General features: G+C 73.2%; 93 protein-coding genes and 2 pseudogenes. 53 read left to right on the forward strand and 42 right to left on the reverse strand.

Annotation, left to right across the window (positions count from 1 at the left end; genetic code table 11):
* Window positions 1-157: 157 nt before the first annotated feature.
* Genes ABZ321_RS17600 through ABZ321_RS17610 form a run of 3 tightly spaced genes read right to left on the reverse strand, consistent with a single transcriptional unit; the run spans window position 158 to window position 2,873 of the window.
* Window positions 158-1,369 carry a CoA transferase gene (locus tag ABZ321_RS17600; RefSeq protein WP_354892218.1) on the reverse strand — a complete coding sequence of 404 codons (1,212 nt, stop codon included), beginning with the start codon at window positions 1,367-1,369 and terminating at the stop codon, window positions 158-160.
* Window positions 1,366-2,373 (reverse strand): LLM class flavin-dependent oxidoreductase, encoded by a 1,008-nt coding sequence (locus ABZ321_RS17605; RefSeq protein WP_344498616.1) that lies wholly within the window; start codon window positions 2,371-2,373, stop codon window positions 1,366-1,368. The genes ABZ321_RS17600 and ABZ321_RS17605 overlap by 4 nt, the downstream gene beginning before the upstream one ends.
* Window positions 2,370-2,873 (reverse strand): MaoC family dehydratase, encoded by a 504-nt coding sequence (locus ABZ321_RS17610; RefSeq protein WP_344498614.1) that lies wholly within the window; start codon window positions 2,871-2,873, stop codon window positions 2,370-2,372. The genes ABZ321_RS17605 and ABZ321_RS17610 overlap by 4 nt, the downstream gene beginning before the upstream one ends.
* Window positions 2,874-2,950: 77 nt before the next feature.
* Between ABZ321_RS17610 and ABZ321_RS17615 the strand changes: the two genes are divergently transcribed.
* Window positions 2,951-3,640, forward strand: coding sequence for a hypothetical protein (locus ABZ321_RS17615; protein ID WP_354892223.1), 690 nt, complete (start codon window positions 2,951-2,953; stop codon window positions 3,638-3,640).
* A 23-nt stretch (window positions 3,641-3,663) separates the two neighbouring features.
* Here ABZ321_RS17615 and ABZ321_RS17620 read toward each other — a convergent pair whose 3' ends face one another.
* On the reverse strand, window positions 3,664-4,476 hold the full coding sequence (locus tag ABZ321_RS17620) for an IclR family transcriptional regulator (RefSeq protein WP_344498610.1): 813 nt from the start codon (window positions 4,474-4,476) through the stop codon (window positions 3,664-3,666).
* Window positions 4,477-4,612: 136 nt separating this feature from the next.
* Between ABZ321_RS17620 and ABZ321_RS17625 the strand changes: the two genes are divergently transcribed.
* The 7 genes from ABZ321_RS17625 to ABZ321_RS17655 all read left to right on the forward strand — a co-directional run bounded on the left by ABZ321_RS17625 (window position 4,613) and on the right by ABZ321_RS17655 (window position 13,763).
* Window positions 4,613-5,845: a flavin reductase gene (locus ABZ321_RS17625; RefSeq protein WP_354892226.1), complete on the forward strand. Its 1,233-nt coding sequence runs from the start codon at window positions 4,613-4,615 to the stop codon at window positions 5,843-5,845.
* 16 nt (window positions 5,846-5,861) lie between these two features.
* A complete protein-coding gene (locus ABZ321_RS17630) occupies window positions 5,862-7,160 on the forward strand; it encodes an acyl-CoA dehydrogenase family protein (RefSeq protein WP_344498606.1) in 1,299 nt (432 codons plus the stop codon).
* Window position 7,161: 1 nt separating this feature from the next.
* Window positions 7,162-8,580, forward strand: a complete 1,419-nt coding sequence (locus tag ABZ321_RS17635; protein ID WP_354892229.1) for an aldehyde dehydrogenase — start codon at window positions 7,162-7,164, stop codon at window positions 8,578-8,580.
* Entirely contained in the window at window positions 8,577-9,431 is an 855-nt protein-coding gene (locus ABZ321_RS17640) for an isocitrate lyase/PEP mutase family protein (RefSeq protein ID WP_344498602.1), read from the forward strand. The genes ABZ321_RS17635 and ABZ321_RS17640 overlap by 4 nt, the downstream gene beginning before the upstream one ends.
* Complete coding sequence (locus ABZ321_RS17645) at window positions 9,428-10,552, forward strand: NAD(P)/FAD-dependent oxidoreductase (RefSeq protein ID WP_344498600.1); 1,125 nt, start codon at window positions 9,428-9,430, stop codon at window positions 10,550-10,552. The genes ABZ321_RS17640 and ABZ321_RS17645 overlap by 4 nt, the downstream gene beginning before the upstream one ends.
* Window positions 10,549-11,988, forward strand: coding sequence for an aldehyde dehydrogenase family protein (locus ABZ321_RS17650; RefSeq protein WP_354892234.1), 1,440 nt, complete (start codon window positions 10,549-10,551; stop codon window positions 11,986-11,988). Before ABZ321_RS17645 ends, ABZ321_RS17650 begins: the two co-directional genes overlap by 4 nt.
* A gap of 68 nt (window positions 11,989-12,056) precedes the next feature.
* Window positions 12,057-13,763: a cellulose binding domain-containing protein gene (locus tag ABZ321_RS17655; protein WP_354892237.1), complete on the forward strand. Its 1,707-nt coding sequence runs from the start codon at window positions 12,057-12,059 to the stop codon at window positions 13,761-13,763.
* Window positions 13,764-13,867: 104 nt separating this feature from the next.
* Here ABZ321_RS17655 and ABZ321_RS17660 read toward each other — a convergent pair whose 3' ends face one another.
* A complete protein-coding gene (locus ABZ321_RS17660) occupies window positions 13,868-15,226 on the reverse strand; it encodes an MFS transporter (protein WP_354892240.1) in 1,359 nt (452 codons plus the stop codon).
* 70 nt (window positions 15,227-15,296) lie between these two features.
* Window positions 15,297-15,572: a Dabb family protein gene (locus tag ABZ321_RS17665; protein WP_344498591.1), complete on the reverse strand. Its 276-nt coding sequence runs from the start codon at window positions 15,570-15,572 to the stop codon at window positions 15,297-15,299.
* Between the two features lie 83 nt (window positions 15,573-15,655).
* Between ABZ321_RS17665 and ABZ321_RS17670 the strand changes: the two genes are divergently transcribed.
* From ABZ321_RS17670 to ABZ321_RS17715, 10 genes and pseudogenes are all read left to right on the forward strand, one after another.
* Window positions 15,656-17,251: a nitrilase-related carbon-nitrogen hydrolase gene (locus ABZ321_RS17670; RefSeq protein ID WP_354892243.1), complete on the forward strand. Its 1,596-nt coding sequence runs from the start codon at window positions 15,656-15,658 to the stop codon at window positions 17,249-17,251.
* A 60-nt stretch (window positions 17,252-17,311) separates the two neighbouring features.
* Entirely contained in the window at window positions 17,312-18,112 is an 801-nt protein-coding gene (locus ABZ321_RS17675) for an oxidoreductase (RefSeq protein ID WP_354892245.1), read from the forward strand.
* Window positions 18,109-19,074, forward strand: a complete 966-nt coding sequence (locus ABZ321_RS17680) for a dienelactone hydrolase family protein (RefSeq protein ID WP_354892248.1) — start codon at window positions 18,109-18,111, stop codon at window positions 19,072-19,074. Before ABZ321_RS17675 ends, ABZ321_RS17680 begins: the two co-directional genes overlap by 4 nt.
* A gap of 9 nt (window positions 19,075-19,083) precedes the next feature.
* Complete coding sequence (locus ABZ321_RS17685) at window positions 19,084-20,274, forward strand: aromatic ring-hydroxylating dioxygenase subunit alpha (protein ID WP_354892251.1); 1,191 nt, start codon at window positions 19,084-19,086, stop codon at window positions 20,272-20,274.
* Window positions 20,274-20,999, forward strand: coding sequence for a hypothetical protein (locus ABZ321_RS17690; protein ID WP_354892254.1), 726 nt, complete (start codon window positions 20,274-20,276; stop codon window positions 20,997-20,999). The genes ABZ321_RS17685 and ABZ321_RS17690 overlap by 1 nt, the downstream gene beginning before the upstream one ends.
* Window positions 20,996-21,928, forward strand: a complete 933-nt coding sequence (locus ABZ321_RS17695) for a hypothetical protein (protein ID WP_354892257.1) — start codon at window positions 20,996-20,998, stop codon at window positions 21,926-21,928. The genes ABZ321_RS17690 and ABZ321_RS17695 overlap by 4 nt, the downstream gene beginning before the upstream one ends.
* Window positions 21,925-22,680, forward strand: coding sequence for an SDR family oxidoreductase (locus tag ABZ321_RS17700; RefSeq protein ID WP_354892259.1), 756 nt, complete (start codon window positions 21,925-21,927; stop codon window positions 22,678-22,680). Before ABZ321_RS17695 ends, ABZ321_RS17700 begins: the two co-directional genes overlap by 4 nt.
* Window positions 22,677-23,294: a hypothetical protein gene (locus tag ABZ321_RS17705; protein ID WP_344498574.1), complete on the forward strand. Its 618-nt coding sequence runs from the start codon at window positions 22,677-22,679 to the stop codon at window positions 23,292-23,294. The genes ABZ321_RS17700 and ABZ321_RS17705 overlap by 4 nt, the downstream gene beginning before the upstream one ends.
* Window positions 23,291-24,034 (forward strand): arylmalonate decarboxylase, encoded by a 744-nt coding sequence (locus tag ABZ321_RS17710; protein WP_344498572.1) that lies wholly within the window; start codon window positions 23,291-23,293, stop codon window positions 24,032-24,034. Before ABZ321_RS17705 ends, ABZ321_RS17710 begins: the two co-directional genes overlap by 4 nt.
* Window positions 24,035-24,091: 57 nt before the next feature.
* Window positions 24,092-25,318: pseudogene (locus ABZ321_RS17715) on the forward strand (MFS transporter); the annotation flags it as partial.
* Window positions 25,319-25,478: 160 nt separating this feature from the next.
* Here the strand turns inward: ABZ321_RS17715 and ABZ321_RS17720 are convergent.
* Window positions 25,479-25,682: a ferredoxin gene (locus tag ABZ321_RS17720; RefSeq protein WP_344498570.1), complete on the reverse strand. Its 204-nt coding sequence runs from the start codon at window positions 25,680-25,682 to the stop codon at window positions 25,479-25,481.
* On the reverse strand, window positions 25,679-26,935 hold the full coding sequence (locus ABZ321_RS17725) for a cytochrome P450 (protein WP_344498568.1): 1,257 nt from the start codon (window positions 26,933-26,935) through the stop codon (window positions 25,679-25,681). Before ABZ321_RS17725 ends, ABZ321_RS17720 begins: the two co-directional genes overlap by 4 nt.
* 135 nt (window positions 26,936-27,070) lie before the next feature.
* On the opposite strand from ABZ321_RS17725, the gene ABZ321_RS17730 reads away from it, so the two are divergent.
* From ABZ321_RS17730 to ABZ321_RS17745, 4 genes are read left to right on the forward strand one after another with little or no spacing between them, the layout of a single operon-like run.
* A complete protein-coding gene (locus ABZ321_RS17730) occupies window positions 27,071-27,388 on the forward strand; it encodes a hypothetical protein (protein WP_354892264.1) in 318 nt (105 codons plus the stop codon).
* Window positions 27,388-28,314 (forward strand): WXG100 family type VII secretion target, encoded by a 927-nt coding sequence (locus tag ABZ321_RS17735; RefSeq protein ID WP_344498564.1) that lies wholly within the window; start codon window positions 27,388-27,390, stop codon window positions 28,312-28,314. Before ABZ321_RS17730 ends, ABZ321_RS17735 begins: the two co-directional genes overlap by 1 nt.
* Window positions 28,311-28,658: a YbaB/EbfC family nucleoid-associated protein gene (locus tag ABZ321_RS17740; RefSeq protein ID WP_354892267.1), complete on the forward strand. Its 348-nt coding sequence runs from the start codon at window positions 28,311-28,313 to the stop codon at window positions 28,656-28,658. Before ABZ321_RS17735 ends, ABZ321_RS17740 begins: the two co-directional genes overlap by 4 nt.
* A complete protein-coding gene (locus tag ABZ321_RS17745) occupies window positions 28,648-29,241 on the forward strand; it encodes a hypothetical protein (protein WP_354892269.1) in 594 nt (197 codons plus the stop codon). The genes ABZ321_RS17740 and ABZ321_RS17745 overlap by 11 nt, the downstream gene beginning before the upstream one ends.
* Window positions 29,242-29,430: 189 nt before the next feature.
* Here ABZ321_RS17745 and ABZ321_RS17750 read toward each other — a convergent pair whose 3' ends face one another.
* A complete protein-coding gene (locus ABZ321_RS17750) occupies window positions 29,431-30,609 on the reverse strand; it encodes a glycosyltransferase (protein WP_354892272.1) in 1,179 nt (392 codons plus the stop codon).
* 179 nt (window positions 30,610-30,788) lie between these two features.
* Here ABZ321_RS17750 and ABZ321_RS17755 point away from each other — a divergent pair, with 179 nt between their 5' ends.
* A complete protein-coding gene (locus tag ABZ321_RS17755; RefSeq protein ID WP_344498556.1) occupies window positions 30,789-31,817 on the forward strand; it encodes an AI-2E family transporter in 1,029 nt (342 codons plus the stop codon).
* 97 nt (window positions 31,818-31,914) lie between these two features.
* Window positions 31,915-32,433 (forward strand): hypothetical protein, encoded by a 519-nt coding sequence (locus ABZ321_RS17760; protein WP_344498554.1) that lies wholly within the window; start codon window positions 31,915-31,917, stop codon window positions 32,431-32,433.
* A 195-nt stretch (window positions 32,434-32,628) separates the two neighbouring features.
* On the opposite strand, the gene ABZ321_RS17765 is transcribed toward ABZ321_RS17760, so the two are convergent.
* The 11 genes from ABZ321_RS17765 to ABZ321_RS17815 form a co-directional block, all read right to left on the reverse strand.
* Window positions 32,629-33,939, reverse strand: coding sequence for a hypothetical protein (locus ABZ321_RS17765; RefSeq protein WP_354892276.1), 1,311 nt, complete (start codon window positions 33,937-33,939; stop codon window positions 32,629-32,631).
* A gap of 5 nt (window positions 33,940-33,944) precedes the next feature.
* The gene (locus ABZ321_RS17770) at window positions 33,945-34,562 is read right to left on the reverse strand and encodes a neocarzinostatin apoprotein domain-containing protein (RefSeq protein WP_344498550.1); all 618 of its coding nucleotides are present in this window, start codon (window positions 34,560-34,562) and stop codon (window positions 33,945-33,947) included.
* A gap of 11 nt (window positions 34,563-34,573) precedes the next feature.
* Entirely contained in the window at window positions 34,574-37,318 is a 2,745-nt protein-coding gene (locus tag ABZ321_RS17775; RefSeq protein WP_354892279.1) for an ATP-binding cassette domain-containing protein, read from the reverse strand.
* The gene (locus tag ABZ321_RS17780) at window positions 37,315-38,046 is read right to left on the reverse strand and encodes an ABC transporter ATP-binding protein (RefSeq protein WP_344498546.1); all 732 of its coding nucleotides are present in this window, start codon (window positions 38,044-38,046) and stop codon (window positions 37,315-37,317) included. The genes ABZ321_RS17775 and ABZ321_RS17780 overlap by 4 nt, the downstream gene beginning before the upstream one ends.
* Window positions 38,033-39,400 carry a hypothetical protein gene (locus tag ABZ321_RS17785; protein WP_354892282.1) on the reverse strand — a complete coding sequence of 456 codons (1,368 nt, stop codon included), beginning with the start codon at window positions 39,398-39,400 and terminating at the stop codon, window positions 38,033-38,035. The genes ABZ321_RS17780 and ABZ321_RS17785 overlap by 14 nt, the downstream gene beginning before the upstream one ends.
* On the reverse strand, window positions 39,387-40,709 hold the full coding sequence (locus ABZ321_RS17790) for a hypothetical protein (RefSeq protein WP_354892285.1): 1,323 nt from the start codon (window positions 40,707-40,709) through the stop codon (window positions 39,387-39,389). Before ABZ321_RS17790 ends, ABZ321_RS17785 begins: the two co-directional genes overlap by 14 nt.
* Window positions 40,706-41,671 carry a DUF916 domain-containing protein gene (locus ABZ321_RS17795; RefSeq protein ID WP_344500666.1) on the reverse strand — a complete coding sequence of 322 codons (966 nt, stop codon included), beginning with the start codon at window positions 41,669-41,671 and terminating at the stop codon, window positions 40,706-40,708. The genes ABZ321_RS17790 and ABZ321_RS17795 overlap by 4 nt, the downstream gene beginning before the upstream one ends.
* A gap of 71 nt (window positions 41,672-41,742) precedes the next feature.
* A complete protein-coding gene (locus ABZ321_RS17800; protein WP_354892288.1) occupies window positions 41,743-43,395 on the reverse strand; it encodes a hypothetical protein in 1,653 nt (550 codons plus the stop codon).
* 432 nt (window positions 43,396-43,827) lie between these two features.
* Window positions 43,828-44,355, reverse strand: coding sequence for an SMI1/KNR4 family protein (locus ABZ321_RS17805; RefSeq protein WP_354892290.1), 528 nt, complete (start codon window positions 44,353-44,355; stop codon window positions 43,828-43,830).
* A gap of 290 nt (window positions 44,356-44,645) precedes the next feature.
* Window positions 44,646-45,236, reverse strand: coding sequence for a hypothetical protein (locus ABZ321_RS17810; RefSeq protein WP_354892293.1), 591 nt, complete (start codon window positions 45,234-45,236; stop codon window positions 44,646-44,648).
* A 69-nt stretch (window positions 45,237-45,305) separates the two neighbouring features.
* Window positions 45,306-52,301: a polymorphic toxin-type HINT domain-containing protein gene (locus tag ABZ321_RS17815; RefSeq protein ID WP_354892296.1), complete on the reverse strand. Its 6,996-nt coding sequence runs from the start codon at window positions 52,299-52,301 to the stop codon at window positions 45,306-45,308.
* A 499-nt stretch (window positions 52,302-52,800) separates the two neighbouring features.
* Here ABZ321_RS17815 and ABZ321_RS17820 point away from each other — a divergent pair, with 499 nt between their 5' ends.
* Complete coding sequence (locus tag ABZ321_RS17820) at window positions 52,801-57,054, forward strand: ricin-type beta-trefoil lectin domain protein (RefSeq protein ID WP_354892299.1); 4,254 nt, start codon at window positions 52,801-52,803, stop codon at window positions 57,052-57,054.
* Between the two features lie 134 nt (window positions 57,055-57,188).
* Here ABZ321_RS17820 and ABZ321_RS17825 read toward each other — a convergent pair whose 3' ends face one another.
* The 3 genes from ABZ321_RS17825 to ABZ321_RS17835 form a co-directional block, all read right to left on the reverse strand.
* On the reverse strand, window positions 57,189-59,183 hold the full coding sequence (locus ABZ321_RS17825) for a DUF4132 domain-containing protein (RefSeq protein WP_354892302.1): 1,995 nt from the start codon (window positions 59,181-59,183) through the stop codon (window positions 57,189-57,191).
* A 226-nt stretch (window positions 59,184-59,409) separates the two neighbouring features.
* Window positions 59,410-62,172, reverse strand: a complete 2,763-nt coding sequence (locus ABZ321_RS17830; RefSeq protein WP_354892304.1) for an FtsX-like permease family protein — start codon at window positions 62,170-62,172, stop codon at window positions 59,410-59,412.
* 58 nt (window positions 62,173-62,230) lie between these two features.
* The gene (locus ABZ321_RS17835) at window positions 62,231-62,671 is read right to left on the reverse strand and encodes a helix-turn-helix domain-containing protein (protein ID WP_354892307.1); all 441 of its coding nucleotides are present in this window, start codon (window positions 62,669-62,671) and stop codon (window positions 62,231-62,233) included.
* Between the two features lie 73 nt (window positions 62,672-62,744).
* Between ABZ321_RS17835 and ABZ321_RS17840 the strand changes: the two genes are divergently transcribed.
* Window positions 62,745-63,566, forward strand: a complete 822-nt coding sequence (locus ABZ321_RS17840) for a class I SAM-dependent methyltransferase (protein WP_354892310.1) — start codon at window positions 62,745-62,747, stop codon at window positions 63,564-63,566.
* A gap of 10 nt (window positions 63,567-63,576) precedes the next feature.
* On the opposite strand, the gene ABZ321_RS17845 is transcribed toward ABZ321_RS17840, so the two are convergent.
* Both ABZ321_RS17845 and ABZ321_RS17850 read right to left on the reverse strand, forming a co-directional pair.
* A complete protein-coding gene (locus ABZ321_RS17845; RefSeq protein ID WP_354892313.1) occupies window positions 63,577-64,275 on the reverse strand; it encodes a pentapeptide repeat-containing protein in 699 nt (232 codons plus the stop codon).
* Complete coding sequence (locus ABZ321_RS17850) at window positions 64,272-65,525, reverse strand: PQQ-dependent sugar dehydrogenase (protein ID WP_344498519.1); 1,254 nt, start codon at window positions 65,523-65,525, stop codon at window positions 64,272-64,274. The genes ABZ321_RS17845 and ABZ321_RS17850 overlap by 4 nt, the downstream gene beginning before the upstream one ends.
* Before the next feature lie 167 nt (window positions 65,526-65,692).
* Between ABZ321_RS17850 and ABZ321_RS17855 the strand changes: the two genes are divergently transcribed.
* Window positions 65,693-66,055 (forward strand): hypothetical protein, encoded by a 363-nt coding sequence (locus tag ABZ321_RS17855; RefSeq protein ID WP_354892316.1) that lies wholly within the window; start codon window positions 65,693-65,695, stop codon window positions 66,053-66,055.
* A 73-nt stretch (window positions 66,056-66,128) separates the two neighbouring features.
* Here the strand turns inward: ABZ321_RS17855 and ABZ321_RS17860 are convergent, their stop codons facing one another.
* Together ABZ321_RS17860 and ABZ321_RS17865 are read right to left on the reverse strand one after the other, a co-directional pair.
* Window positions 66,129-66,914, reverse strand: coding sequence for a siderophore-interacting protein (locus tag ABZ321_RS17860; RefSeq protein WP_354892319.1), 786 nt, complete (start codon window positions 66,912-66,914; stop codon window positions 66,129-66,131).
* A complete protein-coding gene (locus ABZ321_RS17865) occupies window positions 66,911-67,903 on the reverse strand; it encodes an ABC transporter substrate-binding protein (RefSeq protein ID WP_354892322.1) in 993 nt (330 codons plus the stop codon). The genes ABZ321_RS17860 and ABZ321_RS17865 overlap by 4 nt, the downstream gene beginning before the upstream one ends.
* Window positions 67,904-68,051: 148 nt before the next feature.
* Here ABZ321_RS17865 and ABZ321_RS17870 point away from each other — a divergent pair, with 148 nt between their 5' ends.
* Genes ABZ321_RS17870 through ABZ321_RS17880 form a run of 3 tightly spaced genes read left to right on the forward strand, consistent with a single transcriptional unit; the run spans window position 68,052 to window position 70,820 of the window.
* Window positions 68,052-68,993 carry an iron chelate uptake ABC transporter family permease subunit gene (locus tag ABZ321_RS17870; protein WP_354892851.1) on the forward strand — a complete coding sequence of 314 codons (942 nt, stop codon included), beginning with the start codon at window positions 68,052-68,054 and terminating at the stop codon, window positions 68,991-68,993.
* Window positions 68,990-69,991: an iron chelate uptake ABC transporter family permease subunit gene (locus tag ABZ321_RS17875; RefSeq protein ID WP_354892324.1), complete on the forward strand. Its 1,002-nt coding sequence runs from the start codon at window positions 68,990-68,992 to the stop codon at window positions 69,989-69,991. The genes ABZ321_RS17870 and ABZ321_RS17875 overlap by 4 nt, the downstream gene beginning before the upstream one ends.
* The gene (locus ABZ321_RS17880) at window positions 69,984-70,820 is read left to right on the forward strand and encodes an ABC transporter ATP-binding protein (protein WP_354892327.1); all 837 of its coding nucleotides are present in this window, start codon (window positions 69,984-69,986) and stop codon (window positions 70,818-70,820) included. Before ABZ321_RS17875 ends, ABZ321_RS17880 begins: the two co-directional genes overlap by 8 nt.
* 196 nt (window positions 70,821-71,016) lie before the next feature.
* On the opposite strand, the gene ABZ321_RS17885 is transcribed toward ABZ321_RS17880, so the two are convergent.
* Window positions 71,017-71,487, reverse strand: a complete 471-nt coding sequence (locus tag ABZ321_RS17885) for an NUDIX domain-containing protein (protein ID WP_344498507.1) — start codon at window positions 71,485-71,487, stop codon at window positions 71,017-71,019.
* Between the two features lie 54 nt (window positions 71,488-71,541).
* Here ABZ321_RS17885 and ABZ321_RS17890 point away from each other — a divergent pair, with 54 nt between their 5' ends.
* Window positions 71,542-72,819 carry an alpha-hydroxy-acid oxidizing protein gene (locus ABZ321_RS17890; protein ID WP_354892331.1) on the forward strand — a complete coding sequence of 426 codons (1,278 nt, stop codon included), beginning with the start codon at window positions 71,542-71,544 and terminating at the stop codon, window positions 72,817-72,819.
* A gap of 14 nt (window positions 72,820-72,833) precedes the next feature.
* Here ABZ321_RS17890 and ABZ321_RS17895 read toward each other — a convergent pair whose 3' ends face one another.
* A complete protein-coding gene (locus ABZ321_RS17895; protein ID WP_344498503.1) occupies window positions 72,834-73,826 on the reverse strand; it encodes an ADP-ribosylglycohydrolase family protein in 993 nt (330 codons plus the stop codon).
* A 24-nt stretch (window positions 73,827-73,850) separates the two neighbouring features.
* Entirely contained in the window at window positions 73,851-74,435 is a 585-nt protein-coding gene (locus ABZ321_RS17900; protein WP_354892334.1) for a hypothetical protein, read from the reverse strand.
* A gap of 203 nt (window positions 74,436-74,638) precedes the next feature.
* Between ABZ321_RS17900 and ABZ321_RS17905 the strand changes: the two genes are divergently transcribed.
* Window positions 74,639-74,842, forward strand: coding sequence for a cold-shock protein (locus tag ABZ321_RS17905; protein ID WP_344498499.1), 204 nt, complete (start codon window positions 74,639-74,641; stop codon window positions 74,840-74,842).
* A gap of 69 nt (window positions 74,843-74,911) precedes the next feature.
* On the opposite strand, the gene ABZ321_RS17910 is transcribed toward ABZ321_RS17905, so the two are convergent.
* Entirely contained in the window at window positions 74,912-75,799 is an 888-nt protein-coding gene (locus ABZ321_RS17910; RefSeq protein ID WP_354892337.1) for a cobalamin-binding protein, read from the reverse strand.
* A 228-nt stretch (window positions 75,800-76,027) separates the two neighbouring features.
* Between ABZ321_RS17910 and ABZ321_RS17915 the strand changes: the two genes are divergently transcribed.
* Complete coding sequence (locus ABZ321_RS17915) at window positions 76,028-77,278, forward strand: acyltransferase (protein ID WP_344498495.1); 1,251 nt, start codon at window positions 76,028-76,030, stop codon at window positions 77,276-77,278.
* Here ABZ321_RS17915 and ABZ321_RS17920 read toward each other — a convergent pair.
* The 3 genes from ABZ321_RS17920 to ABZ321_RS17930 all read right to left on the reverse strand — a co-directional run bounded on the left by ABZ321_RS17920 (window position 77,250) and on the right by ABZ321_RS17930 (window position 79,835).
* Window positions 77,250-77,561, reverse strand: a complete 312-nt coding sequence (locus tag ABZ321_RS17920; protein WP_344498493.1) for an STAS domain-containing protein — start codon at window positions 77,559-77,561, stop codon at window positions 77,250-77,252. The two genes, ABZ321_RS17915 and ABZ321_RS17920, sit on opposite strands and share 29 nt — an antisense overlap.
* A gap of 230 nt (window positions 77,562-77,791) precedes the next feature.
* A complete protein-coding gene (locus tag ABZ321_RS17925; RefSeq protein WP_354892341.1) occupies window positions 77,792-78,730 on the reverse strand; it encodes a hypothetical protein in 939 nt (312 codons plus the stop codon).
* A 127-nt stretch (window positions 78,731-78,857) separates the two neighbouring features.
* Window positions 78,858-79,835: an alpha/beta hydrolase gene (locus ABZ321_RS17930; RefSeq protein WP_354892344.1), complete on the reverse strand. Its 978-nt coding sequence runs from the start codon at window positions 79,833-79,835 to the stop codon at window positions 78,858-78,860.
* A gap of 104 nt (window positions 79,836-79,939) precedes the next feature.
* Here ABZ321_RS17930 and ABZ321_RS17935 point away from each other — a divergent pair, with 104 nt between their 5' ends.
* Window positions 79,940-80,605 (forward strand): acetoacetate decarboxylase family protein, encoded by a 666-nt coding sequence (locus tag ABZ321_RS17935; RefSeq protein WP_354892346.1) that lies wholly within the window; start codon window positions 79,940-79,942, stop codon window positions 80,603-80,605.
* On the opposite strand, the gene ABZ321_RS17940 is transcribed toward ABZ321_RS17935, so the two are convergent.
* On the reverse strand, window positions 80,575-82,026 hold the full coding sequence (locus tag ABZ321_RS17940; protein ID WP_354892349.1) for an NAD(P)/FAD-dependent oxidoreductase: 1,452 nt from the start codon (window positions 82,024-82,026) through the stop codon (window positions 80,575-80,577). The two genes, ABZ321_RS17935 and ABZ321_RS17940, sit on opposite strands and share 31 nt — an antisense overlap.
* Complete coding sequence (locus ABZ321_RS17945; protein WP_344498483.1) at window positions 82,023-82,640, reverse strand: TetR/AcrR family transcriptional regulator; 618 nt, start codon at window positions 82,638-82,640, stop codon at window positions 82,023-82,025. Before ABZ321_RS17945 ends, ABZ321_RS17940 begins: the two co-directional genes overlap by 4 nt.
* 54 nt (window positions 82,641-82,694) lie before the next feature.
* Between ABZ321_RS17945 and ABZ321_RS17950 the strand changes: the two genes are divergently transcribed.
* Window positions 82,695-83,510 (forward strand): alpha/beta fold hydrolase, encoded by an 816-nt coding sequence (locus ABZ321_RS17950; protein WP_354892353.1) that lies wholly within the window; start codon window positions 82,695-82,697, stop codon window positions 83,508-83,510.
* A gap of 136 nt (window positions 83,511-83,646) precedes the next feature.
* Here ABZ321_RS17950 and ABZ321_RS17955 read toward each other — a convergent pair whose 3' ends face one another.
* Window positions 83,647-84,969, reverse strand: coding sequence for a zinc metallopeptidase (locus ABZ321_RS17955; protein WP_354892356.1), 1,323 nt, complete (start codon window positions 84,967-84,969; stop codon window positions 83,647-83,649).
* A 165-nt stretch (window positions 84,970-85,134) separates the two neighbouring features.
* On the opposite strand from ABZ321_RS17955, the gene ABZ321_RS17960 reads away from it, so the two are divergent.
* From ABZ321_RS17960 to ABZ321_RS17970, 3 genes are read left to right on the forward strand one after another with little or no spacing between them, the layout of a single operon-like run.
* Entirely contained in the window at window positions 85,135-85,968 is an 834-nt protein-coding gene (locus ABZ321_RS17960) for an alpha/beta hydrolase (RefSeq protein ID WP_354892359.1), read from the forward strand.
* A gap of 60 nt (window positions 85,969-86,028) precedes the next feature.
* Window positions 86,029-86,604: a hypothetical protein gene (locus ABZ321_RS17965; protein WP_354892363.1), complete on the forward strand. Its 576-nt coding sequence runs from the start codon at window positions 86,029-86,031 to the stop codon at window positions 86,602-86,604.
* A 3-nt stretch (window positions 86,605-86,607) separates the two neighbouring features.
* Window positions 86,608-87,081: a phosphoribosyltransferase family protein gene (locus ABZ321_RS17970; RefSeq protein ID WP_344498473.1), complete on the forward strand. Its 474-nt coding sequence runs from the start codon at window positions 86,608-86,610 to the stop codon at window positions 87,079-87,081.
* Between the two features lie 67 nt (window positions 87,082-87,148).
* Here ABZ321_RS17970 and ABZ321_RS17975 read toward each other — a convergent pair whose 3' ends face one another.
* Window positions 87,149-87,532: a hypothetical protein gene (locus ABZ321_RS17975; RefSeq protein ID WP_354892366.1), complete on the reverse strand. Its 384-nt coding sequence runs from the start codon at window positions 87,530-87,532 to the stop codon at window positions 87,149-87,151.
* 221 nt (window positions 87,533-87,753) lie between these two features.
* On the opposite strand from ABZ321_RS17975, the gene ABZ321_RS17980 reads away from it, so the two are divergent.
* The gene (locus ABZ321_RS17980) at window positions 87,754-89,100 is read left to right on the forward strand and encodes a hemolysin family protein (RefSeq protein ID WP_354892369.1); all 1,347 of its coding nucleotides are present in this window, start codon (window positions 87,754-87,756) and stop codon (window positions 89,098-89,100) included.
* Window positions 89,101-89,185: 85 nt separating this feature from the next.
* Entirely contained in the window at window positions 89,186-90,280 is a 1,095-nt protein-coding gene (locus tag ABZ321_RS17985) for a hemolysin family protein (protein ID WP_354892372.1), read from the forward strand.
* On the opposite strand, the gene ABZ321_RS17990 is transcribed toward ABZ321_RS17985, so the two are convergent.
* On the reverse strand, window positions 90,230-91,450 hold the full coding sequence (locus ABZ321_RS17990) for a PP2C family protein-serine/threonine phosphatase (protein WP_354892375.1): 1,221 nt from the start codon (window positions 91,448-91,450) through the stop codon (window positions 90,230-90,232). The two genes, ABZ321_RS17985 and ABZ321_RS17990, sit on opposite strands and share 51 nt — an antisense overlap.
* 159 nt (window positions 91,451-91,609) lie before the next feature.
* Here ABZ321_RS17990 and ABZ321_RS17995 point away from each other — a divergent pair, with 159 nt between their 5' ends.
* The 7 genes and pseudogenes from ABZ321_RS17995 to ABZ321_RS18025 all read left to right on the forward strand — a co-directional run bounded on the left by ABZ321_RS17995 (window position 91,610) and on the right by ABZ321_RS18025 (window position 98,236).
* Window positions 91,610-91,990 carry an STAS domain-containing protein gene (locus ABZ321_RS17995; protein WP_344498465.1) on the forward strand — a complete coding sequence of 127 codons (381 nt, stop codon included), beginning with the start codon at window positions 91,610-91,612 and terminating at the stop codon, window positions 91,988-91,990.
* Window positions 91,991-92,246: 256 nt separating this feature from the next.
* A pseudogene (locus ABZ321_RS18000) lies at window positions 92,247-93,233 on the forward strand (alpha/beta hydrolase domain-containing protein); the annotation flags it as partial.
* A gap of 56 nt (window positions 93,234-93,289) precedes the next feature.
* Window positions 93,290-94,672: a ferredoxin reductase family protein gene (locus ABZ321_RS18005; RefSeq protein WP_354892379.1), complete on the forward strand. Its 1,383-nt coding sequence runs from the start codon at window positions 93,290-93,292 to the stop codon at window positions 94,670-94,672.
* 16 nt (window positions 94,673-94,688) lie between these two features.
* Window positions 94,689-95,252 (forward strand): FMN-binding protein, encoded by a 564-nt coding sequence (locus ABZ321_RS18010; RefSeq protein ID WP_354892382.1) that lies wholly within the window; start codon window positions 94,689-94,691, stop codon window positions 95,250-95,252.
* Window positions 95,249-96,019, forward strand: a complete 771-nt coding sequence (locus ABZ321_RS18015) for an FAD:protein FMN transferase (RefSeq protein ID WP_354892385.1) — start codon at window positions 95,249-95,251, stop codon at window positions 96,017-96,019. The genes ABZ321_RS18010 and ABZ321_RS18015 overlap by 4 nt, the downstream gene beginning before the upstream one ends.
* A gap of 40 nt (window positions 96,020-96,059) precedes the next feature.
* Window positions 96,060-96,752, forward strand: coding sequence for a response regulator transcription factor (locus ABZ321_RS18020; protein ID WP_344498457.1), 693 nt, complete (start codon window positions 96,060-96,062; stop codon window positions 96,750-96,752).
* A 44-nt stretch (window positions 96,753-96,796) separates the two neighbouring features.
* Window positions 96,797-98,236: a HAMP domain-containing sensor histidine kinase gene (locus tag ABZ321_RS18025; protein WP_354892388.1), complete on the forward strand. Its 1,440-nt coding sequence runs from the start codon at window positions 96,797-96,799 to the stop codon at window positions 98,234-98,236.
* On the opposite strand, the gene ABZ321_RS18030 is transcribed toward ABZ321_RS18025, so the two are convergent.
* Window positions 98,211-99,119 carry an EamA family transporter gene (locus ABZ321_RS18030; protein WP_344498454.1) on the reverse strand — a complete coding sequence of 303 codons (909 nt, stop codon included), beginning with the start codon at window positions 99,117-99,119 and terminating at the stop codon, window positions 98,211-98,213. The two genes, ABZ321_RS18025 and ABZ321_RS18030, sit on opposite strands and share 26 nt — an antisense overlap.
* A gap of 130 nt (window positions 99,120-99,249) precedes the next feature.
* On the opposite strand from ABZ321_RS18030, the gene ABZ321_RS18035 reads away from it, so the two are divergent.
* Window positions 99,250-100,107, forward strand: coding sequence for a LysR family transcriptional regulator (locus ABZ321_RS18035; protein ID WP_354892391.1), 858 nt, complete (start codon window positions 99,250-99,252; stop codon window positions 100,105-100,107).
* 82 nt (window positions 100,108-100,189) lie between these two features.
* Window positions 100,190-100,897: an alpha/beta fold hydrolase gene (locus ABZ321_RS18040; protein ID WP_354892394.1), complete on the forward strand. Its 708-nt coding sequence runs from the start codon at window positions 100,190-100,192 to the stop codon at window positions 100,895-100,897.
* Between the two features lie 4 nt (window positions 100,898-100,901).
* On the opposite strand, the gene ABZ321_RS18045 is transcribed toward ABZ321_RS18040, so the two are convergent.
* Window positions 100,902-103,022, reverse strand: coding sequence for an MMPL family transporter (locus ABZ321_RS18045; RefSeq protein WP_354892396.1), 2,121 nt, complete (start codon window positions 103,020-103,022; stop codon window positions 100,902-100,904).
* A gap of 156 nt (window positions 103,023-103,178) precedes the next feature.
* Here ABZ321_RS18045 and ABZ321_RS18050 point away from each other — a divergent pair, with 156 nt between their 5' ends.
* Both ABZ321_RS18050 and ABZ321_RS18055 read left to right on the forward strand, forming a co-directional pair.
* Window positions 103,179-103,700, forward strand: a complete 522-nt coding sequence (locus tag ABZ321_RS18050; protein ID WP_354892399.1) for a SigE family RNA polymerase sigma factor — start codon at window positions 103,179-103,181, stop codon at window positions 103,698-103,700.
* A gap of 218 nt (window positions 103,701-103,918) precedes the next feature.
* A complete protein-coding gene (locus ABZ321_RS18055) occupies window positions 103,919-105,145 on the forward strand; it encodes a hypothetical protein (protein ID WP_354892402.1) in 1,227 nt (408 codons plus the stop codon).
* Window positions 105,146-105,234: 89 nt separating this feature from the next.
* Here the strand turns inward: ABZ321_RS18055 and ABZ321_RS18060 are convergent, their stop codons facing one another.
* Complete coding sequence (locus ABZ321_RS18060; RefSeq protein ID WP_354892405.1) at window positions 105,235-106,095, reverse strand: expansin EXLX1 family cellulose-binding protein; 861 nt, start codon at window positions 106,093-106,095, stop codon at window positions 105,235-105,237.
* 110 nt (window positions 106,096-106,205) lie between these two features.
* On the opposite strand from ABZ321_RS18060, the gene ABZ321_RS18065 reads away from it, so the two are divergent.
* Both ABZ321_RS18065 and ABZ321_RS18070 read left to right on the forward strand, forming a co-directional pair.
* Entirely contained in the window at window positions 106,206-107,585 is a 1,380-nt protein-coding gene (locus ABZ321_RS18065) for a phthalyl amidase (protein WP_354892408.1), read from the forward strand.
* A gap of 162 nt (window positions 107,586-107,747) precedes the next feature.
* On the forward strand, window positions 107,748-108,715 hold a 968-nt coding region (locus ABZ321_RS18070), incomplete at its 3' end, for a serine hydrolase domain-containing protein (protein WP_354892411.1).

The raw sequence follows: 108,715 nt of genomic DNA on the forward strand, positions 1-108,715 counted from the left end.
CCGCGGGCGACCGCGAGCGCCGGTCCGGCCGCGTCCGAGCGGAGCGCGGCGACGGCGGTGCCGCAGCCGTCGAGCAGATGGCGCAGCGCCGCGTCGACCACCCGCGGCGGCGGCGCGGTGACCGACATCGCCCACTCGGCGAGGGCCTCGGAGACCGTCATGCGGGCGGTCCGAAGGCGCCGGCGGCTTTGAGCGCGGCGACACGGGTGTCGTCGTAGCCGAGGACGTCGTGCAGGACGTAGCCGGCGTCCTCGTTGCGGCGGGGGGCGCGGCGGTGCGGGACGGGGTCGGTGCCGACCCGTACTGGCGACGCGGGCTGCCGGATCGTGCCGAAGTGCGGGTGGTCGGTCTCCACGACCAGGCCGCGGGCGACGGTGTGCGGGTCGGCGAGCGCGGCGGCGACGTCGTTGACGGGGCCGCACGGGATGCCGGCGGGCTGCAGGTCGGCGAGCCACGCCGCCACCGTCCGCGTCGCGAAGGCGTCCTCGAGCAGCGCGAGCAGGATCGTCGCGTGGCGGTGCCGGTCGCCGAACGTCGCGAACCGCGGGTCGGCGGCGAGCGCCGTGCCGGCGACCCCGTCGAGCAGTGTGGCGAGCCGCCGCCAGAACTTCTCCTTCGCGCAGCCGACGACCAGCCAGCCGTCCTGGGCCTCGAACACCTGGAACGGCACCAGCGACGGGTGCGCCGAGTGGTGCGTCCGGATGGGCTCGAAGCCGCCGTTGAGGTGCCACACGGCGGGGTACGTGAGCATGCCGACGGCCGTGTCGTACAGGCTGAGGTCGCAGTCCATGCCGACGCCGTCGCGGCGGGCCGCGTGCACCCCCGCGAGGAGCGCGATCGCGGCGACCAGGCCGCCGCTGTAGTCCACCAGGGACAGCCCGCTCTTCGTCGGCGGGCCGCCGGGCTCGCCGGTCAGCTCCATCCAGCCGGCGAGCCCCTGCAGGATGTAGTCGTAGCCGGGCTGGTTGGCGCGCGGGCCGGTCATGCCGAAGCCGGTCAGGGAGCAGCAGACGATCGCGGGGTTGATCCCGGCGAGGTCCTCGTAGCGGATGCCGAGCTTCGCCGGCACGTCGCCGCGCAGGTTTGAGTAGACGGCGTGGCTGGCCCGCACCAGGTCCTCGAACACGGCCCGCCCGGCCGGCGCGGTGACGTCGAGGGAGATGGAGCGCTTGTTGCGGTTGAACGTCTCGAAGAACAGCGAGTCCTCGCCGTCGGCGAACGGCGGCACGTAGCGACCGACGTCGCCGCCGGTCCGCGGGTCCTCGACCTTGATGATCTCGGCGCCGAGGTCGGCGAGGTGCACGGACCCGAACGGTCCCGCGCCGTACTGCTCCAGGGAGACGACGCGGACGTCTTCGAGCGGTCTCACCGGCTCAGCTCCTCGATCAGGCGCAGGATCCGGTCCTGCAGCGCGCGGATCCGCTCGGCGGGCAGCCCGTGGGTCGGCGGGCTCAGCTTCACGGCCGCGGCCAGGCCCGAGTACGCGGCGATGCGCGACGCGACCTCGTCGGGGGTGCCGCTGAGGGTGAGCCGGTCGACCATGGCGGGCGCGACGGCGCCGGCGAGCCCGTCGGCGGGCAGTCCGCCGCGGAACGCCTCGATGACGCCCCGCTGCTCCTCGGCGAGGTCGTGGAAGGCGAACAGGTCGGCGTAGGTGCGCACCGAGGCGTAGAACCCGACGACCCCCGCGGCGGCGGCGCGCGCGGCGGCCGGGTCGTCGTCGACGGCGCAGCAGGCGGACACGACGACCTCGAACCCGGGCCGGGGCCGCAGGCGGGGCAGGACGTGCGACGACAGGTAGGACGGTGAGCACAGCTCGTGGGAGATCCACCCGTCGCCGATCTCCCCGGCCAGGGCAACCATCGCGGGGCCGACGCCCGCCAGGTACACCGGGATCTCGGTGCGCAGCGGCGGGTACGGCCGGCGGTAGCCCCGGATCCGCAGCCTGACGAGGTCGCCGTCGAGGTCGACCGGCTCGCCGGTGTGCGCGCCTGCGACGACCAGCCTGATCGCGGCGACCGTCTCGCGGAGGCGCTGGACCGGGCGGGACCAGGCGACGCCGTGCCAGTCCTCGTTGAGCCGCTGCACGCCCGTGCCCAGCCCCAGGCGCAGCCGCCCGCCCGACAACTCGTCCAGGTCCAGCGCGGACAGCGCGGTGAGGAAGGGACTGCGTGCGAAGGCCAGGGCGATCCCGGTGCCCACGCCGACCGTGTGGGTACGGGCGGCGAGGGCAGCGGCGGTGACGGGCGCGCTGCGGTGCAGCTCCGGTGCCCACACCACGGCCGCCCCGGCCGCCTCCGCCCGGCGTGCCGCGTCGAGCTGCTCTCGCAGCGTCGCGCCCCAGGGCTGGAAATGCAGCGCCGGAATCGTCATACCGTCAGCGGCCCGGTCTTGGCCACCGGGAAGTGTGACTTGTCGTGGGGGGCGTCGCGGCGGTACACCATGACGCTGCGCCGCCAGGACATCACCTCGTCACCGTCCTGGTTGAGTCCGCGGGTGCGGCAGGTGACGATGCCGGCGTAGGGCCTCGACGCCGACGGGCGGGTCTCCAGGACGATCGACTCGGCGTAGAGGGTGTCGCCGACGAACACCGGCGCGGTGAGGCGGATCTCCTCCCAGCCGAGGTTCATGATCGCGTGCTGGCTCATGTCGGAGACGGACAGCCCGAGGACGACCGCGACGCTCAGCCCGGAGTTGACGATGAGCCGCCCGTACGGTGCGGAGGCGGCGAAGTGGGCGTTGAAGTGGTTCTGGTTGGTGTTCATGGTGAGCAACGTGAACCACGTGTTGTCGGCCTCGCTGATCGTGCGCCCCAGCGGGTGCTGATAGACCGCGCCGACGGTGAAGTCCTCGAGGTAGTTGCCCAGCGTCATGCTCGTGACGCTAGGCAGCGCGCCACGCCAGAGTCAAGCACTTGTTTCCCACAGCGGATCAGTGTTTCCATTGTGCGATGGGCTGGTGGATCCTGCTGCACATCGTGCTGTTCGTGTTCTGGCTGGGCGGAGACCTCGGCGTCTTCTACTCCAGCCGCTTCGTCCTGCGGCCCGACCTGCCGCCCGTCGCGCGCAACACCGCCCTGAAGATCATGGGCGGGCTGGACCTGGGGCCGAAGATCTGCCTGGTGCTCTTCCTGCCCAGCGGCGTCACCCTGATGGCCCTGGACTCGCACGGCGCGCGCCTGGGCGGCTTCGAGCTGTTCCAGTGGTGGACGGTGCTGCCGGTGTGGCTCTTCGCCTTCGGCTGGCTGTTCCTGACGGTCAAGGACCACCACGAGCCGGGGAAGCACCCCGTGGTGCGACGGGCGGACTGGGGCATCCGGATCGGTTTGATCGGGGTGTTGTACGCCCTGGCGGGGTACACGATCATCGCCACCGAGCCGTTCGGCGTGACGACGAACCCGAAGTGGCTCGGCGCGAAGGTCGCGCTCTACGCCACGGCGATCGCGTGCGGCCTCGGCATCCGGCTCACGCTGCGCGGCTTCGCCGCCCCCTACGGCGCGCTCATGACCACCGGCTCGACGCCGGAGGTGGAGCGCGGCCTGCGGCGGGCGGTGGACGGCTGCCTGCCCTACGTGTGGGGCATCTGGCTGTCCGTCCTCGCCGCCGCCGCCTTCGGTGTCCTGAAGCCCTGGATGCACTGAGGCGCCCGGAAGCCCTCGTCGAGCTACGGCGCGTGGTAGCCGAAGTGGCCGGAGACCCGGGCGGCCGCGACGAGAAGCCGGTCGGCGCACTCGGACATCCGCGGCTTGAAGCGCGACAGCGGCCCGGCCGCCGACAGCACCGCGATGACGTGCCCGTCGTGGTCGAAGACCGGCGCGGCCACCGACGCCGCGCCGACCTGCCGCTCCCCCAGCGAGGTCGCGTAGCCGCGGCGCTGGATGGCGGCCAGCTCGAGGCGCAGCGCGGCGTCGTCGACGATGGTCTTCTCCGTCAGCGCGCCGAGGGTGTGCTTGGCCAGGTACACCTCGATCTCGTCCTCGCCCAGGAACGCCAGGAACGCCTTCGACGAGGCGCCCGCGTGCAGCGGGTAGGGCGTGCCGAGCTGCACCTCCAGGCGCAGCTCCTGCTCCGGCACCACCTGGTCGGCGTAGAGGCGCATGTCGCCGCGCCGGATGGACAGGGTGGCGGTCTCGCCGGTCTCCTCCGACAGCCGGCGCAGCTCCGGCGCCGCGATCGCGCGCAAGTCGGTGCGGGCCAGGTAGGCGCGGCCGAGCGCGACCGCCGCGTGGCCGAGCGCATACCGGCGGGTCGTCGGGTCGACCGTGACCAGGTCGCGGTTGCGCAGCGCGGTGAGGATGCGGTGCACCGCCGCCTTGGTCAGGCCGAGCTCGGCGGCGATCTCGGTCACGCCCAGGTCGGGGCGCCCGACCCGGCCGAAGAGGAGCAGGACGTCCATGGCCCGCTCGACCGCCGCGATGGAGCGGCTCGCGGAGCCGTCGGTGTTGTCGGCGGAAGCCGCCGTGGTGGTGGTCGACACCCCAGAAGTCTAAGCACAGATTTCCCTAGGGGAAACGGCGTCGCACATCGTTGACATCGCTTGACCACCGTCGTTACCTTGACGGTGACAGCGTTTCGCCAAGTGGAACAGTTCGGCAGACAGAAGGTGAGCGCGGGTGACGATCGACCCCGACACGTTCCGCTCGGTGCTCGCACAGTGGCCGAGCGGAGTCAGCGTCGTGACCACGGTCGCGGGCGACGGCTGGCACGGCATGACCGCGAGCTCGTTCTCCAGCGTGAGCATGGACCCGCCGCTGATCCTCGTGTGCCTCAACCGGCGGATCACCACGCACGCGCTCATCGAGGCCAGCGGCGTCTTCGCCGTCAGCGTCCTGGCGAAGGACCAGACGATGGTCGGCCGCCGCTTCGCCGGCCAGGAAGGCGTCGCGGACCGGTTCGCCGGCGGCGCCTGGGAGACCCGGGTCACCGGCGCGCCGGTGCTCACCGACGCCGTCGGCTGGCTCGACTGCCGGGTCGTGCACGCGTACGCCGGCGGCGACCACACCATCTTCGTCGGTGCGGTCCTCGGCGCGTCGACCGAGCGGGTCGTCGCGCCGCTGCTGTTCCACTCCCGGGCCTGGGGACAGCTCGCCGACGTGCTGCCCGACCTGGTCAGCGTCGCCGACACCGGGCTGCTGTCCGCGCTGCGCACCCACGCCGTGCCCGCCACCGCCGCCGGCGCCCTCGCCACCGCGCTGCGCGCCGCCGGGGTCCGGGTGCGCGTGCGGGACCCGTACGGCTGCCTCGTCTCGACCGGCGACCGGCGCACCGCGACCGCGCTCGTCGCGACCGCCGACGAGGTCGCCGACGCGGCCCTGTCCGGCGCCGGGGTGATCGAGCTGCCCGCCGGGGACCCCGTCGTCACGAAACACATCCTCGACGAGGCCGGCCGCTACGACATGACGGCGGCCTGCTGGCTGCCGGACGCGTTCGCGCCCGCCCGCGCCGCCGACGTGCTCGACGCCGTCGACATGCTCGCCGCGCTCGGCTGCGCCGAGATCGGCCTCGACGAGGGCGCCGAGGCGGCCTCGCCCCGCCAGGTCCGGGAGCTGCTGCAGGACGCGACCGTCCGCGCCAGACCCGTGTCCCTACGGGTGCGCCTACGCGACCGGCACGGCCTCGGCCTCGTCAACGCGCTGACCGCGATGAAGAGCGGCGTCCGGCACTTCGACACCACCCTCGGCGGCATCGACGGGGTCCTGGCCTGCGAGGACGTGCAGTTCCTCGCCGACCGGCTCGGCGTCGCCTGCGACAGCCCCCGCGCTGCCCTGGTCGCCGCCGCCGCCGACCTCGAACGACACCTCGGCGGGGCGCTGCCCGGCCGCACGTACCGCGTTTCCACCTCCTGAAGGGACCCCGACCGTCATGGCACAGCTCACCGCCGACCGTCTGCTGGACGGCCTGTCCGACGCCGAGCGTGGCCGGGCCGCACGGGTCGAGGCCGTCCTGCCCGCGCTGCGGGACGCCGCGGCGGGCGCCGACGCCGAAGGCCGCTTCCCGGTCGAGCACGTCGCCCGGATGCGCGACGCGGGGCTGCTCGGGCTCGTCGTGCCGGAGGAGTACGGCGGGCTCGGCGGCACCCTGCGCGACCTCGCCGCCGCCACGTTCGCGATGGGCACCGCGTGCGGGTCGACGGCCCTCGCGTACTTCTTCCACAACACCAGCGCGTCGCGCGGCCTGCTGCCCCTGGAGGCGATCAGGGCCGGGCTGTTCGAGCCCGACGAGGTCCCGGTCGTGCGGGCGTTCGCCGAGAAGGTCCTGACCCGCATGGCCGGCGGCGTGTGGCTGGCCAACTTCGCGTCCGAGTCGGTGAAGAGCGCCGGCGCGAACATCTCCATCAGCACCACCGCGACGAAGGTCGACGGCGGCTGGCTGCTCAACGGCGAGAAGTCCTTCGGCTGCGCCACCGGCGTCGCCGACTACTACCTGACCACCGCCCGGCTGGACGGCACCGACACCGCCGCCGGGCTCGCCACGTTCTTCGTCCCGCGCGACGCCGCCGGCGTCGGCGAGCGCCCCACCTGGGACGCGCTCGGCATGCGCGCCACCGCCAACCAGGGCATCACCCTCAAGGACGTGTTCATCGCCGACGACGAGGCGCTGACCCTGCCCGGCGCGTTCGTGCGGATGCTCCAGGTCAGCCGCGGCTCGTTCGTCGGCAACCAGCTCGCCATCTCCGCCGTCTACCTCGGCGCGGCGCAGTCGGCGTACGACGCGGCCCTCGCCGCGACGACCGGCAAGGCGTTCGCCGACACCGGGCGGCCCGTCGCCAGCAGCCCCATGCACCAGGTCCTGTTCGGCGACATGACCGAGCGCCTGGAGACCGCGTACCTGTGGATCCGCCGCCAGCTGGAGCTGGAGACCTCCGAGCCGCCGCTACGCGGAAAGGACGACGTGTTCCGCCAGTGGCGGATGGCGAAGGGCTCCATCACCGAGGCGTGCTTCGACGTGGCCGTCGGCGCGCTCAAGTGCACCGGCACGTCCGGCACCGCCAACTCCGGCGTCATCGCCCGCGCCGTCCGCGACACCGCGATGTCCCTGGTGATGACGTTCCCCGCCGAACGCGGCCGCCTGGAGGCCGCGAACCTGGTCACCACCGGCGCGGAGAACGCCCTGTTCGCCAACGTCGCGTCGACCACGACGACGACAGGGAAGGATCGCTGACATGATGGCCCGCTCTCTCGTCGACGGTGGCTGGAAGCCCGCCACCCGGACGCTGCCCGGCACCCTGGAGGACCCGGCGACCGGCGCGGTGCTGGGCCCGCGGCTCGGCAGCTCCCGCGAGGACGTCGAGACCGCCCTCGCCGCCGCCGACCGGGCCGCCGGGCCGTGGGCGGCCGTCCCGCCGGCCGAGCGCGCCGACCTGCTCGACGCCTGCGCCGACGCCCTCGAGGCGGCCGTCGCCCGGATCGTCGCCGTGGAGAGCGCGAGCACTGGCGTGCCGATCCGGCAGGCGACCCCGCTCGGGTTCATCGTCACCGGCTCGTTCCGGCTCGCCGCCGCGCAGCTGCGCGAGGGCTGGCTGACCCGGACCGTCACCCGCGACGACGGCCGGCCCGTCACCGTCGAGCTGCTGCCGTGGGGTCCGGCGCTGTGCCTCGTGCCGTGGAACGCGCCCGCGCCGATGGCCGCGCACAAGGCCGCCAACGCCCTCGCCGCCGGCTGCCCCACGATCCTGAAGCCCAGCGAGTTCGCCCCCGCCGGCACCCAGCTGCTCGTCGAGACGGTCGCGGACGTCCTGCCGCCCGGCGTGCTGCAGCTGCTGCACGGCGGCGCCGAGGTCGGCGGGGCGCTCGTCGGCGACCCGCGGGTGCGGGCCGTGTCGTTCACCGGCGGCGTCCCCGGCGGCCGCGCCGTCGCCGGGCTGTGCGCGGCCGGGCTGAAACCGGCGCAGCTGGAGCTCGGCGGCAACAACCCGCTGCTCGTCATGCCCGACGCCGACGTCGACGCCGCCGCCCGCGCCGCCGTCGACCTGCTCACCACCCTCAACGGCCAGTGGTGCCGGGCGCTGGGCCGGCTCATCGCCCCGCACGACCTGCTCCCGTCGCTGCTCGCCGCGATCGGTGAGCGCCTGGCCGCGCTGCGCGCCGGCGACCCCGCCGACCCCGCCACCGAGTTCGGCCCGCTCATCCACAGCGGGCACCGGGCGCTCGTCGCGGCCCGGCTCCTGGACCTCGGCGGCAAGGCGCACACGTTCACCGACGTGCCCGCCGGCGGGAACTTCTTCGCGCCCGCGCTCGTCACCGGCGCCGCCGAGGAGCCCGCCCGGCACGAGATCTTCGGGCCCGTGGCCACCGTCCACGGGTACGGCACCGTCGACGAGGCCGTCGCGCTCGCCAACGACACCGCGTACGGCCTGGAAGGCTACGTGTTCGGCACCGACGAGGAGGCCGCGCTCGCCGCCGCCCGCCGCATCCGGGCCGGCGAGGTGAAGGTCAACGGCTCGTCGGTGATGAGCCTGCACCTGTTCACGCCGCGCCCCGCGTGGGGCGTCTCCGGCCTCGGCGAGGAAGGCACCGCGGAGACCCTGCGGTTCTTCACCAACCCGCGGGTCACCGGCGTCGAGAACGGCTTCGCGCTGTGAGGTCGCTGCTGCACGCCCCGGGCGTGACCCACCTGCCCGGCGTGTACGACCCGCTGACCGCCGCGCTCGCGGCCCGGGCCGGGTTCTCGGCCGTGCACCTGTCGGGGGCGGCGGTCGCGGCGCTCGCGCTCGGCCTGCCCGACCTGGGCTACGTGCACGGCACCCACATCGCCGACCGCGCCGCCGCGCTCACGCCCGCGCTCGGCGGCGTGCCGCTGCTCGCCGACGCCGACACCGGCTACGGCAACGCGCTGCACGCGGTGTGGACGGCCCGCCGGTACGCCGCCGCCGGCGTCGCCGGGCTGCACCTGGAGGACCAGGTCAGCCCGAAGCGCTGCGGGCACCTGGCCGGCAAGGAGCTCGTGGACGTGCGGGTGGCCGCCGCGAAGATCCGTGCGGTCGCCGAGGCCGCGACCGGTCTGGTGCTCGTCGCCCGCACCGACGCCTACACCGTCACCGGTCTCGACGACGCGATCGGCCGGTGCCTGGCCTACGTCGAGGCCGGCGCCGACGCGGTCTTCGTCGAGGGGGTCACCGGCGCGGCGGAGCTGGCCGCCGTGCACGCCGCGCTGCCCGGCGTCCCCCTCGTCGTCAACCGGTCCGAGGCGGCCGGTGCCGACGTCTTCCTGAAGGACGCGGACCTCGCGGCGCTCGGTGTCCGGCTCGTGCTGCACCCGGTCGCGCCGCTGCTCGCCGCGCTGCACGCGGCCCGGGCCGCATACGCCGCGATCGCCGCGCACGGCACCGCCGCCGGCGTCGCCCGGCTGCCGTGGGACGCGTTCACCGGCCTCGTCGGCCAGGGCTCGGCCCTCGCCCTCGACGCCCAGTACGCAGTGGAGGTGCCCGCATGAAGGTCATCGTCGCCGGCGCCGGGCCGGTCGGGCTCACCGCCGCGCTCACCCTGCACCGGCTCGGCGCCGACGTCACCGTCCTGGAGGCGGGCGAGGCCCTCGCCACGGAGTCCCGGGCGTCGACGTTCCACCCGCCGTCCCTGGAGATGCTCGCCGGGCTCGGCGTCCTGCCCGCGCTCCTGGAGCAGGGCCTGGTGTCGCCGCGGTTCCAGTACCGCGAACGCGGCGGCGGCATCATCGCCGAGCTCGACATGGGGCTGCTCGCCGGCGACACCCCCTACCCGTTCCGGGTGCAGTGCGAGCAGAGCAAGCTGACCCGGCTGCTGCTGCCGCTGCTGCCGCCCGGCACCGTCCACTTCGGGCAGCGCGTCGAGCGCGTCGCGCAGGACCGCACCGGGGTGACGGTCAACGACGGTCTCCGCGGCGACTGGCTCATCGGCGCCGACGGGGCCAACTCGGCGGTGCGCCGGTCCCTGTTCGGCGACGCGTTCGAGGGCATCACCTACCCGGACCGTTTCCTGGTCGGCTCCACCGACGAGGACCTCGCCGCGCTGCTGCCCGGCATCGCCGACGTCAACTACCTGTTCGACCCCGTCGAGTGGCTGGTCCTGCTGCGGACCCCCGACCACTGGCGGGTGCTGCTGCCGACCCCGCCGGACACCCCCGACGACCTGGAGAAGGCGCGGCTGCCGGAGCGGCTCCTCGGCGTCGCCGACCCCGGGCGGCCGTGGCGGGTCGCGCACACCACGCTGTACCGGGTCCATCAGCGGGTCGCGGAGTCCTTCCGGGTGGGCAGGGTGCTGCTGGCCGGGGACGCCGCGCACATCAACAACCCGCTGGGCGGGATGGGCATGAACTCCGGCATCCACGACGCGGTCCTGCTCGCCAAGGCCGTCATGACCGGCGACGAAGACGTCATCACCGGCACCGCGGACGCCAGGCGCGCCGTCGCCCGCGACTACGTGCAGAAGACCACCCACGGCAACTGGGAGAAGCTGCGCTCCGGCGGCGCCTCCGCCTACGCCGCCGAGCTGCGCGCCCTCGCCGCCGACCCCGCCGCCGCCCGCGCCTACCTGCTCCGGTCCTCGATGATCGCCTCCCTGCGGCAGGTGACCGCGTGAGCATCCGGCGGGAGAACCCGGCGCGGCATGTGGAGATCGTCGGGCGGGTCGACCCGGTCACCCGCAACGTCCCCGACCGGGTCGACGACGCCGTCCGCGCCGCGCACATCGCGTTCCGCGGCTGGTCCGGCACGCCACTGGACGACCGGCTCGCGGCGCTGGGCCGCGCCGCCGACGCGATCGCCGGTGAGCTCGACGACCTCGCGGTCCTGCTCGCGCGGGAGATCGGCAAGCCCCTGCCCGACTGCCGCGGCGAGATCGGGTTCGCCGTCCAGCACCTGCGGTGGGTCATCGAGCACGCGCCGGCCGCGTACGCCGACCGGGAGCTCGACGACGCCCAGGGCCGGCTGCTGACCGTCCGGAAGCCCTACGGGGTCGTCGTCGCGGTCACCCCGTGGAACGCGCCGGTCATCCTCGCCATGCTCAAGCTCGCCGCCGCGCTCGCCGCCGGCAACACCGTCATCGTCAAGCCCTCCCCGCTCGGCCCGCTCACCGTCGACCGCCTGGTCCGGCTGCTCCAGGCGCACCTGCCCGACGCCGCCGTCCAGGTCCTGCACGGCCACGCCGCCCTGGTCACGGCGCTCGTCACGCACCGCCTGGTCCGCAAGGTCGCGTTCACCGGCGGCGAGGACGCGGGCCGGGCGATCGCCGCGGCCGCCGCGGACCGGCTGATCCCGACGGTGCTGGAGCTCGGCGGCAACGACCCGGCGGTGTTCCTGCCCGACGCGCCGTTCGACGACGCGAGCATGGAGCGCCTGGTGATGGCGAGCTTCGCGACCGCCGGGCAGGTGTGCATGGCGGCGAAGCGGCTGTACGTGCCCCGGGACCGCGCCGGCGAGTTCGTCGACGCGTACGTGGCCGCCGCGGCCCGGGTCCTCGTCGTCGGCGACCCGCTCATCGAGGGCGTCACGATGGGGCCGCTGATCAGCGCCGAGGCCAGGTCCCGCGCGTCCGACCTGGCCATCACCGCCATGGGCGACGTCGTCGACCTGGGCCGCGAGGCCGACGGCTACGACGAGCAGGCGGGCTACTTCCTGCACCCGTCGCTCGTCGTCGACCCGGGGCCGGACTCCGCGCTCATCCGCGAGGAGCAGTTCGGGCCGGTCGTGCCGCTGATCCCGTACGACTCCGAGGACCAGGTGCTGGCCATGGCTAACGACGACGACCTGGGCCTCGGCGCGTCGGTGTGGAGCGCCGACGAGGAGCGGGCGTTCGCCTTCGCCCGGCGCCTGGAGGCGGGGTTCGCGTTCGTCAACACCCACAACCGCACCGGCATGTCGCTGCGGGCGCCGTTCGGCGGGGTGAAGCGCTCCGGCTGGGGCCGCGAGTACGCGGAGGAGGGCCTCGCCGAGTACACGCAGACGTGCGTGGTGCACGCCCCGGCCGCGTTCCGCGCGGGCGGGGCAGGCCTGTCCCCCACCGCCTACCCGTCGTAGAAAGTGTTATCGGGATCGTCCGGCATGCATCTCTCAGGGGACGCACACCCCCGTCAGAGAGGTCCGACATGTCAACGGCACGAACAACACTGCTGCTCGCCGCGGCGGGCGGGCTCGTCGTGGCCGCGCTGGTCGCCACCGGTCCCGCGGCGAACGCGGCCGCGGTGCCCGCGTTCCCGGGAGCGGCCGGCCCGGCCATGTACGCCACCGGCGGCCGGGGCGGGGACGTCTACCACGTCACCAACCTCAGCGACAACGCCACCGCCCCGCAGCCCGGGTCCCTTCGGTACGGCATCGCCAACGCCCCCGGCACCGGCCGGACGATCGTGTTCGACGTCGCCGGCACCATCAAGCTGTCCCCACCCGGCCGGCAGGGCTGGCTCGCCATCGGCAAGAGCAACCTGACGATCGCCGGGCAGACCGCGCCCGCACCCGGCGTCACGATCATGGGGCAGGCCACCAAGGTCACCGGCGACAACGTCGTCATCCGGCACCTCAAGTTCCGGCCCGGGCAGGACCAGGCCAACCCCGGCACGGCGACGAACGACGGGATCTGGGTCACCGGCGACCGGGTGATCGTCGACCACGCGTCGGTCAGCTGGGCCGACGACGAGGGCATCAGCGCCAGCGATGGCGCCGGGCAGGTGTCGGTCCAGTACGCGATCGTGTCCGAGGGGCTGAACTACAACGGGCACAGCTACGGCGCGCTCGTCGGCAGCGACGTGACCGGCTCGAACATCGCCTACCACCACAACCTGTTCGCCCACAACCTCAGCCGGCTGCCCCGGCTGGGCAACGAGACCGGCGCGGTGAACGCGGTCGACTGGAGCAACAACGTCGTCTTCGAAGGAAAGGGCTACAGCGGCGACAACCAGAACGCGAACGCCAACTTCGTGGGCAACACGTACCTGCGCCACAACTCGAGCAGTCCCGCGGTCTTCACCGGGGCCACCGGCACCAGCCTCTACCAGTCGGGCAACCGGGTCGACTACGACGGGGACTCGAACCTGGCCAACGGGCGCGACGCCACGTGGACCGAGTACGCCTCGGTCCCGACGCACCGGTCGGCCCGCCTCGACGTGCCGAACATGACCTACGAGACGGCCGCCGCGTCGCTGCCCAAGGTCCTCGACCGCGCCGGCGCGTTCTGGTGGGCCCGCGACGCCGTCGACACCAGGATCGTCGCCGAGACCCGCACGACCAGCGGCGGCCTGATCAACGCCCCGAACGCGGGCGAGTGGAACGCCCTGTGGAACGCCGCCCAGGTGAGCCGGCCCAGCGGCTGGGACACCGACCGCGACGGCATGCCCGACGCCTGGGAGTCCGCCAACGGCCTCGACCCGAAGGTGGACGACCACAACGGCGACGCGGACGGCGACGGCTACCGCAACATCGAGGAGTACCTGGAGCACGCCGCCCAGGGCGGCCAGGCGAACCCGACCCCACCGGTCACCACCCCACCGGTCACGACCCCGCCGGCGGGTGGGTGCACGGCGGCCTACCGGACCACCAACAGCTGGTCCGGCGGCTTCCAGGGCGAGGTGACCGTGACCGCCGGCGGCTCGCCGGTCACCGGCTGGTCGGTGCGCTGGACGCTCGGCAGCGGCCAGAGCATCGGCCAGATCTGGAGCGGCCGCCTCGCCACGAGCGGCGCGGCCGTCACCGTGACCAACGAGTCCTACAACGGCGCCCTCGCCGCCGGCGCCTCGACCACCTTCGGCTTCATCGCGACGGGCACGGCGACGACGCCGGCCCTGACCTGCGCCGTAAGCTGACCCAAGCCCCGGCGCCGGCTTCCTGCCGGGCCCTGTTCAGGGCCCGGCGGGTGCGGCTGATGCAGGAGGAAGCCGGCGCCGGCTCTCCGCCGCCCCCTGAAGGTTCAGCGGGGGCGGCGGGCGAGGAGCACGTCGGTCACCGCGGCGGCGAAGGCCAGGGCGATGAAGCCGATCGCGACCGCGAGGGCCATCTCGATCGCCGCGGTCCAGTCGCCGTGCGTGCCGGTGAGGCGGGCGAAGAACACCGCACCGATCGCCGCGATGCCGAACGCCGCGCTGACGCGCTGGGCGGTCTGCACGACCCCGGCGGCGCTGCCGGCGCGGTCGACCGGCACGTCGGCGAGGGTGAGGGTCTGGTTGGGCGTGATGACCAGGCCGCTGCCGACGCCGGCGACCAGCAGCGGCACGGTCAGGGCCCACGGCGAGGCCACGAGGTGCAGCACCACGGCCGTGCCCACGAGGCCGGTGAGGACCGTGACCAGCCCGGCCACGACCAGCGACCGGCCGAACTGGTTGACGACCCGGCCGCCCGCGAACGCCGCCAGGGCCGAGCCGAGCGCGAACGGGGTGATCGCCAGCCCTGCCTGCAGCGCCGTGAAGTGCTGGCCGCGCTGCAGGTACAGGGTGAGGATGAAGAAGTTCGCGGTGAACCCGGCGAAGTAGAGCAGCATGACGACCGTGCCGAGCGCGTAGGAGCGCCGCCGGAACAGGTGCAGGTCCGCCAGCGGCACCCGCGCGTGGCGCAGCTCCCACCACACGAACCCGCCGAGCGTGAGCGCGCCCGTGCCCAGCAGGTACCACTGCCGCTGCTCGATCAGGGGCAGCAGGATCTGCACGACGGCGCCGCCGAGCAGCAGCACGCCGACCGGGTCCAGGCTCTCCCGTCGCCTGCGCTCCTCGGGGCGCCGCGGAATCATCCGCCAGCCGAGCGCCGCGGCGGCGAGCCCGACGGGCACGTTGATGTAGAACACCCAGCGCCAGCCGTCGGCCGTGCCGGCGAACTGGATGATCACCCCGCCGAGCAGCGGCCCCACCGCGGTGGCGATGCCGATCGTGGCGCCGAGCAGGCCGAACGGCCGGGCCCGCTCGGGCGGCGGGTACAGGCGCTGGATGAGGCCGGTCACCTGCGGGTTCACCACGCCGGCGAAGGCGCCCTGGATGAGCCGGGCGACGACCAGCCACGCCTCGCTCTGCGCCGCCCCGGCCGCGGCGCTGGACGCCGTGAACCCGAGCAGCCCGGCCACGAACACCGGCCGGATCCCGCGCGCGTCACCGACCCGCCCGGCGGGCACCAGCAGCAGCCCGAACGTCAGCGCGTAACCAGACAGGACCCACTGCAGCCCGCTGGCGCTCATGTGCAGGCTGGCCTGCATGGAGGGGATGGCGACGTTGACGATGCTGACGTCGAGCAGCGTCATGAACGCCGCCACGAGGGCGATCGCGAGCGCCCGTCCCCTCCACATCGGCGCCGGACCTACCCGCCCGGCGGCCGTTCATGCCGCCGGGTGGCCGGCACGGGGGTGCGCGGCAGGCTCAGAAGTCCACCACGGTGCGCGACGCCAGGCGGGGGCGCAGCCAGGCGCCGACCTCCTGGTGCGCCTCGTGCGACTGGTAGCCGCGCAGGCCTTCGACGTCGTCGTGGGTGGTGATCAGGCACAGGTCGGCGGAGACGTCGCTGCGCACGGTGTCCAGGCCGACGACCATCGAGCGGATCTGCGGCACCACGCCCACGAGGCCCTGCAGGAGCTCCTTGGCGCTCGGCGCGTCGGCGGGATCCAGGAACTTCATGACGACGACATGGGTCAGCACCAGAATCGACCTCTCTTTCAGTGGACGCGCGGCGAGTGTATGTTCGGGAAACACTGTTCCGCTAGAGGAACCAGGAGGCCCTCGTGAGGGTTGCCGCTGTCCAGTTCGCCGTCGGTCAGGACGTGTCCGCGAACCTCGCGAACTGTCTGCGGATGATCGACCAGGCCGTCGCCGAGGGCGCGGACCTGGTGGTCCTGCCGGAATTCTGCAACCACCTGTCGTGGTACGACGACCGCGACCACGCCCGCCGCATGGCCTGCCGCCTCGGCGACCCGTTCCTGACCGCCGTCGCGGACCGGGCCGCGCAGCACCGCGTCCACGTGAAGATCAACGTTACGCTCGCCCGCGACGACGGGCGGACCACGGGCACGAACCTGCTCTTCGGTCCCGGCGGCGAGCTGCTCGGGCAGAGCGACAAGCAGACCCTGATGGGCAGCGAGAACGACCACCTGCACCGGGGCAGCGAGAACGGCCCGATCGTCGCCACCGCCTTCGGTACCGTCGGAATGTATGCCTGCATGGAGGGCGTCGCACCCGAGGTGGCCCGCGGTCTCGCGCTGCGCGGGGCGGAGGTGCTGCTCAACAGCCTCAACTCGTTCGCCACCGACGAGGCGAGCCTGCACATCCCGGTGCGGGCGGCGGAGAACCGGGTCTGGGTCGTGGCGGCCAACAAGGTCGGCCCGCTGCTGCCCGCCGACAAGCTGGGCGCCATCAGCGCCGGGCTCAAGGTGCCGCCGGAGTGGCTGCACGGCGCCGGCGAGAGCCAGATCGTGGCCCCGGACGGCACCGTCGTGGCCAAGGGCCCGCGAACCGGCGAGGCGGTCGTGGTCGCCGACATCGACCCGGCTCTGGCCAGGGACAAGCGCCGCCCCGACGGCACCGACCGCTTCACCGCCCGGCGCGGTCCGGTCTACGCACCGATCGGCCACGAGCCGCGGGACCCCGGAAGGCCGCAGGCCGCCGAGTCGCTGCAGGCGGCGGTGGTACGGGCAGCCGACGGCGCCCCCGAGGCCCTGGCCGCCGGCGCCCGCCTCCTGGTGCTCCCGGAGCTGCAGGATCCGTCGGTCGTGCCGGCCCTGCGGGAGCTGCTGCGGGGCACGGACGCGGTCGCGGTCACCAGCGTCCTGGAGGACGGCGCCCACGTCGGCGTCGTGGTCTCCGGCGAGGGGGTCATCGGCCGGCAGCCGCAGCTGCACCCGGTCGCGCGGCTGGCCGGGCAGGTCAGCCGGCACGGCGACGGCGTGGCCACCTTCGACCTGCCGTGGGGGCGCCTCGCCGTCGTCGTCGGCGACGACGCCATCTACCCCGAGGTGTTCCGCCTGGCCGCGATCGCCGGCGCGGACGTGGTGGCGGTGCCGTTCACCCCGGCCGAGGACTGGGAGCTGGCGCTCGGCCTGCCGGAGCGGGCGGCGGAGAACCGGCTCAACATCGTCGCCGCGGCACCCCTGGGCTCGCCGTCGGCGTTCTTCGCGCTCAGCCCCGACTTCACGCTGTGGACCGCGTGGGAAGGGCCGTTCACGGGGCGGATCAGCCACCCGCTCGTCACCCTCGTGGAGGCCGGCACGCCGGTCGCCACGGCGGTCCTCGCGCCCGCGCAGAGCCGCAACAAGCTCGTCTCGCGCGGCACCAACCTCCTCGACGGGCGGCCCTGGCAGCTCGTCGACGCGCTGACCCGTTGACATCCGTTACCCGTAGCGAAACACTGTTTCCACTACGGACCAACGTTGGAGAGTGAGCGCGTGGAGGAAACCGTCCAGCACGTCGAGGAGATGCTCGACGCGTCGCCCATGATCGACGTCCACGACACCTTCGCACAGTTCCAGCAGCTCCTGGCGGATCTCAAGGCCAAGATCGACGCAAGGTTCGACACGACGCGCGACCCGTCGACGGAGATCCTGGAGCAGTACGGGACATATCCGGAGGGTCCGGGCGGCCGGGTGGCCGCCTACAGCGGGCCGGAGGTCGACTGGATGGTGCACTCGTGGCTGGGTGACCCGTCGCGCAGCTTCGTGAACCTGCACCTCACCTGCTGGCTCGGCCCGCAGGTCCGGGTGCCGCACCTCGGCATCGCGCTGCTGTGCTGGCCCGGCGGCTGGTTCTACACCGACTACATCCCGCGGACCGACATCGTCGTCGACGGCGACTACTTCGACCGCTACTACGCGGGCCCCAACGACGCGTGGCTGGAGCACCGGGCGGACGACCAGTTCGCCTGGTTCACCAGCCGGGCCGGCTTCATCCGCGCCTCGCTGTCACCGAACGCGTACGTGTACTCCTTCGAGCGCACCGCGCGGAACCTGCAGGTGGTCAGCGACGTGCTGCACGCCCGGGTCGACCAGTGGCTCACCTGGGTCGACGAGGCTCCCCCCGTGCCGGAGGAGAAACGCGCCGCGCTGCGGGAGCGGGACCTCGCGACCCGGCGCAACATCGCCGACCGCGACCCGGCCAACGTGATGGGCGTGCGGTACTTCGGCGAGGAGACCACCCAGCGTCTCGTGCGCGCCCTGTGGGGCGGCGACCGCGAACTGCCACGCCCGTGACGACGATCCGCTCCCTCTGGTCCGCCGCGACGATCCCCGGCGCGCCCGAGCCCTTCGCGACCGCCCATCTGAAGGTGTACTACCCGGCGCTGGTCACCGGGTCGGACACCGAACAGCTCAGCGGCGTCTTCCAGGCCGACCCGGCCGGCGGGCCCTACCCGGTGGTGCTCGTGCTCAGCGGCGTCAACGTCGGCCAGGACGCCTACCGCTGGCTGGCCACCGAGCTCGCCGCGCAGGGCTTCGCCGCCGTCACCTACGACTGGGTCGGCCCGCTGTTCGCCGGCCAGGTCGGCATCACGCCCGGCGTCGACCTCGCCCTGGCCCGGCCCGGCACCTACGGCGACGGCCCCACCTGCCAGGCGATCGCGCCGCTGCTGGAGCGGCTGGCCGCGCTCAACGCCGCCGAGGGGCCGCTGCACGGCGCCCTCGACCTGGACCGGGTCGCGCTGTTCGGGCACTCCGCCGGCGGCACCGTCGCGCTGCAGTCCGGGCGCTTCTTCCCGCAGGTGCGGGCGGTCGCCACGTACGGCGCGCACACCATGGTCTCCACGATGCTCGGCTGGCCCGCCGGCACGATCGCCGAGGCGCTCGTCGAATCCCCGGTCATGCTGCTCGCCGGCACCGAGGACGGCGTCATCGCCGCCTCCTCCGACCGGTACGGCGCCGCCGCGGACAAGCCGCACGACCCGGTGAGCCGCACGTTCGACGAGGCGCTCAAGGACCGCGACGGCGCCCACGTCCTCGCGACCGTGCACGGCGCGAACCACTTCAGCGTCGTCGAGCCGGCCGACCCCACCTCGGCCCGGTCGTTCCTCGACCGTCCGTCCACCGTGGGCGGCGCCACCGCCCGCGGCGCGATCGCCGGGCTGCTCGCGGCGTTCCTCCGCACCCACCTGCGCGACGGCGACCCGGCCGCGCTCGACACGTTCCCCCAGGACCTGGTTTCCGTCCGGCGCCGCTAGGAGCCCAGCATGTTGAAGAACTTCTGGTACGCGGTCGAGTTCGCCGACCGCGTCACCACCAAACCGATGCGCGCCACCTGTCTCGGTCAGGAGCTGGTGCTGTACCGCACGCCGAAGGGCCGCCCGGTCGCGCTGTCGGACCTGTGCGTGCACCGCGGCGCCGCGCTGTCCGGCGGCTGGGTGAAGAACGACTCGATCGTCTGCCCGTACCACGGCTGGGAGTACGAGCCCAGCGGCGCCTGCGTGAAGATCCCGGCGAACCAGCCGGGCCGCGGCATCCCGAAGAAGGCCCGGGTCGACTCGTACCCGGTGGAGGAGCGCTACGGCTTCGTCTGGGTGTTCCTCGGCGACCTCCCCGCCGAGGAGCGCCCACCGATCCCGGTCTGGCCCGAGTTCGACGACCTGGTCACCAACGGCGGGCGCTACAAGGCGGTCACCGGCGAGTACCTGTGGAAGTCCAACTACGAGCGGATCCTGGAGAACGGCTGCGACATCGCGCACACGCCGTTCGTGCACGCCGGCGCCTTCGGCAACCCGGAGCGACCCGACGTCGAGGAGTACGAGCTGGAGATCCCCGACCAGTGGTCGGCGTTCGCCACCGTGCGGCTGCACCCGCCCGCGCCGAAGGGCATCTGGGCGATGGTCGGGCGGCGTGGCAGGAACCTCAAGGAGCGCCCGCCGGTCGCCACCACCGCCGGCTGGATGCTGCCCAACATGATCAAGCTGCACGTCCGGCTCCCGCTGGGCAACCTCATCATCTACGACACCAACATCCCCATCGACGAGACCACGACGCTCGTGAAGTGGGTCGCGCTGCGCGACTTCTTCACCGGCAACTGGGCCGACAAGAACGCCGTCCAGCGCGTCGAGAAGATCTTCGGCCAGGACGCCCCGGTCGTCGACAAGGTCCGCCCCGAGCTGCTGCCGTTCGACCTCGGCGCCGAGCTGCACGTGAAGAGCGACCTGATCGCCGTGCACTACCGGCGGCGCCGGCAGGAGCTCGCCGAGCAGGGCTGGCTGCTGGGCGACGAGGACCGCATCATGGGCGACGTCCCGCGCCGCGAGGCGACGGTCATCGCCTCCCCCGCCCGCCGGGAGAACCCGGAGCTCGCCCGCGCCTGGGTGCACAAGGCGAAGGGCGAACACCCCACGGTCGCCGAGGCGGAGCGTCTCGGGCAGGCCCACCTGGAGGAACAGTGATGTCACTTCCGTTCGCGCTCGCCACCCGGGTCGTCGACGCGCTGCGGGCCCTGCCCGTCGTCGAGGTCGGCTCGCCCTACCGGGAGCTGCGCTCACCCATGTCTCCGGCACCCGTGGGCACGATGCGGGTGTGGGAGGGTGACGGCGAGGTCAGCCGGGTGGTCTACGTCGGGCTCGTCGTCCCCCCGATCAACCTCGACAGCCACATGGTGTTCGCGTTCACCGCGCCGAAGTCCGGGATCCCGCACTTCACGCTCGACTCCGTCCACGGCGGCGCCTACTACGCCTACCACCTCGACCTCATCCCCCGGGCCGAGCTGTCCTCCCACCTGTCCTACATGGACACCGCGTACCACCCGCTGACCGGCCTGTACGAGGAGGCGTCGCAGCGCGAAGGGCTCAGCCGGGCGCACATCGGCCCGCGCCAGCACGCGCTGATGTCGCCGTGGATGCTGGTGCACCGCGCCGACGAGGCCGCCTTCCGGGGCATGGACGCGATCGTCGACCAGTACGTGTCGCACTGGCTCGGCCTGGTCGAGGCGGGCCTGCCCGCCGACGTGGTCGCGTCGCTGGGCGACACCGACCTCGCCGCCCGCGACGCCGCCGTGCGCGCCAACCTGTTCAGCCCCGCCGTCGACCCGGTCTGGGCGCAGGTCTCCCGCCTGCTCGGCGAGCCCGCCTCCGACGAGATCCGCGAGGTGCTGATGGGCGGGCCGCTCGCATGACCGCCCCCGCTGAGCCTTCGGAGTGGCAGCAGCGCATCGCCGGTGAGTGGCACGGGCGGCCCAGCCTCTTCGACGCCGACGGCACCTGGCGCGGCTACGAGGACATCCGCCGCTCGTCGGTCTTCGCCGACGGCGTCACCACGTACTACATGGACGGCGGCCTCGAGGGCGGCGGCCCGCTCGCGGGGCGGTTCCGGCTCGGCGCGCCGTTCGCGTTCGGCGTCGTCGACTCCGACGCCGACCGGATCTACACCGGGCCCGACTTCTACGGCACCGGCCAGCCGTACGGCACGTTCGTCGACGCCCACTACTACGGCCCCGGCTGGCAGGTCGACCTGAACACGTGGAACCAGGTGCTCGGCGACGACACCCAGGTCTACTCGTCGATGCTGTACCAGGGCCCGGCGGTCGTCGGCTGCTTCAACGGCGTCTACAAGCGCGGCGTCTCCGCGGCCGAGCTGCAGCAGCATCTCGCCGCCGAGACCCGCAACGGCCCCGTGCCGTTCATCCTCCCCACCAAGCAGGCGGGCGTCTACAGTGGATGCTGCGAGCTGTGGGGCGCCGACCAGAAGCTCGCCGGCCCGGTCGACGTGTCGATCGCGCTCGACCCGGTCGACCTGCTCCGCACCCGCCTCACGGTCACCTGGACCGGCGCGCTGGACCGCTCGTACACCGTCGACTGGCGCCGCGACGGCTTCCGGTCCTTCTACGAGGGGCCGCAGGCGTGGGGCAACGCGGTCGCGTTCGGCCGCGCCAACTACCCCACCGTCCACTTCACCGACGTCGTGAAGGTGACCGGCCGCGAGTTCATGCTCGACGCCACCCCCGGGATGGGCGCCGGCACCTCGCTCGCGGTGGCCTACCGCGTGTACAGCGGCGCCACTCTCACCGGCATCCTGCACGGCGAGCTCTCCTGGAGCGCGGCATGACGGTTGTCGTGGTCACCGGCGGCACCCGGGGCATCGGCCTTGGTCTGGTCCACTCGTTTCTGGCGCGCGACTGCGACGTCGTCTACTGTGGACGGTCGATTCCGACGCAGGACGTCGACCCACGGTCGCTCGGTGTGCTCGCGGACGTGACGGACCGGGCCGCGGTGCAAAACCTGTGGGACGAGGCCGTCGCCAGGTTCGGCAAGGTCGACATCTGGATCAACAACGCCGGTGTGTCCACGTCGCGGAAACCGTTGTGGGACCTGCCACCGGACGAACTCGACACGGTGATCGACGTCAACCTACGCGGCCTCGCCCATGCCAGTGCCGTCGTCCTGGCCGCGATGCGCGCGCAGGGACACGGCACGCTCTGGAACATGGAGGGCTTCGGCTCCGGCAACCAGAAGGCGCCCGGCCTGGTCGCCTACGGCGCCACGAAACGGGCCGTCACGTACCTCACCGACGCTCTGGCAAAAGACCTCGGCAAGGACTCCCTGGTCAAGGTCGCGCACCTGTCCCCCGGCATGGTCGTCACCGACCTGCTCTCGCGCGACTACACCCCCGAAGAGTTCGCCAAGGCGAAGAAGATCTTCAACATCCTCGCGGACAAGGTCGAGACGGTCACCCCGTGGCTCGCCGACCGCGTCCTCGCCGGGGTCCCCAACGGCGGCCGGGTCGCCTGGCTCACCACCCCCAAGGCGTTCGCCCGCTTCGCCACCGCCGCCTTCCGCAAGCGGGACCTGTTCGCATGAACGACTACCCCGTCATCCTCGCTGTCGAGGACTTCGTGCCGACGCTGCTCGCCATGTACGGGTTCTGGCTGCTGGCCTCGCTGGGCAAGGCCGTCCCGTGGGGGCGGCTCGGCGCGCTGCTCATCGGAGCCGGCGGCATCGCCAAGTCGGTCTGGAAGCTGCTCGTCGCCGCCTTCGGGGTCGACCTGCCCTGGCTGGAGGCCGCGCTCTTCCCCCTCATGTCCGCGGGTGCCGTCCTGCTGATCTGGGCGCTGCTGCCCACCGCGCCATGGTGGCCCTTCGCCGCGGTGTACGCCGCGGTCACGCTCGGCGCCGCGATCGCCGGCACGATGAAGCCCGTGTTCATCCTCGCCACCGCGGGCGTGACCACGATCAGCGTCATCGGCGCGGTGTACGCCGGGCGGCGGCGGGCCAGGCCGGCCATCGCCCTGTACACGCTCGGCATCGTGCTCGTCACGGCCCTCGTGCCGCTGCGCAACCACCCCGACCACGAGACGCTGCGCCTGCAGTGGATCGAGCAGGGCACGAACACGGCCGCGCAGCTGGCCTTCCTCACCGCGGCGTGGCTCACCGTCCGCGCCTACCGACGCTCCCCCTCCGAGGTGCTCGCATGACCGACGCCCTGGGCTGGCGCCGCAAGTTCGGCGTCATCGCCCCCTCCACCAACACGATCGTCGAACCCGACTTCTACGCCATGGGCGTGCCCGGCGTGACCGCCCACTTCTCCCGCATCCACATCCGCAACCAGGACCTGTCCAGCGACGAGGGCTTCGAGAACCTCCTGGTCCAGATCCGCGCCGAGATCGGCCACGCCTGCGAGCGCGTCCTCACCTGCGAGCCCGACTTCATGGTCATGGGCATGTCCGCGGAGACCTTCTGGGGCGGCGTCGAGGGCAACCGCGAGTTCGTCGCCCAGATCAACGGCATCACCGGGCTGAAGGTCGCCACCGGCGCCGAGGCCTGCGAACGCGCTCTGCACCTCTACGGCGCCCGCCGCATCGGGGTCGTCACCCCGTACCAGCCGATCGGCGACGAGAACGTGGTCCGCTTCTTCTCCGAGCTCGGCTTCGACGTCGTGCGCATCAAGGGCCTGCGCTGCCCGACGGCGGTGTCGATCGCCCACGTCACCGAGGACGAGCTGCGCGCCGCGATCCTGGAGGTCGACGGCCCCGACGTCGACGCCATCGTCCAGTGCGGCACCAACCTCTCCATGGTCCGCCTCGCCGACGAGGCCGAGCGCTGGCTGGGCAAGCCGGTCATCGCCATCAACGCCGCCACCTGGTGGATGGCGCTGCGCGACAACGACATCCCGGACAAAATTCACAACGCCGGATCGCTCCTCCGCAATCACTGAAAATCGCGTGCGGGGCCGCGCCCGGCGCCGTAAGGTGCTCTCCTCGTGGCCCCTGTCATCAGCACCGTCGTCGATAAGGTCCTGCCGGCGCGGCTTGGCAGAGGGTTCCGGTGGCTGGTGGCGTCGTCGTGGACCAGCAACCTCGGCGACGGGATCGCGGTCGCGGCCGGGCCGCTGCTCGTCGCGTCGCTGACGGACAACGCGTTCCTGGTGTCGCTGGCCGCGCTGCTGCGGTGGGCGCCGCCGCTCGTGTTCGGGCTCTACGCAGGGGTGCTGTCCGACCGGCTCGACCGGCGCAGGATCGTCATGGCCGCCGACGGGCTGCGGGCCGTCGTGCTGTGCGTGCTGATCGCGCTGCTCGTCGTCGACCGGCTGCCGGTCGCGGCCGCGCTCGCCGCGCTGGGGCTGCTGACGATCGCCGAGGTGTTCGCCGACAACGCGGCCTCGACCCTCTCCCCGATGCTGGTCGGACGGGACGACCTGGTCCTCGCCAACGCCCGGCTGCAGGCGGGGTACCTGACGCTCAACCAGCTCGTCGGGCCGCCGCTCGGCGCGGTGCTCTTCGCCGCGGGGCTGGTGTGGCCGTTCGCCGCGGAGGCCGTGCTGGTCACCGCCGGGGTGCTGCTGGTGTCCCGGCTCGCGCTGCCCGGCACCACCAGGCCGGCCACGGAGGCGCCCGGCAACGTGCGGCACGCCGTCATGGAGGGGCTGCGCTGGACAGTCCGCCACCCGGCAGTGCGGACCCTGTCGCTGACGATCCTGATCTTCAACGTCACGTTCGGCGCCGCCTGGTCCGTCCTGGTGCTGTACGCGCAGCAGCGCCTCGGCCTCGACGCCGTCGGGTTCGGGCTGTTCACCACGGTCGGCGCCGCCGGCGGACTGCTCGGCACGGGCCTCTACGGCCGGCTGACCCGCCACGTGAGCCTCGGCAACGTGATGCGCGCCGGGCTCATCATCGAGACGCTCACCCACCTCGCGCTCGCCGTGACGACGTCGGCGTGGTTCGCGTCGGCCATCATGTTCGTGTTCGGCGCGCACGCGTTCATCTGGGGCACCACGTCGATCACCGTCCGGCAGCGGGCGGTGCCGGAGCACCTGCAGGGCCGCGTCGGCAGCGTCAACACGATCAGCGTCTTCGGCGGTCTCGTCGCCGGTTCGGTGATCGGCGGCCTCCTGGCGACCCACGTCGGCGTGACGGCACCGTTCTGGTTCGCCTTCGCCGGCTCGGCGCTGTTCGTGGTGCTGCTGTGGCGCGAGCTGACCCGCATCGCCCACGCCGACGAGCGGCACGCACCACCCGAACCTGAGATCACCTACACCGACGGGCAGCACGCACCACCCGGACCTGAGATCGCCCACGCTGACGGGCGGCCCGCCCCGGCTGAGGACGAGCAGCCCACCCCACCCGGGGAAGGACGGCGCGCGACCGCCTGAACCGGGCCGGCTACGACCGGTCGTGGACCTCGATGACGGCCGCCGGGCAGCGGTTCGCGGCCTCGTACACCGACTCCTGGTGCTCCTCCGCGGGGTGCTCGGCGAGCAGGACCACGACCCCGTCGTCGTCGCGCTGGTCGAACACCTCGCCGGCCACCAGGACGCACACCCCCGACCCGATGCACTTGTCCGCGTCCACCGACACCCGCATCACAGGCCCTCCTCGGCCGGCTCGACCTTGTCCCACGTCACGGGCAGCGTCTCCGGCCCGTACACCGACGTCTCCACCTTGAAGCGGATGTCCTCGAGCGGCACCGCGAGCCGCAGCGTCGGGATCCGCCGCGGCAGCGTCGCCAGGACCGTGGTCAGCTCCAGGCGGGCGAGCTGCTGGCCGACGCACTGGTGCGGGCCGTGCCCGAAGCCGAGGTGCGGGCCGGTGGCCCGGCCGATGTCGAGCCGGTCGCCGTCGGGGTGCAGCTCCGCGTCCCGGTTCGCCGACTGGATGGCGACGACGACGTAGTCACCGGCCTTGACCGGCTGCCCGGCGATCGACGTGTCCTCGGTGACCTCGCGCAGCAGCCCCGAGCCGACGCCGAGATACCTGACGAGCTCCTCCGCGGCGGCGCCGGCGAGCGACGGATCCTGCCGCAGCCGCTCCAGCTCCGCGGGGTGCTCCAGCAGCGCGAGGACGCCGTGGCTGATCATGCTGGCCGTCGTGTCGTAGCCGGCGATCAGCATCGCCGCGCTCATCATGACCAGCTCCATGTCGGTGAACGGCCGGTCGGTCTGGTCGCTGCGCACGATCATCCGGCTCAGCACGTCCTCGCCGGGGTTCGCCCGGCGGGTCACCACCGTCATGTACAGGTACTCGAACAGCGGCTGCATGGCCGCGGCGACGTCGCCGGCGCTGGACTTGCCGTCGGAGAGCGCCTCCGCGGCGGTCTTGAACAGGTGCCGGTCCTCCTTGGGGACGCTGAGCAGCTCGGCGATCACGGCGGTCGTCACCGGCCGGGCGAAGTCCGCGTACAGGTCGACCGGCGACGGTGCCGAGGCCAGCGCGTCGAGGCGCTCGTCGACGATCTGCCGGACCAGCGGGCGCAGCTGGTTGATCCGCTTCATGTTGGAGACCTCGGGCGCCATGTGCCGGCGGAAGCGCAGGTGCTCCGCGCCGTCCATGCGCGGGAACTCGCCCTCGCCGACCGGGGTGTCGCCGCCGTAGCCCAGCAGGATGTGCGCGGCGACGCCGGACCGGTTGCTGAAGCGCTGCGGGTCGCCGAGGACCTCCCGCACGTCGGCGTAGCGGCTCACCAGCCACGCCTGCACGCCCGTGGGGCACGCGACGCGGACGACCGGGGTGCCTTCGCGGAGGCTCTCGTACTGCGCGGGCGGGTCGAACGGGCAGCCGCTCGCGGGCGGTAACGGCAGCGGCGGCAGCGCCGCGGACGGATCGTGCTGGACAGCTGTCATCGTGACCCCCGAACGGTGCGGCGCCGGCAACGGCATCCATCTTGGTCGAAGCATCGAGGAAACACCACCCTGTGATCCGGCGGCGGGCGGGATTGATACCCTCGGCCGCATTCCGACGGGGACTGGGGGGACCGGATGGCGGGACAGGACAGCTACGTCGACCCGGCCGAGATGACCGCGTTCGTGGGCAGGACGCACGGCGTCGCGGACCGGTTCGAGACGATGCGCGCCGGCGGCGCCGGCACCGAGGTCGGCCGGATGTCGTTCGGGCTGCTGCCGGCGTCGTTCCAGCTGTGGGACATCTACCAGCAGGTCGCCGAGGCGTGCCGGACCGGCCTGTCCGACGGTTACGAGGCGTTCGAGGAGATCGCCGGCGGCGTCGCCGACGAGCGCGACGCGTACGAGGCCAACGAGGTGGCGAACCTGGACCTCTTCAAGCCGCGGGAGGCCTGATGAGCGCCGTCGCGCTGGAGCGCAACAAGACCTACTTCGAGCAGCTCGTCGCCTGGTGCCCCGAGCCGTTCAAGGGCCTGACGCAGGCGGTGCTGTGGCCGTTCGAGCAGCTGCTGGAGCTGGTCGCCGGCGAGCCCGACGACCTGATGGCGGCGGCCCGGCAGGCGGCGACGACCGGCGACCAGGTCCGCGACGCCGCCGAGCAGCACCGGCAGAACGTGGCGCTGCTGAAGCCGCACTGGCGCGGGCCGGCCAGCGACTCCTTCGGCACCGCGATGGACGACTTCATCGACGCGGTCAAGGATCTCGCCGACGGCTTCGACCAGATGGCGCAGATCCTCGTCGAGGCGGCGAACGCGAGCGTCGAGGCGTTCAACCTCCTGTGCGAGATCATCTTCGAGTTCATCCTGTGGTACCTCGCCGAGCTCATCATCGCCGCGGTCGCGGCCGCCGTGTCGTTCGGCGCGAGCGCCGTCGCGTTCGCGGTGCGGGCCATCGCCCGGCTCGCCGCGACCCTCGGCCGCATGTGGAAGGTGATCGGCCGCTTCGCCGTCGTCCTCGGCCGTCTCGCCACCCGCATCGGCAAGGTGGCGGAGCTGCTGATGAAGTACGCGGCGAAGATGAAGAAGCTGTTCGCCATGAAGCGGCAGTTCTCCCCGTGGAAGAAGGCGCTGTACTCCAGAGCCGGCCTGAACTTCCAGGTGGAGAAGTTCCTCGTGTCGCTGCCGGGCAAGCTGGCGATCAACGCGGCGTCGCCGATCAACATCCCGGGGCTCGGCGGCACGGTGCTCGACGGCGTCGTCGGGTACAACGACCTGCAGGACGGCAAGAAGGACCGCAACTACGTGCACGACGGCACGTACAAGGACGTGACCGGCCGGTACGTGAAGCCGGTCCAGGACCTGATCGATCTGGTGGGCATATGACCGAGTACCCGTCCCTCGACCGGCTGGAGGCCCTCGTGCAGGGCCTGGACGCGATGAGCCGGCACCTCGGCGACCGCCTCGGCGCGCTCGCCGGCCAGACCGCGGAAGGGGTCAGCGACTCCGGCCTGGTCCTCGCGAAGGCCACCACCGACGGGGCCGTCACCGACATCCAGCTCGACCCGCGGGCGATGCGCTTCGGCTCGCAGGACCTCGCGGCCGACGTCCTGCAGGCCGTCAAGCGCGCCCAGGACAACGCCGCCGAGCTGTCGAAGGAAGCGGTGAAGGCGCTGCTCGACCCGGTCTCCCGCGCGGGTGACCAGCGGCGGTACCAGGATGAACACTGACCCGTCGCCTGCCGAGGCCTACGCCGAGGCGCTCGCCGAGCTGGCGCCCGGGGAGCGGGTGCTCGCCGCGGTCGTGGCGAAGGCGCCGCTGGGGCTCGGCCCGCCGCTGCCACCGGACGGCGACGACAGCCCGGTGACGGCGGGGTCCGCCGCGGGCGCCGTCGCCGGCGCGATCCTGTCCCCGCCGAAGCCGGGCCAGGGGTTCTTCTGGTGGCTGGTGTTCGGCCGGTCCGCGGCTGGGGCGGCGACGTCCACCGCCGCCGCCTGCCACGCGGCGACCCTGGGCACCGGCGGCCCGCTGCTGCTGGTGGTCACCGACGCCCGCCTGCGCCTGTACGAGCCGCTCGACCAGGCCCACTTCATCGACGAGCCGAAGTACCACACCAGGCCGGCCACCGAGCGGCTGCGCCCGGTGTGGGACGTGCCGCGCGCCGGAGTGCGGTCCGCCCGGGTCGGCTGGCACCGCCTGAACCCGTCCCGGCTGACGATCGAGTTCACCGACGGCTCGTGGGCGTCGTTCGCCGGCCTGCTCACCATGGGCCGCCGCAAGGCCGCCCCCGTCGTGGCCGCCCTCACCCGCTGACGGCGCGCCCCCAACCGCCGAACGGCCGCGCCCAGCTGCTCGTGGCCGCCCTCAACCACTGACGGCGCGCCCCCAACCGCCGAACGGCCGCGCCCAGCTGCTCGTGGCCGCCCTCAACCACTGACGGCCGCGCAGCTGCTCGTGGCGGCCCTCACCCGCTGACGGCCGCGCCGTTGCTGGTGGCGGCGCTCAACCGCTGACGGCCGCCACCAGCAGCCGGGCCGCGGCGGCGGCGCCGTCGGTGGTGACGTCCCAGGCGGTCGCGCCCGCCGTGGCCTCGACGCCGGGCAGGAGCGCCTCGTGCAGCGCCGCGTTCAGGGTGCCCGCGTGCAGGCCGGCGAGCGACGCCGAGGTCCCGACGCCGAGCGCGACCACCCGGGAGGCCCAGTAGAACTGGTCGCTGAACATCGGCACCACCACCTGCGGCACCCCCGCGCGGGCGGCGGCGACGGTGGTGCCCGCCCCGCCGTGGTGCACGGCCACCGCCACCCGCGCGAACAGCGCCTGCTGGTTGACGTCGCCGACGCTGACGCAGTCCGGCCCGTCGTCGACGGGGGCGAGGTCCGCCCAGCCCCGCGAAAGCACGACCCGCCGGCCGTTGGCCCGCGCCGCCTCGACCACGGCACGGCTGGTGTCGGGCGGCAGCGGCATGCTGCCGAAGCCCACGTACACCGGCGGGTCGCCGGCGTCGAGGAACGCCGCGAGCTCCGCCGGCAGCGGCGCCGGGTCCCGCAGCAGCCACGCCCCGGTCTGCATGACGTCCAGACCGGCGGGCGCCGGGCCGAGGGTGGCGTCGGCGGCGAGCCACGGCCGGTCGGTCACGTTGTGCCGCAGGACGTCGCCGATCTCCGCGAGCCCGAGCCGGGCCCGGTTGTGGTTGACCCGTTCCAGGGCCCGGGCGTTCCAGGCGGCCGTGGTGGCGGCCCACCGGCGCTCGTTGTCCCCGGGCCGCCCCGGTTCCCACGTCTCACCCGGCGAGGGTGGCGGCGCGAGCTCCGGTGAGGGCAGTGCCACCGGCGCGTAGACGGCGGTCACGTACGGCAGGCCGGCGCGTTCGGCGACGGAGCGGGCAGCGTACTGGTGCGCGTTGGCACCGAGGACGGCGTCGCAGCCCTTGACGGCGGCGGCGAGCGTGTCGAACTGGTCGGTGATCAGGTCCGGCACCGGCGCGGGCGGCTGCCCCGGCGCGGGCCTGCGCATCTCCACGCCCATCGGCACCGCGTCGAACCCGTGACCCGCGACCCACTCCACGAAGTTGGGCGGCACGCACAGGCGGGCGTCGTGCCCGAGCCGGCGGACCTCGAGGGCCAGGGCCAGCACCGGTTGCACGTCGCCGCGCGTCCCTGCCGACGACACCAGCACACGCATGGTCTTCTCCTTCTCCCGTGGCCGCGCGCCGTCCGGCGCCGCGGCCACGAATTCTGCGGCAGCACCCGGGTCTTGCCGCAAGACCCCGTGCGTGTTATACGTTCCAATGGGGAGGAGACACCCGTGGTGTCATCCTCCGGCAATGGCGTTTCTTCGGCCCGCCCGGGCAGTAGAGCCGCATGCCGCCCATATGGCTGACACGGCTGGGACGGTCCGGCTGGCTGGTCACCGGCGCCGTCGTGGGCGCCGCCGCCCTGATCGTCGGCGTCGGCGTCATCCTCGCGGTCCTCGCACCGGTCCTCATCACCGTGACCATCGCCGCGGCCCTGCAACCGCTCATCGCCCGGCTCCGCAGCCGCGGGGTCCCGGCGACCGCCGCCGCGCTCACCGGTGCGCTGCTGGTGCCGGCGCTGCTCGTGCTCTTCGGTGCCCTGATGTGGCGCACGATCGCCAACGCCGGCGAGGGTTGGGCCGAGGTCGCCGACAGCGCCGGCGCCCACCTGCGCTCGGCGCTCGGCAGCGATCCCCTCGACGCGCTGCTGCGCTCCAAGCAGTGGCGCGAGGCGCTGCTCGGCGCGGGTTCGGCGCTGCTCAACACGGCCGCGCTGCTCGCCCAGGCCGCGGTCGGCGTGCTGCTGGGCGCGTTCCTGCTGTACTACACGTTCAAGGACGGTCCGGCGCTCGTCGACCACCTCGACCGCACGCTGCCGCTGCGGCCCGGCCTGACCCGCCAGATGCTGGACAGCGCCGCGCTGCGGCTGCGCCAGTACGTCCTCGGCACCACCGTCGTCGCGGCCATGGACGCGGCCGTCATCACCCTCGGCGCGGTCGCGCTCGGCCTGCCCCTCATCGGGATGATCGCGCTGGTCACGTTCGTCGCCGCGTACGTGCCCTATCTCGGCGCGTGGGTGTCGGCGGTGTTCGCGGTCGTCGTCGCCCTCGGCGCCGGCGGCGTGCAGGCGGCCGCGTGGATGCTGGTGATCGTGCTGGTGACACAGAACGTCCTGGAGGGTGTGCTGCGCCCGTACGTCTTCGGCCGCGCCCTCGACCTGCACCCGGTCGTGATCCTGGCGGTCACGGTCCTCGGCGGCGCGCTCGCCGGGCTCGTCGGCGTGCTGCTCGCCCCGCCCGTGGCCGCCATCGCCGTCTCCTGGCGGGCGATGCTGCGCCCGCCCCCGGACGCCCACGTGGAGGCCCGACCACCGTGACCACCGCCCGCCGGGCCCACGAACGGTCGCCGGAGGCACTACGCTCGCCGGCATCGGCTGAGTGCTGAGTGCTGAGTGCCCACGGCGGGGAGGCGCGTTGCGACGAGGGTCGGTCTCCGCGGCGCTCCTGATGGCGCTGGTGGTCGGTGCCGCCTGCGGCATCGGCGAGGCGCTGCAGGATCCGGGGGATCCGGTCGACATGACCGCCGAGACCATCGCCGGCACCTGGCACGCGGGCACCGACCGGTTCATCACGTTCGGCGCGGACGGCACGTTCACCGCGCTGAACCTGCCGCCGGGCCTGTTCCACAGGTCCCCGTCCGGCGCGGCCGCCGAGCCGATCGACGCGTCCGGCCGGTATGTCCTCGCCTACCAGCCGGCGGCGACGGCGGGACCGCACGCCTCCGTCAGGCTGATCATCGAGGAGCGCACCGGGGCGGACCTCGGCGTCGGCGGTGCCGAGCTGAGCGCGCTGCGACCCGGCGACGGCCAGGTCTACCTGGTCTTCTTCTACGTCGGCGACCAGGGCAACATGACGACCGGCTACCTGCGCTGCGCCGACGCCTGCCCGCCACCCGCGAGCGCGGGTCTCGGCCCCGCTCCGCGGCCCAGCTGACCCTCAGGACAGCTTCAGCGCCTCCGCCTGGGCCATGACGGCGCGGCGGCTGGTGAGGCCGACGCGGCGCCCTCGATCTGGCGTTCGATGAGAAAGCGTTGCACTGTGTGCTCCTTGGCTGGTGCTCCGGCGGGGCGCCGGGGCGATGCGTCAAGCCTCGCCGCCGGCGGCCCCTCGGACATCGGGAGCACCTACCTATTCGAGGACGATCCTGCGGCGGGCCCGTCTGGGGAGCACGACGAGCGCGCCCACCCCGGTGAGCAGCAGCGCCGTGCCCCACAGCAGGATCACCGGCAGGATTCCGCCGTCGCCGGTCTTCGGCAGCGCCTCCCCGGTGACCTCCGACGGGGTCGCCGGCGTCGACTTCACGGTGAACCTCGCGACGATCGTGGTGTCCGCCGGCGACGTCACCGGGTCGCTGCCCTTGTTGCACTCCGTGTCGACCTGCGGGTGGTCGAACAGGATGTCCGCGACGGTGAGGGTGACGACGCCGGGCGTACTGGCGACGAACTGCCCCGTGAGGGTGGCGCCGGGCACCGTCGCCTGCGCCGCGATCGAGCCGTAGGCCGGGCCGGTGAGCTTCACCGTGCCGGACTGGGCGCCGCTGAGCTTCACGGTGGCGGTCGGTTTGAGGTCACCGGCGGCGATCGGCGCCGGGCCGTTCTTGCCGCCGTTGTCGAAGGTGTACGTGACGGTGACGTTGGCGCCGTAGCCCGGGTTCGCCGGTGACATGGTGAGCGTGTGGGTGGCGGTCCAGTCGCGGATCGTGCTGAGCGTCTTGCACTTCATCGTCACCGACGCGGGCCCGAACGTCTCCGCGGGGGTGGCCGCCTCCGTGCCCGACGCCGACGCACTCGGGCTCGCGGAGGCCGAAGCGGACGCCGAGGCGGAGGGTGACGCCGACGCCGACGCCGAGGCCGACGGCGACGCCGAGCCGGACGGGCCGGGGGTGACGACGGCGGACGCGGTGACCGGCGTGTCGACCGGCGCCGCCTTGTGGTCGCGGTCGCCGCTCGCCGAGCAGTACGTGGTCGCAGTCGTGTTGGCGAACGCGACCTGCCGCACCACCAGCGTCACCGTGCCGGCCGCCGTCGCCGTGTACGTGCCGGTGGCGCTGATCGGGCCGAGCGGCACCCCGGCCGCCTTCGCCGCCGCCGGGTACGCGGCCTGGTCGAGGGTGACGGTCCCGGTCTGCGCGCCGCCGAGGGCGACGGTGACCCGCACGGGCACGTCGCCGGCGTTGAGCGGCACCGGGCCGTTGGTCACGCCGGCGACCGCGGCGAGGGTCACCGTCACGGTCTGGCCGGCCGCCGGGCTCGCCGGGGACTGGCTGAGCGTGAACGTGTCCGCCCACGTGGTCGGCGACGTGCCGGTCCCGGCGTCGCTGAAGTACAGCCGGCACCCCAGCGACGCGTCCACCGGCGCCGCGGCGGCCGTCCCGGTGACGACGGCGAGGCCGGCGCCCGCCACGGCGAGTGCCGCGGTGGCCATCGCGATGCGGCGCATGTCGCTCACACCCCTTCCGCGGTGTGCGCGCGACGCCGGCGGGCCGGGAGCACGACGAGGAGCCCGACGCCGAGCGTGAGCAGCGCCGACCCGGCCAGGACGACGACGAACGGCTCGTCGCCGGGGCCGGTCTTCGGCAGCGCCGTCGCCTCGGTCGTGGCCGCGGCGGCGGCCTGGGTGGTCGGCTGGGCGGCGGCGCCGAACGTCAGCTTCACCGAGGCCTTGTTGGCGGCGATCTCGCCCGCGTTGCCGCCGGACGGCAGGATCTGCGCGGCGATCACGCAGGTGCGCTTGGTGCAGTCGAACGTGCCGAACTTCTGCGCCAGCTTCAGCGTGACCGTGGGGATCTTGCCGGACGCGTCGGCGTTGACGAACTGGGAGCCGCCCGCGAGGTTGCAGTCGGTGGGGCCCTTCACCTCCTCGATGCACTGTCCGACGGCGATCTGCTTGAGGTTGGCGGTGAAGCCGCTGCCGCCGACGGTCACCGACACCCCGTCGGTCAGGCCGGTGGTCTTGCTGACGGTGAGCGTCGGCGCGGCCCACGCGGGCGCCGCGCCGAGCGGGACGACAGCGGCGAGCGCCGCGGTGACCAGCACCGCCAGGGATGCGATCCGTCGTTGCATCGAAGGTCTCCTCAGTGGGTTGCGCCGGACCGGTTGACGGCCGCGAGGTCGGTGCCGAGGTAGGAGCGCACGACGGCGGGGTGCGCGCGGACGTCGTCCGGGGTGCCGTCGGCAATGATCCGGCCGCCCTCCATCGCCACCATCCGGGTGGCGAGGCGGGACAGCAGGGGCAGGTCGTGCTCGATGACGAGCAGCGTGGTGCCGAGCTCGCGGTGCACGCGCAGCAGCAGGTCGCCGAGCGCCGCGCCGTCGGCCTGGGAGACGCCCGAGGACGGCTCGTCGAGCAGCAGCAACGCCGGTTCGAGCGCGAGCAGGCAGGTGATCTCGACCATCCGGCGGGTGCCGGTCGACAGGTTCCCGACCAGCGAACCGGCCACCGTGGACAGTCCCATGAGGTCGACCAGCTCGGCGGCCCGCGCGGCCTTGCGCCGCTCGGCGACCGGACCGCCGAGCGCGGAGGTGAGCAGGTGGCTCGGCGCGGTCCGCTCCCCCGCCGTCATCACGGTCTCCAGGACGGTCATCGTGCTGAAGAGCCGGGCGTCCTGGAACGACCGGACGAGGCCGAGCTTCGCGCGGTGCTCGGGGGTGGCGCGGGTGACGTCGCCGCCCGCGAAGGTCACGCTGCCGGCGTCGGGTCGGACGAACCCGGCGAGGATCTCGAACAGCGTGGTCTTGCCGGCGCCGTTGGGCCCGATGATGCCGAGGACCTCTCCGTCGGCGACGTCCAGGTGTACGCCGTTGACCGCCGTCACCCCGCCGAACGCCTTCGTGACGCCCCGCACCACGAGCAGCCGCTCCCCGTCCACCGGTGTGCGCAACGGCACGGTGCGCGCCGGCAGCGCCGGGCCGGCGACCTGCTCCGGCTTCGCCGCGGGTTTCGCGGGCTCGGACCACCGTGCGGCAAGCCGGTCGCGGGCCCGTACCAGCAGACCTCCGAGACCTTGTGGCAGCAGCACGACGACGAGCAGCCACGCGAGGGTGAGCGCCGCCTGCCCGGGGATGCCGAGGTCCACGAAGGACGGGATGCCGACGATGAACAGCGCCCCGAGCAGCGGCCCGCCCAGCAGGCCGATGCCGCCGACGACCGTGACGGCGACGACGTCCACGCTCGCGCTCGCCGGGAAGCTGTTGACGGTGAGCTGCGTCTGGCCGTGGCCGATGACGGCGCCGCCGAGCCCGGCGAGCGCGCCGGCGACCGCGTAGGCCTGGAGCTTGCGCAGCGGCGCGGAGACGGTCAGGGCCCGCGCGGCCTCCTCGTTGTCGCGCAGCGCGGTGAGCAGCCGCCCGAACGCGCCGCGGCGCAGGTTCGCCGTCAGCCAGATCCCGAGGCCGAGCATGAGCAGCGCGAAGAGGTAGTAGTCCTTGGCGACCTCGAGGGTGTAGCCGGCCCAGCGCGGCTTCGGGGTGCTGACGCCGGAGCCGAGCAGCCAGTCGCGCCGCAGCAGGTAGGCGCTGGTGGCGAGGGCGAACGCGAGGGTGGTGACGGCGAGCGCGAGCCCCCGCAGGCGCAGCGCGGGCACCCCGACGGCGGCCGCGGCGAGGGCGGCCGCGGCGCAGCCGGCGACGACGCCGACGAAGAAGTTGCCGGTGTCGGCGCCGACCCGCACGGACACGGCGCCGCCGATACCGGCGAACGCGAACTGGCCGAGGGACAGCTCGCCCGCGACGCCGGTGACGACGAGGACCGACAGCGCCACGAGCGTGAACCCGGCGACGGTCGTCAGCGCCGACGCGGTCTGGTTGTCCACGAGGTACGCCAGGGCCGCGGCGACCAGGAACCCGGCGGCGGCGACGAGCCGGCCGAGGTGCCGCACCGGCCACGGACCGGTCAGGATCGCGGCGCCGGAGCGGGCCCAGCCGCCGTCGTCGGCGTCGCGGCGGCCGAGCCTCGGCTGGCGCAGCAGCGCGATGAGGACGGTCGCGCCGAGCACCACCTGGACGATGCCGGTGCCGGCGGACCCGGACAGCAGGATCTGTTCGAGGACGCCGATGCCCAGCGACGCCGCGAACGCGACCGGGATCGACGACAGCCGGGCGATGACGGCGCCGGCGAGGCCCTTCAGCAGCAGGTCGGGCCCGAGCGTGTCGATGGACTGGGCGCCCTGGGTGGGTGTGACGAGGATGGCGGAGAACGCCGCGATCCCGCCGGCGATCGCCCACGCGACGGTGGCCATCCGCGGCGCGGCGACGCCGTCGAGCAGCGCCGCGGACGGCTGGTCGGCGGCGGCGCGGATGGCGAGGCCGTGACGGGACCGCTTCAGGAACAGGGCGAGCCCCGCGAGCAGGATCGGGGTGAGGATCAGCATGGCGGTGAACGCCGGCCCGACCGGGGTCCGCCCGACCGTGAACGACGGCAGGCCCGGCGGCCGGGGGAAGATGGCGCCGCTGACGCCCTGCCGGTTCACCAGCAGCGACACGACGAGGATGAACTGCGAGAGCCCGAGGGTGGCGATCATGCCGATGACCCGGGACCGGTGCCGCAGCCGCCGGACCACGCCCGCCTCGACCCCGGCGGCGACGCCCGCGGCGACCACCATCGCGGCCGGGAACGCGACCCAGTACGGCATCCCTTCACCGGCGACGAGCCGGCCGAGCACCGCGGCGCCGAAGACGCCGATGGAGCCGTGCGCGAAGTTGACGAACCTGCTCGACCGGTAGGTCAGCACCAGGCCGACGGCGAGCAGCGCGTACGTGAGACCGGTGAACAACCCCAGCAGGATGCGGTCAGGCCCGAAGTCGTACCCCCACAGGCTCATGCATGACCGCCGAGCATGAGGGACTGCACGAGGTCGGGCCGGTCGGCGAGGTCGGCGGAGGTGTGTTCGGCGACGATCGTGCCCTTCTCCATGAAGTACGCGCGGTCCACCAGGGACAGCGCGACGTTGACGGACTGCTCCACCACGAGCAGCGCGGTGCCGAGCCGGTTCAGCCGGCGCACCATCTCCAGGAGGCCGCCGACGACGACCGGGGCGAGGCCGAGGGAGAACTCGTCGATGAGCAGCACCCGGGGCCGCTGGATGAGCGTCTTGGCGAGCACGAGCATCTGCCGCTCGCCACCGGACAATGTGGACGCCGGTTGGTCGCGCCGCTCGTACAGGCGCGGGAAGACGGCGAAGGCACCGTCGACCGCCTTGCGCAGGCGGCCGTCGCGGCGGCTGACCGTGTAGCCGTACATGCGGAGGTTCTCCTCCACCGTCAGCGACCCGAACGCCTGCTGACCGACCACCGTGGACAGTCCCAGCCGGACCCGGCGGGCGGCCGGCACGCCGGTGATGTCGCGCCCTTCCAGCAGCACCCGGCCGCCGGCGCCGGGGCGCTGCAGGCCGGCGAGGACCCGCACGAGCGTGGTCTTGCCGACGCCGTTCGGGCCGCAGACGCCGACCATCTCGCCGGCGGCGACGCGGACGTTCACGCCGTACAGCACCTGCACGGGCCCGTAGGAGGCGTCGACGGCGGCGCAGGACAGCGCGTCAGCGGGCCGCAAAGGGCACCTCCTCGCCCTGGTAGGCGAAGCAGCCGCAGCCGCCGTCGTAGGCGAGGGGGCGGTAGCCGTTCGCGGCCGAGAACCTGCCGGGGCCGAGCAGCCCGGCGAACCCGGTCGCGGGGCTGAACCCGGTGCCGAGCGCGCGGGTGGCCTTCGACCACGCGGCCGCGTTGAGGTCGGCGCCGAGGTCGCGGGCGCCGGCCTGCAGCAGCAGCGCCGCGTCGCAGTAGGGGAACGCGACGCGGGCGTTCTCGCGGGTCGCGAACTTCTGCCCGTCGGCCTCGTACACCTTCAGGCAGGCGCGTTCGGCGTCGGTGCCGGGGAACGGGTACGCGCTGTCGGGGACGTCCTGGCTGGGGTTGAAGCCGATGCCGACGGCGCCCTCGAGGCCCTCCTTCGGGATCGTCGCCGGGTTGTTCACCAGGAAGCTCGGGTTGTCGAAGCTGGACAGCGCGTAGCGGGCGGTGAAGCTCTGCGCGGCGGCGACCGTGAGGAAGAACGACGCCATCCGGGCGCCGCCGAGGAAGAACACGCGGTCGACCCCCTTGGCGCGGAAGTCGACGGCGGCCTGGTTGAGCCCGGCGTTCAGGGTGCCGAGGTCGGTGGTGTCGATCCACGCGACCGCCGGTGTGACGTTCAGCCGTTTCAGCTCCGGTACGGCGAGGCGCTCGTACGCGCTGCGGTTGGTGGGCGTGTCGGCGGCGACGACGCCGGCCTTGGTCTTGCCGGCGAAGTACTGCTGCTGTTCGAGGCTGCCGAGGAACGCCCGCACGAACTCGTCGTAGTCCGGGTAGCTGGCGGACCACAGGTACGGTGCGAGCTTCGTGAACGTGGTCTGGTCGTTGGCGACGAGGGTGGCGTCGAGCACGAGCGTGCGGCGAGACGCGTAGCAGGGGCGGGCGTTGCTCTGGAACTGGCCGGTGAGCACGACCGCGAACGCCTTGTCGTCCTGGGTGACCTGGTTGCACAGCCGCTCCTCGGCGGCCGGTGAGTCGTCGGCGGCCTCGTAGTTGCGGTAGACGGCGACCATCTTGCGCCCGGCCACGCCGCCGTTGGCGTTGACCCACGTCTCGAGGGCCTTGACCTGGCGGGCCGGGTCGCCGGCGTCCGCGGTCTTGAAGCCGGTGACGCTCGCGGTGGCCTTGAGGTCGACGCCGACGAACACGACCTTGACGCTGTCCGCGGTCACGCCCGGCCCGGCCCCGGTCACCGGCTGATCGCCGGCGGCGCCACCGCCGTCCAGTGCCCCCGGCATCACCGAGGAGCAGCCGGCGAACGCCACCACGGCGGCGACCGCGGCGGCGCCGGCGCGCAGCGCGAGGGACCAGTCGTGCACCCGCTCACGCACCCACATCAGGGCTCCTCTTCCGCCGGCCGGGCCGGCCCTTCCGGGATGGACGCTGCAGTGCGGCCCGCCAGTCGTCGGCGTCCGCGTGGCCGGCGAGGTAGGCGTCCAGCTCGCCGAGGTCGACGACGGCCGCGCTCCCGCCGGCCTCCGGCACGTCGGATGCCGGGCGGCCGCCCGCGAGGACGGTGTCGAGAGCCGCCAGGTCGACGATCGCGGTGCCGCCGTCGCCGTCCGGCTCGCCGATCAGCTCGCGCAGGGTCGCGGCGCTGATCTGGGCCCGGGCCTTGCGGCGGAGCCGGTTCGCGCCGGGGGCGTCGTCGAACACGAGCACCGCGCCGAGCGCGGGCACCCGTACCAGCGGCGGCAACAGCAACGGGTCGGCGCTCTGCGGCACGAGGGTGTCGCGGTGCCGCCGGGCCTTCAGGCGGCGGTGGACGCCGAGGACGATGAGCGCGACGCCGAACACGTTGAGCGCCAGCAGCCCCCACGGGTACGCGTCGTAGCCGACCGACGCGGCGCCCAGCCCGGCGATGTCGGCGCGGACCTGGTACCGGCCGAACGCCGCGAACGGGATCGTCACCGGCACCCGGTATTCGCGGGTCTCGCCGGGGCGGATCTCGCCGGAGCGCGGCGCCTCCGCCGGGTCGCCGCCGCCCTTGCCGACGCGGACGTTGAGCGGCAGCTCCCGCAGGCTCTGCGCGCCCGGGTTGCGGACCTCGTAGACGAGGGTGCGCTCCGCGCGGGCGCCGAACCACTCCGTCCACGACGGCCGGCCGGTGAGCCGGATCCGCACCACGTCGAGGCGGGCGATGGTGCTCGCCGCGGTCGGCGCCGGGCCGGTCGCGTGGCCGGGGATGTCGAGGGGCACGTCGACGTGCCCGCTGGCGCCGGTGCCGACGAGCGCGACGTGCACGACGCACGGGCACGGGCGGGGTGGGTCGCCGACGCGGATGTCGACGCCGAACGTGCCGTCGGCCCGGGCCGGGGTCGCGACCGCCGCGCGCATGTCGCAGGCGCCGGAGCCGGTCATGGCGAGCTCGCCGCAGGTGACGAGCTGCAGCAGCTGCCCGGCGGGCCAGCCGGCGCCGGTGATCCGCAGCGTCGCGCCCGGTTTCGCCGACGGTGCGGCGGCGCTCGCGGTCATGCCGTCGGCGCGCGCCGGCGCGGCCGGCAGCACCGCCAGCAGCAGTCCACAGAGGACGGCGACGGCCCGCGCCGCCGCCGGCAGCACCGTCGGAGGCGGTCCACACAGGACGGCGACGGCCCGAGGCGCCGCCGGCCGCGGTCCACGGAGGACGGTGAGGGTCCGCCTCATCGCACCGTCACCGGTTCGGGCAGTCGCCTGCGGGGCTTGGCGGTCACCGCGGCGGCGCGGCGCCGGCGGTACCAGACGAGCAGCACCAGACCGGCGACGACAACCGCGAGGGTCGGCCACGACACGACCACCGTCGTGTCCTGCGACCGCGCGGAGACGCCGCCGTCGGCGGTCACGGTCACCGAGGTGGTGACGACGTCGAACGGCCACACGCCGCTGAACGTGCCACCGAGCCGGGTCCGCGCGCCGGGCAGCAGGTCGATCTGCGGCGCGCTGCCGTGCTGGGCGATGCGGTGGCCGAACAGCCCGGTGACGCGCACCTCCAGCTTCGGCGGCAGGTGCAGGTTGCCGGTGTTGACGACGTCGTACGTGTAGGAACCGTCGACGGTGGACGGCAGCCACGGGGTCCCGTGCTTCGTCGTCACGTGGTCGACCCGCAGGCCGGGGACGGTCGGCCCGCTGACGCGCAGGTACACGCGGGCGGCCACGGCGCGGCGGACGGTGACGTCGACGCCGTTCTGCTTCGTGGTCGCGCCCGGCTGCTCCTCCATGGCGACGACCCCGCCGACATGGTCGCCGGGGGTCGCGTTGGTGGGCACGGTGATGACGAACGGGACGTCCGCCTGCGACTTCGCCGGCACCGTCACGGTCGCGGCGCCGACCTGGGTCCAGGCGCCGATGTCGACTCCGGCGGCGTCCTGGGTACGCAGGCCGAACCCGCCGTCGCGGGGGGTGTTGTACGCGTCGGCGCCGTACAGGCGGAACGTGCGCGGCTGGTCGGCGAGGTTCGTCACCCGGACCGAGTCCTGCACGGAGGTGCCGGGCGGCGACTCGAGGAAGAAGTACAGGCGCGGCGCCGGGCCCGGCTGCGCGGGCGGCGTCGGGTTCACCGACCACTCACCGTTGTCCGCGGCGTGCGCGGGCGCGCCGACGAGGGCGACCGCGAGCACGACCGCGAGCACGCTTGTCAAGGAACGCAACGTCTGTCCTCCCGCTTGGAGGTGGGGGCCCGGCAGGACCCCCACCTCGGCTGCTAGCTCAGCGTGATCGTGAGCGTCGCGGTGTAGCTGCCGGCCAGCTGATTGGCCGGGATCTGCAGGTCGAGCGCGGCGCCCGCGTCGAAGCCGCCACCCGTGCCGGCCGCGTCGGCCGGGGCCGAGCACAGGGTCGAGCCGTCGACCGCACCCGCGGAGCCCGCCGTCGCCGTCACCGCGTTGGTACTGCCGGCGGCGGCCACACACGTCGGGATCCAGGTGAGGTTCGCCTTCGCGATGCTGCCGCCCGGCGTACCGGTGAAGTCGGTGACCGCACCGACCAGGCTCCAGCCGAAGGTGCTGCCCCGGTAGTCCGTCACGGTGATCGGCGCGAGCGCGCCGGTGCCGTGCTGGACGGTGCCGTTGAGCGTGACGCCGCTCAACGTGACGTTGCCCGAGCCGGTGGTGCGGGACATCGCGAGGTTGCCCGCCGTGACCGTCTGGGACAGGTTGTAGGTGAGGTTGCAGGAGCCCGTGGTGGCCGGGCCGGCCTTCGCCACGCAGGAGTCGGCCGAGGCCGTCCAGGTGGCGACCGCGAACAGGGTGCCCGGCCCGGTGCCCGACGACGCGCCGATGTAGGCGGTGGTCGGGTCGTTCACCGTGAACGAGCCCGTGATCGCGCCGGTCGCGCTCGCCGTCGCCGTGACCGCCGCGTCGGCGGTGGGCGGCGGCGGGGGCGCCCCGGCCTTGTAGCCCCGGATGGAGACGGTGCTGCCCGGGTTCCAGTTGGTGCCGGTCACCGCGACCGCCGTGCCCGCGCCGCCACCACCGGGGGTGATGGAGATGGCCGGTGCGCCGAGGATCGTGATCGGCGTGGTGACGGTGTTGGTGCCGTCGGACACCGACAGCGTCCGCGCCCCGGTCGTGGCGCCGGCGGGGACGACGAGCGTCCCGGTGCCCGCACCCGTGGCGTCGGTCGTGCCGGCGCCGCTGCCTTCAGCGGTGCCACCGCCGCCCGCGTTCTTCAGCGACGCGCTCAGGGTCGCGCTTGGAGCCAGCCCGGTCACGGAGAAGTTGATGGTGTTTCCCGCCCGCGCAGCGCTCGTGACGCTCTGCCCGGTGACCGAGGTGATGCTGGTGCCGCCGCCGAACACGCTGTAGTTCTCGACGATCGTGCTCGCCGCCGGGGCGGCCTTGTGGTCCCGGTCGCCCGGGCCAGAGCAGTACGTCTTGGCGGTCGCGTTGTTGAACACGGCCTGCGTGACGGTGAGCGAGGCGGCCCCGGCCGTGCCGGCGACGTACGTGCCGGTCGCGGTGATGGAGCCGAGCGGCGCACCCGCGGCCGCCGGGGCGGTCGGGTAGGTGGCCATGTTGAGCGTGACGGTCCCCGACTGGGAGCCGCCGAGCGCCAACTTGATGACGACAGGCACGTCACCCGCGTTCAGCGGGACCGGACCGTTGTTCGGCCCGGCGACCGCCGTGAAGGTGACGGTGACGGTCTGCCCGGGCGACGGCGTGGCCGGCGTCTGGGTGAGCCCGAACGTGTCGTTCCACGTCGTCGGCGAGCTGCCCGTGCCGGCGTCGCTGAAGTACAGCCGACAGCCGAGCGAGTTCGCCGCAGGCCCGTACGCTCCGGCAGGCGCGCCGCCGAGCGCGATGGCAGCGGTGAGGCCCAGTGCCCCAGCCGCCACCACCTTGGAGGGATTCTTCATCGAATCGCCTGCTTCCTCTCTGGTGTTTGCTCCGGCGACTGCCCCACCGCCTTCAGTCCCCGTTTCGCAGAGTGGAACGATGTTTCATCGGTGGTAACGTAAATAAACGCAGCCCGAACCCTCGTTGTCAACCGTCCGGACAGCCGCTGTTCGCGTCCCACGATGCGGGACGACGGCACGGGGAGCGGCGCTTTTGGGATCGGCACCACCCACGCGACAGCGCGTCCGCATGGGCTCACGCAGGCGACCGGCAACTGCACCGCGACCCGGCGCCCTGGGATCCACCGGGCCTTGCGCTGGATGGCGGCGGTCCTCACGCAGGGTGCGGCATCACATCGTCGATGTCGATGCCCGCGGTCCAGCAGTGCGCCGACAGCACGGTGCTGCCGGAGGTACACCCCCGGCAGCACCGACTCGCACAACGACCGATAGTCAGACGTCCACCGGATCGCCAGTCGCTACGAACGCCCTCACGGCGACGAGAAGTCGCCGCAGGAAGCCTTGCAGATCGGGCGCCACCAGGCGTGGCTGCTCGAAGCTGCTGGAATGGATTCCGTCCTCGACGAGGCCCGGCGGCAGATAGAAGATCTGACCGGTCTCCCGAGCCATGCTGTATTGCTGCCCACCCCCGGTTGATCCGAATGTGACAACGTGCCCGATTTCCGCAGGACGCACCAGCGTCGGCAGCGCCCAGTCAGCAGGAACAGCGATCCTGCTGAGTGGGTAGATCCGATACCCGTTCCCGAAGTCGATCAGGCAAACTTCGCCGATCTCGGCGTAGAAGTCCCGCAATGACGACGGAAGCGTCGCGCCGAACTCAGCATCGACCGTCGACGGGTCGGGCTCCGCGACGCAATTGCCGCCTTCGCCGAACGGGTAACCGAAGCGTTGTTCGAAGTTGGCGGACAACGCAGCGATTTCGCGTCGGACCGCCGCCTTCCACCCCGCAATGTCGTCCACGGCCGGCTACCCCCTCCAGAAATGATGGCCGAATTCAACATCGATCGCCCAGGCAAACATCTCGATCGTGGATCTGGAGGCGTTGGGGATGGTGCGCCGGAACTCGGTGAGTGGGCCATGGAGGACTACGACGAGGACGCGCCGCGGCAGGTCGTCGACGACTCCAACTACCAGCGCCCGCTGACCCTCACCGAGCCTCCCGGCACCGTCACCTGGTGCGACAGCCACGACGGTCGCGGGTCCCGGCCGTTTCGGGATCGCCGCACGCGGCGACGACGGTGCTGTCTGGGCTACCGGTCCGGGAGGCCGGCGAGGTGATCCAGCCAGCGCCGGACCGCCCGCAGGTCGGCCGGGCTGGACCTCGGGTCGTCGAGGATCCAGCCCGTGGCCTGCCGGGACCGCTGCATCCGCTGTACGTCGGGCACGAGGACCCCGCCGATGGACCTCTGCCACAGGTCGCCGCGCACGGCCACGTCGCCGTCGCGCGACAGCATGACGAAGACCGGCCGGCCGCGGCCGAGGCCGAGGATGCCCGCCGAGCCTTCGCCGACGACATCCCAGTCGTCGGTCAGCGCCACCTCGGCCCACCAGCGCGTGCCGTAGGCGCTGTCCTCGCTCAGGTCGACGGCGACGAGGAACCGCCGGTCCTCGGACGTGAAGAGGCCGTGGCCGCAGCACATCTCGTGCCAGGCGGCGTTGCCCCGCTCGACCAGGTCCGGCGCGTCGTCCGGGATCTCGAACCAGCGCCGGCCCGGAAACTCGGAGGCGTTCGTCGCCGCGGCGGCGACCGCGGGCGGGATGTAGGGGTGCCCAGGGTCGGCGACGGTGATGAACTCCAGGCCGGCACGACCGAACTCCGTGCTCAGGTCGCGCATCCCCATGCTCCGATCGTCGTCCTGCGCGGGACCGGCGTGGGGTGCGGTCCGCGCACCCCACGCCGGTCAACCACCTTACGGAACGGACGTCACCACAGGTGCCGTCGCCCACGGATACTGATAGACCTTCGAATAGTCGTGCACGCCGTGCTGATCGAGGCCGACCCAGGCGAGCGCCCCGTCGGACCGGCGCCTGACCACCCGGAACTGGCTGCCGTCCCCGAGATCGTAGATCGGTTCACCGCCGAAACCACGCCCGAAGTGCCCCGCCGGCAGATTGTGCCCGCCGAAGTTGTCCCGGGTCTGGTTGGGGTTGCGGCGCTGCGGGTACGTCGGGTCGGTCATGATGCGCCGGACGATCTCATGGATGGCGGGCGGCACCTGGAAGTACGACCGGTTCTGCTTGAAGTGCCCCTTCCACTGGTCACTCCGGGCCTTGACGTTCTTCGGCGAGTAGGGGTCGTCGGCCGCGTAGTTGTCGTTGTCCTCGTCCTTGGGGCAGTTGTGCACGAGCACCGGGGACGCACCGGCGAGCACGTAGTACGTGTGCATCCGGGCGACGGTGAGGTCGTGCATGTACTTCGCGCCGGTCCACACCACGGACGCGCTGACCGTGGCCGTCGAGCCGTCGGGCGCGACCAGCAGATCGCCGGACGCCAGCTCCCCCGCGTGCTCCCACCGCTCGTGGGATTCGTTCCAGAACGGGTGGTTGGCGGTCGTCTGCAGGGTGGCCTTGCCGCCCTCGCCGTCCACCACGTCGAGGTTGGCGAACTCCGCGTCGAGGTTGCGGTGCAGCGCCTCGACGACCTGGGCGCGCGTCTCTCCGGTCTCCGGATCGGTCGCGAGGACCTCGTCGCCGACCTGGATGTCCTTGATGGCCTTGACGGTGCCGTCGGCCATCAGGACCCTGGTCTCCGGATCGAAGCTGTGCTTGCAGCTGTCGCCGTCGCCGCCCGAGTTCTGGTCGCCGGACTTGCCGTCCCCGCCGGAGTTGTTCCCGTCGCCACCGTCGCCGGTCTTGTCGCCGGACTTGGTGGTGTCACCGGAGTTGCCCGAGTCGCCGTTCGACGACCCGTCGCCGTCCGAACTGTTGCCGTTGCCGTTACCGTCGCGGTTGTGTGACGGTCCGGTGTCGATGCCGGGGATCTTGACGTTGAACTTCTCGGCGAGCTTCTTGGCGAGGGCGGCGCCGCGGGCGCTCAACCCCGCGCCGCCGGACAAGGCGGTGATCAGCATCTCGCCGGCGAGCTCGCCGATGGTCACGCCGCAGTCGTAGGCGGTGGCGTCGCCGCCGACGCACGAGGCGATCTGGTCGCAGATGCCGCTGATCGCGCAGGCCCAGCCCATGACGAAGTTGCCGGTCTTCTTCTCCCACTTCTTCGCCTCGCCCTTGAGGCCGTTCCACGCTCCCTTCGGGTCCCTGAGCATCTTGAGGATGCCGAAGAACGCTTCCCAGAACTTGAGGCTGTTCCAGAGGCCGCTCAGGAAGCCCTTGAAGAAGTCGCCGACGCCCTTCAGTCCGCTCGGGTCGGAGAGCGTGGTCGGGTTGTTGCTCGCGTACGCGTAGCCGTGCATCTGCTGCGGATCGTTGAAGTCGACGAGCGGGTCGAGGGAGATGAACCTGCCCGTGTTCGGGTCGTACTCGCGGGCGCCGAGGTGGACCAGGCCGGTCGGGTCCGCCGTGCCGCCGACGAAGCCCTTCTTGTTCGGCCACGACACCGCCGCGCCACGGGCCTCGCCGTACGGGGTCTGGCGGCGGCGGGTCACGGTCTGGGCCGCGTCGCCACTGATCGCGACATTGCCCGTGCCCTGCTGGTCGCCGCAGAGCCAGGCGATGCCGCTGCCGGTCCGCTGCCCCACGACCTGACCGTTGAACGAGTAGAAGCGGGTCGTCGTCAGCGTCGAGGCGCCGGTGAGCTTGATCTCCATGTTGCCGACGTAGAGCGTGGCGCCGGTGCTGTCCTTGGCGAGCAGCCGGTTGCCGGCGCCGTCGTAGACGTAGGACGTGGTGCCGGTCGTGTCGGTCACCGAAGTGAGGCGCCCCTCGGCGTCCCACTGCAGGTTCTGCTGCCCGTTCGGGCCGGGTCGAGACGTCGTGTTACCGGTCTTGTCGTACTCGTACGTCGAGGTCTTGAGGACCTGCCCGGTGGAGTTCTTGAGCGTGGAACCCTTCAACAGGTGCGGCTGCGTCCCGGCGACGCCCTGGTTGGGGTAGGTGTAGTCGGTGGTCTGCAGCCCGGTCGGGGTGAGGTGGTCGATCTCCTTCAGCCTGGAACCGGTGCGCCCCTTGGGGTCGGTGGCGGCGCCGAAGTCCCACTCCTGCCAGTACGGCGCCGGACCACCCATCGTCGTCGACGCGGGCGAGGTCGAGCAGTCACCGCTCTGCGGCGTCCACGCCTGCTTCAACCGGCGGACGTGGTCGTACTCGAAGCACTGCGTGTCCCGCTGCCCGTTGAGCGGGTTGTCGTCGATCTTGATCAGGTTGCCGGCGGGGTCATACTTGTACTCCGCGTCCGCGACGTACGCGGAGCCGACCGACTTGATGACCGCCTGCCGCTTCACCTGGTGCGTGACGTCGTCGTACTCGGTCTTGCTCTGCACGAACGGCGCACCCGTCAGCGCCGTGGACCGGATCACCGAGCTCGACTCGCCGAACTCCGTGTAGGTGGCGTCGGTGACGTAGTGGGTCACGTCGCCGTAGTTCGTGGTCAACGCCTTCGGCAGACCGTACGTGCTGTCGTACTCGTACGTCAGCGTCTCCCCGGCGAGGTTGCCGACGGCCGGGAACGTGACGGTGTTCAGGTCGCCGTTGACCTTGTACGTGTTCCGCACGGCGAACGAGGTGCCGAGGACGCCCTCGCTCTGCGGAAGGGTGACCCTGGTCTGCGTCGGCCGGTACAGCGCGTCAGCGGTGACCAGCTCGGTCTTGTACTCGTTCGTGCCGACGAACCGGGACACCGACTTCGTCAGGCCCTTCGCCGGCAGGTCGTACACCGTCTGCACGCGCAGCGGCCCGGTCTCGCTGCCGTCACGGATCGAGGTGGGCCGGTCGAGGTCGTCGTAGGTGTACGCCAGAACCCGGTTCTCGGCGTCCTTCACCTGCACCAGCTGGTCCGAGGTGTTGTACGTGTACTCGGTGGCGCCCCGGTCCGGGTCCGTGGACTTCTTCGTGCGACCCAGCTCGTCGAACTCGTACGACCACACGTTGCCGGAGGCGTCGGTGATCTTCTCGACCTGCCCGGTCTTGTTGTAGCTGTAGGAGATCTCGTCGTAGGTGCCGGTCGGGGTGCCGCCGTGGTACTGCCGCAGCTTGGTCGTCTGCCCGCGGCTGTCGGTGAACGTGGCGCCGGCCGTCCCGCCGAGCGGCGGGGTGACCGTGGTGTAGTCGCCGTAGTACTTGGTGACCGTGCTCCACTTGTAGACGTTCTCCGAGTACAGCGCGGCCTCGATCGGCCGGCCGGCCGTGTCGAAGTCGATGCGGCTCTGCGCCGGCACGTCCAGGTCGGCGGGCTGGTGCAGGGTGAGCCCGGCCGTGCCGGTCGTGTCGTAGGCCGCGTTGCTCTTCCACACCCGGCCGAACGAGTCGTAGAAGTTGGTGTCGGCGATGATCCTGCCCCCACCGACCGCCTTCGCCTGCTTCTGGCGCGGTCGCAGCAGCCCGTCGTACAGCTCGAACAGCGACTGGTAGTTGCCGTTCGCGTCCTGGCTGAGGGTCTCGACCGCGTTCACCGAGGTCTTGCTGATCGTGTACCGGTATTCCACGCTCGGCGTGTTCAGGTTGCTGGCCTGCAGCCGGTCGGCGTTCCACACCTTGGTGCGGCGGCCGAGCGCGTCGTACTGCGCCGAGGTGACGCGGCTGTTGACGTCGGACTCGCTGAGCACCTCGCCGTGCGCCGGGTCGATGACGACCGTCGTGGTCCACAGCTTGGGGTTCGTGGTGGTCATCCCGACGAGCGGGCCGCCCGTCGTCGGCGAGTAGTCGGTCTTCGACAGCCGGCCGGCGATGTCGGTCGACTCCGTGGTGCGGCCGTGCGGGTCGTGCTTGTACGTGCCGACGGTCTGGAACTGGACGTTGCCGCCGTTCCAGGCGCTCATCCGCTCGATCTTCGTGACCAGACCCGTCGTCGGCGTCGCGCCGTAGGCCAGGTTGTCGTACGTGTACCGCAGGTCCGAGATCACCTGGTCCGCGGCGGACGGCCCGCCGGCGGTGCAGTCACCGGCCCAGGTCCGGACCCGCTTCGCCGAGCGCAGCACCCATACGTTCGGGTCGGTGTTGGGCAGGTACTCGTGCACCGTGCACTTGTCGTCGTCTGGGTCCGCCGGGTCGCCGAGATCCTTGATCTTCAGCGGGACGCCCTGCTGGTCGTTCTCGGTGACCGTCTCGAAGCGGCGCCACTGCCCGCCGCTGATCAGCGCGCGGGTCGCGGTCTTCTCGCTGCCCGTATAGCGGGACTCGGTGACGACGCCGTTGATCGTCCGGCTCGCGGCGGGGGTCGTCGACCGCCACGGGCTCGTCACCGTGCCGGCGTTGACCGCCCCGTCGAGATAGACGAGCTGCTCACGAACCATGCCCGCGAACTGCTCGTAGTCCGGGAACGGACCACCCTCCAGGCCGTTCACGTTCACCGTTCTGGTGCCGGAGGCGGTCTTGTCGCCGTGCATGCCGCGGAAGTACTGCGCCCGCAGCACCTGCTGCTTCGGGCCTTCCCCGAACTTCGTCTTGACGTACGGATACCCGCGCCATTGACCCCACGTCTTGTACTTGGCCTGGACGAGGCCGTCCTCGCCGTCCCAGTGCCACAGAGGCAGGTTCTCGGGGTTCTCGTACTCGTAGAACGTCTTGGTGGCGCTGCCACCGGCGGTGAGGTCGATCTGCTGCACCGAGTCGACCACGTACTTGTGGAAGTAGTCGGTGCGCGGCTGGGTGTACCCCTGCGGGACCCACTTCACCGGGTAGCAGCGCAGGGTGTTGCTGTCCAGGGCATTCGAATTCGGCAGCCGGCCGGGGTTGGTGCAGTCCGGGTCGCTGTAGTCAACGGCGATCTCCGCACCCGCCTCGGTGCGGATGGACGTGATGCGCCACCAGTTCATCGCCGGCGCGAAGTCCGACCACACCGCGTCGACGCGGTTCGGCAGCTGGATGCCCTCGAACGTGACCTCGGGCAGCGTGATGGTGGCGCCGTTCAGCCCCTTGTGGGTGATGCCTTCCAGCCACAGACCGGCTCGGGTGCCGTCACCGGGGTCCGGGAACGACTGCCGCAGGTTCCACTGGTCGACGTCCTGGTATCCGCTGCCCTTCCGCACCTTCGTGGTGACGCTCGTGAGCCGCTTGCTGCTCCAGAACGTCGGCGCCGACTGCCAGCACGTCCCGCTCGACGCGCAGTTCTGGTCCCACGGCGTGTCCGGCCAGTTCGTCTTGTCCTTGGTGCCACAGTTCGCCGTCACGCACCGGTCCGACACACCGAAGTGCACCTGCGCCGGCGCGGCCGTCCCCGTGTACGCCGAATCGGTCCGCACACCGTTGACGACGGTGCGGTTGTCGGTGCCGTAGTCGATCCGGACGGGGTAGGCGTCGCGGTGGTAGACGACCGGCGAGTTCTCCTGCTTGTTCTTCGCGTAGTAGTTCGTGTCCCGCGCGTACCACAGCGATGCGGTGTTGCCGTAGATGTCCTCGATGTAGTCGAGGTTCCACCGGTACGCCTGGGTGCAGAACGACGCCGCGAACGTGGATGCCTTGCACGGCTCCGTCGCGTGGTTGCCCGCGACCGGCACCGCCTGCACCGAGTTCGTCTCCGCCTTGTTCGCCGTCCAACCCGGCAACCGGTTCCGACCGAAGAAGTACTTCGTCCCGTCCGCCGCGGTGACCTTCCAGTACTCACCGTTGTCGTCACCGTTGGTGTTGGCCCCGCCGATCACCTTCTCGATCCGCGACCCGTCGTCCTGGACCGGGTGCCACAGACCGCTGCCGTCCTTCAGCAGCTCACCGCCGCCGCCGTTGAGCGACATCACCGCGTTGTCGGTGGCCCAGCACATGTCGCCGGTGTCTTCGGTGTTGTTCGCCTTGCTGCCCTTGTCGTCGGCCTTGTCATCCGCACAGCCGACGTACCGGCGCTCGATGAAGCCCGTGTCGTAGGAGAAGCCCTCACCGATCCAGCCCGGCTGGTTGTTCGACGCCGCCTGCCGGCCGTCCACCGACTGCGACGAGTAGCTCAGACCCACCGTCGGCCCGGGACCACCCACCGCCGGGGGCACCCGCATCGGGTACGACCACGAGAAGCCACCGGCCGAGCCACCCTGCGACCACGTCGACGACGGGGCAAGGGTTGTCGCACCGAAGTCACCGGCACCACCGGACGGCCCCGCCGCGAGAGCCACCATGACGTTGCCCGACGTCAGCTTCGACGCCGCCGCGGTCGTCACCGGCGCCGGCAGCGTCACCTCACCGGTCACCGTCTTGGTCTTCACGTTGTTGTCGGACTTCACCGGCACCGCTCGGCACGCCGCGTCCTCAGGCCGGGTCTGATGGCACTCCGGGATGACCAGGAGCCGCAGCCGGCTCGACCAGTCCGCACCGAACGCCGACTCGAACGCGCCGTAGCTGGCCTCTAGCTTCACGACGCCGGTGCTCGCGGCCGCGTCGGTCCGCGCGACCCGGAACATCACGCCCTGCACACCGGCCGCGCGGACCTCGTCCTGCGACAGCGTCTGCACCCGGACCTGCTCAGGCCCCTTCGCGCCGGCCACCACCCGCAGCGGCGCACCAGGCACCGACACCGCCGTCTCCGCCGGCGACGCGCTACCGGACGCCCGCAGCTGTGACCGCGCCGCGGCGATGTTCACGTCCGCGGTCGCGGCCGCCGGCCACTGCACCGAGCCGACCGACGCGCGACGCGCCGCCGCCGACGCCGTCCCCGGCTGCGGCTCCTTCACCGCCACCGTGCCACCAGGCACATCCTTGAACCGCTGCGCCGCCTCAGGCTTCGTCACCTTCGGCGCCGCCTGCACCGGCGGCACCACCAGACAGTTGGCGGCGAGCGCCAGGATCGCCGACGCGGCGACTGTACGCGTCACGCGCCCGAACAGCCGGCGGGACCGGCCTGGCAGCAATGGCAGGCCGGGCGGCCCGAAGACACCGGTCAAGGACACAATTCCTCCGCAGCAATGCGTAAGTGGCCACCGTCGAGACACGACGGCAGCCGAACATCGTCAAGAAACAGAAGATGAAGAAGAAGGATCCAGCCGGCCTACGCCGGTACGCCGACCATCTGCGGAATCATGTCGGCCACTGCCTTCTGCGCAGCGCGCAGCCACCACTGAACATGTAAAGCCTCCCCGTTAGGCCCATGCAGTCGCACCGGGATCGATACCCGAGCAGCCTGCAATTTAGGGGTCGCATTCACCGAAGTCAAGGCATCATGAGGCGTTCATGACGGCACTCACCGCCAATCCGGACATACCTCCGACGGCGTGCCGACATCGCGCGCATCGATTGACACGGCCACTGGCCTCCCCCTAGGTTTCGCTCACTTTCACTTCGCGGGGGCTAACAGTGATCAGACCTCATCCTGCCGTGCGTCGACACGGCTCCTCCAAACTCGCCATGGTGGCGTCGCTCGCGGTCGCCTCGGTCGGCACCGCGGTCGCGCTCACGGTCGGTGCGCCGGCCGGCGCCGAACCGGCGCCCGCACCGACGGGTCAACCGGCCACGAACCAGCAGGCGTCCGAGAACACCGCGATCAGGCAGGCGGTCGAGAGCGGCCGCACCATCGAGGTGGCGAACTCCCGGTCCGAGATGGCCCGCACGATGGCCACGCCGCGCGGCACGCTGGTGCGGGAGAGCTACTCCGTGCCGCACTGGACCAAGAAGGACGGCGTCTGGCGGGAGATCGACCTGTCGCTGCGCAAGGACGGCGCCACGCTCGCACCCGTCGCCTCGGTGGCCGACGTACGGTTCTCCGCCGGCGGCACCGAACCCCTCGTCACCCTCAACGGTGCGGGCGGCGCGCTCAAGCTGACCTGGCCGTCGAAGCTGCCGGCGCCCCGCATCGAGGGCGACACGGCGGTGTACGAGTCGGTGCTGCCGGACATCGACCTCCAGGTGCAGTCCACAGTGGAGGGCTTCGGCTACTCGCTGATCGTCAAGACCCGCCAGGCCGCGGCGAACCCGGCCCTCGCCAAGCTCAAGTTCGGCCTCACCAGCACCGGCTGGACGCTGCGCAACAAGCCGGGCGGCGGCTACGAGACCCGCGACAGCACCGGCAAGACCACCGCGTCGGCCGGGCCGGCGCTCATGTGGGACTCCGCCGGCGTGCCCAGCGCGCAGCGGTCCCTCGCGGCGGCGCGTACCGCGGGCAAGAACTCCGTGCTGCGGCACGTGCCCGACGACTCCCGCAAGGCCGACCTCCCCACCACGGTGGAGGACGGCTCGCTCGTCATCGTCCCCGACGCCGCGATGCTCGCCGACCCGAACGTCGCATACCCCGTGGTCATCGACCCGTGGACCGGCGTCGGCCGCGCCCGCTGGGGCTACACCGACTCCACCAACGCCAACCGCGACGACGGCATCGTCCGCGTCGGGCAGAACACCGACGGGTCCGGCACCTTCCGGTCGTTCTTCGCGTTCGACCTGACGTGGCTGCCGGGCAAGCAGATCCGCAACGCCAAGTTCGTCACGATGATGACGCACTCGTGGGCGTGCACCGCGACGCCGGTCAGCCTGTACCGCACCGGCGACCTCACCGGATCCGGTAGGCAGGCCTGGTCGGGCCCGGCCCTGAACCTGTTCGTCGAGACGAAGTCGGGCAACGCCCACAAGCCCTCGACCGGCGCCGGCTGCGCCAACGACCCTCAGCCCAACATGTACATGGAGTTCTCCAACCAGACCCTGGTGAACGACGTCATCAACTTCGGGCAGGGCCGGGGCAGCTACACCCTGGGCCTGTCCGCCCGCGACAGCGACGGCACCGACGAGACGGCCAGCAACCGCTGGAAGAAGTTCGACCAGGCGCAGACCGCCATGTCGGTCGAGTACAACAGCCTGCCGAACACCCCGGTCGCCTCGGCTCTGACCACGCACACCGACTTCACCGCCGCGGGGCAGGCCTGCGTCACCGGCACCGGCCGGCCGATCGTGCGGTCCACCGCGCCGTGGCTCAAGGCCAACATCTCCGACCCCGACGGCGACCAGAGCGGCCAGCTGTCCGCGTCGTTCGCCCTTGAGCAGTGGAACGGCACCACCTGGACCGCCATCAGCGGCTGGCCCAAGACCGACACCGGGGTCCCGTCGGGCACCCTCGCCGACATGGCCGTCCCGGCCGGCACGCTGACCGGGTCGATGGCCCGCTGGCAGGTGCGGGTCAGCGACGGCCTCGGCGGCAACTCCAACTGGTCGCCGTGGTGCGAGTTCTCCATCGACACCACCCCGCCGGGCGTCAAACCGACCGTGGCGGCATTCGACGGCCTGTACGTGGAGACGCCGCCCAACGACGTCCACCGCGGCTCGGTCGGCCGCAGCGGCCAGTTCACGTTCGGCACCAACGGCGAGACCGACATCGCCGACTACGAGTACCAGCTCGACGGCGACGCCAAGACCTACGTCGCCGCCTCCGCCACTGACGGCACGGCGACCGTCTGGGTCACCCCGACCCACGTCGGCGAGAACGTGCTGACCGTCCGCTCCCGCGACGCGGCCCAGAACGCGTCGCCGCCCAAGGACTACCGGTTCCTCGTCAACTCCCACTCCGACCCCAAGACCTGGAAGCTCGACGAGGGCACCGGCACCACGCTCGCCACCAGCCCGGCCGGCGGCCCGACGGCCACCGTCACCGGCGGCGCGACCTGGACCGACGGGCGGATCCTCGGCACCCACGCCGTCAACGGCAAGGACAGCGCCCTGCACTTCGACGGCGTCGACGACATCGCCGTCGCACCCGGCCCGATCATCAACACGACGAGGAGCTTCGGCGCGGCCGCGTGGGTCCGACTCACCGGCGGCACCTCGAACGCGCGCACCGTGCTGTGCGTGGAGGGCGGGATGACCTGCGGCATCGCCATCCAGTACCTGCCGGCGCCGACGAACCGGTGGGCGCTGACCGTGTACTCCACCGACCTCGTCGACGCGGCCCCCCGCTACGCCACCGCACCCACCGCACCGGTCTTCGGCCAGTGGACGCATGTCGCGGTGTCGTGGGACGTGGGCATGAAGATGATGAAGCTCTACGTCAACGGCGTCGTCGCCGGCCAGCTCAGCCGCCCGTCCAACTGGAACGCCGTCGGCGTGCTGGACATCGGCGGCGGCAAGTACGCCGGCGTGCGCCAGCCGAGCTTCGAGGGCGACATCGGCGACGTGCGGGTGTGGGACCGGGCGATCGACCCGTTCGTCGACATCAAGCCGGCGGTCACCCCCGTCGTCACCGGCGAGTGGGCGATGGAGGACTACGACGAGGACGCGCCCCGGCAGGTCGTCGACGACTCCAACTTCCAGCGCCCCCTGACCCTCACCGAGCCTCCCGGCACCGTCACCTGGTGCGACAGCCACGCCAGCACCGGCCTCTGCTTCGACGGCCTGTCCGGCGCCGCCACCGCACCCGCCGTTGTACGCACCGACCAGTCGTACACGGTCTCCGGCTGGGCCCGGATCACCGACACCAGCGTGTCCCGCACCGTCTTCTCCCAGCAGGGCACCCGCGGTGCCGGATTCACCGTCCGGTACGACAAGACCGTCAACCGCTGGTCGTTCGTGGCGGCGGGCAGCGACGCCGACGCACCCGCGATCTACAAGGTGAACTCGACCGCCGCGCCGGTGCTCAACACCTTCACGTTCCTGGAGGCCGTCTACGACGCGCCGGCCGGGAAGATCCGGTTCTACGTCAACGATCAACTGCAGGGCGAGACGTACTACACGGCGAACTGGAACGCCGCCGGCACGTTCAACGTCGGCCGGACCCTCCAGGCCGGTGCGGCCGCCGAGTTCTTCGCCGGCGACGTCGACGAGGTCCGGGTGCACACCGGCGCCATGCACTCCACCAACGGCGCCGTGCCGAACAACACGCTGATGATGTTCCGCTCGGGCGTCACCGGCAAGTGCATGGACAACCCGTACGGCGCCAGCACCGATGGCAACCGCATCCAGTCGTTCGGCTGCAACGGTGGCTCCGACTCGCAGCTGTGGACGATGCCCGGCGACGGCACCATCCGCATCGCGGGCAAGTGCCTCGACGTCAACAACGCCGGCACGACACCGGGCACGTACGTGCACCTGTGGACGTGCCACGGCCTGGCCGCGCAGCAGTGGGAGGTCGGCCCGTTCAACTCGCTGCGCAACCCCAACTCGGGGCTGTGCCTGGACGTCCCGAACTCCAGCACCGCCAACGAGACCAAGCTGCAGGTGTGGACGTGCAACGGCGGCGCCGCCCAGAGCTGGACGCCGCAGTGGACCGGCATCGGCGTGATCCGCTCCGGGGTGCCCGGCAAGTGCGTCGACAACTACCAGGGCACGGGGGCCAACGGCAACCTGATCAGCTCGTGGGACTGCAACGGTGGCGCGCACTCGCAGATCTGGGCCGTCATGGGAGACGGCACCATCCGGATCAGGGGCATGTGCCTGGACATCATCGGCTACGGCACCGCCGCCGGCTCGAAGATCCACCTCTACACCTGCAACATGACGGCCAACCAGATCTGGGAGCTCGGCCCCAACAACTCCATCCGCAACCCGGTCTCGGGCCGCTGCCTGGACCTGCCGAACCAGAACACGGCCAACGGGACCCAGCTGTGGATCTGGGACTGCAACGGAGGCCGCGCCCAGGAGTGGTTCGTCTCGTGACCTCCTGACGCCGGCCCTACAGCAAGAACCAGGAGTGGCTGGTGCCGTAACCCACCTCACCATCGCGACGGGGACCCGCAACCGCGGGTCCCCGTCGCCGTACTACAGGGCGATGCCCCGCTTGCGGTAGGCGATCACGTCGAGGAAGTCGATGAAGTGACTTCCTGCAGATCATGGATGAGCTCCGACACGGCGACCGGGTCGATCGCGCCGAAGCCGGGGACGAGCTTGCCGTCGGCGTGGGTGGGCAGCCACACGTTGCCGAGGGTCTGCTGCTGTTCGGCGGTGACGTCGCCGATGAACATGCCGGGGTCGAGGTCGATCGAGGCGACGAGGCCGCCGGGCAGGTCACGCTCCAGCGTGCACAGCATGCCGCCGTCGCCGACCTCGCCCATCCGCCAGCCGCGGCGCACCAGCCCGAGGAGCCGTCCGACGTGGACGGTGCGGCCGTCCTGCCGGTCGAGGCTGTGGGCGGTGCGCTCGTCGTCGGTCAGCACGTGGACGTCGCGACCCAGCTGCGCGAACGGCTGCAGGACCTCGTAGTCGGCGAACACCTCCGCCCACGCCGCCAACCGGTCGCCGAGCCGGAGCGGGTGCGCGAGCCACACCGTTGCGGTCGCGGTGACGACGATCGGCTCGTCTTCCACGTCGGCGTACGTGCGGTCCTCGGCCACCCGGAAGCACGCCTCGCCACCGTCGGGGCCCTCGGACGTCACCCAGAGCAGCCGGCGCGCGACGTGCCACAGCAGCGGATGTCCCACCAGGTGCCGGTGGAACTCCGCACTGCTCCACCGGCGCTGGTCGGCCATGGCGCGCTCGAGGCGGCGGATCTGGTCGGCCGCCACGGTCCGCACGTCCTTCTTCAACCCGAGGAACCGCTGGTACGCGGCGGGCGCGGCGACCGGGTCGTCCTTCACTCCGGGCCTGGGCAGCGCGGCGCGGCGGGTACCGGCGGCGTCGGTGACAAAGGGCATGAGGTGCTCGTCGAAGCCGACGACGAACCGACGCGGCCCGTAGTCGAGGCTGAGGCTGCCGTCGGTGTCGAGACCGAGGTCGGGCACGAGGCGGTCCGCGAGCTGCTCCAGGGTGAGACCGGTGTCCCGGGCCAGGGTCTCCAGCCGCTCCTTGGCGAGCCGTCGGGTGCTGTGCTTGGAGGCTTTGTCGGCGACACCCTGGATATGCATGAGCGCCACGTCGGTGCCGATCGCGGTGAGCACGTCGAGGCCGCGTGCGGCCCGGGTGTGGTCGCCGTGACCGGGCCAGGAGCGGATCAGCGGACTGAGCCTGCGGGCCGTCTCGTCGTCGCCGATGAGACCCTGCATGTCGAGCGCCCATCGGCCGACCGACGGACAGCTGGCGTCGACCCAGCGCAGCAGCAGGGCCCGGCCGAAGGCGGCCAGCGAGACGGGGTCGCAGACGTCCTTCACGATCTCCAGACCCGCATACGGCAGGGCGGGCTGGGACAGCGAGAGCATGGTGACCACGTGCCGCGCCGACTCGACCGGCAGGGTCCGCACGCCGTCCCGCAGCCGGATCGTCGGCAGCGTCGGCACGCCGACCCAGCGCGGGATCTTCGGCAACGTCGAGGGCAGCAGCTCGAGCGGGTCCGTGTCGAGCATCGCCCGGATCGCGGCGCCGGCCGCCGAACCGTAGTTGTCGGCGGCGGTGAGCACCAGATCCCGGTGACCGTCCGTGGCGAGCGCCAGCAGTGCGTGCCCGGCGAGTTCGCGGCGCGGGCCGGGCTCCTCCAGGGCCGGCGGCACGAGATCGCGGGCGGCGGCGGCCGGGTGGCGGGACAGCCACTGCCGCGCGAGGTCGCGGGTCCACGCCGACCGGGACTTCACCCGCAGTTCCATCATCAGGTCAGCCAGCTCCGGGCCGGTGAACGGCAGCAGCCGCAGCGTCGTCTCGGTGACCATCTCCCGCGACAACGCGACGAGGTCCGGCACGGCGTGCAGCGCGTCGGCTCCCGGCGTGCCGTCGGACGCCAGCGGCGCGGAGCGGGTCAGTCCGGGCACCACGACCGGCTCGCGGCGGCGGGACCACGGCGGGGTGACGAGCACATCCGGCAGCCCGTCGTGCCCAGTGGTCGCCGGGTCGGTCGGCGGCGGCAGGTCCGTCGTGGTCACGCAGTCACCTCACGCAGGTCAAGGATGAGCGGCTCATCGTCACCCATGCCGCCGATTTCGACAAACGTCTGCTACCTCGGCGCCGCGGCACACCACGACCTGCTGCAGGTCGACATGGCCCCGGCGGCCGGCCGCCGTACATCGTGGAGGCAGGCGACCGCATCACGTCCGCCGGTGCCTGGGTCCTCGCCCACCTCGCGGCGCGGCGCGGTGAGCGGGGGTGGGGTCAGGACTCCTCGGCGAGGAGGGCGGCGGTCGGTAGGCGCTGCAGGAGGGCGGCGGGGATCAGGGCGGCGCAGGTGGCCAGCAGGGCGCCGGCGGCGACGGCCGAGCCGGCGGTCGTGAGCAGGGCGGGGCTCAGGTCGCCGACGAGCCAGGCGGCGGCGGTCACGCCCACGGCGGCGCCCGCGAGGCCGCCGAGGAGGCCGATGCCGAGGCCCTCGGCGGCGACGAGGCGGGCGAGGGCGGCCGGGGTCCAGCCGGTGGCGCGGAGGGTGGCGAGCTCGGCGGCGCGGTCGCGGATGTTCAGGTAGAGGACGTCGGCGACGGCCAGGACGCCGAGCAGGATCGTCGCTGCGACCGCGATCGTGTCGACGGTCCTGACGCGCAGGGAGACCGCGTCGCCGAGGAGGGTGCCGACGATCGCGCCGTGGAAGGCGAAGGTGATGGCGCCGAGGACGGTGGCTGCGGTGATGCCGATGGCGAGGGCGCCGCCGGCGAGGGCGGTGCGGCCGGGGACGCGGACCAGGTTGAGCAGGCCCATGGTGACCGGGCCGCGGGGGCGGCCGGCGCGGCGCGGGCGGGTGACGGCGGGGCGCAGGCCGGCGGCGGGGCGGCCGCGGGCGGCGCCGAGGGCCGGCAGCAGGCCGGCGAGCAGGGACAGCCCGACGGCGGTCGGCAGCGCCAGCAGGGCCTGCGTCCAGCTGGTGCGGACGTCCAGCAGCCCGCCGAGCGGGCCGGTGAGGGCGAGGGCGCCGAGGCCCGCGACCGTCCCGATGACGAAGACCTCCCCGAGGACCGCGGCGAAGATCCGATGGGCGGGCCAGCCGAGCGCGGCCAGGGTGGCGAGCTCGGCGCGCCGGTCGCGGACGCCGGCGGCGACGGCGTTGGCGAGGAAGAGCGCGCAGACCACCAGGACGAGGACGAACAGGACGGCGCTCTTGCGGTCGATGGCGGTGATGATGCTCGCCGCGACGCCCTTCCTCACCCAGTGCTCGGTGACGCGCAGCTCGGGCCGCTGGTACTTGCCGGCGGCGAGGGTGACGGTCTGCGGGGAGGGCGAGGAGCCGTACGTGATGTCGACGTCCAGGCCGGTGCGGGCGGAGATCTCCTCCGCGACGACGCGGACCCGCTCCCGGGAGGTGGCGGAGAAGCCGTGCACGCCGGCCACGCGGACCCGGATGGCGCTCAGCGGCGCGGCCTTGTCGGTGCCGATGGTGTCGGTGAGGATGTCCGGCAGCGCCGCGATGCTGGTCAGCAGCATCGGTGGGGACGACAGGTACCCGCCCGGGTTGCCGCCGGGGGCGAGCGGGCGGTCGCCGAGCAGGCCGCGGGTGGCCTGGTCGGCGCCGACGACCAGGGGTGGCTCGTAGGTCTCCATCGGCACGCGACTGAGCGGGTTGAACGTGGTGAGCCGGGCCGGGTCGAACGTGCCGACGACGCCGAAGTCCGCCGTCGTCATCTCGCCGTTCGCGCGCACCGACACGTTCTTCACCGTGCGGAACGAGGTGTCGTCGAGCTGCCACGGCGCGGGGAAGCCTGAGGAGTACGGCAGGACGTACGCGGCCGCGTTGTCGGGCACGGGAACGGCGGTGAGGCTGCCGTCCGGAGCCGGCGCGTAGGAGACGCCGCCGATCTGCAGGAGCCACTCATGGCTGTAGAGGAGGCCGAGGCCGAGGCCGGTGCCGACGGTGTGCTGGTAGGCGGCGTCGGCGTCCAGCACGTCGTCGCGCACGTGGGTCGTGGGTGCGGCGGTCATCGCGGCCAGCATCGACTGCGACGTCCCGGCGGGCAGGGCGGGCAGCGGTGCGTGCGAGATGCTGACGGCGGTGGTGGTGTCGGCGTACCGGCGCGACGACGCCAGCACGGGCACGACCATGTGCTGCTCGGAGGTGCCGGGAATGGCGGTCGCCTGCGCCGGCGTGTTGGCGAGGAACGTGCCCTGCGTGGCGCCGCGCAGCCCGACGAGCCGGTCCTCGGCGTCGGGGTCGACGGCCGCGACGAGCATCGGCTCGTGCCACGTCAGGGAGATGCTGAGCCGCTGCTGCGGCTCGGTGTCGTACAGCGTCTCGAACCGGCCGTCGGGGCGCCGCCGGAACGCGAAGACGGACTGGTTGGTGGCGTCGGTGACCTGGCCCTGCTCGACCAACGGGCACACCTGCCGGCCCTCCTCGAGCAGGCCCGGGGTGCCGTGGCACAGCTGCTGCCACGGCATCGTCTGGCCGCCCGAGAACTGCAGCAGCTCCTCGTTGCGGCCGAGCCGCGGCCACGAGACGTCGTGCGTGGTGACGTACACCCAGGCGGGGGTCGCCGGTGTACGGCTGAGCCCGCGGTCCGCCAGCAGCGTGCGGTCGACCCGGATGACCTGCCGGTCCAGCTTGGGGTCGACGAGGTCGGTGAGGTCGACCGGCGCGACGACGGCGGCGTTGAGCGACCCGGCCATCGCGATCGGCGCGGCGACGTCGATGCCGGGCACCGAGCGGACCTTCGCCCAGTCGTCCATGGTGAGCCCGCCGTAGATGCCGGACACCGCGTTGGGCCGCAGCAGCGCGCGGTCGCCTTCGAGCGGCAGCCGGCTGCCCTTCGGCCTGACGAGGATGTCGTACGCGGCCCGCACGTTGGCGTCCACGGTGCCGGTGACCTCCAGCCGCGCGGTGGCGGTGGCGCCGGTCAGCACGGTGAAGCCGGTGGTGGCGGTGAGCACCCCGACGAGGAGCGCCACCGCCCGTCCCGCCCGCCCCCGAAGATGTGCCCAGACGAATCGGATCACCCGCACACACTGACCTATACATTGTGACAATGCAAGCCCCCGCGGGGCGCCGGCGGACTTACCGGCGCGGCCGGCCGCCTGCCGGCGGGTGGTCGCCCGCGGCGAGCTCGCCGGCCTCGGCGGCGCGGATGATGCGGCGGAAGGTGGGGCACTCCACGTGCGTGGGGGCCGGGCAGGCCGCCGCGTGGCGGAGGGAGTCGCGCAGGACGGTGAGCCTGCCGATCGTCGCGTCCAGCTCGTCGGCCTTCGCGGCGAGCACGGCGCGGTCGATGCGGGGGCTGCCGTCGGGGGCGAACATGAGCGCGATCTCGTCCAGGGAGAAGCCCGCGGTGCGCCCGAGCGCGATCAGCGCGAGCCGCGGCAGCACGCCCGGATCGAACTGGCGGCGCAGGCCGGCCCGGCCGACCGAGGCGATCAGGCCCTTCTCCTCGTAGTAGCGCAGGGTCGAGGCGGGCAGCCCCGAGCGGCGCGCCACCTCGGCGATGTCCAGGTTCGTCATCGGCTTGACCTCAAGTCGGCTTGAAGTGAAACCGTCCCATCCGGTCACCGTTCATGGCAAGGGGGAGCTGAGCATGGAAGCGCAGACGGCACTGTGGAACGGCCGCGCCGGGCAGGCGTGGGTCTCGGCGCAGGCGATGCTGGACGAGGTGTTCCGGCCGTTCGAGGACCTGCTGGTCGCGGCGGTCCGCGGCGGCAGCGTGCTCGACGTCGGCTGTGGCACCGGCGGCACGACCGTCGCCGCCGCCCGGAAGGTCGGCCCGGGCGGCCGCTGCGTCGGCGTCGACATCGCCGGGCCGATGGTCGCGGCGGCGCGGGAGCGGGCCGGCCGCGAGGGGGTGCCGGCCGACTTCGTCCAGGCGGACGCGCAGGAGCACGACTTCGGGGCGGCGGCGTTCGACACGGTCATCTCCAGGTTCGGCGTCATGTTCTTCGCCGACGCCGTCCGCGCCTTCACCAACCTGCGCCGCGCCGCCGCCCCGGGCGCGGTCCTGCGCGCCGTCACCTGGCGCGGCGTCGAGGAGAATCCGTTCATGACGACGGCGGAGCGGGCCGCGGCGCCGCTGCTGCCGTCGCTGCCGGTCCGCCGGCCGGACACGCCGGGGCAGTTCGCGTTCGCCGACCCGGCGAAGGTGCGGGGCATCCTGCGCGACGCCGGCTGGACCTCGGTCGACATCCGCCCCCTCGACGTGCCGTGCGCCTTCCCGGAGGCGTCGCTCGTGCCGTACTTCACCCGGCTCGGCCCGCTCGGCCTGGTCCTGGGCGACGTCGCCGAGCCCGCCCGGACCCGGATCGTCGAGACCGTCCGCGCCGCGTTCGCCCCGTTCGTGCACGGCGACGAGGTCCGCTTCACCGCCGCCTGCTGGCAGGTCGACGCGCACGCCCCGGCGGGCTGACGGCCGCTCGTCACTTCGGGGTGAGGTGGCCGGCGCAGGACTCGCGCCGGTCGCCGCCGGACTTCGTGCCGTCGGGGCAGACCACGTTCACCCACGTGACATTGTCGAGGTCGGCGTCGTCGAGGCGGGCGCCGCGCAGGTCCGTGTCGGCCAGGAGGGTGCCGGACAGGTCCGCGCCCCGGACGTCCGCGCCGCCGAAGTCGGATCGGCGGAACTCGGTCTGCCGCAGGTGCGCGTCGCGCAGCACGGCGCCGCGCAGGCCGGTGTCGGCGAACGTGCTGCCGTTCCAGGTGGTGCGGCGCAGGTCGGCGCGGCCGAGCTCGACGCCGGTGAGGGTGGCGTCGCGGACGTCGGCGCCGGTGAGGTCCGCGCCGGTCAGGTCGACGTTCTCCATCGACACCGTCCGCAGGTTCGCCTCGTGCAGGTTGCTGCCGCTGAGGTTCGCCTCGCGGACGAATCCGTCCACAGTGGACCGCTCCAGGTCGGCGCAGCGCAGCTGCCGCTGGGACAGTTCGGCATCGTTGACCGTGCGTCGTGGCATCGAGACCGCGCCGGGCTCCGAGCAGCGCCGCCCATGGGTCTCGCTGTCCCGCGTCTGTACGACCAGCAGCACGCTGAGCAGGACGGCGCAGAGCAGGAAGCCCGCCGCGACGCGTCGCGGCCGGTGCCGCACCGCGTGTCGCAGCTTCGCCAGGCCACCGACGTTCACCGCGGGCCCGGCGTGACGAGCGGGCGCAGGGCCAGGCGGAGGATGCGGTCGTCGTCGGCGGTCGGTCCGCCGGGGTTGCGGCCGTCACGGTTGGACGTGGTCATCCAGACGCTGCCGTCGGGCGCCCTGACGGCGGTGCGCAGCCGGCCGTACTTCGTCGCGAGGGCCTCCACGGGCTTGTTCGGCACCCCGCCGCCGGGCCGCCACCGGATGCCCCACGCGTCCGGCCCGCCGCCCTCGGGTGGCCGGCTGCCGGCCTCCTTCTGCAGGCTGCGGTCGAGGCCGACGAGGTACACGCGCTGCCCCCGCAGGCAGGTGACGACGGCGGTGTCGCCGACCACGGCCACGTCGGCGCTGACCCCGACCTCCGGGTGCCACGTCACGACCGGGTTGATGTACTTCGGGTTGGTGCCCATGCCCTCCACGAGCGGCCAGCCGTAGTTTCCGCCGGGCACGATGATGTTCAGCTCGTCCCAGACCGCCTCGCCGATCTCGGTCTCGTACATCGTGCCGTCGGCGGCCCAGTCCAGGCCCTCCGGGTTGCGGTGGCCGTAGGACCAGACGAGCGAGCCGCGGAACGGGTTGCCGGGCGGTGGCTTGCCGTCGGTCGTCATCCGCAGGATCTTCCCGCCGAGGTCGTCGAGCTGCTGCGCCGCATCGGTCCTCGACGCCTCCCCGGTGGTCGCGTACAGGTACCCGTCGGGGCCGAACTCGAGCCGCCCGCCGTTGTGGATGCCGCCGCGCGGGATGCCGGTGACGATCGGCTTCGGCCGCTCACCGAACTTCAGCCTGGCGACCCGGTTGTCGACGGCGGTGGTGTAGTAGATGTAGACCGTCTGGTCGACGGCGAACCTTGGCGACGCGGCGATCCCGAGCAGCCCGCCCTCGTTGTCCGACACCGCCTCGCTGATCTTCGTCACCGGCGTGACGGTCAGCGAGCCGTTGGCCGCCCTGCCCGGGCCGATCCGCAGGATCCGCAGTGTCCGCCGCTCGGTGACGAGGGCGCTGCCGTCGGGCAGGAACGTCAGGCCCCACGGGACGTCGAGGTGCCGCGCGATCGTGGTGACGGCGACCTTGGCGTCGCCGCTCGCCGACGGGTCGATCGGGCCGTGACCGAAGTCGGTCGGGTCGGTGACGCCCGGCGCCGCGTTCTTGGGCGGTGGCTTCGCCGGGGCGTCGGACGTGCAGCCGGTGGCGACGCCCAGCAGCAGGCAGAGCGCGACGGCCCCCGCGCGGACGGGTGTACCCATGGACCGGCCTCCGCTCGCGCAGCCGAACATCGTCTCCCTGCACGATCACGAATCCGTGCCTTCTCCGGCGTCACCCACGGCGGGGGAACGTCACCGGGCGTTTGACCTCGTGTCGGGGCGGGCACAAGGCCGTGGAGTCGAGCACCCGTACCGTTGAGGGAGACCAGATGAGACTGCTGACATTGGCCGCCGGGCTCGCCACCGGTTACGTGCTGGGCACCCGTGCCGGCCGCGGCAAGTACGAGCAGATCGTCGAGGGCGCCCGGCAGCTGCGTGCCAACCCGACCTTCGCGCAGGCGCAGGAGACGGCGAAGAAGCTCGCCTCGTCGCCGCCGCCCACCGCCTCGATCACGCCACCCGCGGCGTCGCCCGCGATGTCGTCCGCCACTTCACCCGCGATGTCGTCCGCCGCGTCGTCCACCACCACGACGCCGCCGGCCCGGGCCGCCTCGAACGGCGCCGCAGCGAAGCCCAAGGCCCCGCGCGGCACCCCCGGTCAGGGCACGCCGGGCGCCGACCCGCTGAAGTAACCGCCCCGAACGATCCGAACGGTCCCGGCTGCAACTGGCCGGGACCGTTCGCGTGCAAACGGGCCGCCGGGGCTCAGGCGGCCTCGGCGATGAGGTCGTCCTCGGTGGCGCCGCGGCGCCAGTACCCGGTGAACATGACCCGGCGGCGGTCGATGCCGCGCTCGTGGACCAGGTGCCGGCGCACGGACCGCACGACGCCGGACTCGCCCGCCACCCACGCGTACGGGGTGCCCACCGGCAGGTCCGCGGCGCGGACCGCGTCCAGGACGCCGCCGCCGACCAGCCAGGTCAGCTCGGCGCCTTCGGGGCGGGGCAGGTCCCGTACATCGGCGGCATCATGCACCTCGATCCAGGCCCGGACCGGCATGGACGTGCCGACCCACGCGAGGATGCCGGCGAGCGCCGGCAGGGCCGTCTCGTCGCCGGTGAGCAGCACCCAGTCGGTGTCCTGCGGCGGGCGGAAGTCGACGCCGCCGTTGTCGGCGACGGTCGGGGCGAGCACGACGGCGCGGTCGCCGGGGCGCGCGTGCCGGGCCCAGGCCGACGCGGGGCCGGCGGTGACCGTGTCGTGCACGGCGAAGTCGACGTCGAACTCGTCGCCGCGCTGCTCCCGCACGGTATAGGTGCGCATGACGGCCCGCGTCGCGGGGTCGGCCGCGCGCCATCGCGGGTACCAGTCCTCGCCCCTGGGCACGACCGCCGCCCGCTGGTGCGGCTGCGGCAGGAACAGCTTGAACCGCTGGTCCCGGCCGCCGCTGGTGAACGCCGCCAGGTCGGCGCCGCCGAACACCAGCCGCACCGCCGACGGCGACAGCAGCTCCTTGCGCAGCACCGTCACGTCGAAGAAGTCGAACGTCACCCGGTGACCTTCTTCGCGCTCGTCAGGGCCTTCGCGAGGGCCTCCAGGGGGCCGGCGCAGCCGGCGTGGCTGAAGCGCGGCTCGCTGAGCCACGGCACGACCTGGCCGGCCTTGACCGCGGGCAGCGCCGCCCAGGTCGGCTTCGCGGCGAGGTCCTTGGGCTGCAACGCCGAGGTGCGGCTGTCGAGGAGGATCACGTCGGCCTTGTACCGGTCGGCGTTCTCCCAGCTGAGGTTCTCGAAGAAGCCGCCGGTCACGTTCTCCGGCGTGATCACGTCGACGCCGAGCTCCCGGTAGTGGCCGAGGTCCGCGTACGCCTTGGGCGTCGACGCGTAGAGCAGGTCGGGGCTCGCGGAGGCGGCGAGCACCTTGAGGCCGCCGTTGCTCTTGACCGCCGCCTTCACGGCCTCGCCGGCCGCCTCGAAGCGGGCCTTGGCGTCCACGACCGGCTTCGCGGACTGGTCGGCGCCCAGGGCTGCGGCGAGGGTGGAGTACCGCTGGATCACCTGCGGCAGGCTGACCCCGCCCGAGACGGTGATGCCGACACTCGGGGCGAGCGCGAGGATCTTGTCCTTGCTGTCGTCGGGCACGTACCACAGCGCGTTCGGCTCGTACATGTTCGTGACCAGCAGGTCCGGGTTGAGCGAGGCGTACTTCTCGATGTTGAACTCGCCCCACGCGTTGCCGAGCGAGGTGAGCCGGGCGACGTCGAGGTCACCGGCGAGCGGGTCCTTGCCGCCGTCGGCGCTCTTCGACGGGCCGAACGTGCCGAGCACCTGCGCGTCGACGCCGAAGTCGCGCAGCGCGGCGGCCGAGCCGACGTAGGCGACGACCCGGGTGGGCCGTTTGGCGGCGCTCGCCTTGGTGCCACGGTCGTCGGTGAACTCCCACGCCGCCGCTTCCGCTCCGCTGGTGCCGTCTCCGCAGGCGGCGAGCAGGGCGCCGAGGCCGAGGCCGCCGGCCGCGGTCAGGAAATGGCGTCGGTTCATGGGTGCACCTTCCGTTGACTTCAGGTTTTTACTTCGGTTTTTGACTTCAGCGTCGAGCAGCGATTAGGTTAGCCTCACCTAAGTTGATCGTGTCAAGCCCGGGGGTTCGTGCGTGCAGGTCCACAGAGGGCGCTGGCTGCTGGTGTTCGTGGCCGTCCTCGCCCTTGCCGTCGTCGCGAGCCTCGCGGTCGGCGCGCGCTCGCTCGCCCCGCCGGACGTCTGGCACGGGCTGATCGACCCGTCCGATCCCGCTGCCACGGTCGTCCGCCGGCTGCGGCTGCCACGAAGCGGCCTCGGGCTGCTCGTCGGGGTCGCCCTCGGCCTCGCCGGCGCGCTCATGCAGGCGCTGACCCGCAACCCGCTCGCCGACCCCGGCCTGCTCGGCGTCAACGCGGGCGCCTCCGCCGCCGTCGTCTCCGCGATCAGCTTCCTCGGCGTCACCGGCCTGTCCGGGTACATCTGGTTCGCGTTCGCGGGCGCCGCCGTCGTCACCGTCGTCGTCTGGGCCGTCGCCGGCGGGGCCACCGCGACCCCCGCCGGCCTCGCACTGTCCGGCACAGCCGTCACCGCCGTCCTCTACGCCTACGTCGCGGCGGTCCAGCTGCTGGACACCGCCTCCCTCGACCGGATGCGCTTCTGGACCGCAGGGTCCCTCGCCGCGGCGTCACCCGGCACGGCGAGGCTGATCCTGCCGTTCGTCGCCGCCGGTGTACTGGTGACCGCGGCGCTCGCCCGCACCCTGAACGTGATGGCGCTCGGCGACGACACCGCGCGTGCCCTCGGCACCGACCCGGCCCGCGTCCGCGCGGTGGCCGCCGTCGCCGTCGTCCTGCTCTGCGGCGCGGCGACCGCGGCGTGCGGCCCGATCGTGTTCCTCGGCCTGATGGTGCCGCACCTGGTCCGCCCGCTGACGGGGCCCGACCTGCGGTGGCTGCTGGCCTTCTGCGCGGTCCTCGCCCCCGCTCTGCTGCTCGGCGCCGACGTCGTCGGCCGGGTCGTGTCCCGCCCCGGCGAGCTGCAGGTCGGCGTGGTCACCGCCGTCGTGGGCGGCTGCTTCTTCCTCGCCGTGGTCCGCCGGAGGCGGGCATGAGCGTCGTCGTCCGGACCCGCTGGGCCGCCGGCGGGTTCGCGGTCGTGGCGGTCGTCCTCGCGCTGTACGCGGTCGGCAGCGGCGACTACCCGATGAGCATCCCCGCGGTGCTGCGCACGCTGACCGGCGGAGGCTCGGCCGCGGAGGCGTTCATCGTCACCGAGATCCGGCTGCCGCGGGTCGTCACCGGCCTGTTCACCGGCGCGGCGCTCGCCCTGTCCGGCGCGGTCTTCCAGTCCGTCGTCCGCAACCCGCTCGGCAGCCCCGACGTGCTCGGCTTCACCCAGGGCTCCTCGACCGGCGCGCTGCTCGCCATCGTGGTCGTCGGCGGGGGCACCGCCACCGTCGCGGGCGGCGCGGTCCTCGGCGGCCTCGCCACGGGCGCCGCCATCCACCTGCTCGCCTGGCGCGCCGGCGGGTACGGCAACCGCCTCGTCCTCATCGGCATCGGCGTCGCCGGCATCCTCACCGGCGTCATCAGCTACCTGCTGACCCGCGCCCAGATCATCGACGCCGCCCGCGCCGTCCTCTGGCTCACCGGCAGCCTCGACGGCCGCGGCTGGGGCAACGCCCTCGTCGTCGGCGCCGCCGTCTGCGTCGCCGGACCCGCCGTCCTGGCCTGCGGCCGGCCGCTGCGCGTCCTGGAGCTCGGCGACGACCCCGCCACCGCGCTCGGCGTCCGGGTCGGCGCGGTCCGCTTCGGCGCTCTCACCGGCGCGGTCCTGCTCGCCGCCGCCGCGGCCGCGGCGGCCGGACCGGTCGCGTTCGTGGCGCTGACCGCACCCCAGCTGGCCCGCCGACTGACCCGCGCCCCCGGCCCGAACCTGCTGCCGTCCCTCTTCCTGGGTGCCGCCCTGCTGACCGCCGCCGACGTCGCCGGCCAGCGGGCCGTCCCCGACCACCAGATCCCCGCGGGCGTGGTGACCGGCCTGCTCGGCGGCGGCTACCTGATCTGGCTCCTGGCCCGGAGCCAGATCAGGAGCGCCCGCCGTGCCTGACCGGCTCGCCGCCGAGGCCGTGACCCTCGGCTACGACGCCCGCACCATCGCCGAGGGGCTGACGGTGCGCGTCCCCGACCACTCGTTCACGGTGATCGTCGGGCCCAACGCCTGCGGCAAGTCGACGCTGCTGCGGGCCCTGGCCAGGACGCTGCGCCCCAGGACCGGCGCGGTGCTGCTCGACGGGCACGACATCCGCACCCGGCCGACCCGCGAGGTCGCCCGGACCCTCGGGCTGCTGTCACAGTCGGCGACCGCCCCCGCCGGCATCACCGTCGCCGACCTCGTGGCCCACGGGCGCTACCCGCACCAGGGCCCCCTCGCCCCCTGGACCGCCGCCGACCGGCACGCGGTCCGCGACGCGATGGACGCGACCGGCACGACCGCCCTGGCGTCGGCCCCGGTCGACGAGCTGTCCGGCGGCCAGCGGCAGCGGGTGTGGATCGCGACGGCCCTGGCGCAGGACACGCCGATGCTGCTGCTCGACGAGCCGACCACGTACCTCGACGTCACCCACCAGATCGAGGTCCTCGAACTGTGCGCCCGGCTGCACCGGGACCGCGGCCGCACCCTCGTCGCGGTGCTGCACGACCTGCACCTCTCGGCCCGCTACGCGACGCACCTGGTCGCCATGCGCGCCGGCCGGGTCGTCGCCGAGGGGTCACCGGCTCAGGTGGTGACGGCGCCGATCGTCGAAGCGGTCTTCGGCCTGACCTGCCGCGTCATGCCCGACCCGGAGACGGGGACTCCCATGGTGATCCCGCGCGCTCCCGCCGGATCCGGCGGACCTGCCGCTCGACCCGCAGCTCCCGCAGCGCCGTCACCGTAGCGACCCCGGCGACGGACCCGACGAACCACACGAACGGCGCGGCGACCACCGCGGCGGCGACAGACAACAGCACGACATCCCTCTCGGCCGGAAGCAACCCATGATGCCTGCCGCACATCGCGCTCAGGTTGCGACCCGGTCAGCGCCCGGGCGCCGGCCGGGTCAGGGCCGGGACGCCGGCCGGGTCAGGGCCGCGTCACGGCTGGGGCGCCGACCACGGGCCGTCCGGGGCCAGGGCCACCAGGACCTCCAGCAGCTCCGGCGGCTGGAGCTCGTCCGGCAGCGACGCCAGGTCCGACCAGAGAACCCACGCGTGCGAGTCGAGCGTCACCTGCTCGTGGGGCAGCAGACCCGTCCGGACCAGCGGCGGCCGCTCGGCGTCGAACCGGGCGAGGAAGAACTGCTCGGTCCCGACGTACCGTGTGCCCTTCCACCACGAGTCGCGGGACACCGGCACCCAGCGCTCCCGCACGAGCCCCGCGTCAAGCCCCGTCTCCTCGGCCAGCTCCCGCCGCGCCGCCTCGAACGGGGTCTCGCCGGGGTCGATGCCACCGCCGGGCGGCTCCCACAGCCACCTGCCGTCCGAAGGGTCCCGCCACCGCAGCAGCAACACCCGGTCGGCGGCGTCCAGGCAGATCACCCGCGCGGCGGGCCGGTGCTTCGTCACGCCCCGACCGTAGCCCCTTTGCCGGCCGCCGTGCGTTGAGGAAGATTGGCGGCCATGACCAGTACCCCCGGCCCGGGCCGGCTCAGGCAGAACGCCATCTACCGTGCCGGCGTGCTCGGGCGGGCGCCGGACGTGCCGACCGACGCCGACGAGCTGGAGCGGCGGGCGCATCGGGCGATGTCGCGGAAGGCGTGGGCGTACGTGGCGGGCGGCGCGGGCGGTGGCGCCACCATGCGGCACAACCGGGCCGCGTTCGAGCGGTGGCGGATCGTGCCGCGGATGCTGCACGGCGCCACCACGCGGGACCTGACCACCACGGTGGCCGGCACGTCGCTGCGCGCGCCGCTGCTGCTCGCCCCGGTCGGCGCGGGCGCGCTCGTGACGCCCGGAAGTGACGTCCGCATCGCGGAGGGCGCGGCCGCGGCGGGCGTGCCGTACATCTTCTCCAGTCAGGGCTGCGACCCGATGGAGCGCACCGCGGCCGGCATGGGCGGCACCCCGTTCTGGTATCAGCTGTACTGGTCGACGGACGAGCGGCTCGTCGACTCGATGATCGGGCGCGCGGAGGACTGCGGCGCCCGCGCGCTCGTCGTCACGCTCGACACGACGTTGCTCGGCTGGCGGCCGCAGGACCTCAACCTGGGCTCGCTGCCGTTCGCGCGGGGGCTGGGGATCGCCCAGTACACCTCGGACCCGCGCTTCATGGAGATCGTCCGCGAGCGCATGACCGCACCCGCCGGCAAGCCGCAGGTCACGCTCGGCGCGCTGCGGACGCTGTGGTCGATGGCGCGCAACCACCCCGGCGGTACGGTCGCCAACCTGCGCTCCAGGGAGCCGCGGGCCGCCGTCGAGACCTTCCTCGACATCTACTCCAACCCGGGCCTGAGCTGGCGGCACGTGGAGACGCTGCGCCGCCGCACGAAGCTGCCGATCCTGCTCAAGGGCATCCTGCACCCCGACGACGCCAGGACCGCGGTCGCGGCCGGGGTCGACGGCATCATCGTGTCCAACCACGGCGGCCGGCAGGTCGACCACACGGTCGCCGCCCTCGACGCGCTGGTCACCGTCCGCGACGCCGTCGGCCCCGACGCGACCGTCCTGTTCGACAGCGGCATCCGCTCCGGCGCGGACGTGTTCGTCGCGCTCGCCCTCGGCGCCGACGCGTGCCTGCTCGGGCGGCCGCACATCTACGGGCTCGCGATCGCCGGTGCGGACGGCGTACGGCAGGTCGCGGAGAACGTCGTCGCCGAGCTGGACCTGACGATGGCCCTCACCGGTGTCCCGGACGTCGCCGCCATCACCCGCGCACAGCTGCGGGAACACACCCGGTAGCCGGTGCGGGCGGGTCAGTCCCAGACCCGGCCGAGGGCGGCGAGGCCGGTGGCGTATTCGATGCGGGACAGCCACGGCAGCGGCCACGCCGTCATGCCCAGCGACGCGCCCAGGAAGGCGCCGGCGAGGCAGGCGATCGAGTCCGAGTCGCCGGAGGTGGTGGCGGCGCGGGCGAGGGCGGTCACCGGGTCGTCCGCATGGCGGATCGCGCACAGCAGGCCGGTGGCCAGGGCCTCTTCGGCGATCCAGCCCGCCCCGGTGGCCGCGCACGGGTCGCCGCCGTCGTCGGGGCCCGCCAGGGCGTCGTCGAGGCGGTCGAGCACGTCGAGGCACTCGTCCCAGCCGCGGCTGATGAACTGCTCCGGCGAGCTCACCGACGGCTGCTGCCAGAGGGTGCCGAGCCAGTCCGACCGGTAGGTGGTCCGCTGGGACTCGCACCGGTCGCGCAGCGCGGCGGGCAGCTCCGCGACGGCGGCTCCGTCGCGGAGCAGGCGGACGGCGAGCGCGGTGAGCTCGCTGGCCGCGAGGGCCGTCGGATGGCCGTGGGTCATGGCGGCCTGTAGCTGGGCGACGCCCGCGAGGGTGTCCAGGTCGTAGGTGGGGACGAGCCCGACGGGCGCGACGCGCATGTTGGCGCCGCAGCCCTTGGAGCCGGCGACGGTCGCCTCGGTCCACGGCACGCCGCGGGCGAGCCCGCCGCACGCCCGCAGGCACGTCATGCCGGGCGCGCGGTTGTTGTCGGGGCTGTGCGCCCACTCCACGAAGCGGGCCCGCAGCGGCGGCTCGAGCGCGGCGGCGGTGGTGGCGGGAGCGTCCAGCAGCGCCCAGCCGACCGCGAGCGTCATCTGCGTGTCGTCGGTGACGAGCGCCGGGTCGCCCTCCAGGTCGCGGGGTCCGCCGGGACCGTAGCGCGCGACAATCGCGTCGACCGTCATGAACTCGGTGGGTTTGCCGAGGGCGTCGCCGTACGCGAGACCGAAGAGACACCCGGAGGCCGTGGTCGACATGGGAGGGATCGTACGGAACACGCGTCAGAACGGGGGCAGGGCCTTGAAGCGTTCGTCGAGGCGGATGCTCGGCAGCAGCCGGCGCAGCATCGCCCGGGTCGCGGTCAACGGGTGGTGCGGGAACTCGGCGTCGTACTGCTCGTCGTCGGCGTGGTGGGTGGGCAGGCCGCCGGTGGCGTCCGGGGCGAACGGCGACGGCTTGTTCATCCCGTCGGGGCCGAGCTTCGTGAAGACGAGCGCCTCCCGGACGCCGGTCGTGCCGGACTCCGCCGCCTGTAGCTTCAGCACGGTGCTGCAGGTGGCCCGCGGGATCGTGTAGGAGCCGAGGAACACCAGGCCGTGGCCCTGGGGGTGGCGGATCTTCACCACCTGCCGCAGCGCGGGCACGCCGTCGACCGGCTCGACGGCCGCGTCGATGAGCCCGCCGCCGGCCGCCGCGGTCCGCCGGGCCGTGCCGGCGAACAGCGCGGCTGGGTCGTGCAGTGGGGCCGGCAGGTCGGGGCGCAGGTTGAAGAAGTGCAGCGTCATCACCGGACCCTGCTCGTGCTGCCAGGCGTACTGGTCCATTTGCTGGAAGCCTGTGAGGTCCAAATGGGTGATCGCGCTCATAGAAGTTCACCCTAATGGGCTACCAGGTGACCCCGAAATACGGTGAATAGCCCGTTTTGTGGCTCATACCACCAGGGGATTCGGGTGACCAGCTCGGTTGCCCGGCTGTCTCTGCGGGGGAAAGAGCAGTACCGTAGGTCCCGGCGAGGTCTTCACTGCCGGCAACGATGGCCGGTAGGACTCGTCTGTTTCAGGAGGAACGTGTGGCTAGCGGTACCGTGAAGTGGTTCAACTCCGAAAAGGGCTTCGGCTTCATCCAGCAGGACGACGGCGGCGCGGACGTCTTCGTGCACTACTCGGCCATCGCGAGCTCCGGCTACCGCGAGCTGACCGAGGGCCAGAAGGTCGAGTACGACGTCACGCAGGGTCAGAAGGGCCCGCAGGCGGACAACGTCCGCGGCATCTGATCTTCATGCTCCTGCTGCGGAAGCCGCGCACCTGCCGGTGACCGCTTGCAAGACGGGCCCGTGCGACGCTCATTGAATGGGCGTGGCGCGGGCCCATCGCCATTCCGGCGGGCACACTTCCGGGTGCAGCAGTGCCGCCAGGGCCTCCACCCCGTCGACGAGCCTCGGGCCGGGCCGCACCACGATGCCGTCGGCGTCGATCGCCCACACCGCGGCGTCCGGGAAGCGCGGCGCGACGAGCCGGGCCTGCTCGGCGGCGCCGTCGAGGTGGAACCCGCACGGCGACACCACGACCACGTCCGGCCCCGCCGCGGTCAGCGCGTCCCAGGTCGTCGCCTGTGACCGCGCGCCGGGATGCGCCGCGACCGGCTCCCCACCGGCGGCCGTGACCAGGTCCGGCACCCAGTGGCCGGCGGTGAACGGCGGGTCGACCCACTCCACGACCAGCACCCGCGGCCGGGGCCGCCCGGCGACCGCCGCGGCGACCGCATCCAGCCGCGCCCGCAGGTCCGCGACCAGCCGGTCCGCCCGGTCCGGCACCCCGGCGCGGGCGCCGACCGCCTCGATCGTGCCGAGCACCTCGGCGAGGGAGTGCGGGTCCAGCGACAGCACGTCGGCGCGGCAGCCGAGGTGCTCCAGGGCGTCGGACACGTGCCCCGACGGCAGCGCGCACACCCGGCACAGGTCCTGCGTCAGGATCAGCTCCGGGTCGAGCGCGGCCAGGGCGCCGGCGTGCAGCGTGTAGAGGTCCTCGCCCGCGGCGAACCGCTCCCGCACATACGCGTCGATCTCCGCCGGCGCCATCCCGCGGGTGCCGCGCCCGCCGACGACCACGGTCTTGCCGGTCCGCGCGGCCGGCGGCTCATCGCACTCGAACGTCACGCCGACCAGGTCGTCGCCGAGCCCCAGCGCGTAGACGATCTCCGTCGCGGACGGCAGCAACGACACCAGGCGCACGCCGGCCAGCCTAACGGGTGAGTGAACGGACGCCGGGATTCACCCGTCGACACTTCACCGTGCTGCCGCCCCGCATTCACACTGCGTCACGAGATCGTTGGGATAGCCTCGTCGAGGACGCGGAGCCCGCGTCCACTCCCCCCGTGAAATCCGCGATTGTCTCGAGGTCTGACGCTGGCCCGCCCGGCCCGCGTCCTGACCCGTCGCGCCTGCGCGAGGGAGAGGTATGTGTTGACGCGAGTCCGGCCGCGGCACGGGCGCAGGCCCGCGACGCTCGAGCAGTTATATGCGGGACGGGACAACGGGATCGGCGCGATCCGGCTGGGCCTGGCGGTCGTCGTCGTGTTCACGCACGGCACGTCGCTCGGCTTCGGCTGGGAGGACCTCGGCGAGTCGCTGTTCCGTGGACAGACCAACACCGGCACCCTCGCGGTGTTCGGCTTCTTCGTGCTGTCGGGGCTGCTCATCACGCGCAGCGCGGCGCGCACGACGATCGGCCGGTTCGTGTGGCACCGGATGCTGCGCATCCTGCCGGCGCTGTGGGTGTGCCTGCTCGTGACGGCGTTCGTGGTCGCGCCGCTCGTCGCGTTGCACGAATGGGGGACGCTCAAAGGGTTCTGGTCCGGGCCGAAGGGGCCGCTGCAGTACGTCACCGGCAACTGGTTCACCGGCGTCCGCCAGTACGGCATCCATGACCTGCTCGGCGCGTCCACCCCCTGGGGGCGGCAGTCCGGCGGCAGCGTGTTCGACGGTGCGTTGTGGTCGCTGGTGTACGAGGTGCTCTGCTACGGGCTGGCCGGGGCGCTCGCCGTCACCGCGGTCCTGCACCGCAGGCGGTGGCTGGTCGTGTGCCTCGCCGTCGCGCTGTACGGCGTCGTCGTCACCGACCAGATCCAGGGCCGCCCGCTGACGGGGCCGCCGACCCCGCACTACGGCCAGGTGCACCTGCCGCTGCTGGGCGAGGTGTCGTTCCACTGGCTCATGTACCTGGGGTTCCTGTTCCTCGCCGGCGCGGTGATGGAGCTGTACCGCGACCGGGTCGTCATCCACGACGGCGCCGGGTTCGCCGCCCTCGCCGCCCTCGCCGGGTCGCTGCTGTTCGGCGGCTTCTTCGTGATCGGGTTCCCGGCCCTGGTGTACACGCTGATCTGGGCGTCCGTGCGGCTGCCGGCCGGGCTGCGGTGGATCGGCCGGCGCAACGACTACTCGTACGGCGTCTACATCTACGGGTTCATCGGCCAACAGGTCTTCGCCGGCCTCGGCTGGAACCGGTGGGGGTACGTGCCCTACATCGCGATGTCCCTGGCCGCCGCGTTCGGCGCCGCCGCGCTGTCGTGGCACCTGGTCGAGCGGCGCGTGCTCGCGTTCAAGGACTGGACGCCGCGCCGTGCGCGCCCCGTCGCGAAGGTGCCGGTCCAGGCCGCGGGCCCGGTCGCCGTCGCGGACGTCCCTATTGCGGTGGGAGCCCGAACAGACTGATCAGCCCAGCGGTGCGCAGCGTGCGCAGCAGCACCGCCGACGGGTTCTCCAGCACCAGCCGCGAGCCGGCCTGCTCGGCCTGCCGGTGCGCCGCCACCAGGGCACCGATGCCGCTGGAGTCGATGAACGTGACGAGGCGCAGGTCGAGGTGCAGCGTGCCCGGCGGCGGCCGCAACGACCGCTCCACGCACTGGCGGAACCGGTCCGTGGCCCCGTAGTCGAGATCGCCACGGGCCACGATGACGACGCCGCCACCGATGCGGCCTTGCACGTGCAGGCTCATGTCCACCGAGAAACCGTCCCAACTCCGGATCGGTGAACCCTATCGACCCTGCTCAGCGGCGGTTCGTTGCCATCCGGCAAGCGAAGCTGCGGGGGCGCGGGCGAGGCTGCGGGGGCGGCGAGCTGCGGGGGCGCGCGAGGCTGCGGGGGCGCGGGCGAGGCTGCGGGGGCGGCGAGCTGCGGGGGCGAGCGAGCCTGCGGGGGCGCGGTGGGGCGCCCCCGCAGGCGTGTTCAGCGCACGAACTGGGTCTCCACGCCGGCGTCGACGGCGTCGCCGATGCCGTAGACCCAGGCGGCGCCGACCGGGTCGCCGAGCTGGGCGCGCAGCCACAGCGCGGCCCACCGGGCGATGTTCTCCACACCCGCCGCCTGGTTCAGGGTCTGCGGCGACAGGTCCGGCCGGGCGCCGGCCGGGTTCTGCGCGTCGGTGATGCCGTAGTGGTTGGCGCCGGCGACACTCACGTACAGCTTCGGCGCGCCCTGCAGGACCGCATACGTGCCGAGGCCGTTGGCTGGGGTGCCGATGCCGTCCACGGCGCCCTGGATGAGCGCGACCGGGACGGTGTTGGCGACCGGCGGGATCACCGGCGAGCCGGGGGCGGCGTTGTTGGTGCCATAGAACGCGGCCGCCCGCAGCTGCGCCGGCGCCGGGATCGGCACGTCGGTGAACGGCGGCGTGGACAGGCCCGTGGTGAGACCGAGCCCGGCGGCACCGCCGAACGAGTGGCCCGTGAGCAGCAGCGCGCCCGCGTCGATCTGGCCCTTGAGCGGCGAGCCGGTGCGGGCGTTCTCGGCGGCGGCCCAGGCGACGGTCCAGGTCGCCTCGGCACCGTCGGCGTACAGGCCGGGGACGCCGAAGATGACCCGGGTGTGGTCGGGGACGAGGACCACGAAGCCGTAGGAGGCGACCTTCCGCGCGAACCCCGCGTAGGCGGACCGGCCCACGTTCGCACCCTGCAGCAGCAGGACGACCGGCCACGGCTGGTGCGGTGAGGAGGTGCTGGGGTGGTACACGTCGGCCTGGTCGCCGTTGACCGTGGTGCCGTAGGTGCCGACGTTCGAATACGCGGCGTCCGCCCGGGACGGGCCGATCAGGGCGCCGGCAGCACCCGCAAGGGCGGTGCCACCGGCTGCGAGCAGCACGCCGCGGCGGCTGAAGCGTTGAGCCATTCGGACCTCTGTTTCCTCTAGTGAAACACAGTTTCCTTTACGACACGCGTCAGCGTACGGGAACAGTGGGGCCCGCCGTCAATGCCTGGTTCGCATCGACGGCGGGCCGTTGTTCGATGGGTCGGGCTCAGCTGCCGCTGAGCGTCTGCGTCACGCCGCCCGTCAGCAGCGACTGGTAGTACGCGCCGCCGGGGTAGTACGTGGCGGTCGTCGTGCCCGCGACGGCGTCGCCGGCCCAGGCGACCGCGAAGGTCTGCAGCGCCGTGACGTTGCCCGGCTGGGAGGCGCCGTTGGGCACGGTGCACAGCCCGTCGGTGCTCGCGCCCTCCGCGTCGCAGTGGGAGCCGGTGGTGAGACGGACGCCGAGGAACGGCCGGTGCACGTCGTTGGTCAGCTCGACCGTCCCGTTCGCGTTGGAGTTGGCGAGGTACGGCGGGGACGAGATCGCGAGGACCGGCGTGCTGGTCAGGTTGAGGCCCTTCAGGCCGGTGGCCGTGTTGGAGCCGATGAACGACTTCACCGGGTCGAGCAGCTGGACGAGGCGCACCCGGGCGAACTGCGACGGGAAGGTGGTGCGCAGCCGGTTCGCGACGTACGCGGCGACCTCACCGCCGGCCGAGTGGCCCGCGATCACGTACGACGTCGGCAGGGTGCCCGCCGGGCGGCCCGCCTTGCTCAGCGCGTCGGCATAACTGCGGGCGAGCGCGCCGCTTGCGCTGTTCGCCTGCCCGAGCCAGGTCGCGACGTTGTTCAGGAACGGGGCGTTGTTGCCGAGGTTGCTGACCGTGCAGCCGAAGATGTCGGCGGACGGCAGCGTCGGCGCGAAGACCACGAGCCCGGCCGCGGCGTAGCGCTCGGCGAGGTCGGCCAGGTTGCCGTTGGAGCGGGAGAAGCCGTGCTGCAGGTAGACCAGGCCCTTGGCGGTGCCGGCGGGCAGGAACCAGTCCGCCGACGGCCGGTAGGTCAGCCCGGCGCACGAGACGTCGACGGTGTTGCTGACCTGGGTCCATGCGCTGGCAGCTGTCGCCGCCCGCGCCGGTGCGGTCAGGCTCACCGTGACGGCGATGAGCAGGGCGGACAGGGCGGTCAGCCGTTTGGAGAACATCGAGCGCTTACCTCCTGACGTGTATCGCTGGACGAAACGCTGTTTCCTGAGGATCGATTAAGCTCTGCTTGTTGGCAGGCTGTCAAGAGGCGTAGAGTGCCGTCGTGAAGGGAAGCCCATCGATGTCGTATCCACCTTCGCCGTGGTCTCTGCGCGGCCGGATGCACGTGTCCGTGTGGGCCGTGCCGGTCGCGGACGTGCCCGCGCTGCCGCCGGCGCTGGACGGCGCCGTCCGGGTGCTGCGCGTCGGGAGACGGGCGTTCGTCGGCACCGCGTGGGTCGACTACCGGCCCGGCGGCGACATGGCCTACCGGGAGCTGCTCTCGGCCGTGCTGACCCGGGCCGGCTGGCGGCCGCGCGTCACCATCACGCACATCTGGGTGGACAGCGTCGCGTCCCGGGACGGCGGCCGGGAGCTCTGGGGCATCCCGAAGGACCTCGCCGACCTGACGATCCCGTCCGCGTCCGGCCCCGCCGCTGCGTCCACAGTGGACGGTCCGATCGCGTCGGCGGCGCTGCCGCGCGGGGACGGGCTGCCGCCGCGGCTGCCGGCCGGGTTCCGGGTCGTGCAGGCCCTCGCGGGGCGCGCCGAGACGACGCCGGTGCGCTCGACCGCGCGCTACGGCCCCGCCCGGGTCGCGTGGACGATCGCTCCCGAGGGCCCGCTGCGGTTCCTCGCCGGCCGACGGCCGCTGCTGTCGTTCGTCGCCGGCGACTTCCGGATGCGGTTCGGCGCGCCTCAGCGCGCCGCTGTGGAGTCCTCTGGGTAGTTCGCTGTGTAGTCCGCTTCGCTCAGGTGGGCCGTGCGCGCCGCGTATTCGGCCGCCATCCCCGGCCAGTTGGTGACGACGCGCCCACCGTCGGTGCGGTACCAGCTGTCGCAGCCCACCCAGACGCTGTCGCCGAGCCGGCGCTGCATCTCGGCGTCGAACGCGCCCGCGACCTCCGCCCGCACCTCCACCGGACCCCTGCCCGCCAGCATCCGCACCGCCTGCACGATGTAGCGGGCCTGCGCCTCGTGGAAGTACACCACCGACGTGTTGCCGGTGTTGGTGTTCGGCCCGTACATCAGGAACATGTTCGGGAAGCCCGGCACCGCGATGCCGAGGTGCGCGTAGGCGCCGCCGCGCCACTCCTCCTGCAGGTCGCGCCCGTCCCGCCCGGTGATCCGCACCGGTGCGAGGAACTCGGTGGCCGCGAAGCCGGTGCCGTACACCAGGACGTCGCACTCGTGCACGGCGCCGTCCTCCGTGCGGACACCCCCGGCGGTCAGCCGCTCGATATCGGCGGTCACCAGGTCGACGTCGGGGCGGCGCAGCGTCCGGAACCAGTCGCCGGTGAACAGCACCCGCTTGCACCCCATCGCGTAGTCCGGCGTGACCCGCTGCCGGATGCCGCGCGCCTGCAGCACGCGCTGCGCGCTGGACAGTGTCCAGACCGCGAGGCGCGCCGGCCGGTTGCCGGTCACCGCCTTGCCCGTCACGACGGTGAGCAGCCACGTGCCGGCCCGCGCGGCCCGCATCACCGCCGGGACCCTGCGGTTGAGGGCGCGCCGCCAGCTCCCGTACCGCCGGTTCGGCTTCGGCAGCGTCCACGGCGCCGTGCGCTGGAAGACGGTGACCCGCGCGGCGTGCGGCGCGATCGCCGGCACCAGCTGGATCGCGCTGGCACCCGTGCCGATGACGCCGACCCGCCTGCCGGTCACGTCGACGCCCGGATCCCAGCGCGCCGTGTGCATCGCCGGGCCGGCGAACTCCTCCGCGCCCGGCAGCGCCGGGATCACCGGCCGCGACAGCTGCCCCATCGCCGGGATGAGGACGTCGAACTCGTCGCCGGAACCGTCCTGATAGGACACCCGCCACCGCTCGCCGGTCCAGGCGGCGGCCACGACCTCGGTGCCGAGCCGCAGGTGCGGCTCCAGGCCGAAGTCCCGGACGCACCGCTGGAGATAGCCGAGGATCTCCGGCTGCGGCGGGAATCGCTGCGACCAGTGGGGGTTCGGCGCGAACGAGTACGAGTACAGCGGCGCCGGGATGTCGCACGCGCAGCCCGGATACGTGTTGTCGCGCCAGACCCCGCCGACGCCATCCGCCTTGTCCACAATGGTCAGATCGCGGAACCCGGCCCGGCGCAACAGGTGTGCGGCCGCGATCCCGCCGAACCCGGCGCCGACGACCAGAATCCGCGTCATAGCTTCCTGAACACCTGCTCCACGAGCGTGATGAGGCTGGTCGACAGCAGCACATGCACCTGGTCCCGGCTGAGCACGCCGCGCTCCAGCCACTCGCGGGCGGTCGCCTTCGCCAGCCCGCAGTAGGCCCGGACCATCGCCCGCAGCTCGTCGCGGTGCTCGGCCTGGCCGTCGAGCCCGACCGCCACCAGGATGCTGTCGGCGGCGATGTCGTCGGCCTCGCGGAGCACCCGCTCGATGTCCGGGTCCCGCCCGACCCCACCGCCGTCGACGGCCGCGAGCCACGACCGGCTGTGCCGGGACACCACGTCGAGGAACCAGGTGACGCTGGCGTCGACCCGGGTCGCCAGGTCGCCGTCCGGCAGCTGCTCCACGGCGACCGCGGGGATCGTCACGAGCACCCGGACCGCCTCGACGAACAGGCCCTTCTTCGTGCCGAAGTAGTGGTTGATCAGCCCGCGGGCGACCCCGGCCGCCTCGGCGATGTCCGTGGTGGACACGTCCGCGTAGGCCCGCTCCCCGAACAGCCGCACCGCGACGGCGAGGATCTGCTCCCGCCGGACGTCAGGCTCCAGCCTCCGCCCCCGCTCGACGGTCTCCCCGCTCATCCGCATGGCAGCCACCGTGCCCTGTTGTTGGCTGGCTGTCAACAACGTACGGTGACCCTCGTGACCTCGCTGTCGCACCACCGGTCCGGCACCGGCGAGCCCCTGGTCCTGCTCCACGGCATCGGCAGCCGCTGGCAGCTGTGGGAGCCGGTCCTGCCCGCCCTCCGCCCCCACTTCGACGTGCTGGCGCTGGACCTTCCCGGCTTCGGCGCCTCCCCACCGACCGCGGGCGCTTCCGTCGGCGCCTCCCGCACGGGCGCCGACGCCGACGTGGCCTCGTTCGCCGACGCGGTGACCAGCTTCGCCGCCGCCGCGTTCCCGGGTGCGGCGTCGTTCCATGTGGCGGGCAGCTCGCTCGGCGGTGGGATCGCGCTCGAGCTGGGCCGCCGCGGCGTGGCCAGGTCGGTGACCGCGTTCGCCCCGATCGGCTTCTGGGGCCCGCTCTCCCGCCGCTGGTGCCAGGCCTCGGTCACCGGCGCCCGGGTCTTCGGCCGCCTCGCCCGCCCCGCGCTGCCCGCCCTCGCGTCGACGGCCGCGGGCCGGATCGCCGTGTTCGGCCTGTTCTTCGGCCACCCGGCCCGCCTCGACCCCGCGGTGTGCCTCGCCGACGTCGACGCCCTGGTGGCCGCCCCCGCCTTCACCGCCGCCAGGTCCGCGTTCGCCGGCCACCGCTTCACCGACCCCGGCACCCTCGACACCATCCCGGTCACCGTCGCCTGGGGCACCCGCGACGCGATCCTCCCCGCCTTCCAGTCCCGCCGCGCCGCCGCCGTACTGCCACACGCCCGCCACGTCAGCCTCAAGGGCTGCGGCCACCTCCCGTTCTCCGACGCCCCGGACACCTGCGCCACCCTGATCCGGACCACCATTGGCTGATGACCCTCTGGCCTTGCGGTTCACGTCCTGGTCGGCCTTGACGACCCCGCACAACGCCCGGACCCGGTGACCGCCGACAAGGCCTACTCCTCCCGAGCCAACCGGAAGCGACGCGGCCGGGCCGGCGGCACAGGACCTAGACGCACTTGGGCAGGCCGCCCAGGGTGCCGTCGCGGAAAGCGGCGATGCGGTCGAAGGCGGTGGCGTCGTTGCTGGAGCCCGCGCGGCCGAAGACCAGCAGGGCGGCGACGGCCTCGTCCAGGTCGCCCGGGGAGAGGCGGAGGCCCTCGGTGCGGTTGAGCAGGTCGTTGGTCCACGAGCCGGCCAGGCAGTCGACCGTCAGCTGGCCCTCGCGGCCGGTGGCCGGCGCGCCACGGCGTTCCTGGGCGACGCGGGCGAACAGGTCGGCCAGGAGCATGCCGATGGCGTTGTCGCCGATGTGCTCGTACAGCTGCGGGCCCAGCTGCTTGTCGTCGAAGGCGATGAAGTCCCGGCTCGTGCAGGCGAAGGCCGGCGACGGGTCCTGGCCGGGGCAGTCGGGCGGGTCGGCGGGGTCGAACGGGACCACCTCGACCTGCTTCCACGGCTTGCCGGTGAGCCGGGGGTAGGCGCGGCTCCAGTACGCGGAGGCGTCGGCGGACAACTCGGACACCGCCTGCTCGTAGGGCAGGTCGCCGCCGGACGCGGCCTCCTCCTCGGAGCTGAAGGGGACCTCGGTCACCGGCAGGTTGCGGGCGTTGTACGCGGCGCACCGGCCGGCGCCCTGCTCGACGCCCTCCTGCAGGGCGCGGACCCGGTCGAAGGCGTTGCCGTGCGCCTGCTCGGCCTGGGCCGGGACGCCGGGCTCGTCGCGGAGCGTGAGCATGCCGGCGACGGTGCTGTCGAGCTCCGCGGGGGTGGCGGCGGCGAACTTCGAGGAGTGCCCGGCGGCGATGTCGGCGATCCAGGTGCCGGCGTAGCAGTCGGCCTGCTGCTCCAGCACGATCGTCGGCTGGCCGCCCTGCTGGAGGCGGGTCTGCACGGCGTGGCCGTACTCGTGGGCGAAGACGACCGCGACGAGCAGGCGGCCGAAGTCGGCATCGAGCTGCGGGACGAGGGTCTCGGCGTCCCAGGCGATGAAGTCGCCGGCCGAGCAGTAGAAGGCGTTCGGCTGGTACCGCCACCGTTCGGGCCCGCACGGCGGCGGCGGGTCCTGCCGGGTGTACGGGTGGTAGCCGCCGGTCACGGGACGGAAGGGCGCGCCGCCGGACAGGCGCGGGTAGGTGGCGGACCAGAACCGTTCGACGTCGGCGATGGCGTCGCGCGCGGTCTGGTCGGCGCGGGTGGCGTCGGGCGCGCGGCCCAGGACGCCGCCGAGCGGGGCGCCACGCTGCTCCTGGTCGCCGCCGGTGCCGACGGCGCAGCCGGCGCCGACCACGAGGGCGACCGCGGCGGCCATGACGCGAACGAGACGGCTCATGCCGCCGCCTCCGCCGCGCTCCGGCGTCGGCCTGAGCCAAGCACCGCAAACCCGGTTCGCAGCCATCCGCTGCGCTCCTGCCCGCCCACGTCATGCCCATGCCCCACCGGGTCCGGCGCGAAACGCGGGCGGGACTCGATCGAGCGGCACGCATATCATCGCCCGGTGGACTTCTTCGACGGTGCCGACGGCACCCGGCTCGCGTACCACCGCGGCGGCGCCGGCAGCCCGCTGATCTGCGTCCCGGGCGGGCCGATGGTGGCCTCGTCGTACCTCGGCGACCTCGGCGGGCTGTCCGCGCATCACGACCTGGTGCGGCTGGACCTGCGCGGGACCGGCGGGTCGGAGGAGCCGCGCGACCCGTCGACCTACCGCTGCGACCGGCTCGCCGACGACGTCGAGGCGCTGCGGGAGCACCTCGGGCTGGACCGGATCGACCTGCTGGCGCACTCCGCCGGTGCGGCCGTCGCGGTGCTGTACGCCACCCGCCACCGCGACAGGATCGGCCGGCTCGTGCTGGTGAACCCGTCGCCCCGGGTGGTGGGCCTGGAGGTCGCCGACGCGGACCGGCGGGAGGTCGCGCGGCTGCGCCACGCCGAGCCGTGGTTCCCGACCGCGTTCACCGCGTTCGAGCGGGTGTGGGCCGGCGAGGCCGTCGCCGCCGACTGGGCGGCGATCACGCCGTTCAAGTCCGGGCGGTGGGACGACGCCGCCCGCGCGCAGGCCGCCGAGCAGGACCGGCTGCGCAACGACGAGGCGGCGAAGATGTACTACGACGGCGTCGACGCGGCGGCGGCCCGGACGGCGATCGGCGGCCTGCGGGCGCGGGTCCTGCTGATCGCGGGCGAGTATGACGTGGCGCTGCCGCCGAAGCGCGCCGCCGACTACGCGGGCCTGTTCCCGCACGCCGAGGTGGCCGTCCAGCCCGCCGGCGGGCACTCCCCGTGGCTCGACGACCCGGCCTGGCTCGCGACGACGGTCAGCGCGTTCCTGAAATAGGCCGTTGCATCGCCTTTGTACGTTGGTCCGCGCACACGAACCGACGATCAAGGAGCATGCATGAAGCGCCTGGCGCTTTCGACTTTGTTGGTGACGTTGATCGGCCTCACCGCCGCCGGCTGCAAGGCCGACGAGGCCGACTCCCCCGCCGCACCGGCGACCACCGCCGGGGCGGCCGCGACCCAGGGCGGGGACCAGTACCCGAAGGGCGACGACGGCGCGAAGGCGCTGCTGCAGGCGCTGCCGAAGGACCCCGCGCTCGTACAGAAGCTGCAGCCGACGGCCGAGGACTACAAGGCGCTGTTCGTGGGCGCCGCCGCGGCCAAGGCCGAGCAGTTCTACAAGAAGAACGTGTGGACCGGGCAGAAGGTCGAGGTCGCCGGCAGCGCGGGCCAGACCGAGCTGAAGGTGGCCAAGGCCAGCAGCGACGACCTGAAGGCGTGGACCGCCGCGGCCGAGGCCGAGTTCCCCGGCGGCTACAAGGACGTCGGGCCGCACCTGCAGCCCGGGGTCACCTGGTACCGGTGGAAGTACACCGAACCGGGCAAGGACTCCGGCATGGCGTTCGACGGTCTGGTCCACGTCAACGGACACTGGGTGTGGACCCCCAAGCCGTGGAAGGCGCTCGAAGGGTAGGCGATGGAAGAGCGGGAAGAGCTGAGCTGGCAGGAGTTCGGCGCGGCCTCGCGGGAGCTGGCGCAGGCGGTCGCCGACGACGGGTTCCGGCCCGGCGTGGTGCTGTCCATCGCCCGCGGCGGGCTGCTGCTGGCCGGCGCCCTCGGGTATGCGCTCGACGTGAAGAGCATCGTGATGATGAACGTCCTGTACTACACGGGCGTCGACGAGCGGCTCGAGGCTCCGGTGGTGCTGCGCCCGACCCCCGACGGCGAGGATCTCGCCGGCGCGCGGGTGCTCATCGCGGACGACGTCGCCGACACCGGCGCCACCCTGCGGGTCGTGCGCGACTTCTGCGTCGCGCACGCCTCGGAGGTGCGCATCGCGGTGCTGTACGAGAAGCCGCAGAGCGTCGTGCCGTGCGAGTACGTGTGGCGGCGCACGGACCGCTGGATCAACTTCCCGTGGTCGGCGGAGCCGCCGGTCACCAGCGCATGACGGCGGGGGCGCGGCCGGTCCGCGCCCCCGCCCTCACACCGCGTGCTTTCACGTCGCGTGCCGGGTTTCAGCGGGTCGTCCGCGCCTGGCCGCTCGTGTTGTAGCCGCGGCCGTTGTACAAGCTGCCGTTGTACGCGCGCCACAGGTCGCCGTCGCCCGGCTGTCCGTCCCGGAAGTCGCCCTCGCCGAGCCGGCCGACGACGAACCCCGCCGCGGCGGCCGCGAGCAGGAACGTGTCGGGGCGGCCGCGGGCGGCGTCCCGCACGCACTCCAGGACGCCCTCCGGCTCGTGCCCGGCGAGGTAGTCCGCGGCCCGGTGGCCGCACCGCGGCATCCGCGTGACGGCCTTGTTCGCGGGCGGGCCGCCGCGCCCGCCGGCCATCTGGTCGAGCTCGCCGGCGGAGCGGCGCACGCCGTTCCCGCCCCGGTCCGCGGGTTCGAGCTCAGCCATCACAACCTCCAGGGTGTTCGGGGGATTGCCGGCCCCATACCCGGCGACATCGGAGGTAATCACCGCGACACGGATGGATCGGTCGAGCCTCTGGATCGATTCAGTCGCGCGGCACCGGTCCCTGGTGCTTCCCAGCGATCGTTCAGCGAAGCCTGCTAGCGTCGGATCATGGTTGGTTGGAGTACCGGGCCGGGCACTGCCCGGCTGGCTAATGGTCCCTCATGCTGATCCTCATCGGCCTCGCACTCATCGTGGTCCTCACCGCCGCCACCGGCTACTTCGTGGCGGCCGAGTTCGCCTACGTGGCCGTGGACCGCGCGAAGCTCAAACGCGCCGCCGACGACGGTGACCTGGCGTCGCGGCGCGCTCTGCGCGTCACCGGGCGACTGTCCTTCATGCTGTCGGGCGCGCAGCTCGGCATCACCGTCACGGCCCTGCTCGTCGGTTTTGTCGCCGAGCCTTACCTGGGCACGGGGCTCGCGCGGCTGCTCGGCACGGCCGGGGTGCCGCAAGCGGCGAGCGCGTCGGCGGCGGTGGTGCTGGCGCTGCTGATGGCGACCGTGGTGCAGATGGTCCTCGGTGAGCTCGGCCCGAAGAACTGGGCGATCGCCCGGCCGGAGGCCCTCGCCCGGGCCCTGGCCCGGTTGACGCTGGTGTACCTGGCGGCGGCCGGCCCGGTGATCCGCATGTTCGACGCGGCGGCGAACCGGTTGCTCCGGCGGGTCGGCATCGAGCCGATCGAGGAGCTGCCCGAGGGCGCCACCCCGGAGGACCTGGAGCGCATCATCGCAGAGTCGCGCACCGGCGGGCTGCTCGACGCCGACACCTCGCAGCTGCTGCAGCGCGGGCTCGCGTTCCGGGCGCGCACCGCCGAGGAGGCGATGATCGCCCGGGTCGACGTGGTCACGGTGGCCGCGACCGACCCGGCGATCCGCCTCGTCGAGCTGTTCGACACCGGGCACACCCGCTTCCCCGTCGTCGGTGAGAGCGTCGACGACCTGATCGGCGTCGTCGGCGGCGCCGATCTCGTGGCGCTGCCCGCCGCGGACCGGCACAGGATGACGATGGCGGAGATCGCGCTGCCGCCGGTCCTGGTGCCGTCGACGGCGGCGCTGCCGGCGGTCCTGGAGCGGCTGCGCACCGAGCACCGGCAGCTGGCCTGCGTCATCGACGAGTACGGCGGCTTCGCCGGCATCATCACCCTGGAGGACGTCGCCGAGGAGCTGGTCGGGTCGATCCGCGACGAGGACGACGCGCCGGAGCCGTCCGCCGTCCGCCAGCCGGACGGCTCGTGGCTCGTCCCGGCCCGCTGGCGGGTCGACGAGGTGGCCCGCACGACCGGCGTGACGCTGCCGGAGAGCGACGACTACGACACCGTCTCGGGCCTCGTGCTGCAGCGTCTCGGCCGCATCCCGCGCCCCGGCGACACCGTGGAGGTCACGCTGCCGCCCGCACTCCCCGACGACGACGCCCCGCCCCGCGAGGTGCGCCTGGAGGTCCTGACCGTGCACCGCCACGTCCCCGACACCGTCCGCGTGTCCGTCCTTCCGAAGAAGGTGACGGCGTGAGCGGGCCGGAGCGCAGCGGAGGAGCCGCGAACCAGCATTGCAGGGTTGGCTCAGGCCGGCGCCGGAGCGCAGCGGAGGTGACGGCGTGAGCACGGGTTGGGCGCTTCTCGTGTCGGCGGTGCTGCTGGCGGCGAACGGGTTCTTCGTGGCCGCCGAGTTCGCCCTCGTGGCCAGCAAGCGGCACCGCCTCGAGCAGGCCGCCGCCGACGGGAGCCGGGCCGCGGCCGCCGCGCTCGCCGGCAGCCGCGAGCTGTCGCTGATGCTCGCCGGCGCGCAGCTGGGCATCACGCTGTGCTCGCTGGGGCTCGGCGCGCTCGCCGAGCCCGCGATCGCACACCTGCTCGACCCGCTGTTCCACGCGGTGGGACTGCCGGAGCGCTTCAGCTACCCGATCGCGTTCGTGATCGCGCTCGCCGTCGTGGTGTTCCTGCACATGGTGGTCGGCGAGATGGCGCCGAAGTCGTGGGCGATCAGCAACCCGGAGCGCTCCGCTCGGGGGCTGGCGCTGCCGTTCCGGGCCTTCACCCGGGTCGTGCGGCCGCTGCTGGCGCTGCTCAACGGCCTCGCGAACGCGTGCCTGCGGCTCGTCAAGGTGCAGCCGCAGGACGAGCTGTCCGCGGCGCACGGGCCGGAGGAGCTGATGATGCTGCTGGAGTCGTCCCGGCAGCACGGCACGCTCGCCCAGGACCAGCAGGAGCTGCTCAGCCGGGTGCTGCAGCTGCAGGACACCACCGTCACGCAGGTGATGACCCCGGCGGCGGCGATGGCGACGGTGCCGCTGGACGCCACCGCGACCGACGTCGAGCTCGCCAACCGGTCCACCGGCCGGTCCAGGTTCCCGGTCGTCGGCGCCACGGGCGGCGTCGTCGGTGTCGTGCACGTCCGCGACGCGCTGCGGGCGACGACGGCCGGCACGGCGGCGACCGCCGCCGACCTGATGATCACCGCGTTCACCCTGCCGGCCCGCACCAGCGTGCTCGCCGCGGTCCGGGCGATGCGGGAGTCCCGGGCGCAGCTCGCCGTCGCCACCGAGGACGGCGCGCCGGTCGGCCTCGTCGCCCTGGAGGACCTCCTGGAGGAGGTCATCGGCGAGTTCGACGACGAGACCGACGTCACAGCCGGTGCGCGGTCAGGTCAGGCGCTGCTGGTACGGAGCGCTGCGCAGCGCCGCGACCGGTGACCACTCGGCGAGCACGAGGGTGGCGTCGTCGGCCGGCGCGCCGCCCTGGTGCTCGGCGACGGCGTGCGCGAGCCGGCGCAGGGTCTCCGGCGCGGGCAGGCCGGCGCTCGCGTGCCGCTCGGTGAGGTCGATGAGCCGCCGCACGCCGAACTCCTCCCCGGCGGCGTCGCGGGCCTCCGTGACGCCGTCGGTGTAGAGCAGGAGCCGGTCGCCGCCCTCCAGGTCCTCCTCGGCCACCTCGACGTCGTCGTGCACCCCGAGCGGCATGCGGCGGCCGGCCGCGAGGTCGTGCACGACCCGCCCGGTGCGCAGCAGCAGCGGCCGTGGGTGTCCTGCGTTGATGTACCGCAGCCGCCCGGCCTCCAGGTCGAGCTCCGCCAGCACGGCGGTCACGAACCGGCTGTCCGGGAACTGCTCGGTCAGCGCGGTGTCGGCGGCGCGGGCCTGTTCCCGCAGGTCACCGCCGGCGCGGCGGACCGCGCGCAGCGCCGACATCGCCACCCCGCAGGCGAGGCTGGCGGCGAGCCCGTGCCCGACGGCGTCGAGGATCACGATCCTGGCCCGCGCGCCGTCGATCGCGTAGTCGAAGCCGTCGCCGCCGACGTCGTAGCACGGCTCGAGGATCGCGCTGATCACCATCCGCTCGCAGGCCGACGTGAGCGGCGGCAGCAGCTGCCGGAGCAGCTCCGCGGCCGGCGTCATCGACCGGGACCGGCGCACCTGGGCGAGGAAGTCACCCTTGTGGGAGGTGACGGTGACCAGGTGGCCGATCAGCCCGGCGAGGGTCTCGCAGCGGGCCCGCAGGGATCCGTCGCGCACCTGCGGCTCGGCCTCGCCGACCTCGAACTCGACGACCCCGAGACGGTCGGTGCCGTTGACCATCGGCACGCACCAGCCGCGGTCGCCCATCTGCTTCGACGTGACCATCGCGAACGCGCGCCCCGCCGCCGTCGTCTCCACCGGCTGCGGCGGAGGCAGCGGGTGCCGTGGACGCGGCACCGGACACAGGACCCGCTGCTCCTCGTCGACCAGGTAGATGGTCGCGTCGATCCCGAGCGGCGCCAGCGCCGCGTCCACCGCCGTCGCCAGCCCGTCCGGCTGGAACAGGTGCGATCCGTCGAGAATCGCGCTGAACGCTTCGAGCCAGCGCGCTTCCACCGTCGCCGCCATGCCTCGCTCACCCCTCGGCAAACCAAACACAGTCGCGTGTGCGACCCATCCGTCACACCGGCCGCTCGTGCCACCCGCGGCCGGTGTACGGATTCCCAACCGCGCCGCGCGGGAAACGGACCCTGTGGCTGTCCGCAGGTTCCCGTTACGCTCGGGGTTGTGGAGTTCTCCCTGGACCGTGACGAGTCCCAGGTGGCGGATGAACACGTCACCGCCGACGTCACCGACCGCGACGGTGCCGTCGTCGTGTCGGTGCGGGGCAAGGTCCTCTACGACACCCTTGCCCCGCTCGCCGACGTCCTGTCCGACCTGACCCAACGTCCGGAGCTGCACCTGGTGCTGGAGCTGTCGGACGTGCCGATGTGCGACTCCAGCGGGCTCAACCTGTTCGTGCGGACGCGGTCGAGGCTCGCCGAGACCGGGGGCTGGCTGCGGCTGACCGGCACCCGCCCCCTGGTCGACAACGTGCTGCACATCACCAACCTCGACCGCATCCTCACCCGCTACGCCACCGTGGAGGAGGCCATCGCCGCCGGCTGACGGCCCGGCACCGCGTCCCGGCCGCCCGGCGTCGAGCAAGGTGGCGGTCAGCGAGCCGGCGAGCGAGGCCCGCGGGCCGGAGCACCGGCGATTCCACCGATGCCGCCGCCCGCCGGCGCGGCAAGGGTGACATCCATGTCACCCAGTGCATCGGCACGACTCGCCGCCACCCTCCTGGCCGCCCTGACGCTCATCGCCGCGCCGGCCGTGCCCGCGCACGCCGCGCGGGAGGCGCCGCCGGTCACCGTCACCGGCCCGCTTCAGCGGCACCGCGCTCGTCGAGTGGCAGAACGTGACCGCCGGCTACGACCTCGACGCGTTGTGGGACCACGACGCCATCACCCGGCAGGGGCACGCGTGGGTCGGCGTGTCCGCGCAGCGGGTCGGCGTCGAGCAGCTGCGCGGCTGGAGCCCGGCCCGGTACGGCACGCTCGACGTCACCGGTGGCGGCCGGTTCACCGCCGACGAGCTGTCCTACGACATCTTCGCGAAGGCCGCGGCGGCCGTCACCCGGTCGCTCCGGCCGCGGACCACGCTCGCGATCGGCGCCTCACAGTCCGCCGCCCGGATGACGGTGTACTACCAGAGCATCCTGCCGAAGGTGACGCCGGTCTTCGACGGCTACGCGTTCGTCGTCGGGTCCGCGCCGACCCGGGTGGGCGCCGAGCCGGTGTTCCAGGTGCTGTCCGAGACCGACGTGCGGACCCCCGACCGGCCCGCCGACACCGACCGGTTCCGCCGCTGGGAGGTCGCCGGCGCCGCGCACTCCGGGTGGCGCGGCCAGGAGTACCGGGCGCCGATCTCCGTGCGGGATCTGGGGGCGGCACCCCAGTACACCTGCGGCAGCCCGCCCTTCAGCAGGGTGCCGCTCGACCATGTCGTCGCCGCCGCCTACGACCACCTGATCCGCTGGGTGCGGCGGGGCACTCCCCCGCCGGTCGCTCCCCCGCTGGTCTTCGGCGCCGACGGCACGAAGACCCGCGACGCGCTCGGGCTCGCCACCGGCGGCATCCGGTTGTCGCAGGTGTCGGTGCCGACCGCGCTGAACACCGGCGACAACACCGGCGAGACATTCTGCCGGCTGTTCGGCACGCACCAGCCGTTCGACGCCGCGACGCTGCGGCGCCTGTACCCGCACCGCGGCGATCACCTGGCGAAGGTGATCCTGGCGGACGTCGCCAACGTGCGGGCCGGGTACCTGCTGCCGGCCGACGCGTGGCAGAACGTCGTGGGGCGTTCTTAGACAACCTTTAACCGGCTCACAGGCACCTGTCAGCCGGTCCCCCAATAGTTGAACGCATGACGATGACAGTTGCGGCGCCGCGCCCGGCCGCGACCCCCAGATGGTGGGCGGACGCGGGCGGCGTGGCTGCCATGGCGAGCCTGCTCGTCGTGGCCGCGCTGTGGGTGGCCAACGGCGGCGTCCAGCAGCTCCTCGCCGGCGGCGGCGACGCGTGGTCCGCGGCGGGCCGGCTCACCGGCCTGGTCTCATCCGACCTGCTGCTGCTCCAGGTGCTGCTGATGGCGCGGGTGCCGCTGGTCGAGCGGGCGTTCGGGCAGGACCGGCTGGCGCGCTGGCACCGCTGGACCGGGTTCACCTCGTTCAACCTGATGGTCGCGCACATCGTGCTCATCACCATCGGCTACGCGGTCGCGTCCGACGCGAACGTGTTCGCCGAGCTGTGGGAGCTGACCGTCGAATACCCGGGGATGCTGCTCGCCGCCGCCGGCACGGTCGCGCTGGTCATGGTCGTGGTCACGTCGATGCGGGCGGCGCGGCGCCGGCTGCGCTACGAGTCGTGGCACCTGCTGCACCTGTACGCCTACCTCGGCGTGGGGCTCGCCCTGCCGCACCAGCTCTGGACCGGCGCGGACTTCCTCGCGTCGCCGCTGTCCACGGCGTACTGGTGGACGCTGTACGCCGTGTCCGCCGGCGCCGTCCTCGTCTACCGGGTCGGCCTGCCGGTGTGGCGCAACGCGCGGCACCGCCTGACCGTCAGCCACGTCGTGCCGGAGGGTCCGGGGCTGACCTCGGTCTACCTGACCGGCCGGCACCTGCACGAGCTACCGGTCCGGGCCGGCCAGTTCCTCCAGTGGCGGTTCCTGGACGGTCCCGGCTGGACGAGGGCGCACCCGTACTCGCTGTCGGCGACCCCGCACACCGGGGTGCTGCGCATCACGGTGAAGGACCTCGGCGACGGCAGCTCCCGCGTCGCGTCGCTCACGCCGGGCACCCGCGCGCTGGTCGAGGGCCCGTACGGGCGGCTCACCGGCGAGTCGTACACCGGCGGCCCGGTCGTCATGATGGCCTGCGGCATCGGGGTGACGCCGCTGCTCGCGCTGCTCGGCGAGCTGCCCTACCGCGCCGGCGGGGCGACCCTGCTCTACCGGGCGCGCAGCGAGGCGGAGATCGCGTTCCGCGACGAGCTGGACTGGCTGGCGCGGCAGCGTGGCGTCCGGGTCGTCTACCTGCTGGGCCCGCGCGCCGGTGACGCGTCGTGGCTGCCGCGGCACGCCGCGGGGATCGGCGACGCGGAGGCGCTGCGCAGGGTGGCGCCGTCGATCGCGGCGGCCGACGTCTACGTCTGCGGGCCCGACTCGTGGACCGAGGCGGCCCGCGCCGCCGCCCGCGCCGCCGGGGTCCCCGCGTCGCGCGTGCACACCGAACAGTTCGCCTGGTAACGGAGAGGATCGCCCCGTGCGACGGATCACCTTGTGGCTGCTGTCGACGCTCGCCGCCGTGGTGCTGCTGTTCAGCTACCGCACCAGCCTCGGCGGCACCGCGACCGCGGCGACCGGCTCAGCAACCGCCTCCGGCGGCGGAGGCGGCACCACGAGCGGCGGCAGCGGCAGCGGTACGGGCAGCGGCGGCAGCGGCAGCGGTACGGGCGGCGACAGCAGCGGCAGCGGTACGGGCAGCGGCGGCACGGACGGTACGGGTGCTACCGGCAGCGGCAGTACGGGTACCAGCGGGGCGACGGGCGGCACCGCCTACAACGGGTCGGTGGTGTCGACGCGCTGGGGCGACATCCAGGTCACCATCACCGTCGCCAGTGGGAAGATCACCGGTGTGACCGTGCCCGTGTACCCGGACGCCAACGGCAAGGACCGCCAGATCAACGCCCGCGCCCTGCCGATCCTCAACAAGGCGGTCGTCGCCGCGCAGAGCGCCGACATCGACACCGTCTCGGGCGCGACCGTCACCAGCGACGGCTACAAGGAGTCGCTGCAGGCCGCGATCGACGCCGCGCACCTGTCATGACCGCCACCCTGCCCCGCCGCGCGTGGGTCGAGCAGATCATGGGGCTGCCGGTCTCGGTCCACCTGCGCGGCCCCGGCGCCGGCGACCCGCCCGCCGAGGCCGCGGTGGCCAGGGTCTTCGCGGACCTGCGCCGCGACGACGCGGCGTGCAGCCCGTACCTCGACGACAGTGACCTGTCCCGCTGGGAACGGGGCGAGGCGCCGCCGACGCCCGCGCTGGAGGCCGTGATCGCATTGTGCGACGAGGCGCGGGAGCGCACCGGCGGGTGGTTCGACCCGCGGGGGCTGCCCGACCCGCGCACCGGCCGCCCCCGGTACGACCCGTCGGGGCTGGTCAAGGGGTGGGCCGTGCAGCGGGCAGCGGCGCACCTGCCGGCCGGTCTCGGCTGGTGCGTCAACGCCGGCGGCGACGTGCTCGTCCACGCGCCGGACGGGCAGCCGCCGTGGCGGATCGGCGTCGAGGACCCGGACGCGCCCGAGGACCGGGTGGCGCACGTCGTGACCCGGGGTACGGGCGCCGTCGCCACCTCCGGCCGCACCCACCGCGGGGATCACATCGTCGACCCGTACACCGGCAGTGCCGCGACCGGAGTACGGGCGGTCACCGTGACCGGCCCGGACCTGCTGTGGGCCGACGTCTACGCGACCGCCGCCGCGGCCCGCGGACCCTGGGCGATGGACTGGCTGGAGGAGCTCGACGGCTACGAGGCGCTCATGGTGACGGCGTCGGGCCTTGTCCGAGTCACCGAGGGCTGGCCCGCCGGCTGAGGCCGGGGTGAGGCAAGCTGGGCAGCGGAAGGGGGACGGAATGCGGATCCTCGTCGTGGACGACGACGCCGCCGTGCGGGACTCGCTCGCGCGGACCCTGCGGTTCGAGGGCTACCAGGTCGACACCGCCCGGGACGGGCAGGAGGCCCTCGACGCCGCGCACGCCGACGAGCCCGACGTGATGGTCCTCGACGTCAGCATGCCGCGGATGGACGGCCTGCAGGCGTGCCGCCGGCTGCGCGGCGAGGGCGTGCTGGTGCCGGTGCTCATGCTCACCGCCCGCGACAGCGTCGGCGACCGGGTCGCCGGCCTCGACGCGGGCGCCGACGACTACCTGGTGAAGCCGTTCGCGCTGCAGGAGCTGCTGGCCCGGATCCGGGCGCTGCTGCGCCGGTCGCTGCTGTCCGCGCCGCCGGAGCCGCCGTCGGACCTGCTCACCTTCGCCGACCTGCGGCTCGACCCGGCGACCCGGGAGGTGTGGCGGGGCGGCAACCCGCTGCGGCTGACCCGCACCGAGTTCACGATCCTCGAGGTGTTCCTGCGCCACCCGCGGCAGGTCCTGACCCGCGGGACGCTGTTCGAGCACGTGTGGGGCTACGACTTCGGCGAGACGTCCAACAGCATCCACGTGTACCTCGGCTACCTGCGCCGCAAGCTGGAGGCCGACGGCGGCCCGCGCCTGCTGCACACCGTCCGCGGCGTCGGCTTCGTCCTACGGGAGGAGCCCCTGTGAAGCCCGCGGGAGGAGCCCCTGTGAAGCCCGCGGGAGGAGCCCCTGTGAAGCCCGCGGGAGGTGCCCCGGTGCAGCGGGCCCGGGCGGTGCTGGGGCGGTGGTGGCGGCGCAGGACGCTGCACGACCGGCTGTCGCTGCTGGTCACGGCGGCGGTCGCGGCGGCGGTGCTGACGGTCGCGGGGATCGCGTTCGCGGCGGTCGCGCAGATCCAGCGCCAGCAGCTGCGCTCGCAGCTGGAGACCGACGCGCGGTCCGTCGTCGCGCAGCCCGAGCTGTGGCGGGACGGCCCGCCGCCGCAGGGGCCGGGCGGGCGGCGGGATCCGCGGTTCCGGCGCGACATCGGGCCGCGCTGGCAGGTGCTCGGCCGCGACGCCACCGTCACCGCGCACTCGACGAACGACCTGCCGGTCACCGACGGCGCGCGGCGGGTCGCGGCCGGTGAGGAGCAGCAGGTCCAGGAGCGGGTGCTCCTCGACGGGCACAGCTACCTGATGCTGACCGTCGCCGCGGGCCGGGGCGGCGGGGCGGTGCAGGTGGCCGCCGACCAGACCCCGGCGAACCGGACGCTGACCATGTTCGGGCTGCTCATGGCCGCCGGCTGCGTGCTGGGCATCGGCGGGGCCGCGGCGCTCGGCCGGACCGTCGCCCGCGCCGGGCTGGTCCCCGTGCAGCAGCTGACGAAGGCCGTCGAGGACGTCGCCGTCACCATGGACCTGAACCGGCCCGTCCCGATCCACGGCGTCGACGAGATCGCCCGCCTCGGCCAGTCGGTGAACACGATGCTCGCCGCGATCGACGCCGCCCGCCAGTCGCAGCGGACCCTGGTCGAGGACGCCAGCCACGAGCTGCGGACCCCGCTGACCAGCATCCGCACCAACATCGAGCTGCTGCTGGCGGTGGAGCGGCAGCCCGAGCTGGCGCACCGGCTGCCGCCGGAGGAGCGGGCGAAGCTGCTGCGGGACCTCGACGCCCAGGTCGGCGAGCTGGCGGCGCTCACCACCGAGCTGGTCGAGCTGGCCCGCGAGGAGACGACCCGGGAGCCGGCCGAGGACGTCGAGCTGACCGACGTCGTGGCGGCCGCGATCGACCGGGTGCGCATCCGCGTCCCGGCGGTGACCTTCACGTTCGACGCGGACGCCGCCCCCGTCCACGGCCGGCCCAACGAGCTGGAGCGCATGGTCGTCAACGTCCTCGACAACGCCGCCAAGTGGAGCCCGCCCGGCGCCACCGTGCACACCGGGCTCACCGCCGAGCAGGGCTGGTGCGTGCTGCGGATCGCCGACACCGGCCCCGGCATCGACGCCGAGGACCTGCCGCACGTCTTCGACCGCTTCTACCGCTCGCCGGCCGCCCGTGGCATGCCGGGCTCGGGCCTCGGCCTCGCCATCGTGGCGCAGACCGCCGCCCAGCACGGCGGCACGGTCACCGCCGCCCCCAACGACCCGCGCGGGACCGTCGTCACGATCCGGCTGCCGCGCCTGTAGCGGCCCCGCGGTCCTTCCACAGCACCACGCCCGCGCTGGCCGCGACGACGAACCCGATCGCGGCGATCTGCGCCGGGTGCAGGTCCTGGCCGAGGAGCACCCACCCCATCAGCGCCGCGATCGCCGGGCCGAGGCTCATCAGCACAGCAAACGTCGACGTCGGCAGGCGGCGCAGCGCGGTCAGCTCGAACGTGTACGGCAGTACCGACGACAACACCGCCACCGCGGCGCCCAGGGCGAGCACGCGGGGGCCGGTCAACGCCGCGCCGGCGCCGAGGATCCCGGCGGGCAGGGCCAGCAGCGCGGCGACGAGCATCGCGAGGGTCAGGCCGTCGCGCTTCGGGAAGGTGGCGCCGGCCCGCGCCGACAGCATGATGTAGCAGGCCCAGGCGGCGCCGGCGAGGAACGCGCAGCCCACCCCGAGCGGGTCGAGCTGGTCGAACCCACCGCCGCCGAGCAGCGCCACCCCGGCGAGCGCGAGCAGCGCCCACAGCCACGCCACCCGCCGCCGCGCGGTGACCACCGACAGCGTCAGCGGCCCCAGCACCTCCAGGGTGACGACCGGGCCGATCGGCATGCGCGCGATGGCGACGTAGAACGCGAGGTTCATGCCGGCGAGGACGGCGCCGAAGAGGCCGACGAGGATCCATTGCCGGGTGGTGTACCCCCTGAGCCTCGGCCGTCCGATCGCGACGAGGACCGCGCTGCCGATGAGCAGCCGCAGCGACACGACCCCGGCCGCCCCGGCGAGCGGGAAGAGGGTGGTGGCGACGGCCGCCCCACTGTGGACGGACGTCTGCGACGCGAGGACCCGCCACACCCCGCCGCCCTTGGACTCGACGGCGACGGTGGTCGGGGCGGGCGCGGTCAGGACGTCGGTCACACGGCAACGCTATGCAGTGGCGCGGATCATGGGAAATGCCGTTTCGCCGGTGGTTATGCTTGACGCGCATGACCAGTCCGCAGCGCCGCGGAGGGGCCGGCCATGCGTGGGGCCTTTGAAGGCGGCGGGAATGGCGACCATCGAGCTGCGGCACCTCCGGGGGTTCCTGGCCATCGCGGAGGAGGGCAACCTCACCCGCGCGGCCGCCCGCCTGCACCTGACCCAGCCGGCGCTGACCCGCACCCTGCAGCAGCTGGAGGCGCACCTCGGGGCCCGGCTCGTCGACCGCTCCACGCACCACCTGGCGCTGACCCCGGCCGGCCACGAGTTCCGCCGCAACGCGGCCGCCGCGATCGCCGCCGTCGAGCACGCCCTCGACCCCGACCGGTCCCGGGGGCTGCCGGTCCGGCTCGGCCACGCGTGGTCGGCGCTCGGGGCGTACACCACCAGCCTCCAGCGACGGTGGAAGCGGGCACACCCGGACACCGTGCTGGAGCTGCTGCGCCTCGACGAGCGCAGCGCCGGCCTCGCGTCCGGCACGGTCGACGTCGCCGTGCTGCGCGGCGCGCCCGACGTCCCCGGTGTGGTGACGGCCCACCTGATGCGCGAGCCCCGGCTCGCCGCGGTCGCCGACGACAGCCCCCTGGCGGGCCGCGCCTCGCTGACGCTCGCCGACCTCGCCGCGGAGCCCCTGGCGCTGAACACGGTGACCGGCAGCACCACCCTCGCCCTGTGGCCGCCGGACGCCGCGCCGTCACAGGTCGTGCCCGTGAAGAACACCGACGACTGGCTGTCGGTCATCATCGCCGGCGACGCGGTCGGCGTGACACCCGCGGGCACCGCCGCGATGCACCCGAACCCGGCGGTGCGCTACGTCCCGCTCACCGACACACCCCCGGTCGACGTGATCCTCGCGTGGCGGGAGCCCTTCACCCACCCGGCCGTGCCCGACCTGCTCCGCCTCGCCCACGACGTCGTCAGGCGCTGACCGCCCCCCAGATCGTGCCCGTTCCCCAGGATGCGACCATCGTCGGCGCGCTGTCAGGCGCGCGACCGATGGGAAACGACCTATGACGCTGCGGCGCAGCCACGGGGGGCGGACGGCGAAGGCCGTGCTGCTGCTGCACGGGTACACGCACGGGCCGCGGCAGGTCGAGCGGCTCGCCGGGCTGTTCTACGAGCGCGGGTGCAACGTCTACGCGCCGGCGGCGCCCGGGCACGGCACGCCGGACGCCACGCACAGGGGTTTCACGTCGCGGGAGCTGCTGCGGTACGCCGGCGACGCGCTCGACGTCACCGCCACGCTGGGCGACGAGGTGGGGGTCGTCGGGGTGTCGGCCGGCGCGGCCCTCGCCACGTGGCTCGGCGCGAGCCGCGGCGACACGGTCGCCCGGCTGCTGCTGATCACGCCGCTGTTCGCGCCCCGGCGGCGGGTGCCGTGGCCGCTGACCACCCTGTACGGCCTGCGCCTCCTGCCGGACCACGTCGACGCGCGGGGTTACTCGTTCACGGCGGTCGCCCAGTACCTGCGGGTCGCGGCGAACCTCCCGAAGCGGCCGGCGGTGGGCGCGCTGCGGCGGGTCGCGGTCGTGACGTCGCCGGGCGACACGGTCATCGACGCGGTGCGCGCCGTGGCCGTGCCGCGACGGCTGGCCGAGGCGGCCGGCGCGGCCTTCACCCACCACATGCTGCCGGAGGGTGAGGACCACGCCCACAACGTCATCGGCGCGCACGCCGAGGCGCTCGACGAGCTCTACGCCGACCTGTACGACGCCTGACCCGTCACCCCGCGTGCCGCCCCGGCGCCCCGGTCGCGACGTGCCGGCCCGGGTGATGCGCCGGAGCATCCGGACTCTGAGCGGACTCGCCGGAAGACGAAGCCGTGGTAGGGCGGGCGGGCCACCAGAAGCGCTCGCCGAGCAGCAGGGCGATCGCCGGCACGACCACGGTCCGCACCACCAGGGTGTCCAGGACGACGCCGATGCCGACGATCACCCCGATCTGCGTCAGCACGATCACCGGCAGCACCCCGAGCACGGTGAACACGGCCGCGAGCAGGATGCCGGCGGAGGTGATGACGCCACCGGTCGCGCCCAGCGCCCGGATCACGCCCGCGCGGGTGTCGCCCAGCGCCGCCGCCTCCTGCCGGGCCCTGGTGACGAGGAAGATGTTGTAGTCGACGCCGAGCGCCACGAGGAACAGGAAGCTCAGCAGCGGCACGCCCGCGTCGAGGGCCGGGATGTCCAGGACGTGCCGCAGCACGAGGCCGGCGGCGCCGACGCTCGCGGCGAAGCTGACGATGACGGTGAGCAGGAGCAGCACCGGCGCCACGACCGAGCGCAGCAGCAGCACGAGGACGAGCAGCACCACCAGCAGCACCAGGGGGACCACGACGGTGTTGTCGCGGCTGTACGCGTCGCGCTTGTCCAGGTCCGCGGCAGGCGCCCCGCCGACGAGCGTCTCGCCGGCCGAGAGCGCGCCGAGGGCCGACCGCAGCGCCCGGACCGTGTCGTCGGCGGCCGGCGTGCCCGATCCGGCCTTCAGGTCGACGCGCAGCTTGGTCAGCGTGCCGTCGTCGGAGCGTTCGGGCCGGCCGACCGCGGCGACGCCGTCCGTGCCCTCGACGGCGGCCACGACCCGGTCGGTGGCGGCCGCGGGGACGATCACGGTCACCGGCTGCGCCGAACCGGCGGGGAAGTGCCTGGCGAGGGCCTCCTGCGCGGTGACCGACTCGACCTGCGTGCGGAACTGCTCGGTCTGCGACAGCCCGATCGACGTGCTCAGCAGGCCGCCGGCGAGCACCGCGAGCAGGACGGTGGCGCCGGCGAGGACCCTGGCGGGGTGCCGGCCGACGGCGTGCGCGACGCGGGACCACAGGCCGCGGGTCGTCGGGTCGTCGCTGCCGACCCGCGGCACGAACGGCCAGAAGATCCCGCGCGGCAGGCACACCAGCGCGGCGGGCAGCACCACGAGCCCGAACAGCAGCGCCACGGCGACCCCGATCGCGGCGGCGACGCCGAGCGTCCGGTTCGCGGTCAGGACCGCCGCGAGCAGCGTCAGCAGCGCGAGGACGACGGTGCCGGCGCTGGCGACGACGGCCGGCGCGGCGTTGCGCAGCGCGACCCGCATCGCCTCCCGGCGGTCGTCGGCGCGGCGCAGCTCCTCCCGGTACCGGGAGATCAGCAGCAACGCGTAGTCGGTGCCGGCGCCGAAGACGAGCACGGACACGATGCCGCTGACCGACGCGTCGGTGCGCTCGCCGACGAGCACGGCGACCCACGGCAGCAGCTTCGCCACGACCTGGTCGCCGACGCCGATGACGACGAGCGGGACGATCCAGAGCAGCGGGCTGCGGTACGTGATGAGCAGCAGCAGCGCGACCACGCTGGCCGTGGCGATGAGCAGCGTGACGTCGGCGCCCTCGAACGCGGCGGAGATGTCGCGCCCGAACGCGGGCCCGCCGGTCACCTGCGCGCTCAGCCCGGCCGGCAGGCCGCCGTGCACGGTCTCGCGCAGCTTGTCGACGGCGGCGTACAGCTCGTCGCCCTCGCCGGTGAGCGTCACGGGCAGCAGCGCGGCCCGCCCGTCCTCGGCGACGACGGCCGGCGCCTGCCCGCCGGCGGTGGTCCTGGTCCGCTCGATCGCCGCGCGGTCGGCGTCGGTGAGGGGTGCGTCGCGCCGCTCGTACACGACGACGGCCACCTCGGCGCGGCCGCTGGCGAACCGGTCGGCCAGCTCGATGACCTTCGTCGACTGCTTGCCCGCCGGCAGCCCGTCGGCGGGCTCCTTCTCCGGCTGGGCGGGCGAGGTGAGGAACACCAGCGCCGTCAGCCCCACCGTGACCAGCAGGATCAGGACCGCGCCGAACCGGCTCGTGACGGCCGCCGTCACTCGTGTGCCCACGCTCTGTACCTTCCGGAGACAAATATTTCGACGATCGAACTTCCGTTGCCCCCTTGATACCCGCCCGACCCAAATCGACGCAAGAATCGACGCAAAAACTCGTCATGGATCACACCCCTCCTTTCCCGGCGCGGTGGCGTGTCGGAGGGTGTGGAGGTGGACGTGGACGCAGAGGAGTCGTTCCTGGCGTACGTGCGGGAGCGGGTCGCCGCGCTGTCGCGGATCGCGTTCCTGCTCACCGGGGACCGGCACCTGGCCGAGGACCTGGTGCAGGAGACGCTGCTGCGGGTGGCCGGCCGGTGGGGGCGGATCGCGGCCGGCGGGGACCCCGACCCGTACGTCCGCCGCGCCCTCTACCACCAGCACGTGTCCGCGTGGCGGCGGCACCGCGGGCGGACCGTCCACGTGGCGCACCCGCCGGACCGCCCCGGCCCCGACGAGTCCGACGCGGTCACCGGCAGCGTGGCCGTCCGCGCCGCGCTCGCCAGGCTGGCCCCGCGGCAGCGCGCGGTGATCGTGCTCCGCTACTTCGAGGACCTCACCGAGGCGCAGACCGCCGACATCCTCGGCTGCCGCGTCGGCACGGTGAAGAGCCAGACCCGCGACGCGCTCGCCCGGCTGCGGGCGGTCGCCCCGGAGCTGCTCGGCGACCCTTCCGAACTGGAGGTGCGAGGATGACGCAGGAGTTCACCCGCCGCCTGGCCGCGGCCGCCGACGACATGCCCGCCGCCCGCGTCCCGTCCGACCTGTTCCGCCGCGGCCGCCGCCGACACCGGTTGCAAATGTCGACATTTGCCATTTTCGCTATTGTACTGGCATTTGCCGCTTCCATTGCACTTAGCGGGGTTGACGGCGCTGTGGTCCCGGCGAGCGGGACGAGCACCGTGCCGGGGCGGTTGCACGAGCCCTGGCCCTGGCAGGCCAGCGTGGCCGGCTCGCCCCGTGGCCCGGCCGCGCTGCTGGTCAGCGGCGGCGGGGGCTACCAGGCGATGGACCTGCCCTTCACGTACGGCAGCCGCATCAGCGCGATCGGCCGCGACGGCTCCTACCGCGTCCTGCCCTTCGGCACCACCTACCTGCAGGCCGGCCAGGACGTGCTGCTGTCCCCGGACGGCCGCTACGCCGCGGGCAACGGCACCTACGAGCGCCTCCTCGGCACCGGCGACACCGACGTGTCCATCGTGGACCTGACCACCGGCGAGGAGCGGCGCCACCAGGGCTCCGGCCCCGCCGTCCCGGTCGCGTGGAGCCACGACGGCCGCCGCCTGCTGGTGCACCGGTTCGGCGCGTCCTCCTGGGCCGACACGCCCTTCGACGGCGCCGACACCACCGGGTCCGACAACGGCGCGCTGTGGCTGCTCGACGTCGGCTCCGGCGCCGCGACGCACCTGCTGGACCTGGGCCGCACCCGCCGCGACGCCGCCGCCTTCTCCCCCGACGGCCGCACCGTCGCCGTCCAGCTCGGCCGCGAGCTCGCCCTGCTCGACTCGGCCACCGGCACCCGCCGCCCGCTCGCCACCCTGCCGGCCGGCGCCCACCTCGGCGGCCCGTGGTCGTACACCGCGGACGGCACCGGCCTCGGCGTCCTCACCATCGCCGACGGCTGCACCACCGGCTGCTCCAACGCCGCCCGCAACGCCAGGTCCTGGCGCCTCACCGTCCTGTCCACCACGACCGGCACCGAGCTCCCCACGACGTTCCCCACCTTCGGCGGCGCCACGGCCCGCCTCGCCGGCTGGCAACGCGACGGCACCGCGGTCCTGGTCCGCTACACCGACGAGACGAACGGCGGGGAACCCTCCGACGACCCACCTGCCGCCTACCGCGCTGTCTCCGACGCCGACCTCCTGGCCCTCACCCCCGGCGGCACCACGAAGTCCCTGCTCACCAAGCCCAAGGGCGTCATCTGGGACGTGGACGTCGCCACCGACCTGGTGACGGCCGGCGCCTTCGGCGGCCCCTCCCCCGCCCCGTCGGTGTTCCCGCTGGCCCGCTGGGCGGCGACCACGGTCTTCGTCGCCCTGTGGGCCCTGGCCATGCTCACCTGGCTCACCATCACCCTGCGCCGCCGCACCCGCCGCCGCCCACCCCTGCGCCCCGCCGCGCATCCAGGAGCCAGGTGATGCCGGTGGGCGGGTTCGTTGTGCGGCTGGAAGAACGAAGTCGCGTTCCCAGGTCGGATGTCGCACCCCGGGAACCGCCGCGATCGCTTTCAGCAGGTGGGTGGGGCGGTGCTGGCCGCGGCGGCGGCGACCGGGGTGGTGGCGGCGGCCGACGGGGACTCGGACGGGGAGGGCGACGGGGACGGAGAGGGCGGGGCCGGGCTGTACATGAGCGTGGGCGTCTGCTGGAACACCGACGAGCCCAGGGCGATCCCCGACAGCGTGACCTGGTGGCCGGAGGCGTCCGTGACGCGCAGGGTGACCGGGCCGGTCAGGCCCGACGGGCCGGTCCACGTGTTGTCGGTGTTGTGCTTCAGCGGCGTCCAGCCGGCGGCCGTCTGGAGCTCCACAGTGGACAGCCGGTTGCCGTGGTTGTCCAGGACGACCGAGAGGGACGAGTAGCCGGTGCCGCCCTTGGCGCGGACCTTCAGGGGGCCGGCGAGGTCGGGGTCGCGGACGGTGCCGTAGGTGATCTGGATGATGCCGGCGCTGACGGAGCCGATGCGGGAGAAGGCGCCCTTGCTCAGGTCGATCTTGCCGGCGGGGCAGGACGGGCACTGGTCGACGACCTGCACGTTGGTGGTCTGGCCGTTGGGGCCGGTCACGGCGAGGTAGGAGCCGCACGCCGCGCCGCCGGCCCATTCGGCGGGGCCGATCGCGGCGTAGGCGTCGGTGGAGGGGGCGCCGAGGTTGCACATGCCGTTGCGGTTGGTGCTGTAGTAGGAGGCGCTGCCGGAGCGCACGTTCTCGATCACCGGCGCCAGCGCGGGAAAAGCCGGAGCCGCCGGCGCGGCGGGGACCGAGGCGCAGGCCGCCTCGCCGGTGTCCTGCAGGACGAGCACGAGCGACACGACGACGGCGAGCACGCCGCCCGCGGCAGGGATGATCCAACGCAGGTGACGGCGCTCCATGGGTCCGGGAGTCTAGAAGGCAGACCGCGAAACCCGAAATCGACGATAACAAGCACGATGAGTGCACACAGTCGTTGACAGCAAGGCATCGACGAGCGTCTCATGTGTGGATGCGCAGCGTAGCGTCGTTGATCCTTGTCGCGGGCATCCTCGCCGTCCCGGCGCCCGCCGCCGCGGACCCGCCGGTCTGCGGCCCGCCGGTCGTGAGCACCACGCAGCCCGGCTACACGGTCGCGGATCCGGGCTGCGACGTGAACGGCACGCCGTTCGTGCCGGTCAACGGGTCGAGCGTGTGGACCGGGATCGCCGACGGTGCGGCGTACCGCATCGAGAAGCCCGCCGACTGGAACGGCGAGCTGGTGCTGTACGCGCACGGGTACCGCGGACTCGGCACGACCGTGTTCGTCGACAGCCCGTCGCTGCGCGCGCACTACCTGTCGCGCGGCTTCGCCTGGGCCGCGTCCAGCTACGCGACCAACGGCTACGACGTCGGGCAGGGCGTGCGCGACTCGTACACCCTGATCGACCGCTTCAAGGAGCGCACCGGGCTGCGCGCCAGGTCCGTCTACATGACCGGCGCGTCGATGGGCGGCCACGTCACGGCGGTGGCCATCGAGGAGCACCCGCAGGCGTTCGTCGGCGCGATGCCCGTCTGCGGCGTCCTCGGCGACGCGGAGCTGTTCGACTACTTCCTCGACGCCAACGTGACCGCGGCGGCGCTCACCGGCACCGCCATCACGTTCCCGAAGGCGCCCGTCGATCCGTCGTTCCAGGAGGTGTACCGCCAGCAGATCGCCCGGCAGGTGCCGCTGCTCGGGCAGGGGGCGGGGCTGACCGCGCTGGGCCGCACGTGGGGCGACTTCGTCGAGCAGCGCAGCGGCGGCACGCGGCCGGGCTTCGACAACGCGATCGCCTACTGGAGCGCGCTGCCCGGGATCCCGCCGCTGACCACGGTGCCGTTCCTGTTCGGGGTCTACCCGGGGCTGTCCGGCGGCACCGCCGGCATCGCCGAGGGCAACCTCACGTCGAACCGGTTCACGCTGTACCAGAGCGACGACAGCCCGTGGCTCAGCCGTGACGAGCTGCGGGTCAACCGCGACGTCCTGCGGGTCGACCGCACCGACCGGCCGTCGCGGGACCTGTCGGGGGTGCCGCGCGTCGACGGGCGGCCGCGGGTGCCGGTGCTGTCGATGCACACGATCGGCGACCTGTTCGTGCCGCTGTCGATGGAGCAGGAGTACGCGCGCCGCGCCGCCCTGCAGGGCCGCGGGAAGCTGTTCGTGTCCCGCGCGGTGCGGGCCCTCGGGCACTGCGAGTTCACCGTGCCGGAGCTCGCGCAGGGCTTCGACGACCTGGTCTCGTGGGTCAGGACCGGGCACCGGCCGGCCGGCGACGCGATCCTGGACCGCCGGGCCGTGGCCGCGGACGACTTCGGCTGCCGGTTCACGCTGACGCAGCGCCCGACCTTCGGGGCCGCCTGCCCCGCCTGAAATGCCACCTGCCCCGCCTGAAAATGCCACCTGCCCGCCTGAAAATGAGCGGCGAGGTCGCCACGGTCCCCGGTACGGTGGCCGCAGCAACTTCCGGTGCGCCGGTGACGGTTACTTCTCCAAAAAGCGCGCCGTCACCACCGAAGATCTCGGGAGCTGCCCATGCTCGGCGACATCGCCGGCTTCTCCGGCGCGGTCCGCGTCGACCGTGCCGGCGTGACGGAGTTCGCCGCGGCGTATGGCCTCGCCGACCGCGCGGCGGACGTGCCCAACACGGTCGGGACCAGGTTCGGCATCGCGTCGGCCACCAAGGGGCTGACGGCCCTCGCCGTGATGAGCCTCGTCGAGGACAAGACGCTTGCGCTGGACACGCCGGCGCGGGAGCTGCTCGGCGCCGACCTGCCGCTCATCGGCGCGGACGTCACCGTCGAGCACCTGCTGGCGCACCGCTCCGGGATCGGCGACTACTTCGACGAGGACACCGCCGGCGACATCACCGACTTCGTGCTGCCGGTGCCGGTGCACGAGCTGGCGGACACCGAGGACTACCTGAAGGTCCTCGGCGGCCATCCGGCGAAGTTCCCGGCCGGCGAGCGGTTCGCGTACTGCAACAGCGGCTACGTCGTGCTCGCCCTCATCGCCTCCCGCACCGCCGGGCTGCCGTTTCACGACCTCGTCACGCGGCGGGTGTGCGAGCCGGCGGGGATGACCGGGACCGGGTTCCCGCGCTCCGACGAGCTGCCCGCCGGCGCGGCGCGAGGCTACCTGCACGCATCGGGCTCCGACCGGACCAACGTGTTCCACCTGCCGGTCCGCGGCAGCGGCGACGGCGGCGCGTACTCGACGGTCGCGGACTTCGGCGCGTTCTGGACGGCGCTCTTCGCGGGGCGGATCGTGCCCGGGGCGCGGGTGCGGGAGATGCTCCGGCCGCGCAGCGACGCGACCGAGGGGCCCCGGCGCTACGGGCTCGGCTTCTGGCTGCACGGGACCGGCAAGGCGGTCACCCTCGAAGGCTATGACGCGGGTGTGTCGTTCCGCAGCGTCCACGACCCGGACACCGCACTGACGTGGACCGTCGTGTCGAACACGTCCGACGGCGCGTGGCCCGTCGCCCGGCGCCTGGCTGAGCG

The organism is Dactylosporangium sp. NPDC006015 (assembly GCF_040614215.1).
Taxonomy (GTDB): Bacteria; Actinomycetota; Actinomycetes; order Mycobacteriales; family Micromonosporaceae; genus Dactylosporangium; species Dactylosporangium maewongense.

Bases quoted from the DNA above. Each gene is read 5' to 3' on its own strand.
- ABZ321_RS17605 (WP_344498616.1), bottom strand. From the start codon at position 2,373: ATGACGATTCCGGCGCTGCATTTCCAGCCCTGGGGCGCGACGCTGCGA.
- ABZ321_RS17610 (WP_344498614.1), bottom strand. From the start codon at position 2,873: ATGACGCTGGGCAACTACCTCGAGGACTTCACCGTCGGCGCGGTCTAT.
- ABZ321_RS17615 (WP_354892223.1), top strand. From the start codon at position 2,951: ATGGGCTGGTGGATCCTGCTGCACATCGTGCTGTTCGTGTTCTGGCTG.
- ABZ321_RS17630 (WP_344498606.1), top strand. From the start codon at position 5,862: ATGGCACAGCTCACCGCCGACCGTCTGCTGGACGGCCTGTCCGACGCC.
- ABZ321_RS17635 (WP_354892229.1), top strand. From the start codon at position 7,162: ATGATGGCCCGCTCTCTCGTCGACGGTGGCTGGAAGCCCGCCACCCGG.
- ABZ321_RS17645 (WP_344498600.1), top strand. From the start codon at position 9,428: ATGAAGGTCATCGTCGCCGGCGCCGGGCCGGTCGGGCTCACCGCCGCG.
- ABZ321_RS17655 (WP_354892237.1), top strand. From the start codon at position 12,057: ATGTCAACGGCACGAACAACACTGCTGCTCGCCGCGGCGGGCGGGCTC.
- ABZ321_RS17660 (WP_354892240.1), bottom strand. From the start codon at position 15,226: ATGTGGAGGGGACGGGCGCTCGCGATCGCCCTCGTGGCGGCGTTCATG.
- ABZ321_RS17685 (WP_354892251.1), top strand. From the start codon at position 19,084: ATGTTGAAGAACTTCTGGTACGCGGTCGAGTTCGCCGACCGCGTCACC.
- ABZ321_RS17690 (WP_354892254.1), top strand. From the start codon at position 20,274: ATGTCACTTCCGTTCGCGCTCGCCACCCGGGTCGTCGACGCGCTGCGG.
- ABZ321_RS17695 (WP_354892257.1), top strand. From the start codon at position 20,996: ATGACCGCCCCCGCTGAGCCTTCGGAGTGGCAGCAGCGCATCGCCGGT.
- ABZ321_RS17700 (WP_354892259.1), top strand. From the start codon at position 21,925: ATGACGGTTGTCGTGGTCACCGGCGGCACCCGGGGCATCGGCCTTGGT.
- ABZ321_RS17705 (WP_344498574.1), top strand. From the start codon at position 22,677: ATGAACGACTACCCCGTCATCCTCGCTGTCGAGGACTTCGTGCCGACG.
- ABZ321_RS17710 (WP_344498572.1), top strand. From the start codon at position 23,291: ATGACCGACGCCCTGGGCTGGCGCCGCAAGTTCGGCGTCATCGCCCCC.
- ABZ321_RS17725 (WP_344498568.1), bottom strand. From the start codon at position 26,935: ATGACAGCTGTCCAGCACGATCCGTCCGCGGCGCTGCCGCCGCTGCCG.
- ABZ321_RS17730 (WP_354892264.1), top strand. From the start codon at position 27,071: ATGGCGGGACAGGACAGCTACGTCGACCCGGCCGAGATGACCGCGTTC.
- ABZ321_RS17735 (WP_344498564.1), top strand. From the start codon at position 27,388: ATGAGCGCCGTCGCGCTGGAGCGCAACAAGACCTACTTCGAGCAGCTC.
- ABZ321_RS17740 (WP_354892267.1), top strand. From the start codon at position 28,311: ATGACCGAGTACCCGTCCCTCGACCGGCTGGAGGCCCTCGTGCAGGGC.
- ABZ321_RS17745 (WP_354892269.1), top strand. From the start codon at position 28,648: ATGAACACTGACCCGTCGCCTGCCGAGGCCTACGCCGAGGCGCTCGCC.
- ABZ321_RS17750 (WP_354892272.1), bottom strand. From the start codon at position 30,609: ATGCGTGTGCTGGTGTCGTCGGCAGGGACGCGCGGCGACGTGCAACCG.
- ABZ321_RS17755 (WP_344498556.1), top strand. From the start codon at position 30,789: ATGCCGCCCATATGGCTGACACGGCTGGGACGGTCCGGCTGGCTGGTC.
- ABZ321_RS17765 (WP_354892276.1), bottom strand. From the start codon at position 33,939: ATGCGCCGCATCGCGATGGCCACCGCGGCACTCGCCGTGGCGGGCGCC.
- ABZ321_RS17770 (WP_344498550.1), bottom strand. From the start codon at position 34,562: ATGCAACGACGGATCGCATCCCTGGCGGTGCTGGTCACCGCGGCGCTC.
- ABZ321_RS17775 (WP_354892279.1), bottom strand. From the start codon at position 37,318: ATGAGCCTGTGGGGGTACGACTTCGGGCCTGACCGCATCCTGCTGGGG.
- ABZ321_RS17785 (WP_354892282.1), bottom strand. From the start codon at position 39,400: ATGTGGGTGCGTGAGCGGGTGCACGACTGGTCCCTCGCGCTGCGCGCC.
- ABZ321_RS17790 (WP_354892285.1), bottom strand. From the start codon at position 40,709: ATGAGGCGGACCCTCACCGTCCTCCGTGGACCGCGGCCGGCGGCGCCT.
- ABZ321_RS17800 (WP_354892288.1), bottom strand. From the start codon at position 43,395: ATGAAGAATCCCTCCAAGGTGGTGGCGGCTGGGGCACTGGGCCTCACC.
- ABZ321_RS17810 (WP_354892293.1), bottom strand. From the start codon at position 45,236: ATGGGGATGCGCGACCTGAGCACGGAGTTCGGTCGTGCCGGCCTGGAG.
- ABZ321_RS17835 (WP_354892307.1), bottom strand. From the start codon at position 62,671: ATGACGAACCTGGACATCGCCGAGGTGGCGCGCCGCTCGGGGCTGCCC.
- ABZ321_RS17840 (WP_354892310.1), top strand. From the start codon at position 62,745: ATGGAAGCGCAGACGGCACTGTGGAACGGCCGCGCCGGGCAGGCGTGG.
- ABZ321_RS17850 (WP_344498519.1), bottom strand. From the start codon at position 65,525: ATGGGTACACCCGTCCGCGCGGGGGCCGTCGCGCTCTGCCTGCTGCTG.
- ABZ321_RS17855 (WP_354892316.1), top strand. From the start codon at position 65,693: ATGAGACTGCTGACATTGGCCGCCGGGCTCGCCACCGGTTACGTGCTG.
- ABZ321_RS17865 (WP_354892322.1), bottom strand. From the start codon at position 67,903: ATGAACCGACGCCATTTCCTGACCGCGGCCGGCGGCCTCGGCCTCGGC.
- ABZ321_RS17875 (WP_354892324.1), top strand. From the start codon at position 68,990: ATGAGCGTCGTCGTCCGGACCCGCTGGGCCGCCGGCGGGTTCGCGGTC.
- ABZ321_RS17890 (WP_354892331.1), top strand. From the start codon at position 71,542: ATGACCAGTACCCCCGGCCCGGGCCGGCTCAGGCAGAACGCCATCTAC.
- ABZ321_RS17895 (WP_344498503.1), bottom strand. From the start codon at position 73,826: ATGTCGACCACGGCCTCCGGGTGTCTCTTCGGTCTCGCGTACGGCGAC.
- ABZ321_RS17900 (WP_354892334.1), bottom strand. From the start codon at position 74,435: ATGAGCGCGATCACCCATTTGGACCTCACAGGCTTCCAGCAAATGGAC.
- ABZ321_RS17920 (WP_344498493.1), bottom strand. From the start codon at position 77,561: ATGAGCCTGCACGTGCAAGGCCGCATCGGTGGCGGCGTCGTCATCGTG.
- ABZ321_RS17925 (WP_354892341.1), bottom strand. From the start codon at position 78,730: ATGGCTCAACGCTTCAGCCGCCGCGGCGTGCTGCTCGCAGCCGGTGGC.
- ABZ321_RS17930 (WP_354892344.1), bottom strand. From the start codon at position 79,835: ATGTTCTCCAAACGGCTGACCGCCCTGTCCGCCCTGCTCATCGCCGTC.
- ABZ321_RS17940 (WP_354892349.1), bottom strand. From the start codon at position 82,026: ATGACGCGGATTCTGGTCGTCGGCGCCGGGTTCGGCGGGATCGCGGCC.
- ABZ321_RS17945 (WP_344498483.1), bottom strand. From the start codon at position 82,640: ATGCGGATGAGCGGGGAGACCGTCGAGCGGGGGCGGAGGCTGGAGCCT.
- ABZ321_RS17955 (WP_354892356.1), bottom strand. From the start codon at position 84,969: ATGAGCCGTCTCGTTCGCGTCATGGCCGCCGCGGTCGCCCTCGTGGTC.
- ABZ321_RS17965 (WP_354892363.1), top strand. From the start codon at position 86,029: ATGAAGCGCCTGGCGCTTTCGACTTTGTTGGTGACGTTGATCGGCCTC.
- ABZ321_RS17970 (WP_344498473.1), top strand. From the start codon at position 86,608: ATGGAAGAGCGGGAAGAGCTGAGCTGGCAGGAGTTCGGCGCGGCCTCG.
- ABZ321_RS17975 (WP_354892366.1), bottom strand. From the start codon at position 87,532: ATGGCTGAGCTCGAACCCGCGGACCGGGGCGGGAACGGCGTGCGCCGC.
- ABZ321_RS17980 (WP_354892369.1), top strand. From the start codon at position 87,754: ATGCTGATCCTCATCGGCCTCGCACTCATCGTGGTCCTCACCGCCGCC.
- ABZ321_RS17990 (WP_354892375.1), bottom strand. From the start codon at position 91,450: ATGGCGGCGACGGTGGAAGCGCGCTGGCTCGAAGCGTTCAGCGCGATT.
- ABZ321_RS18005 (WP_354892379.1), top strand. From the start codon at position 93,290: ATGACGATGACAGTTGCGGCGCCGCGCCCGGCCGCGACCCCCAGATGG.
- ABZ321_RS18015 (WP_354892385.1), top strand. From the start codon at position 95,249: ATGACCGCCACCCTGCCCCGCCGCGCGTGGGTCGAGCAGATCATGGGG.
- ABZ321_RS18020 (WP_344498457.1), top strand. From the start codon at position 96,060: ATGCGGATCCTCGTCGTGGACGACGACGCCGCCGTGCGGGACTCGCTC.
- ABZ321_RS18035 (WP_354892391.1), top strand. From the start codon at position 99,250: ATGGCGACCATCGAGCTGCGGCACCTCCGGGGGTTCCTGGCCATCGCG.
- ABZ321_RS18040 (WP_354892394.1), top strand. From the start codon at position 100,190: ATGACGCTGCGGCGCAGCCACGGGGGGCGGACGGCGAAGGCCGTGCTG.
- ABZ321_RS18060 (WP_354892405.1), bottom strand. From the start codon at position 106,095: ATGGAGCGCCGTCACCTGCGTTGGATCATCCCTGCCGCGGGCGGCGTG.
- ABZ321_RS18065 (WP_354892408.1), top strand. From the start codon at position 106,206: ATGCGCAGCGTAGCGTCGTTGATCCTTGTCGCGGGCATCCTCGCCGTC.